Below are 115,343 nucleotides of genomic sequence, written 5' to 3' on the forward strand. Positions count from 1 at the left end.
CCCTCCTCGCCCCCTGGCGGGAGCTGTACGGCGACGACCTGCGGCTCGAAGCCGTCCACCACGGCAGGACCGGCACCGGCCCCGGCTCGCTGCGGCTCGCCGCCCGCACCGTCGGCCTCGCCGCCGAGCAGGGCGTACGGGCCGTGCTGACCAACGCCGTCCGGTACGCCGACGAGGGCCAGGGCCCCGTCGCCGACGTGCTCGACTCCGCCCGCGGGCTCGTCCCCGTGGACCCGCGCCGCGCCCCGCTCGACAGCGGTGAGCGCTGGCTCAAGGACGCCCGCGCGATGGCGGAGAACGCCGAGCGGATCACCATGGCCGCCGGACTCGGCCCGGACGCCGGGGCGCGGCTGCTCGCGGAGACCCGGCACACCGCCGAGGCCTGCGTGGTCGACCCCGGGGGCGACATCGGCCTCGGCTCCGTCCGCTTCCCCGAACCCCGCCTCGTCGGCGCGGACCGGCGCACCGCCCAGCGGGTGCTGACCTCCCGCGCCGCCGCCGGCATGGTCCTGCACGGCTACGACCGCAGGCCGGAGTACTGGGACCGGATGCACCGCGAGCTGGACATCATCGCCCACCACGGCTTCGCCTCGTACTTCCTCACCGTCGCCCGAGTCGTGGACGACGTACGGGAGATGAAGGTGCGGGTGGCCGCCCGCGGCTCCGGCGCCGGTTCGCTGGTCAACCACCTCCTGGGCATCGCCCACGCCGACCCGGTCGAGCACGGGCTGCTGATGGAGCGCTTCCTGTCCAAGCGCCGCTTCGTGCTGCCCGACATCGACATCGACGTCGAGTCGGCCCGCCGCCTCGACGTCTACCGCGCGATCATCGGCCGCTTCGGCGCCGAACGGGTCGCCACCGTCGCCATGCCCGAGACCTACCGGGTGCGCCACGCCATCCGCGACGTCGGCGCCGCGCTCTCCATGAACCCGGCCGAGACCGACCGGCTCGCCAAGGCGTTCCCGCACATCCGGGCCCGCGACGCCCGCGCGGCCATGGAGGAACTGCCCGAACTGCGCGAGGTGGCCAGGACCAAGGAGAAGTACGGGCGGCTGTGGGAGCTGGTGGAGGCGCTGGACGCCCTGCCGCGCGGCATCGCCATGCACCCGTGCGGGGTACTCCTCTCGGACGCCTCGCTGCTGCGCCGCACCCCCGTCATGCCCACCAGCGGCGAGGGCCTCCCGATGTCCCAGTTCGACAAGGAGGACGTGGAGCACCTCGGGCTGCTCAAGCTCGACGTGCTGGGCGTGCGGATGCAGTCGGCGATGGCGCACGCGGTCACGGAGGTGAAGCGGGCCTCGGGCCGGGAGATCGACCTGGACGGTGTGGAGCCGGGCGACCCGGAGACGTACCGGCTGATCAGGACGGCCGAGACGCTGGGCTGCTTCCAGATCGAGTCGCCCGGCCAGCGCGACCTGGTCGGCAGGCTCCAGCCGGAGGACTTCCACGATCTGGTGGTCGACATATCGCTGTTCCGGCCGGGTCCCGTCTCCGCCGACATGGTCCGCCCGTTCATCGAGGCCCGGCACGGCCGGGCGCCGGTCCGCTATCCGCACCCCGACCTGGAGGGGCCGCTGCGCGAGACGTACGGCGTGGTGGTCTTCCACGAGCAGATCATCGAGATCGTCGACATCATGACCGGCTGCGGCCGGGACGAGGCCGACCGGGTCAGGCGCGGGCTCTCCGACCCCGAGTCGCAGGGCCGGATCAGGATCTGGTTCGCCCAGCACGCGGCGGCGCGCGAGTACGGCGCGGAGGTGATCGCCCGTGCCTGGGAGATCATCGAGGCGTTCGGCAGCTACGGCTTCTGCAAGGCGCACGCGGTGGCCTTCGCGGTGCCCACGTACCAGTCGGCCTGGCTGAAGGCGCACCACCCGGCGGCCTTCTACGCCGGTCTGCTCACCCATGACCCGGGGATGTACCCCAAGCGGCTGCTGCTCGCCGACGCGCGGCGGCGCGGGGTGCCGGTGCTGCCGCTGGACGTCAACCGGTCGGCGGCCACCCATCGAATCGAACTGGTGTCCGGTGAGGGGGAGGTGGGGGAGCGCTGGGGGCTGCGGCTGGCGCTCTCGGACGTCCACGGGATCAGCGCGGCCGAGGTCGACCGGATCGAGGCCGGACAGCCCTACAGCTCGCTGCTGGACTTCTGGCAGCGGGCCCGTCCCGGCAGGCCGGCCGCCGAACGGCTGGCCCAGGTCGGCGCGTTGGACGCGTTCGGGGCCAACCGGCGCGACCTGCTGCTGCACCTGTCCGAACTGCACCGCGCCCAGCGGGGCGCGGGTTCCGGCGGTGGCGGCGCTCAGCTCCCGCTCGGCGGCGGCCACCGCACCGCGTCCGTCGGCCTGCCCGACCTCAACGAGGCGGAACGGCTCAGCGCCGAGCTGGGCGTGCTGAGCATGGATGTCTCGCGCCACCTGATGAGCGATCACCACGCCTTCCTCAAGGAGCTCGGCGCGGTCTCGGCCAAGCAGTTGCGCGAGGCGCGGCACGGGGAGACCGTGCTGGTCGCGGGCGCCAAGGCGGCGACCCAGACCCCGCCGATCCGCTCCGGCCGCCGGGTCGTCTTCACCACCCTGGACGACGGTACGGGCCTGGTCGACCTCGCCTTCTTCGACGACAGCCACGCCGCCTGCGCGCACACCGTCTTCCACTCCTGGCTGCTGCTGGTGCGCGGGGTGGTGCAGCGGCGCGGGGCGCGGAGCCTGAGCGTGGTCGGCGCGGCCGCCTGGAACCTGGCGGAGCTGGCCGAGCTGCGGCGTACCGGCGGGCTCGATGCGGTCGCGGCCCGGCTGGCGCAGGTGCCCGAGCCCGAGCCCGGGTCCGGGGCCGGGTCCGGGTCCGGGCCTGGGGAGGCTCCGGCGCCGGCCGGTGACGACGGGCGCCGCATCCGGATGCCCACCGGCTACGAGATGAACCCGTGGGCCGACCTCCGGCCGCCCGGCGAAGGGCTGCCCACCGGAAGGAAACTCTGGCACCAGAGCCCGGGGAGTGCGGGATGAACGAGCTGCGTGGGGGTGACGAGGTACGCGGGGATGACGAGGTACGCGGGGCCGGTGAGGCGCCTGAGGCGCCTGAGGCGCCCGAGGTGCTTGCGGCCGGCGATGTGTCCGAGGCGCTTGCGGCTGACGAGCTGTCCGGGATGGGTGGGGACGACGAGCTGTCCGGGATACGCGGGACCGGTGAGCTGCCCGAGGTGCTTGCGGCCGGTGAACTGTCCGAGGTGCGTGGGGCCGGAGCGGAATCCGGGGTGCTCCTGGCCGGCGAGCAGCCCGGGATTCTCTGTCTGCGGTTCCGGCGGGTCGTCGGCGGGCCCCCGGACGCCGCCGGCTACGCGGGGCTGCTCGCCCTGCTCGGTTCGTTCACCCCGGTCGTCGAGGCGGTGCCGCCCGACGGCGCGCTCGTCGATGTGCGGGGCGCGCTGCGCTACTTCGGGCGGGACGCGAAGGGCCTCGCCTCCGTGATCCGGGTCCGCGCCCTGGCCCTGTACGGGATGGACTGCGCGATCGGGGCCGCCCGGAATCCGATGCTGGCCCGGATGGCGCTGCGGCAGGCCGCGCCAGGGACCACCTTCGTGGTGCCCGCGGGCGGGACCGCCGCCTTCCTGGCGGACCGGCCGGCCGCCGCGCTGGACGGCGTAGGGACGGCGACGGCCCGCACCCTGTGCGGATACGGGCTCGACTCCGTCGGCCGGATCGCGGCCGCCCCGCTCGGCACCCTGCAACGGATCACCGGGGCGCGGACCGGGCGCGACCTGTGGGAACGGGCGCGCGGCATCGACCGCACCGCGGTCGTGCCGAACGCCGCCGCCCGCTCGGTCGCCGCCGAACGGACCTTCCCGCGCGACGAGCTGGACCGGGAACGACAGCGCCGCGCGCTCATGTCGCTCACCGAGGAGCTGGGGGCGAGGATGCGCGGCGAGGGCCAGGTGTGCCGTTCGCTCGCGGTCTCCGTGCGCTACGCCGACCGCACCGGCTACTCGACGCTGACCCGCAGCCGTACCCTGCGCGAGCCCACCGCACACTCCGCGGAGCTCACCGCGCTGGCGTACCGCATCCATGACTCGTTCGCCCTGCAACGGGCCCGGGTGCGGGGGATCGGGCTGCGCGCCGAGGGCCTCGGCGATGCCGGGCGGGCCGCCCACCAGCTGACCTTCGACCCGGTGGACGAGCGGGCGCGGCGGATCGAGGCGGTCGCGGACCGGCTGCGGGAGAGGTTCGGGCCCCGGGCCGTCATGCCGGGACGGCTCGCGGCCTGACTCCGGCCCCCGGCGCACGCGGCCATGCCGGGACGGCTCGTGGCCCGACCGCGTGCGCGGGGCCGGGGACGGCTCGCGGCCGGCCACGGGACGGGGCGTGCCCGGGGGCAGGGCGGCGCTCCGGCCGATCCCGCGCACTTTTTACCGACGCGTAACTTCCCAGGAAACCCTACTCGTGCGTAATTTGGCATGAGCACGCAGAACACGCAGTACTTGTGGTCCGGGCCGCAGGGTGCACAGACGTCGCAACTCCCTTGAGCCGCAAGGAGACCCCACGATGCTGCCCTGGACCCGCGCGCCGCGCTCCCCCCGCGCGCGCCGGACGCTCGCCGCCCTGCTTCTCGCCGTCGCAGCGGTCGCCACCCCCACGGCCACCGCTGCCGCGGCCACCCCCACCGCCGCGACGGCCGCCACCTCGCACGGCTGGAACGACTACTCCTGCAAGCCCTCCGCAGCACACCCCCGCCCCGTCGTCCTGGTCCACGGGACCTTCGGGAACTCGGTCGACAACTGGCTGGTCCTCGCCCCCTATCTGGTGAACCGGGGCTACTGCGTCTACTCCCTCGACTACGGCCAGCTCCCCGGTGTGCCGCTCTTCAACGGCCTCGGCCCGATCGACGAGTCGGCGCAGCAGCTCGCCACGTTCGTCGACAAGGTGCTCTCCTCGACCGGCGCCGCCAAGGCGGACATCGTCGGCCACTCGCAGGGCGGCATGATGCCCAACTACTACCTGAAGTTCCTCGGCGGAGCGGCCAAGGTGAACGCCATGATCGGGCTCGCGCCCGACAACCACGGCACCACCCTGCTCGGCCTGACCAAGCTCCTGCCGTACTTCCCCGGCGTCGGTGACCTGCTCAACGCCGGTACGCCCGGACTCGCCGACCAGGTGGCCGGATCGCCCTTCATCACCAAGCTCAACTCCCTGCCGGACACCGTCCCCGGAGTGCACTACACCGTCATAGCGACCCGGTACGACGAGGTCGTGACCCCGTACCGGACGCAGTTCCTGGACGGGCCGGACGTGCGCAACGTCCTGCTCCAGGACCTGTGCCCGGTCGACCTCTCCGAGCACGTGGCGATCGGGACGATCGACCGCGTCGCCTACCACGAGGTGGCGAACGCCCTGGACCCGGCGCACGCCACCCCGACCACCTGCGCCTCGGTCATCGGTTAGGGCCTGTCCGGACCGCGCAACTCCCGCCCCGCCGCCCGGCGTCCGTGCCGGGCGACGGGACGGGGCGCTGTCCGGCCCCCGGGGCGTCGGCCGCCGGAGCGGGCGTTGTCAGTGGCGGCTGGCACGATCGGACCATGACGACGACCGACTGGGATTCCGCCGCCGCCTCGTTCGACGAGGAGGCAGACCACGGCCTGCTCGACCCGGTGGTCCGCGACGCCTGGGCGCGGCGGCTGAAGAGCTGGCTGCCCACCGAGACCTGCGACGTGCTCGACCTGGGCTGCGGTACGGGGAGCCTGTCCCTCCTCGCGGCCGGCCGGGGACACCGGCTCACCGCCGTCGACAGCTCGCCGCGCATGGCGGAGCGCGCCCGCGCCAAGCTGGCCGGTACGGACGCCGATGTGCTCGTCGGGGACGCGGCCCGGCCCCCCGTCGGCGACCGGAGATTCGACGTGGTCCTCGCCCGGCACGTGGTGTGGCTGCTGCCCGACCCGGCGGCCGCCCTGCGCCACTGGGCGGGGCTGCTGCGCCCCGGCGGAAGGCTGGTGCTGGTGGAGGGGGTGTGGAACGGGGACGGCCTGTCCGCCGAGTACCTCACCACGCTGCTCGCCCCGCTCACCGAGCGCGTCCACCACGAACGGCTGTCCGACGACCGCGATCTGTGGGGCAAGGAGGTCGACGACGAGCGGTACGCCCTGGTGGCCCGCGCGCGCCGGCCGCACCGGCACACCGAGGTCGTGGACGTGCACCTGATCCTCCGTCGCGGCTCCGACGTGCTGCTCGCCCGCCGGGCCGGCACGGGATACGCCGACGGCCTGCTGCACGCCCCGTCCGGGCACGTGGAGGACGGCGAGGACGTGCGGCAGGCGGTGGTCCGGGAGGCGGCCGAGGAGATCGGTCTCGTCCTCGACCCGGAGGAGCTGCGCATGGCGCTGGTCATGCAGCACCGGGCCCCGGGCGGCAGCCCCCGGACGGGGTGGTTCTTCGAAGCGGCGTACGACCGGACCAGGCCCCCGTACAACCGCGAACCGGACAAGTGCTCCGAGCTGGCCTGGTACCCGCTGGACGACCTCCCCGACGACATGGTCGCGTACTGCCGCGCGGGCCTCGACGGCTACCGGGCGGGCGAGCGCTTCCTGATCCACTGGCACGAGGACGGCGACACGGTCGCGTTCGAACCGGAGGGGGAGCGCCGCGCCGTTGCGTTGCCGCCCGGCGGGACCCGCACCGGGCTGCTCCACCACATCGAGCTGTGGGTGCCCGACCTGGCGGCGGCCACGCCCGGCTGGGAGTGGCTCCTGGGCGAGCTGGGCCACGTCCCGTACCAGCGGTGGACGCACGGGCGCAGCTGGCGGCGCGGCGACAGCTACGTGGTGGTCGAGCAGTCGCCCGCCCTGGCCGCCGGAGCGCACGAGCGGAAGCGTCCCGGCCTCAACCACCTGGCCTTCCACGTCGAGGACCGGGCCACCCTGGACACGCTGGTGGCCCGAGCCCCGGACCACGGCTGGCGGCTGCTCTTCGCCGACCGCCATCCGCACGCGGGCGGCGAAGGATGCGTGGCCGCCTATCTGGAGGACGCGGCGGGGTACGAGGTGGAGCTGGTGGTGCGCTGAGGGGGAGCCGGCCGGGGAGGGGCGGGGCTCAGCCCAGCAGGGCGGCGAACCCCTCCTCCGTCCGCGCGAGCCGTTCCAGCTCGTCCAGCGCCGCCACCGCGGCCTTCGCCGCCTCCGGGTCGCGCCCGGCCAGCCCGCTCTCCTCGAACTCCTCCTCGTCCAGCCGCAGGACCCGCGCACGGTCGGCGGACACCCACAGGTCGAGGTCCAGGTCCTCTACGACCAGCTCGCCGTCCCGGATCGCGGCCGGGCGGGTCACATCGCAGTACCAGCCCTTGAGTTCGCCCGAGCCCGTGCGGACCTCCTTCACCGCGAACCAGGCGTCACGCCAGTAGTGCTCGGTGAAGACGTCGCCGGGCTCGAAGCGCACGAAGCCGAAGTCCCGTGTGCCCGGCGCGGCCCAGGGCGCCCGCACGGTCACCCGGACACCGTCGTCGGCGACCAGGGCCGCCGGATACCTGATCTTGGTCTTTCCCGCCTTGACCAGGACGATCGTCAGACCGGCGTCAGCCGAGCCTGCGGACATGGCGTACCTCCGTGGCACAGATCTCGTAGCCGAACCAGCGGTTGACCGCGAGCATCGGACCGTTCCCGGCGTCGTTGCCGGTGAAGGCGTCGGTGTACCCGGCGGCGCGCGCCCGGTGCAGCGAGTCGTTCTTCGCGAGCTTGGCGAGGCCGCGGTTGCGGTGGGCGCGCCGGGTGCCGGTCATCCCCGACCAGTAGCGGCCGGCGCCGTCCGTCCGCGCGGCGCTGAAGGCCGCCACCTCACCGTCGGCCACCACGACCGAGGTGAGGCGGTGGTCGAGGCCGGGGTCGCGCCAGGTCCGGGCGAGCCATTCCTCGTAGTCCGCCAGTTGGGCCGGTGTGTCGCTGGGCTCGTCCTCGGTGGCCTCGGCGTCCATCTCGAACAGTGGGCGCGGGTCGTCCGCGAAGTCGGCGGCGGTCCGCAGCTCGACGCCGGGCGGTAGTTCCTGACGGGGCGGCAGCGGTCCGTTCGCCAGGTCGAGATGGAGGAAGTGCGCCGAACGGCTCGGCGCGTAGCCGCGCTTCCCGGCGAACGCCCGGTTGCCGGGCGTGTCCAGGACCCAGGTGTAGACCGAGGTCGCACCGGCCAGGGCCAGATACTCCTCGGCGGTGCGCAGCAGCAGCGCACCCGCGCCCCGGCCGGTGCGCTCCGGATGCGTGTACGGATTGCAGAACGCCTGCCCGGGTTCGGGGCTCTCGTGGGCGAGGCCCACCTGTGCCGTCCCGATGACCTCGCCGTCCTCCTCCGCGACCAGCAGCCGGTAGCGCCGCCCGGGAGGCGAGCCGGCCAGCTCGAAGACGACCTGCTCCGGCGTGGTGATCATGTACGGGAGGGCCGCGCGCCGCACCCGCACCCAGGCCTCGGCATCCTCGGGCCGGAAGTCGCGCACGATGACAGTCATGGCCCGGACCGTATCCACGCGTCGGGCCCGTCCGCCTCCCATTTTCCGCGGGCCTGGGGCGCGTGGGGGACAATCGCCCCGTGACTTCGAGAATCACTGTGGACCAGGACTCCGGCACCGCCCCGTACGAGCAACTGCGCGCGCAGATCTCCGAACAGGCCCGCTCCGGCGCGCTGCCGGTCGGCTACCGGCTCCCGACCGTACGCGGCTTCGCCGAGGAGCTGGGCCTGGCCGCCAACACGGTCGCCAAGGCCTACCGCGCGCTGGAGGCGGACGGCGTCATCGAGACCCGCGGCCGCAACGGCACGTTCATCGCCGCCGCGGGCGACACCGCCGACCGCAACGCCGCCGCCGCGGCCCGCGACTACGCGGAACGCGCCCGGCGCCTGGGCCTCTCCCGCGCCCGCGCCCTGGAACTGGCCGAGGACGCGGTGCGGGCGGTGTACCCGGGCTGAGGTGGGGCCCGGTCCCTCAGAGGTACAGCCCCGCGTCCGCCCCCGAGTCCTGCTTCGGGACCGAGGCGGGGCGGGTGCCTCGGCGCAGGGCGTAGAGCTCGGCCAGGGTCGCGCCGTCGCGGGGGAGGCCCTCCTCGGTGCCGAGCCAGGCCAGTGACTCCTGGCGGGTCAGGGGGCCCACCTCGATGCGGGCGAGGCAGCGGCCGGGGCGGACGACGGCGGGGTGGAGGCGTTCCAGGTCCTCGTTGGTGGTCACGCCGACCAGGACGTTGCGGCCCTGGCCGAGCAGACCGTCCGTCAGGTTCAGCAGACGGGAGAGGGCCTGGCCGGCCGTGTGGCGGGCCTCGCCGCGGATCAGTTCGTCGCAGTCCTCCAGGAGCAGCAGCCGCCAGCGGCCCTTCGCGTTGCCGTCGTCCTCGCCGATCGCGATGTCCATCAGATAGCCGACGTCGTTGAACAGGCGCTCGGGGTCGAGGACGCAGTCCACCTGGCACCAGTCCCGCCAGGACCTGGCCAGGGTGCGCAGGGCGGAGGTCTTGCCGGTGCCGGGCGGGCCGTGCAGCAGGAGCAGGCGGCCGGCGATGTCGTCCGGGGTGACCTTCATCAGCCGGTCCATCGCCCCGGCCACCGGGGCGGTGTAGTTGGGGCGGACCTCGTCCCAGGAACCGGCCGCGATCCGGCGCGTCGTGCGGTACGGGCCGCGGCGCGGTGAGACGTACCAGAAGCCCATCGTCACGTTGTCCGGCTGCGGTTCCGGCTCGTCGACGACGCCGTCCGTGGCCTCCTTGAGGATCCTCTCGGCCAGTTCGGGGCCGGTCGCCGTGACCGTGACGTCGGCGCCCCGGTTCCAGCGCGAGACGAGCAGGGTCCAGCCGTCGCCCTCGGCGAGCGTCGCGCTGCGGTCGTCGTCGCGGGCGGAACGCAGCACCTTCGCGGCCGGGGGAAGCATGGTGGCGCCCACCCTGACCCGGTCGAGGGAGGTGCTGTGCGAGTGCGGCTGCTCGCCCGTCGCGAAGCGGCCGAGGAACAGGGCGTCGACGACGTCGGACGGGGAGTCGCTGTCGTCGACGTTGAGCCGGATCGGCAGCGCGGTCTCGGGGTTGTCGGACATGGCGCCCATGATCCGGCACCGGGCCATGCGGCGCACCCGTGTTTCGTGACCTTCGCGTGGTTCGGGGTGTTGTGCCAGGTGGCGGCTGACGTGCCGTCATGCGCCTTTCGTTAAAAGCTCATCCGTTCGACTTGGCATGAACACTTCCGGAAATGGCGTCCACACTGCTACCACTGAGTAGGCAGAGATCCTGCCGGTCGGTCCAAGGGAGATTCCGTGAAATTGTCCAGACTTGTGGCGTTCTCGTCCTCGCTCCTGCTCGGTGCTGTCATCGCCCTGACCGGGGCCACCACCGCGAGCGCCGCGTCGTCCGTCGACTACGTCGCCCTCGGGGACTCGTACTCCTCGGGTGTCGGCTCCGGCAGCTACATCAGTTCCAGCGGGGACTGCAAGCGCAGCACGCTGGCCTACCCCTCCCTGTGGGCGGCCGCCAACTCGCCCTCCTCCTTCGCCTTCACCGCCTGCTCCGGGGCGATCACCAGCGATGTCACCGCCAAGCAGCTCGGGCCGCTGAACGCCTCGACCGACCTCGTCTCGATCTCCATCGGCGGCAACGACGCGGGCTTCGCCGACGTCATGACGACCTGTGTCCTCCAGTCGGAGGCCACCTGCCTCAACCGGATCGCCACCGCCCGCAGCTTCGTGGACACCACCCTGCCGGGCCGGCTCGACTCCGTGTACAACGCGATCAGCGCCAAGGCCCCTTCGGCCCATGTCGTCGTCCTCGGCTACCCGCGCTTCTACAAGATCGGCGGCAGCTGCATCGTCGGTCTGAGCGACAAGGTGCGCTCCGCCATCAACGGCGCCGCCGACTACCTCAACGCCGCCACCGCCAAGCGCGCCGCCGACCACGGCTTCAGCTTCGGTGACGTCGCCGCCAAGTTCACCGGGCACGAGATCTGCTCGGGAAGCGCCTGGCTGCACAGCCTGAACTGGCTCAACATCGGCGAGTCCTACCACCCCCTCGCCGCCGGGCAGTCCGGCGGCTACCTGCCCGTACTCAACGCGCTCGACTGACCGCGGGTGCGCCCCGGAAGGGGCGCGCCTTCCGCAGGGTGACCAACTCGCCCCGGAATCGGGCGCATTCGCCGACGGGTCGTCAATCTCCGTATGTGTGTGCGTAATCCTGTGCCCGGGATACACGAGTGCCGGGGCGGGGCGATAGGGTTAACCTGCCCCGGGCCGAGTGCCCTCGTACGGGTGGGGAGTGACATGGAACAGATAACGGTGCGCAGCAGGGCGCGCGTGCCTGCCATTACATGCGGGAGCAGCGCGACGAGTTCGCGCCTCGACCGCCATCTCGCGGTGTTGGGCGGTCCCGTCGTCCCGCAGCGCGAGTCCGCGGAAGCGACGCTGCTGATGCGCGAGCTCACCTCGCGCGACGCCGCGCACAGCCGCCGCAGCAGAAGTGCGCGGGTCTCGCTCTTCGCGCCACTGCGCCGACTGCGTCGTTCGCTCTTCGGCAGCCGCCGCTGACCCGACCGCGGCCCCGGACATCGCATCGCGCTGCTGCCCGCTCTCCCGTCATCCCCGGAGCCGGCAGTGGCGCGTCGCCATGTCCGGACCCGGTCACGCACCGTGTGTGAGCGGGGTGACATGGGTGGAGAGGTAATTCGGTGCCGAAATACTTCTACACTGTCGGCATGCCCGAGAAGCGAGCCGCCCGCCTGAGCCCCGACGAGCGGAGGGCGCAATTGGTGGCAATTGGCGTGGACATGCTGGCCGATCGCTCGCTGGACGAGCTCTCCACCGATGACGTGGCCCGCCGCGCCGGTATATCGCGGGGCCTGCTTTTTCACTATTTCGATTCCAAACGCGACTTCTACCGCTCCGTGGTGCGCAGCGAGTGCGACGATTTCGCCGCCGCCACCGAGCCGGACGCCTCGTTGGAGCCCGTAGCCTGGCTGCGGTCGTTCATCGCCGGATTCGTGGCGTACGTGACCGAGCACCGCAGGGTCTATCTCGCCCTCGTCCGGGGCGCCGCCGGCAGCCACCCCGCCGTCGAGGACATCGTCGAAGCGACTCGCTCCACGCTCGCCCGCCGGGTGGAGGAGGGGCAGCGGCGGCTCGGGATGCCCCACTCGCCCCGGCTGTCCGTCGCCACCCGCGCCTGGATGGCCTTCGCCGAGGAGGCCGTCACCAGCTGGCCGCCGGACGAACCGGACGCCCTCGCGGAACTCGGCGCGTTCCTGGAGTCGAGCTTCATCTGCCTGCTGGGCACCCTGGACCGGCCGGTCGCCCTGCCCGGCCAGGACCTGTCCCCGCTGTGACACCCGGCGTCACAGCAGCGCGAACTGCCCGTCCGGACCCTCCTCCCGGTGATCCAGTACGGAGGCGGGGCGCCGGGCAGCGTCCGGCACCGGCAGCACGCCCGCCGAACGCAGCTCATCCGCCCCGATCCCCGGGCCGGAAGCCAGCGCGCCGGCCAGCTCCTCCTGCCGGGGCCGCAGCTCGGCGAGCAGGGCCAGCAGCGTGATCAGCTCCAGCAGCTCCGAGGTCCACTCCTGCGGCCAGACACGCGGGCCCATCGCCTCCAGGCCGGCCGCCTCCGGCCCCGCCGCCCCGGCAACGGCCGCACGGCGTTCGAACCACAGCTCCAGCAGGCGCACGCCGCTCACCCGGAACTCCCACGCCCCGGCGGGCACCGGCGAGACGCGCCCCGAACCGAGGCTCAGCACCCGCTCATCGGCGTCGTAGGACAGCGGCGCCGGGTCCGGCGGCACGGCGGCCCGGACGTACGGGCGCTGCCCGCCCGGCAGCCGGGGCCGCTTTGCCCCGCGCGCCCCGCGCAGCTGGAGCCGCAGCAGCTCCCGGCCCAGCTCGACCCCCGACGTCCAGTGCGCGGTGTCGGCGGGCAGCGGGACCACGCAGCCGGCGGGGGAGGGGCGGGCCGCCGCCAGGATCCAGGCGAGCGCCGAACCGGCGGTGACGGTGTCCCCGTGGCGGGCGCGCAACAGGTCGAGCAGGCCCGGGGCCAGGTTGGGTTCGAGGCCGCCGGGGCGGCGGTACAGCGGGCGGACGCGGCCGGGGCGGCCCGCCGGGCAGTGGCCGTCGGGGAGCAGCGCCGTCACCGAGAGGGCCGGGCCCGGGTCCCGGGGCACCCGGCCGTGCTCGACCACGAAGAGCTGGTGGCCGTCGGCGACCCGCCACAGCTCGGGCCGGGCCGCGTCGATCAGGCGGTGGTCGGGGAGCAGCCACTGCTCGTCGTACGGCCCGTGCAGGACGCGCACCGGCTCCGGGCAGGGGCCGGACTCGCGGGCGAAGCGGCCGGTGGCGCCGGGGCGGCCGGGCAGGGCGGCCACCGCGGTGTGCTGCGTACGGGAGCGGGTGGGGGCGAACAGCCGGTCGCGCTCCTCGCCCGATGCCCGCACCAGCCGGTCCCAGCGGGCCCGCAGCGACGCCGCGTCCGGGGCGGTCACCCAGGGGCGCCCGGTCCGCAGCGGCCGCACCGACCAGGGCATGAGGTCGTCGAGGAACGGGGCGCGCGGGCCCTCGCCGGAGCCGGCCGCTGCCGGTGCTGACACCGTGTCGTCCTCCCCGTAGCCCACCGGGCCCCGTCCGCCGCCTTCCCCGGCATCGTAACGGCGGCGCCACGCCCGGCGGCAGGGCGCCCCTGGGCGCGGGGGACGGTGTCAGTGCGCCTCCACCGTGACCGAGAAGGAGAAGCGGTCACCCCGGTAGCGGATCTGCGCCACGTCGACCACCCGGCCGCTCTCGTCGTAGGCGACACCCGTGTAGTACAGGATCGGGCTCAGCAGCGGGACGTCGAGCAGTTCGGCGGTGGCCGGGTCGGCGAGCCGGGCCTCGACCGTGTCGGTGATCCGGGAGATCGGGACACCGACGCGGTCGCGCAGCACCTTGGTCATCGGCCAGCGGTCGAGGTCGGCCGCGTCCAGGCGCGCCGCGACCTGCGGATGCACCCAGTTCTGCGCCCAGTTGGTCGGCTCGCCGCTCGCCTCCTCGCACCGCAGCCTGCGGTAGCCGACGACCTCGGAGCAGTCCGGGAAGTACTCCGCGACCTCGCCCGGCACGGGGACCGGCCCGTGGTCGAGCAGGGTGCTGCGCTCGCCCGACTGCTGGGCCACGATCGCGTCGATCGAGCCGAGCAGCCGGACCGGCGAACCGCGGCGGGCGCGCGGCTCGATGAACGTGCCGCGCCGCCGGTGCCGGCTGATCAGGCCCTCCGTCTCCAGCTCCTTGAGCGCCTGGCGCATGGTCAGGACGCTGACCCCGTAGTGCGCGGCGAGCTGTTCCTCGGTGGGCAGCCGCAGCGTGGCGTCCGGTGTGCGGCCCAGTATCGAGGCGCGCAGCGACTGCGAGACCTGGTACCACAGCGGCAGCTTGCGGTTCAGGACCAGCGAGTCGGGCGCGAAGGCGGTGCGGGGCGCGGGGGTGTTCAAAGCGGGCTGCGGCACCTGGTTCTCCTGCATGCGTCGTCGCCGGCTCGGGCGGGGTCCGTCATGGCCTGAAGTTGCTGCTCAGACCCTGCCACACGTCGTCGTAGCCCTGCTGCAGATGGTCCGCCGTCGCCGCCTGCCCGGTCGCGGTGACCGGCCAGCGGGTCTCGAACATGAAGGCCAGGCCGTCGTCGATCTTCTGCGGCTTCAGCTCCGCCGCGCTCGCCCGGTCGAAGGTCTCCCGGTCCGGACCGTGCGCCGACATCATGTTGTGCAGCGAGCCCCCGCCGGGTACGAAACCGCCCTCCCCGGCCGTCTTCGCGTCGTACGCGCCCTCGATCAGGCCCATGTACTCGCTCATCACGTTGCGGTGGAAGTAGGGCGGGCGGAAGGTGTCCTCACCGACCAGCCAGCGCGGCGCGAACACCACGAAGTCGACTCCGGCCAGACCCGGCGTGTCCGACGGCGAGGTCAGCACCGTGAAGATCGACGGGTCCGGGTGGTCGTAGCTGACCGAGCCGATCACATTGAAGCGGCGCAGGTCGTAGACGTACGGGGTGTGGTTGCCGTGCCAGGCGACGACATCGAGCGGCGAGTGGTCGTACGTGGCCGACCAGAGGTTGCCGCAGAACTTGTTGACCACCTCGACCGGGCGCTCCACGTCCTCGTACGCGGCGACCGGGGCGAGGAAGTCCCGGGCGTTCGCCAGGCCGTTGGCGCCGATCGGGCCCAGGTCCGGAAGGGTGAAGGGGCGGCCGTAGTTCTCGCAGACGTACCCCCGGGCGGTGGCGTCGAGCAGCTCGACGCGGAAGCGGACACCGCGCGGGATCAGGGCGACATGGCCGGGTTCGGCGCGCAGGAGGCCCAGTTCGGTGCGGAGCAGCAGGCCGCCGTGCTCGGGGACGATCAGCAGCTCGCCGTCGCTGTCGCTGAACACCCGGTCCGTCATGGCCGCGTTGGCGTGGTAGAGGTGCACGGCCATGCCGGTGCGCTGCGCCGCGTCGCCGTTGCCGCCCAGGGTCCACAGGCCGGACAGGAAGTCCGTGCCGGGCGCGGGCTCGGGGAGCGGGTCCCAGCGCAGCCGGTTCGGGTCGGGGACGGTCTCGGTGAACGGGGCGGTGCGCAGGGCGCCGTTGCCGGTCCGGACGAACGGCGGATGCGCCGCCGACGGGCGGATGCGGTAGAGCCAGGTGCGGTGGTTGTGGGCGCGCGGCTCGGTGAAGGCGGAGCCGCTCAGCTGCTCGGCGTAGAGCCCCAGCGGGGCGCGCTGCGGTGAGTTGCGGCCGTGCGGCAGCGCTCCGGGCACCGCCTGGGAGCTGTGCTGATTCCCGAAACCGGCGGAATGCTCCAGCCCTTGTGCCGTCTTCCTCGCCTGCTCGATGCCGCTCATGTGCGCTCCCGGTGCCGAAGAAATCCTATGGACAACCGTAGGAATGGAACCGGGGCGAGTCAACGGCATTCGTCGTGCAAGAGGGGTTCAAAAAGCTGAACAATGCTCTACTCTCCCGCACATGTCGTGGACACGAAGACTTCTGGTGGTTCTGGCGGCCCTCGCCGCCGCCCTACTCGCGGCCCCGTCCGCCGCCCAGGCGCACGAGGAACGGCCGGTCACCCTGCCCGACGGCACCGGCAGCGTTCCCGTGTACCGCACCGGCGAGCCCGACCTCCTGGTCTGCAAGACCGACCGGGCCGACTTCGAACGCCGGATATCCGGCTTCCCCGACGCCCTGAAGGCGAGGAACCTCAAGCTCTTCGAGCGGTGCCGCACCTCCGGCTACCGCCATCTGCAACAGGCCGTCGACGCCGTCACCGGCCCCGGGAAGAACATCGCGATCCTCCCCGGCCTGTACGAGGAGGAGCCCTCGCTGCCCGCACCGAAGGGGGAGTGCGCCCGGCTCAAGGCCCCCGACTCCAAGCTCGGCTACCAGATCCTCAGCTACGCCCAGCAGCTCAAGTGTCCGCACAACCAGAACCTGGTGGCCATCCTCGGCAAGAAGGACCTCCAGATCGAGGGCACCGGGGCGGCCCGTACGGACGTCGTCATCGACGCCAAGTACCGCAAGCTCAACGCGATCCGCTCGGACGGCTCCGACGGCGTCTACTTCAAGAACTTCACCGCCCAGCGCACCACCTTCAACTCGCTCTACGTCCTCGCCCAGGACGGCTTCGTCATCGACGACGTCCTGACCCGCTGGAACGACGAGTACGGCTTCCTGACCTTCGCCAGCGACCACGGCCTGTACAAGAACTGCGAGTCCTACGGCAACGGCGACTCCGGCATCTACCCGGGCAGCGCCTCCGACATCAACGACGGCTACGGCTACGAGGTCCCGCGCTACTCGATCGAGATCACCGGCTGCCACAGCCACCACAGCATGGTCGGCTACTCCGGCACCGCGGGCGACTCCGTCTACGTCCACGACAACGAGTTCGACCACAACATGGGCGGCGCCTCGATGGACAGCGCCTTCCCCGGCCACCCCGGACTGCCGCAGAACCACGCCCGCTTCGAGCGCAACCTCATCCACGACAACAACGCCGACTACTACCGCTACGTCGCCGACGGCACCTGCGCCAAGCCGCCCGCCGAGCGCGGCTACGAGGACGGGGTGGTCTGCCCGCAGATCTCCATGCCGCCGGGCACCGGCATCATCACCGCGGGCGGCAACTGGAACATCTACGAGAACAACTGGATCTACGGACAGCAGCGCGCCGCCTTCTTCCTGAGCGCCGTCCCCGCCTTCATCCGCGGCGAGAACGCCCTCGGCAAGCAGACCGACACCTCCCACCACAACCGGTACGCGAACAACCACCTGGGCACCGACAGGAACGGCGACTCCCACCCCAACCGCACCGACGTCTGGTGGGACGGGCAGGGCGACGGCAACTGCTGGCAGTCGGACACCGGAGCCTCCACCCCCCGCTCCCTGCCCACCTGCGGCGACGAGCGGGGCGCGGTCTCCGGCAGCACCGACCGGATCGCAGGCGAACCCGTCAAACTCGCCCAGCTGCTGGTCTGCGCCGACTACGACGTCCAGGCACGCCGGCTGCCGGCCGGCTGCGACTGGTACGGGGCGCGCGGCATCGAGCGCATCGAGGTGCAGGCCGCCCTGGGCATCGCCGTGGTCCTGGTCCTCGTCGGCGGGGTGCTGTGGTGGCGCCGGCTGCGCTCCAGCAGGCTCGCCACGGCCGCGTCGGTCCTCGGCGTCATCGGCCTCGGCCTCGACGTGGCCGGCTCGACCATGGGCCTGGCGGCCACCTATGTCCCGGCCGTCGCCCTGCTGCTGACCGGCCTCTGGTGGACCGGAATCGGCCTGGCACTGCGGGCGACGCGGCCGGTGCTGGCGTGGGTGACCGTGGCGCTGGGCGCGCTGACGCTGCTGGACGCGCTGGACAAGGGCGTGTTCATGATCCCGTGGATTCCGCTGAGTCCGGCCTGGATACGCGGGCTGCTCGGCCTGGTCTGGGTCGTGTGGGCCGTGGTGGCCGCCGCCCGGCACGGGGAGCGGGGCGCGGAGACGGAGACCGGCGCTGCCGGGGACGACGGCGACGGCGCGGCACCGGTACCCGCCTCGCCCGCACCGGCCACCGCCACCACCCCGGAAGGGGACGCCTCATGAACCGCGCACGCCCCGCCCGTACCGTCCTCGCCCTGCTCACCGCGGCCGTCCTCGCCCTCGGCGCGGGCGCCTGCGGGGGCCGGCCCACCACCCACCACAAGCCCGGCACCAGCCATGCCGAGGACACCGGCAGCAACGGCCGGCTCCTGAGCACCGACGACGGCGACGGCCACCGGCTGCGCCAGGTCGGCGCCGACGGCGCGCCCGGGGTGAGCATCACCGTACGGGCCGACTCCGAGGACGGCTGGAACGTCCACCTCACGGTCCGCAACTTCCGGTTCACCCCGGACAGCGTGGGCGGCGCCGCCCTCGCCGGACGCGGCCACGCCCAGCTCTTCCTGGACGGGCACCCGCTCGCCCGCGTCTACGGCACCTGGTTCCACCTCCCCGAGTCGCTGCTGAGCGCGGCCGGGGGCGGCACCCGGCTCACCGCCGGCCTGTACGCCGACGACCACACCGCCTGGGCCGTCGGCTCCACCCCGGTCCGGGCCGCCGCCACCCTCGGCGACGCCTCCCCGGGCGCCGACGCGACGCCCGACGAGAACACCACCACCGTCGAACTCGCCATCGAGGACGGCAAGGTGAGCCCGGCGCCGGGTCGCACCGAGATCAAGAAGGGCCGCACCGTGCGCCTGCGCATCCGCAGCGACCGCGACGACACCCTGCACGTCCACGGCTACGACAAGAAGGCCACGCTGCCCGCCGGACGCACCGTCACGCTCACCTTCACCGCCGACCGCACCGGCCTCTTCGAGGTGGAGACCCACGAGTCGGACCTGCTCCTGACCCAGCTCGTCGTCCGGTGACGGGCACTCCCGCCCCGGGTGCCGTGAGCGTCCTCGCCCACGGCATCGGGGCCCAGCACGATCTGCCGCTCTCGCCGTTCTACGCCTTCGCGGGCGCCTTCGCCGCGCTCTTCGTCTCGTTCCTGGCGCTCGGCCTGCTCTGGTCGGCCTCCCGCTTCCGCGGCGAGAGCGCGGGACGCCCGCTGCCGGCCGCGATCCAGCGCGCGGCCGACGCCCGCGCCACGCGTGCCACCGCCCGCGCGCTCGGCCTCGCCGCCGCGCTCCTGGTCGTACTGAACCTGCTCATCGGGCCCGCCGACGCGGACCGCAACCCGGCGCCCGGAGCCGTCTACGTGCTCCTGTGGGTCGGGCTCGTCCCCGCCTCGCTGCTCCTCGGGCCCGTCTGGCGGCTGCTCAACCCGCTGCGCACCCTGCACCTCATCGGCTGCCGGGCCCTCGGGCGCGACCCGGAGGCCGGCCGCCCCGTTCCCGCACGCCTCGGCATGTGGCCGGCGGCGGCCGGGCTCCTCGCCTTCACCTGGCTCGAACTCGTCGCCCCCGACCCGGCATCGCCCACCGCCCTGCTGGTGTTCCTCGGCGTCTACGCGGCCGTCCACCTCACGGGCGCCGCCCGGTACGGGGCCCGCTGGTTCGACCACGCCGACGCCTTCGAGGTGTACTCCGGCCTCCTCGCCCGCCTCTCCCCGCTCGGCCGTGCCCGTGAAGTCCCGTCCGGCCCGCGACGCCTGGTCCTGCGCTCCCCGTTCAACGGACTCGACGCCACCCCCCAGCTCCCCGGGCTCGTCGCCACCGTCTGCGTGATGCTCGGCTCCACCGCGTACGACGGGTTCTCCGACTCACCGCGCTGGATCACCACCGTCCAGACCTCCGCGCTCGGCCGCACCACCACGGCCACCCTCGGGCTCCTCGGCGCCGTCGCCCTCGTCGCCACCCTCTACGGGCTCTGCGCCGGGGCCACCCGGCTCGTCTGCGGCCGGCTGCCCCATCCGCTCACCGCCTTCGCGCACTCACTCGTGCCGATCGCCCTCGGCTACCTCGTCGCCCACTACTTCACGCTCTTCGCCACCGAGGGCCCGCGCACCCTGGCCCTGGCGTTCGGCGCCGACCGGCCCGCCCCGCCCGAACCGCCCCTCGGCCCCGGCGGCGTCGCCACCCTCCAGGTCGTCGCCATCGTCACCGGCCACGTCCTCGGAGTCGTCGCCGCGCACGACAGGTCCGTACGGCTCCTGCCGTCCGGGCGCGCCGTCGTCGGCCAGCTCCCGCTGCTGATCCTGATGATCGCGTACACCGTCGGAGGACTCGCCCTGCTCATCGCCTGAGTCCGCCACCCCCGCCGCCCGCGCAGGAGGCCCACGGCATCATGGAAGGCGTGCCCCATGCGAACACGAACCTCCGCCGCACCCCGGTGCAGCAGCGCAGCGCGGAACGACTCGCCCGGATACTCGACGCCTGCGCCGAACTCCTCGACGAGACCGGCTACGAGCAGCTCTCCACGCGGGCGGTGGCCGCACGCGCCGGGGTGCCCATCGGCTCGGTCTACCGCTTCTTCTCCAACAAGCGCGCCCTGGCCGACGCGCTCGCCCGGCGCAACCTGGACAGCTACGCCGAGCGCATCACCGACCGGCTGACCGCCATCGGGGCCACCGACTGGCGCGGCGCGATCGACGCCGTGCTGGACGAGTACCTGGCGATGAAGCGCTCCGTCCCCGGCTTCGCCCTGGTCGACTTCGGCGCCCCCGCGCCCGACGAGGACCCGGCCGACGACGCCAACCAGCGGGTCGCGGGCCGGCTCGCCGAACTCCTCACGGGCCACCTGGGCCGGCCGGCCGACGAGGACCTGCTGCGGGCCGTCCTGGTCTGCGTGGAGGCCACCGACGCCCTGCTCAAACTCGCCTTCCGCACCGACCCGTCCGGCGACGGCGCGATCGTCGCCGAGACCCGGGTGCTGGTCCAGGCCTACCTCGCGCGTCTGCTGGACTGAGCGCGCCGGGGGCCGTGAACACCCGGAGGGGCCGCCCAACCTTTGCGCGAGTCATTCCCCCACGGGGCGTAGTGGGTTAATTTCAGGCCACTGCTGCCGCTCCCCACCGCTCCACCACCATCCTTCACGGGCGGAACACATGACTCGCGCCATCACTCTGAACAACGTCAGCAAGACCTACGGGCGGTCCTCGCGCGCCGTCGACCGTCTCTCGCTCTCCATCGACCCGGGCGAGTTCGTCGTCCTGCTGGGCCCCTCGGGGTGCGGCAAGTCGACCGTGCTGCGCATGATCGCCGGCCTGGAGGACGTCACCGAGGGCGAGGTCCTGCTCGACGGCGAACCGGCCAACCACCTCACCCCTCGCGAACGCGAGATGGCCATGGTCTTCCAGAACTTCGCGCTCTACCCGACCATGACCAACCGGGCCAACATCGGCTTCCCGCTGAAGCTGGAGAACCCGCGCCAGGACCACAACGAGCGCATCGAGAACACCGCCAGGATGCTCGGCATCGAGCGCATCCTGGACCGGCTGCCCGGCCAGCTCTCCGGTGGTGAGCGCCAACGGGTGGCGATGGGAAGGGCGATTTCACGCCAACCTTCGGCGTTCCTGATGGACGAGCCGCTCTCCAACCTCGACGCGAAGCTCCGCAACCACCTGCGCGCCGAGATCTCCCAGCTCACCAAGGAACTCGGCGTCACCACCGTCTACGTGACCCACGACCAGGCCGAGGCCATGTCGCTCGGTCACCGGGTCGCCGTGATGCGCGGCGGGATCCTCCAGCAGGTCAGCCCGCCGCGCGAGGTGTACGCCCTGCCGGAGAACGTGTTCGTCGCCGCGTTCATCGGGACCCCGAGGATCAACCTGCTCCAGGCCGTCGTGCACGCGCCGCTGGAAGGCCGGATGTCGATCGACATCGGCCGCCAGCGCCTCCCGCTGCCCGAGCCGCTCAGCCCGGACCACCAGCTGCTGCGCATCCAGCAGGGCCGCCGGATCATCGTCGGGCTGCGCTCGGAGGCGGTCCGGATCGCCCCGCCCAGCCAGGCCCGCCCCGGCGAGGTCGCGCTCAGCGGCATCGTGGAGCACGTCGAGTACCAGGGCCACGAGGCGCTGGTCCACCTCAACACCGGCTCGCAGCCCGCCGTCGTGCCGGAGCTGGAATCGGCCCGCACCGACCGGGGGGCCGTGCGCAGGCGCCGCGGCGGCCAGGGCGGTGCCGGTGTGCTGGGACGGATCAAGGAGCGCGCCGCCGGTTACGTCTCGGGGGGCTCCGTCGCCGTCCTGGACGCCCCGGACACCGACGCGCTGCCGCCGGGCGCGCACAGCCCGGACCGCCCCGCCGTCACCGCCAGCGACCTCGTCGTCCGCACCGGCCCCGACATGCGGCTGCGCACCGGGGGACAGGTGCCGCTCCTGGTCGACCTCGCTCACCTGTACGTCTTCGACCACCAGGGCCGCCGGATCTGCCCGCTGCCGAAGGACGTACCCGGCCTGGAGGTGTAGGGCCTGTCGTCACATTCCCGCCTGTCGGCCGACGCCGTGCGCGCACTCTCGCCGCACCGGCCCCGGACCCGGCCGACCCGCCCTCCGGGCGAACGACGGGAATGTGACGTCAGGTCCTAGCGGGGCCGGACCCCGCCCGCTCGCCGCGCGGCGAGCGGGCGGGCGGGGCACGTGACGGGGGTCTCTGGCGTCTGAAAACTAACAGCGCTAGTTTGGGGTCGGACGATCCCGTCCGTCACCGTGCCCGGGAGGAACAGCGATGAAGGCCCACGACGGTATGTACATCGGCGGCGCATGGCGGCCCGCCGCGGGAACGGACACGATCGCGGTCGTGAATCCGGCGGACGAGCAGGTCATCGCCCATGTCCCGGCCGGCACCGCCGAGGACGTCGACGCCGCGGTACGGGCCGCGCGCGCCGCCTTCCCCGGCTGGGCCGCCACCCCGCCCGCCGGGCGCGCCGCCCGCATCGGGGCGCTGCGCGATGTACTGGCCGCCCGCGCGGGTGAGATCGCCGAGACGGTCACCGCCGAACTGGGCGCGCCGCTCAAGCTGTCGCAGACGGTGCACGCCGGCCTGCCGGTCATGGTCGCCGGTTCCTACGCCGAACTCGCCGCCTCGTACGCCTTCGAGGAGCGGCACGGCAACTCCACGGTCTTCCTGGAGCCCGTCGGCGTCGTCGGTGCGATCACCCCGTGGAACTACCCGCTGCACCAGATCGTCGCGAAGGTCGCCCCCGCGCTGGCCGCCGGCTGCACGGTCGTCCTCAAGCCCGCCGAGGACACCCCGCTCACCGCACAGATCTTCGCCGAGGCCGTCGAGGAGGCCGGGCTGCCCGCGGGCGTCTTCAATCTGGTCACCGGCCTCGGCCCGGTCGCCGGACAGGCGCTCGCCGAGCACGAGGACGTCGACCTGGTCTCCTTCACCGGCTCCACCGCGGTCGGCCGGCGGATCGGCGCCCTCGCGGGCGGCGCGGTCAAGCGCGTCGCGCTGGAACTGGGCGGCAAGTCGGCCAACGTCATCCTGCCCGGCGCCGACCTCGCCAAGGCGGTCAACGTCGGCGTCGCCAACGTCATGTCCAACTCCGGCCAGACGTGCAGCGCCTGGACCAGGATGCTGGTCGACGCCGACCGGTACGAGGAGGCCGTGGCGCTCGCCGCCGAGGCCGTCGCCAAGTACGTGCCGGGCGAGCGGGTCGGTCCGCTCGTCAACGCCAAGCAGCGGGCCCGGGTGCGCGGTTACATCGAGAAGGGCATCGAGGAGGGCGCCCGCGTCGTCGTCGGCGGCCCCGAAGCACCCCTGCCCACCGGCTACTACGTCAGCCCCACGGTGTTCGCCGACGTCACCCCGGAGATGACCATCGCCCGCGAGGAGATCTTCGGCCCCGTCGTCTCGATCCTGAAGTACGAGGACGAGGCGGACGCGCTGCGCATCGCCAACGACACGGTGTACGGGCTCGCGGGCGCCGTCTGGGCCGCCGACGACGCCGAGGCCGTCGCCTTCGCCCGCCGGATGGACACCGGCCAGGTCGACATCAACGGCGGCCGCTTCAACCCGCTCGCCCCCTTCGGCGGCTACAAGCAGTCCGGCGTCGGCCGCGAACTCGGCGCGCACGGTCTGGCCGAGTACCTCCAGACCAAGTCCCTCCAGTTCTGACCTCTTCCGGTCTCCGTACCGCCCATCGATCAGCAAGGAGCCAGTCCGTGGTCCGCGCCGCCGTACTGCCCGCCGTCGGAGCTCCGCTGGAGATCACCGACATCACCCTGCCGGAGCCCGGCCCCGGCCAGGTGCGCGTCCGCCTCGCCGCCGCCGGGGTCTGCCACTCCGACCTCTCCCTGTCCAACGGCACGATGCGGGTGCCCGTCCCGGCCGTCCTCGGCCACGAGGGCGCCGGCACCGTCGTCTCGGCCGGCGAGGGCGTCACCCATGTCGCCCCAGGCAACGGCGTCGTCCTCAACTGGGCGCCCTCCTGCGGGAGCTGCCACCACTGCGGGATCGGTGAGGTCTGGCTTTGCGCCGGTGCCCTGGCCGGGGCGGCGAACAGCCACGCCCGCACCGCGGACGGCACCGAACTGCACCCGGGGCTGAATGTCGCCGCCTTCGCCGAGGAGACCGTCGTCGCCGCCAACTGCGTGCTGCCCGCCCCGGACGGCATCCCGCTCACCGACGCGGCGCTGCTCGGCTGCGCGGTGCTCACCGGCTACGGCGCCGTCCACCACAGTGCCCGGGTCCGGGCGGGCGAGTCCGTCGTCGTGTTCGGTATCGGCGGCGTCGGCCTCGCCGTCCTCCAGGCCGCCCGGATCGCCGGCGCCTCGAAGATCATCGCGGTGGACGTGTCCCCGGAGAAGGAGGAGCTGGCCCGCCGGGCGGGCGCCACCGACTACGTCATCGCCTCCGACACCACACCCCGGGAGGTCCGTAAGCTGACCGGCGGCCAGGGCGCGGACGTGGCCGTCGAGTGCGTGGGCCGCGCCGCCACCATCCGCGGCGCCTGGGAGGCCACCCGCCGGGGCGGCCGCACCACGGTCGTCGGCATCGGCGGCAAGGACCAGCAGGTGACGTTCAACGCCCTGGAGATCTTCCACTGGGGCCGGACCCTGACCGGCTGCGTCTACGGCAACAGCGACCCGGCCCGCGATCTGCCGGTGCTGGCCGGCCACATCCGGGCGGGCCGCTTCGACCTCTCGATGATGGTCACCGAACGGATCGCCCTGGACGGCATCCCGGCCGCCTTCGACAACATGATCGCGGGCAGGGGCGGCCGGGCACTGGTGGTGTTCTAGCCGCTCGTCGCACGCCTTGCGGGGGCGGGCTCCAACTGCTCGTACTGGAGCACGAGCCCGTCCACCAGGGCCCGCAGCCCGGTCTCGAAGGCTCCTTCGTCCACCTGCTGGCGCCGTTCGGCCAGCAGGTGCGCCTGGCCCAGGTGCGGGTAGTCGGCGGGGTCGTACGCCGTCTCGTCGTCCACGAAGCCCCGGGCGAAGGAGCCGAGCGCCGAGCCGGTGATGAAGTAGCGCATCAGGGCGCCGATGTACGTGGCCTGGGCCGGCGGCCACCCCGCGCGCACCATCGCGCCGAACACGGCGTCCGCCACCCGCAGCCCGGCCGGCCTGCGCCCGGGGCCCCGGGCGAGCACCGGGACGATGTGCGGGTGCGCGGCGAGCGCCGCACGGTAGGAGAGCGCCCAGTCGTGCAGGGCGGCCCGCCAGTCACGCGGATCGGACTCCTCGAACATCGACAGGTCGACCTGCGCGGAGACGGCGTCGGCGACCGCGTCCAGGATCTCGTCCTTGTTGCGGAAGTGGTTGTACAGGGACGGCCCGCTGACCCCCAGTTCCGCCGCGAGGCGGCGCGTCGACACGGCGTCCAGGCCCTCGGCGTCCACGAGGGCGCTCGCCTTCTCGACGATGCGTTCTCTGCTCAGGAGGGGCTTGCGCGGGCGGGCCATGCGGCACATAGTAGGCCCTGCGAACCTAAAACTAGCAGTGCTAATTTCGAAGAGGGTGCGGCCGATGAATCTGGAGCTCAGCGAGGAGCAGGAGGCCGTCCGCCGGCTCGCCGAGGACTTCGTCGCCCGCGACGTCGCCCCGTACGCCGTCGAGTGGGACCGGTCCGAGAACGTCGACAAGTCGATTGTGAAGAAGCTCGGCGCCCTCGGCTTCCTCGGCCTGACCGTCCCCGAGGAGTACGGCGGCTCGGGCGGCGACCACCTCGCGTACTGTCTGGTGACCGAGGAGCTGGGCCGGGGCGACTCCTCGGTGCGCGGCATCGTCTCGGTCTCCCTCGGCCTGGTCGCCAAGACCGTCGCGGCCTGGGGCGACGAGGAGCAGAAGCGGCAGTGGCTGCCCCGACTGACCTCGGGGGACGCCATCGGCTGCTTCGGCCTGACCGAGCCCGGCACCGGCTCGGACGCGGGCAGTCTGACGACCCGGGCCGTACGGGACGGCGCGGACTACGTCATCAACGGCAGCAAGATGTTCATCACCAACGGCACCTGGGCCGACATGGTGCTGCTCTTCGCCCGCACCAACGACACCCCCGGCCACAAGGGCATCTCCGCGTTCCTCGTCCCCACGGACACCCCCGGCCTCACCCGCCGCACCATCCACGGCAAGCTCGGCCTGCGCGGCCAGGCCACCGCGGAACTGGTGCTGGAGGACGTCCGCGTCCCCGCCGCCGCCCTCATGGGCCCCGAGGGCAAGGGCTTCTCCATCGCCATGTCCGCCCTGGCCAAGGGGCGGATGTCGGTGGCGGCCGGCTGTGTCGGCATCGCGCGGGCCGCCCTGGACGCGGCCGTCGGCTACGCCGGTGAGCGCGAGCAGTTCGGCAGGCCCATCGCCGGCTACCAGCTCGTCCAGGAACTCATCAGTGACATCTCCGTGGACGTCGAGGCCGCGCGCCTGCTGACCTGGCGGGTCGCCGACCTCGTCGACCGGGGCCAGGACTTCGCCACCGCCGCGTCCCGGGCGAAGCTGTTCGCCTCCGAGGCCGCCGTCCGAGCCGCCAACAACGCCCTCCAGGTGTTCGGCGGCTACGGCTACATCGACGAGTACCCGGTCGGCAAGCTGCTGCGGGACGCCCGGGTGATGACGCTCTACGAGGGCACCAGCCAGATCCAGAAGCTGATCATCGGCCGGGCCCTGACAGGGGTCTCCGCGTTCTGAGTACGATCTGAGTATCCGCACGGATGTGGCGTGGGACACGCCGCCGGATGCTGGGCGGCATGAGTGAGACGACACCGGTCAGACAGCAGAACACCGCCGCCTACTACGGTCAGGCCGTCGCGTCCTTCGGGATCGCGATGGGTGCGGTGACCCTCGGAATCTACTTCCTCGACGCCGATGCCTGGGTGCGCGGTTTCCTCGCCATCGGCGTCCTCTACCTCGTCACGTCCGCCTTCACCCTGGCCAAGGTCATCAGGGACCGGCAGGAGGCGGGTCAGCTGGTCAGCCGGGTCGACCAGGCCCGCCTGGAGAAGATCCTCGCCGAGCACGACCCGTTCCAGAAGCTCTGACGGGGCCTCGGCGATCTCAGCCCGCGGCTGCGCCTAAGCGCTTGCTCAGGATCGCGGTATGGTGTTCGTCCTGTTGACTGAGAGGGGCGAGCGACGATGAGCACGGCGCAGGAGACCGACGCCGAGGACCCGCCGTGGGCCGAGGTGACGCCCGAGGCCGCCCGGCGGCTCCTCGTCGCCGCCGTCGACGCCTTCGCCGAGCGCGGGTACCACGCGACCACCACCCGGGACATCGCGGGCCGCGCCGGCATGAGCCCCGCCGCGCTCTACATCCACTACAAGACGAAGGAAGAGCTGCTCCACCGGATCAGCCGGATAGGCCACGACCGGGCCCTGGCCGTGCTGGAGTCCGCCGCGGACAGCGGGGGCACGGCCGCCGAGCGGCTCGCCTCCGCCGTCCGCTCCTTCGTCCGCTGGCACGCCGAGCGGCACACCACCGCCCGCGTGGTCCAGTACGAGCTCGACGCGCTCGGCGAGGAACACCGCGCCGAGATCATCGCGCTGCGCCGCAGGAGCGACGCGGTGGTGCGCCGGATCATCGGCGAGGGTGTCGAATCCGGCGAGTTCGACGTCCCGGACGTGCCGGGGACCACGCTCGCGGTGCTCTCGCTCTGCATCGACGTGGCGCGGTGGTTCAACGCCCAGGGCAGCCGGACACCGGACGAGGTCGGAGAGCTCTACGCGGGCCTCGTCCTGCGGATGGTCGCCGCCGGACGCTGAGCGCGGACGTGGAGAACGGCGCGCCCCCGGCCCACTGCGGGCCGGGGGCGTTCGCGTACCGGGGCGCGGCTCAGAAGTAGTAGCGGGACACCGACTCGGCGACGCAGGCCGGCTTGTCGCCGCCCTCGCGCTCGACGGTCACGACGGCGGTGACCTGCACGCCGCCGCCCGCCTCCTCGACGCTCCTCAGGACGGCCGTCGCCCGCAGCCGCGAACCCACCGGCACGGGGGAGGGGAAGCGGACCTTGTTGGTGCCGTAGTTGATGCCCATCTTCACGTCGTCGACCCGCATCACCTGCGGAACGAGCGCCGGAAGCAGGGAGAGCGTCAGGTAGCCGTGCGCGATGGTCGTGCCGAACGGGCCGGTCGCGGCGCGCTCCGGGTCCACGTGGATCCACTGGTGGTCACCGGTGGCGTCGGCGAACAGGTCGATCCGCTTCTGGTCGACCTCCAGCCAGTCGCTGTGCCCCAGCTGCTCGCCCACCCCGTCGCGCAGCTCCTGCGCGGACGTGAAGATCCTCGGCTCAGCCATGTCCCTGGTCCCTGCCTTCCCGCTCTGCCGTCCATGCGTCAGCGCTTTCTAAGCGCTTGCTCAGCATGCTGGGCGGGTGCGTTCCTGTCAACGACGGACCGGCGGAGGCGGGCCACGTAGGCTTGTCCGGGTGCCCCAGATCCCGCAGACACTCCATGAACTCACGGTCGGCCAGCTCTCCGCACGCAGCGGCGCCGCCGTGTCGGCCCTGCACTTCTACGAGGCCAAGGGCCTGATCAGCAGCCGCCGCACCAGCGGCAACCAGCGCCGCTACAGCAGGGACGCCCTGCGCCGGGTCGCCTTCGTCCGCGCCGCCCAGCGGGTCGGCATCCCGCTGGCCACCATCCGCGAGGCGCTGGCCGAGCTGCCCGAGGAGCGCACCCCGAACCGCGAGGACTGGGCGAGGCTCTCCCGCGCCTGGCGCTCCGAGCTGGACGAGCGCATCCAGCAGCTGGCCCGGCTGCGCGACCACCTCACCGACTGCATCGGCTGCGGCTGCCTCTCGCTGGAGACCTGCGTCCTGTCCAACCCGGACGACGTCAGCGGCGAGCGGATAAGCGGCTCGCGCCTGATGCCCGAGCGCAAGTCGGCGGACCGTGCCGACGCCGGGTGCCGAACGGCCCGCGGCTGACGGGCCGCTCCGGTTCTCAGGCCGCCGGCGCCAGGTCGCCGGCCCGGGTCCGCCGGGCCCTCGCCAGCGCCGCCGGGGTGAGCACCGGCTGCGGCACCACGATCCCGCACCCCGTGCACACCGGCCCGGACCACGGCTCGCTGTCCAGGTCGTGCCGCCAGGTGATCCGGGGCTGGGCGCACACCGGGCAGCCGGTGCCCGGCTCCGCCTCCAGGGCCGAGATCAGCCGGGCCAGCACCTCGGCGAGCGGCGCCGACGGGTGCACCGCCGGATCGTCGCAGCGCGCCACGCCGTTGCCGCCCCAGGTGCGCCGGTGCCAGTCGTCGAACGCGCCGGGCCGGCGCAGCCCCCGGTGCTTCTCCCGCCTGCGGCGCTCGGCGAACCCCGCCTCGTAACCGAGCCAGACCGTGCGGGCCCGCTCCAGCTCGTCCAGTGCCCGCATCAGCCGCACCGGGTCGGGTGCCCGGTCCTCGGGGGCTATGCCGTGCCGTGCGCACAGATGGTCCCAGGTCGCCCGGTGCCCGTATGGGGCGAAGCGCTCCAGGCACTTGCGCAGCGAGTACCGCCGCAGTGCCAGATCGCTCCGCGGATCGCGGACCTGTCTCGCCAGACTCCGGAAACCGGCCATTGAGCCGCCACCTCCGTCGCTCGTACTCCGTCGCCCGTACTTCGGCGTCAGGGGATGGACGTACAACTGCCCGGATCGGCTCCATCCAAGGGTGCGGAGTCCGATGGGTGAGACGGCGGCACAGGACCCGCCGGCATGTGGCGATTCGGAAAAGGTGACCGATGTTCACCTTACCGGTCGGTCATACCGTCGGTAACCTGCGGCGCATCGGCCTCTCGGAGGAGTACGCATGCCCCCACGCACCCGTATCACCGCCCGCACCGGCACCACCAGAGCCGCCGCGTTCGCCGCCGCTCTCGCCCTCGGCACGTCCCTGCTCGCCGCCGCTCCGCACGCGGGCGCCGCGGAGGCGGACCCCGTCCCCGACTACTGCCAGGGCCAGTGCGACGACATCCTGCCGCCCGGCGAGAACGGCAACGCCACCCTCGTCGAGATCCTCGGCAACAAGGCGTTCGGTACCCATCCCGCGCACAGCGACGACCAGCTCGACCGTTACAACGGTCTGGTCGCCGGACACACCGGCCTCACCGACCAGAAGCTGACGGAATTCTTCAACGACGCCTCCTTCGGCGTCCCGGGCGACCAGGTCGAGTCCGTCACCTCGCCCCGCGACGACGTCACCATCACCCGTGACAAGTCGTCCGGCGTCCCGCACATCAAGGGCACCACCCGCTACGGCACCGAGTTCGGCGCCGGATATGCCGCCGGGCAGGACCGGCTCTGGCTGATGGACCTCTTCCGGCACATCGGGCGCGGTGAGCTGACCTCGTTCGCCGGCGGCGCCCTCGCCAACCAGGGCCTGGAGCAGGAGTTCTGGCCGCAGGCCCCGTACACCGAGGCCGACCTGGAGGCGCAGGTCGAGTACATCAGGACCCATGAGGGCGCCCGCGGCGAACAGGCCATGGCGGACGCCCAGGCGTATGTGGACGGCATCAACGCCTACCGGACGAAGTCCAAGGACGGCCGCTACTTCCCCGGCGAGTACGTCCTCACCGGCAAGATCGACGCCATCACCAACGTGGGCGAGATCCAGCCGTTCAAGCTGACCGACCTGATCTCCATCGCCTCGGTCGTCGGCGGCCAGTTCGGCGGCGGGGGCGGCGGCGAGGTGCAGGCGGCGCTGTCCCTGCTGTCCGCGCAGCAGAAGTACGGAGTGGCCGAGGGCACCGAGGTCTGGGAGTCGTTCCGCCAGCGCAACGACCCCGAGGCCGTCCTCACCATCCACGACGGCACCTCCTTCCCGTACGCGAACAAGCCCGACAACGCCGTCGGCACCGCTCTCCCGGACCCCGGCTCCGTCACCGCCGAACCCTTGATCTACGACCGCACCGGCTCGGCCGGCACCGGCGTGAAGGCGCCCGTCAAGGCCCCCGCCGATCTCAAGAAGGCTCAGGGCATCTTCGACGACGGCGTCATCCCGGAGGGCTCCCTGCCCGGCTCCGGCGCCCAGAAGCGCGGCATGTCCAACGCCCTGGTGGTCTCCGGCAAGAGCACGGCGAGCGGAAACCCCATCGCCGTGTTCGGGCCGCAGACCGGCTACTTCGCCCCGCAGCTGATGATGCTCCAGGAGCTCCAGGGCCCCGGCATCAGCGCCCGCGGCGTCTCCTTCGCCGGCGTCGGCATGTACATCCAGATGGGCCGCGGCCAGGACTACGCCTGGAGCGCCACCTCGGCCGGCCAGGACATCACCGACACCTACGCCGTCGACCTGTGCGAGCCCGACGGCTCGACGCCCACCAAGGACTCCACGCACTACCTCTACCGGGGCACCTGCACCGCGATGGAGAAGATGGAGCGCGTCAACTCCTGGAAGCCGACCGTCGCCGACTCCACCGCCAAGGGCTCCTACCGGATGCAGGTGTGGCGCACCGGCTACGGCATCGTCACCCACCGCGCCACGGTGGACGGCAAGCCCGTCGCGTACACCTCGCTGCGCACCACCTACCGGCACGAGGCCGACTCGATCATCGGCTTCCAGATGCTCAACGACCCGTCGTACGTCACCGACGCCGCCTCCTTCCAGCAGGCGGCGAGCAACATCGACTACGCCTTCAACTGGTTCTACGCCGACTCCCGCACCGCCGCCTACTACAACAGCGGCATGAACCCGGTGCGCGCCCCCGGCGTCGACCCTGCGCTGCCCATCAGGGCCGAGCAGGCGTACGAGTGGCAGGACTACGACCCGGCGGCCAACACCGCCGCCTACACCCCGTTCGCCGAGCACCCGCACTCCAGCGGCCAGGACTACTACATCTCCTGGAACAACAAGCAGGCCGAGGGGTACGCCGCCGCGGGCTTCGGGCTCAGCGCGGTGCACCGGGGCGACCTGCTCGACGACCGGGTCTCGAAGCTGGTCGACGAGGGCGGCGTGACCCGCGCCTCGCTCACCCGGGCGATGGCGGACGCGGCCCTCACCGACCTGCGCGGGGAGCAGCTGCTGCCCGAGCTGCTGAAGGTGATCCGCTCCCAGCCGGTCACCGACCCGGACCTGAACGCGGTGGTCCAGCAGCTGGACTCCTGGCGGGCGTCGGGCGCCCAGCGCAAGGAGAGCAGCCCCGGCTCGCACACGTACACCCACGCCGACGCGGTACGGATCATGGACGCGTGGTGGCCGAAGCTGATCGACGCGGAGTTCCGGCCGGGGCTCGGTGACGACCTGTACGGGGCGCTGACCGCGAACCTCGCCACCGACGAGTCCCCGGCCGCCAGCCACGGACCCAGCGGGGCGCACAGCGGTTCGGCCTTCCAGTACGGCTGGTGGGGCTTCGCCGACAAGGACCTGCGCCAGGTGCTGGGCCGGCCGGTCGAGGGTCCGCTCGCCAAGTCCTACTGCGGCAACGGCGACCTGAGCGCCTGCCGTACGGCGCTGCTGTCCTCGCTGAAGGAGGCGGCGGCGGTGCCGGCCGCCGAGGTCTACCCGGCGGACGACAACTGCAAGGCCGGCGAGCAGTGGTGCACGGACTCGATCATCCACCGGGCGCTGGGCGGCATCGAGCAGAAGGCCATCCACTGGCAGAACCGCCCGACCTACCAGCAGGTGGTGGAATTCCCGTCCCACCGCTGACGGCCGCAGAGCCCCGTCCGGCGATCGAGGACAGCTTCCGGGCCGGGCGGGCCCGCATCCGACGGGCCCGCCCGGCGACACCTCACCGGTACTGCAAGTACCGCTTCCGCACGGCCCGGAACGCCGCGAGGTCAGCGGCCCACGCGCCCACCACCTCGTCCACATCCGCCCCCGCGTCGATCATCGTGCGGACACGCGTGTTGCCGGTGAGTTTGTCGATCCAGTTGTCCGACCGCCACTCGAACCCGCTCCACGTACGCTTCGCGGTGATCAGCAGCGCGATCCCCGTGCGCACCGGGTCGAATACCTCGCGGTCCAGGACGTGCACCTGCACCCCGCCGACCGTCACACCCTCGAACTTCGAGAACGTCGGCGCGAAGTACGCCTCGCGGAACGCCACGCCCGGCAGGTCCAGCGCGTTCGCGGCGGCGGCCCAGGTGTGGTCGATGCCCTCCGCGCCCAGCAGCTCGAACGGCTGGGTCGTGCCGCGCCCCTCGGAGAGGTTCGTCCCCTCGAACAGGCAGGTGCCCGAGTAGACGAGCGCCGTGGCGGGCGTCGGCATGTTGGGGCTCGGCTGCACCCACGGCAGGCCCGTGTCGTCGAAGAAGTCGGAGCGCGACCACCCCGACATCTTCACGATCTCCAGGTCCGCCGGGCGGTCGGCCAGGAACTCCCCGTTGAACAGCAGCGCCAGTTCGGTGACCGTCATGCCGTGCGCCTGGGAGATCTCCCGGCGGCCCACGAACGTCCCGAACGCCGGGTCGAGGACGGGCCCGAGCGCGGCCCGCCCGGTCACCGGGTTCGGGCGGTCCAGCACGACGAACTTCTTGCCCGCGAGGGCGGCCGCCTCCATGCAGTCGTACAGCGTCCAGATGTACGTGTAGAAGCGGGCGCCGGCGTCCTGGATGTCGAAGACGACCGTGTCCACGCCGGACGCGGTGAAGACGTCGGCGAGATCCTGGCCGTTCTTCAGGTACGTGTCGTAGACCGGGAGCCCGGTCGCGGGGTCGTCGTACCGCCCCTCCGAGCCGCCCGCCTGCGCGGTCCCCCGGAAGCCGTGCTCGGGGCCGAAGACGGCGGTCAGGTTCACCCGGCGGTCCGGGTGCATGACGTCCACGATGTGCCGGACATCGGAAGTGATCCCGGTCGGATTGGTGACGACGCCGACCCGCTGCCCCTTCAGCAGCGCGTAACCGTCCGCCGCCAGCCGGTCGAATCCGGTACGGACCCGGGGCCGCCCGTTGCCGTTCCCGTGACCGTGGCCCTTGCCGTGCGACGGACCGGCGGCCGCGGGCGCGGCCGAAGCGGCTGTCGCCGCGAGGGCCCCCACCGCACCGCCGGCGGCCAGCAAACCACGCCTGGACAGGCTCATTCGGCTACCTCCATGATCGCGACGTCTGTCATGGTCACGCACGCTAGCGCGCGGACGGGCCACGGGGAACGTGTCGGACGGGGCCACTGTGACCCGAGTGACCCATGAGGTGGGGCCCACCCCTTCCCCGACGACATACCGACTGGTTAGTCTGCCGGTGCAGTCGTCGGCTGAGAGAGGCGTGAGCGATGAGTACGGTGCAGGGCGCGGGCGTAGTGGTCACCGGGGCCGGAGGCGGCATCGGCGCCGCGCTCGCCCGCAGATTCGCCGCCGAGGGCGCACGGGTCGTCGTCAACGACCTGGACGGGTCCCGGATCGCGGCGCTCGCCGAGGAGACCGGAGCCGTCGCCGTCGCCGGGGACGCCTCACGGATCGTGGACGCGGCCCGGGACGCGCTGGACGGCACCATCGACATCTACTGCGCCAACGCGGGCCTCGCCTCGCCGGGCGACCCGCTCGCCGACGAGGAGGTCTGGGCGGCGGCCTGGGACGTCAACGTCATGGCCCACGTCCGGGCGGCCCGCGCCCTGCTCCCCGACTGGCTGGAGCGCGGCAGCGGCCGGTTCGTCTCCACCGCGTCCGCCGCCGGACTGCTGACGATGATCGGCGCCGCGCCGTACAGCGTCACCAAGCACGGGGCGGTCGCCTTCGCCGAGTGGCTCTCCCTCACCTACCGCCACCGCGGCCTCAAGGTCCACGCGATCTGCCCGCAGGGCGTGCGTACGGACATGCTCACGGCCGCCGGATCGGCCGGGGAGCTGGTCCTCGCCCCCAGTGCCATCGAACCCGAGGACGTCGCCGACGCCCTCTTCGACGCCATGGCCGCCGACCGCTTCCTCGTCCTGCCGCACCCCGAGGTCGCCGGCTACTACCGGGCCCGCGCCGAGGACACCGACCGCTGGCTCGGCGGCATGAACCACCTTCAGCGCACCTGGGAGGAGACCGGCGCATGAGCGAGTCGATCTACGCGGCGAAGCCCTGGCTCACGCTGCTCAGCGAGGCCCAGCGGGCCCCCGTCCACCCCGCCGAGACCCTGGTGCACGCCTTCCGCGACTCGGTGGCACGCACCCCGGACCACCCGGCGCTCGCCTACTTCGACGGCCGCCTCGGCTACCGCGAGACGGACGAGCTGTCCGACTCCGTGGCCGGCCACCTCGCCGCCCGGGGACTCGGGCGCGGCGACCGGGTCGCGATCATGCTCCAGAACTCCCCGCAGTTCGTCCTCGCGCTGCTCGGCGCCTGGAAAGCCGGGGCGACCGTCGTGCCGCTCAACCCGATGTACAAGTCCGCCGAGGTCGGCCACGTGCTCAAGGACGCCGAGGTCGCCGCGCTCATCTGCTCGGACCGCGCCTGGGAGGCGTATCTGCGGGACACGGCCGCCGCCGCGCCGGGCGTCCGGATCGCCCTCACCGCGTGCGAGCTGGACCTCCAGACTTCGAGCGACGAGCGGGTCCTCGACTTCGAGCGGCTGCCCGCAGCCCCCGACGCCGACGACCTGGTCGCCGTCGCCCGCCGGGGCATCCCCGCCCCCGCCGGACGCGACCTCACCGCCGCCGACGTGGCGCTGATCAGCTACACCTCCGGGACCAGCGGCACCCCCAAGGGCGCCATGAACTCCCACGGCAACATCATGGTCAACGCCGAACGTCAGCGCACCGGCCACCCCGTCCCCGAGGGCGCCGCCTACTTCGCCCTCGCCCCCCTCTTCCACATCACCGGCATGGTCTGCCAGCTCGCCGCCTGCCTCACCAACGCCGGCACCCTCGTCCTCGCCTACCGCTTCCACCCCGGGGTCGTCCTCGACGCCTTCGCCGAGCACCGCCCCGCGTACACCGTCGGTCCCTCGACCGCCTTCATGGCGCTCGCCGCCACCCCCGGCGTCACACCCGGTCACTTCGCGTCCTTCCGGGTCATCTCCTCCGGCGGCGCGCCGCTGCCGCCCGCGCTCGTGGAGAAGTTCCGGGCGGGCCTCGGCCCGTACATACACAACGGCTACGGCCTCACCGAGTGCACCGCCCCCTGCGCCTCCGTACCGCCCGAGCGCGAGGCCCCCGTCGACCCGGTCTCCGGAACCCTCTCGGTCGGTGTGCCGGGACCGGACACCGTCGTGCGGATCATCGACGAGAACGGCGCGGAGGTGCCCTTCGGCGAGCAGGGCGAGATCGCGGTGCGCGGCCCGCAGGTCGTCTCCGGCTACTGGCGGCTGCCCGAGGCCACCGCCGCCGCCTTCCCCGACGGGGAGCTGCGCACCGGGGACATCGGCTTCATGGACCGCGAGGGCTGGCTCTACGTCGTGGACCGCAAGAAGGACATGATCAACGCCTCCGGGTTCAAGGTCTGGCCGCGCGAGGTCGAGGACGTCCTCTACACGCACCCGGCCGTGCGCGAGGCCGCCGTCGTCGGCGTGCCCGACGCCTACCGGGGCGAGACGGTCCGCGCCTACGTCAGCCTGCGCCCCGGTGCCACGGCCGGCCCGGCCGAACTGGGCGCGTACTGCAAGGAACGGCTCGCCGCGTACAAGTACCCGCGCGAAGTCGAGATCCTGGCCGAGCTGCCCAAAACGGCTAGTGGGAAGATCCTCAGGCGGGAACTGCGTTCACCCCGCTAGAAACGGCTCACCGGGCACGGCCCACCACGGAACGGAAGGAAGGCGGCGGCTATGGCCAAGGAGACGGACGGGGGCGGCACCCCCGTCCCCCAGCGGCTGCTGGCCGCCGCCACCCGGCTCTTCGCCGAGCAGGGCTACGACCGCACATCGGTCCAGGAGATCGTGGAGGCGGCCGGCGTCACCAAGGGGGCGCTGTACCACTACTTCGGCTCCAAGGAGGACCTGCTCCAGGAGGTGTACGCCCGGGTGCTGCGCCTCCAGCAGGAGCGCCTGGACGCCTTCGCGAACGCCGAGGCGCCCATCGAGCAGCGGTTGCGCGACGCGGCGGCCGACGTGGTCGTCACCACCATCGAGAACCTGGACGACGCGTCGATCTTCTTCCGCTCCATGCACCACCTGAGCCCGGAGAAGAACAAGCAGGTACGGGGCGAGCGGCGCCGCTACCACGAGCGCTTCCGCGCCCTGGTCGAGGAGGGCCAGCGCAGCGGTGTGTTCTCCACGGCCACCCCGGCGGACCTGATCGTCGACTACCACTTCGGCTCGGTCCACCACCTGTCGACCTGGTACCGCCCGGACGGCCCCCTCACCCCGCAGGAGGTCGCCGACCACCTGGCCGACCTGCTGCTCCGCGCGCTCAGGCCGTAGCGACGCCCCCTGCGGTCAGCCGCCCGAGCAGCGCCTTCGCCGCCGGGTTGCGCGGCCGGGGCGCCCGGCCCACCAGCAGCACCGTCCGGCCCGGTTCCGGCTGCCGGACGGCCACGCACGGCAGCCCGGCGTCCTCGCCGATCCGGCGCGGCACGATCGCGACGCCGATGCCCGCCCGCACGAGGTCCACGAGCAGCCGGATCTGGGTGACGTCACAGGTGATCCGGCGCTCCAGACCGCAGTGCGCGGCCAGCCGCCGCACCGCGGTCTCCAGGCCCGTGCCCGCCCGGAAGTCCACGAATGGCTCATCGGCGAGATCCCGGATCAGAGCCCGCCCGGCCGTCGCCAGCCGGTGTCCGGGGGCGGTGATCAGCACCAGGTCCTCCCGCCAGGAGGCGAACGCCGTGATGTCCTCGGGCAGTGCGGCGTTGTCCGGCGCCAGATAGGCGAGGTCCAGCTCACCGGCGCGCACCCCCGCCACCAGCTCCGGCGTCGTCGCCTCCCGCAGCGAGATCTGCACCCCGGGCCACAAGCGGTGGAACGCCGCCAGCTCGGCGGCCAGGTCCACGCAGGTCAGCGTCTGGATCGTGCCGATCCGTACCCGCCCGGTGGCCAGCCCCGACACCGCGGCCACCGCGTCGCGCGCGGCGTCCGTACCCGCCAGCACCGTCCGCGCCGACGGGATCAGCGCCCGCCCCGCCTCCGTCAGCACCACCCGGCGGCCGGTGCGCTCGAACAGATCGGCGCCCAGTTCCCGTTCGAGATTGCGGACGGACGTGCTCAGCGCGGACTGCACGATCAGCTCGGCGCGGGCGGCCGCGGTGAAGCTGCCGTGCGTGATCACCGCCATGAAGTGGCGGAGCTGGCGTATCTCCATGCATCTACGTTATCGATGGCCATCAGCGAATCCATCTGTTGGACCGGGTCCGCGACCGGGGTGAAGCTGGATTCATGGCGCACATCCAGAGCTCCACCCGCATCCCCGTCCTGTGGACCGCGGCCTACGGCCCCCGCCGCCCCCGCCCTGTCCGCGCCCTCGCCCGCTCGCTGCTCAGGGTCCGGGCCTTCGCCCGTGACCTGGCCCTCGCCGATCACGTACCGTCGGGCGGCTATTGACGACACCGGGGCGGCCCTCGCCTTCGGGTGGGAGGCCCGCCTCTGCCGGGGCCTCCCCGCCTTCCGCCCGGCCCCTACAGGTACTGCTTGATCTCCCGCCGGGCCAGCGACCGCTGGTGCACCTCGTCCGGGCCGTCCGCCAGGCGCAGCGTCCGGGCCGACGCCCACAGCTCGGCCAGCGGGAAGTCCTGGCCGACCCCGCCCGCGCCGTGCAGCTGCACCGCCTGGTCGAGGATGGCGACGACGGCGCGCGGGGTGGCGATCTTGATGGACTGGATCTCGGTGTGCGCGCCCCGGTTGCCGACCGTGTCCATCAGCCAGGCCGTCTTCAGCACCAGCAGCCGCAGCTGTTCGACGGTGACCCGGGCGTCCGCGATCCAGTTCTGCACGACGCCCTGCTGGGCGAGCGGCTTGCCGAAGGCGGTACGGGAGACCGCGCGCCGGCACATCAGCTCGATCGCGCGCTCCGCCATGCCGATGAGCCGCATGCAGTGGTGGATGCGGCCGGGGCCCAGCCGGGCCTGGGCGATGGCGAAGCCGCCGCCCTCCTCGCCGATCAGGTTCGACGCCGGCACCCGCACGTGGTCGAAGACGACCTCCGCGTGGCCGCCGTGCCAGTGGTCCTCGTAGCCGTACACCTGCATGGCGCGCTTCACTGTGAGGCCCGGGGTGTCGCGGGGGACGAGGATCTGCGACTGCTGGCGGCGGATGTCCGCGCCGTCCGGGTCGGTCTTGCCCATCACGATGAAGATCGCGCAGTCCGGGTTCATCGCCCCGGAGATGTACCACTTGCGCCCGTTGATGACGTAGTCACCGCCGTCGCGGGTGATCCGGGTCTCGATGTTGGTCGCGTCCGAGGAGGCGACCTCCGGCTCCGTCATCGCGAACGCGGAGCGGATCTCGCCGGCCAGCAGCGGTTCCAGCCACCGCTTCTTCTGCTCGTCCGTGCCGAACTCGGCCAGCACCTCCATGTTCCCGGTGTCCGGCGCGCCGCAGTTCGTCGCGGTCGGCGCCAGGCGCGGGGAGCGGCCCAGGATCTCCGCCAGCGGGGCGTACTGGAGGTTGGTCAGCCCGGCGCCGTGCCCGGTGCCCGGCAGGAAGAGGTTCCACAGGCCCTGCCTGCGGGCCTCCGCCTTCAGGTCCTCCACCACCTGCGGGGTCTGCCACGGCGATGCCAGCTCGGCGCGCTGCTCGTCAGCGACCGCCTCGGCCGGGTAGACGTGCTCGTCCATGAAGGCGAGCAGCCGGGCGCGCAGCTCCTCGGTCCGGGCGTCGAATGCGAAGTCCATGGGGTGGGTCAGCCTTCCTGGAGGGTGGTGAGGCCGTGCTCGATGAAGACGGGGACGAGGTCGCCGATGCGGTCGAAGCCGCTGCCGACGGTCTGGCCCAGGGTGTAGCGGTAGTGGATGCCCTCCAGGATCACGGCGAGCTTGAACCAGGCGAACGCCGTGTACCAGGAGATGGCGGAGGTGTCGCGGCCGGACCGGGCGGCGTAGCGCTCGATCAGCTCGGCGGGGGAGGGGTGGCCGGCCGCGCCGCTGGTGGTGGAGACGGGTGACTCGGGCAGGCCCAGGTCGGAGCTGTACATCACCAGCAGGCCGAGATCGGTCAGCGGGTCGCCGAGCGTCGACATCTCCCAGTCCAGGACGGCCTTGATCTCGTCGTCGGCGCCGATCAGGGCGTTGTCCAGGCGGTAGTCGCCGTGCACCACGGTGGGCGCGGGGGACACGGGCAGCTCCCGGCCGAGCGCCGCGTGCAGCGCGTCGATGCCGGGCAGCTCGCGGTTGCGCGAGGCGTCCAGCTGCTTGCCCCAGCGGCGCAGCTGCCGGTCGAGGAAGCCGTCGGGGCGCCCGAAGTCGCCGAGTCCCACGGAGCGCGGGTCCACGGCGTGCAGTTCCACCAGGGTGTCGACCAGGGCGAGCACCGCGGCCCGGGTGCGCTCGGGACCGAGCGGGGCCAGCTGCTCCGCCGTGCGGTACGGGGTGCCCTCGACGTACTCCATGACGTAGAACGGCGAGCCGATGACGCTCTCGTCCTCGCACAGCAGCACCGGCTCCGGGACCGGGACGGCCGTCGGGTGCAGGGCGCTGATCACCCGGTGCTCGCGCTTCATGTCGTGCGCGGTGGCCAGCACATGCCCCAGCGGCGGCCGGCGGACGACCCAGCGGCCGGTGCCGTCGGTGACGACGTACGTCAGGTTCGACCGGCCGCCCTCCACGATCCGGGCGTCGAGCGGTCCGTTCACCAGCCCCGGACGCTCGCGGTCGAGATGCCCGCGCAACCGGTCGAGGTCGAGACCTGGCGGGTGGACGTGGCTCATCGTGCGTACCTCCGGACTGGGTGAACGGTCGGTCTTATGATGCCGACCAGTCGGTATGTCGTCCAGTGAACTCCCGTAACCGGATGCGCGAACTCCGGTCGCCGCGGCTGACGCGCCTCTGGTGCTCGATCGCGTCCCTGAATAGAGTTCACGTATGGATACGACGTTGCTGATCGACGAAGTCCGGCTCACCCCGATCCTGATAGCCGACCCGCCCCTCCTCAACACCCAGGGCGTCCATCAGCCGTACACCCCCAGGCTGGTCGTGGAGGTCGTCACCCGGGGCGGGGTGACCGGCGTCGGGGAGACCTACGGCGACGGCACCTACCTCGCGCTCGCGGCCCCCCTCGCCGCGGCCCTGCGCGGACGGCCGGTCAGCGATGTGAACGGGCTGTTCGCCCTGGCCGACGAGGTGTGCGGAGATTCACGGGCGGCCGGCGAGCGGGCCGCCGGCGAGCGGGTGGACGCGGGCGGGCTGCGCGGCGTCCAGACCTCCGACAAGCTCCGCCTCTCGGTGGTCTCCGGCTTCGAGGTGGCCTGCCTGGACGCGCTCGGCAAGACCCTCGGCCTGCCGGTGCACGCGCTGCTCGGCGGCAAGGTCCGCGACCGCGTCGAGTACAGCGCGTACCTCTTCTACCGCTGGGCCGCCCACCCGGACGGCGGCGAGCGCGACGACTGGGGCGCGGCCCTCGACCCGGCCGGAGTCGTCGCCCAGGCCCGGCGCTTCGCCCGCGCGTACGGCTTCTCCTCCTTCAAGCTCAAGGGCGGCGTCTTCCCGCCCGACCAGGAGATCGCGGCCGTCCGCGCGCTCGCCGAGGCGTTCCCCGGCCGGCCGCTGCGCCTGGACCCCAACGGCGCCTGGTCCGTGGAGACCTCGCTGTACGTCGCCGAGCAGCTGAAGGGCGTACTGGAATACCTGGAGGACCCGGCGAGCGGCACCGGGCCGATGGCCGCCGTCGCGGCGGGCACCGACGTGCCGCTGGCCACGAACATGTGCGTCACGACCCTCGCCGAGATCCCGGAGGCGTTCGCGCGGGACGCCGTACAGGTCGTCCTCTCCGACCACCACTACTGGGGCGGGCTGCACCGCACCCGTGAGCTGGCCGGGATCTGCCGCACCTTCGGCGTCGGGCTCTCGATGCACTCCAACACCCATCTCGGGATCAGCCTCGCCGCCATGACGCACGTCGCGGCCACCGTCCCCAACCTCGACTACGCCTGCGACAGCCACTACCCCTGGCAGAGCGAGGACGTCATCACCACCCGCCATGTCTTCGAGGACGGCCACCTCACCGTCCGCGACGCCCCCGGCCTCGGTGTCGAACTCGACCGGGACCGGCTGGCCGCGCTGCACCGCCGCTGGCTCGACGACGACGGCACGATGCGCGAGCGCGACGACGCCGCCGCCATGCGCAGGGCCGAGCCGGGGTGGGCCAGGCCGCCGATCCCGCGCTGGTGACGGCCCCGGCTGAGTTGCGGACGCCCCGGCCCGCCTTGAGGGTCGAACCATGAAGGCGATCAGCTACAGCAGCTTCGGCGATGCCGGCGTCCTGGAGTACGGAGAGCGGCCCGACCCCAAGGTCGGCCCCGACACCGTCCTGGTGAAGGTGCGGGCCGCCGCGGTCAACCCGGTCGACCGGCAGGCCAGGGAAGGCAACCTGGACGGTCTCCTCGACACCGTCTTTCCGGTCATCCCCGGCTGGGACGTCTCCGGGGTCGTCGTGCAGCCCGGGGCCGCCGTGGACGAGTTCGCGGTCGGTGACGAGGTCATCGGCTATGTGCGGGAGGACTTCCTGAGCCGGGGGACCTTCGCCGAATACGTCGCGGCGCCCGTGCGCACCCTCGCCCGCAAACCGCTGAGCCTCAGCTTCGAGGAGGCGGCCGGCCTGCCCCTGGCCGGTCTCACCGCCTACCAGGTGCTCCACCGCACCCTGCGCGTCCGCGAGGGCGACACCGTCCTCGTCCACGCGGCGGCCGGCGGCGTCGGCTCGCTCGCCGTACAGCTGGCCCGGCACGCCGGCTGCCGGGTCATCGGGACCGCCAGTGAACGCAACCACGAGCACCTGCGCACCCTCGGCGCACAACCCGTGGAGTACGGCGACGGGCTCGCGGAGCGGTTGCGGGCCCTGGCACCCGACGGGATCGACGCCGCGTTCGACACCGTGGGCGGCGAGGCCCTGCGCGTATCCGCCGAGACGCTCGCCCCCGACGGACGGCTGGCCTCGATCGTGGACACCGAGGTGTTCTCCTACGGCGGCCGGTACGCGTTCGTCCGGCCCGACGCCCAGGACCTGGCACACCTGGCGGAGCTGGCCGAACAGGGCATCGTCTCGGTCCACGTCGACCGGGTCTTCCCGCTGGCCGAGACGGCCGAGGCCCACCGGCTGAATGCCGAGGGGCGCACCCGCGGAAAGATCGTCGTCACCGTGGACTGGGACACGCCGGAAGGCTGACCGCCCCGCCGGCCGCCCGTCAGAACAGCGTGGCCGCCGCGAACACCGCCAGCGCGATCGTGCAGGCGGCGGCCGTCACCGCGCCCGCGGCCTCCAGCGGGCGCGGCCGTGCGCCGCTCATGGCCTGCACCCGGCGGTTGGCGACCCACAGGAACCCCAGCCAGGCCGGCACACTCAGCGCCAGGGCGAGAATCCCGGCGCCCGTCGCTCCGCCGTGCAGCGCCTGCTTGCCGGCCAGCAGCGCCGCCACCGTGCAGGACAGCGTCGTACGCCGCCACGCCAGCCGGGTCCGCTCCGGCTGGAGACCCGGGTCGCGCTCCCCGGCGGTCACCGGCCCTCCCAGCCGAAGAGGACCACCACCACCATCGCCACCGCCACCACCGCGACCGCGAGGCTCAGCAGCGTCGGGAACCGGGAGACCGGCAGATCCTCGCCGCGCCGCATCGCCCGCTCGCACCGTACCCAGTGGTTGACGGCCCGCAGCGCACACAGCACCCCGGCCGCCAGCAGGGCCAGCGCCAGGCCGGCGCGCACCCCCCAGGACAGCCCCGGCAGGAACTGGTCGACCGCGAAACCCCCGCCGATCAGCGCCAGAGCCGTCCGTATCCAGGCGAGGAAGGTCCGCTCGTTGGCGAGCGAGAAGCGGTAGTCGGGGGTGTCGCCCTCGTCGCGGATGCGCTGCGGTGCGAACCACAGCCGCAGACTCTGTACGAATTCGTTCACGAGTGGACCCTATCCGCCAACTTCTCGCACACTCCCGAACCGTTCAGGACACCTCCCGCTCCCGGAACGCCCGCAGCCGCCGGTAGCAGTCGAGGCCGTCCGGCACCCACAGCCAGTCGTCGAGCCGCCCCTCCAGCTCCTCCTCGTCCAGGAAGGTGTGCCAGGCGACCTCCTCCACCTGCGGCCGCACCGGCAGCTCGCACCGGACCCGGTAGACGGACGACCACCAGGTGTGCCGGCCGCCCTCGTAGAGGAACTTGAACAGCGGCTCCGGGCGGGGCAGCCCCGAGACGCCCAGCTCCTCCTCGGCCTCCCGCAGTGCCGCCTCGTCGTAGCTCTCCCCGGCGCCGACCACCCCGCCGACGAACATGTCGTAGTGGGAGGGGAAGACCAGCTTGGTGGCGGTCCTGCGGTGCACGAAGATCCGGCCTTCGGCGTCCCGGGCCTCGATGAAGACGCACCGGTGGCGCAGCCCCCGGGCCGTCGCCTCGCCGCGCGGGGCCCGCCCCACGACCACGTCGTTCTCGTCGACGATGTCCAGGATCTCGTCAGAAGGTGTCATGCCCGCCATCCAACCGCAGACCCCCGGCGCCCCTGCGCCCCGTCCGCTCAGCGCGGCTGGAGGCTCTGCGAGCGGCGCCCGCCCACCGGCCCCTCGGGCATCGCCGGATGCAGCCCCAGCAGCACGATCCCGGTCACGATCGCCGCGAGCCCCACGGCCTGCCAGGCCAGCGCGCCCGTATCGGTCCGCACCTGGTCGCCCATGAACCCGATCCCGCAGGCGATCCCGGCCAGCGGCTGGGCCGCCGTCAGAGCGGGCAGCGACATCCGCAGCGGGCCCGTCTCGAACGCGCTCTGCACCAGCAACAGCCCCGTCACCCCGAGCACGATCACCGCGTAGGGCTGCCAGGCCGTCACCAGGCCGGCCCAGCCCGCGTCCGACAGACGCTGCCCGCTGACCCGGGTCAGCGCGTCCTGGAGTCCGTAGAGCAGTCCGGCCGCCACCGCGAGCAGCGCGGGGGAAGCGGTGGACCGGGCGCGCTTGGCGAAGGCGGTGAGCAGCAGGGCCAGGCCCGCCACCACACCCACCACCAGCCAGTGTCGCAGGGGGCTGGACACCGCCTGGCCGCCCCTCGGCTCGCCCGCCAGCAGGAACGCGGCGACCCCGCCGGCCAGCAGCCAGAGCCCCGCCCAGCCCTGCCGGCCCAGCCGCTGGCCGGTGCGGTGCCGGGACAGGGTCATCGCGAAGAGCAGATTGGTGGCCAGGAGCGGTTCCACGAGGGAGACCTCGCCCTTGCCCAGGGCCAGGGCGCCCAGCACCATGCCGCAGACCATCAGACCGATACCGGCCAGCCAGCTGCGCACCTTCATCAGGTCGAGCAGCAGCCGGAACGTCAGGTAGTCGCGCTTGGGCGCGTGGGCGGCGGCGGCCTGCTGGAGCACGAAGCCGAAGCCCAGGCAGCAGGCGGCAGCCACGGCGAGCACGAGGACCAGCACCGACACGCTTCTCCACCCCACGTCAGGCCGGAAGAGGGTGATGTGGTTCGACGATAGCGCCTGGATACGGCCGGTGCGGCGGCAGCGCGGCCGACCGGGGCGGTTGACGCGGGGACGGGCGGTGCCCAAGATCTGACGCACGAGTAACTTCGGTGGGTCCGGTCACGCACCCTCGGCCCCGACAAGGATGGAAGCCATGGCGTACGACGCTGATGTGATCGTGATCGGGGCAGGGCTCGCGGGGCTCGTCGCCACCGCGGAACTCGTGGACGCGGGGCGTTCGGTCATCCTGCTCGACCAGGAGCCCGAGCAGTCGCTCGGCGGCCAGGCGCACTGGTCCTTCGGCGGCCTCTTCTTCGTCGACTCGCCCGAACAGCGCCGGCTGCGGATCAAGGACAGCCCGGAACTGGCCCTCCAGGACTGGATGGGCACGGCCGGTTTCGACCGCGAGGAGGACCACTGGCCGCGCAAGTGGGCCGAGGCGTACGTCGACTTCGCCGCCGGCGAGAAGCGTGCCTGGCTGCGCGCGCAGGGCCTGCGGCTCTTCCCCGTCGTCGGCTGGGCGGAACGCGGCGGCTACGACGCGACCGGCCACGGCAACTCCGTCCCCCGCTTCCACATCACCTGGGGCACCGGACCCGGTGTCGTCGCCCCCTTCGAGCGCCGGGTGCGCGAGGGCGTCGCCAAGGGCCTCGTCACCTTCCGCTTCCGCCACCGCGTCACCGGCCTCGCCCGCACCGGGGGCGCCATCGACACGGTGACCGGCGAGGTGCTGGAGCCGAGCGCCGCCCCGCGCGGAACCGCCAGCGGCCGGGAGAGCGCCGGCACCTTCGAGCTGCGGGCCCAGGCGGTGATCGTCACCTCCGGCGGCATCGGCGGCAACCACGACCTCGTACGCGAGCAGTGGCCCGAACGGCTCGGCACCCCGCCGGCCAAGATGCTCTCCGGGGTCCCCGCGCACGTCGACGGGCTGATGCTCGGCATCGCCGAGGAGGCGGGCGCCCACCACATCAATCGCGACCGGATGTGGCACTACACCGAGGGCATCGAGAACTGGAACCCGATCTGGGACAAGCACGCCATCCGCATCCTGCCCGGCCCCTCGTCGCTCTGGCTGGACGCGCGCGGCAAGCGGCTGCCCGTCCCCCTCTTCCCCGGCTTCGACACGCTGGGCACCCTCGAACACATCATGCGCACCGGCCACGAGTACACCTGGTTCGTGCTGGACCGGAAGATCATCGGGAAGGAGTTCGCGCTCTCGGGCTCCGAGCAGAACCCCGATCTGACCGGCAAGTCCATCCGCGACGTGATCGGGCGGGCCCGCGCGGACGTGCCGGGCCCCGTCCAGGCGTTCATGGACAACGGCGCGGACTTCGTCGTGGAGAAGGACCTCGGCGCCCTCGTGCGCGGCATGAACGCGCTCACCGGGGACGGACTCATCGACGAGGACGAACTGCGCCGCGAGATCACCGCCCGCGACCGGGAGATCGCCAACCCCTTCACCAAGGACCTCCAGGTCACCGCGGTCCGCGGCGCCCGCAGCTACCTCGGCGACCGGCTGATCCGCACCGCGGCGCCGCACCGCATCCTCGACCCCGCGGCCGGTCCGCTGATCGCCGTCCGGCTGAACATCCTGACCCGCAAGTCGCTCGGCGGCCTGGAGACGGATCTGTCCTCACGCGTCCTGACCGCGGACGGCACCCCGCTCGCCGGGGTGTACGCGGCGGGGGAGGCGGCCGGCTTCGGCGGCGGCGGGGTGCACGGCTACCGGTCGCTGGAGGGCACCTTCCTCGGCGGCTGCATATTCTCCGGCCGCGCCGCGGGCCGCGCGGCCGCGAAGGCCGTCGGCTAGGGCCTGTCCGGCGGCCCGTTCGCGGGCCTGCGAACGGGCGTTCCGCGGCCCGCGCGCGTCCGTCCGGTGGGGTTCCTGGCCCCGGACCGTGGTGAGACGCCGGATGCGGGCATGGGAAGAAGATGCCAGGAGTAGCCGAACCCGTCATCAACCTCGTCCGGCGCACCACCGAGCCCGTGGCGGCGCAGACCCTGCGCTCCACGGGCGCGGCGGTGATCGCCTATGCCGTGGCGACCGCGACGCTGAGCGAACCGGCACCGCTGACCGCGCCGCTCACCGCGCTGCTCGTCGTCCAGGTGACCCTCTACGCCACCGTCAACATGTCCGTCAAGCGTGTGACCGCCGTGATCGTCGGCGTCCTCATCGCGAGCGGCTTCAGCTCCCTGGTCGGCCTGTCCTGGTGGAGCCTGGGGCTGACCATCTTCACGGCGCTGATCATCGGCAGACTGGTCCGGGTCGACGAATTCGTTCCCGAGGTGGCGATCAGCGCCATGCTCGTCCTCGGCGTCACCTCGGTGGCCGCGAGAACGAACATGGCGTGGGAGCGCGTGTTCGAGACGCTGATCGGCGCCGGTGTGGGCCTGCTGTTCAACCTGCTGTTCGCCCCGCCCGTCTGGGTGCAGACGGCCGGGACCTCCATCGACGGACTGGCCCGCGAGATGGGGCAGATGTTCCGCGACCTCGGCAGCGACCTCGCCCGCCCGGTCACCGTCCCGGAGGCGGCCGACCGGCTGCACCGGGCCCGCCGCCTCGACCACGACATCGTGGAGGTGGACGCCTCGCTGCGGCAGGCCGAGGAGAGCCTCATGCTCAACCCGAGGGTGCGGCAGGGGCTGCTGCACCGCGTGGTGCTGCGCACAGGTCTGGACACGCTGGAGATCTGCGCGGTCGTCGTCCGGGTGCTGTCCAGGACGCTGACCGACCTGGCCAAGGACCGGGTCGACGAACCGCTCTTCCCGGCCGAGGTCGCCGCCCACATCACGGAACTGTTCGAACAGATGGCGGGGGCCATCGAGAGCTTCTCGCTGCTCATCACCACCCCGGTGGCCGCCAGCGCGGAGGAGGCCGAGGACCGGCTCACCGAAGCGCTCACCACCAGCCGGGAGACCCGCGACCGGGTGGCGGACATGCTGCTGGCCGCGGTCCAGGAGCACCCCAGGAAGTGGCAGCTGCACGGGGCGCTGCTCGCCGAGGTGGACCGCATCCTGGACGAGCTGGACATCGAGAAGCGCGCCGAGCGCCTGGGCCAGGAGCTGGACCGCCGCTCGGCCGACCTGCACGAACGCCATCCCCGGCTGCTCACGATCCGCCGCCGGCTGGGCCTGGTCAAGCACGTGGACCGGGAGGGGGCCGAGAACGGCGCGCGGTGAGGCCCGCCGGGCCGGGCTCGGGCCGGGCCGGCTCAGGCCCGCCGGGCCGGCTCAGGCCCGGTCGCCGTCGGGGCCGAGGCGTTCGACGACCCGGAACCGTTCGGCGACGATCATGGTCTCGTCGTCCACGGTGAACTCCGGGTCGCCGAGCGCCTCGCGCATCTCGTCGCTGTGCCAGAAGCGCTCGTGGCCGGCCCGCCACTCGGCGACCGACGCGTAGCCCTCGCCCTCGTCCAGCGCGTGCTGGAGGTCGACGTCGGCGAGCCGCAGCACGCGGACCTCGGTCACTTCGAGCACCGCGGTCTCCTTGCCGTCCGAGTCGATGAGGGCGGAACGCTCACCGACCGGAGGCAGCTCCTCGTTCTCGGTCTCGTACTCCAGGAGCAGGCCCGAGGTCGATACCTTCCGGCCGTCCAGGACCGCGGCGACCAGCTGGTCGCGCAGCGGCCCGGGGAAGGCGAGGAGGCAGGGCTTGAGCGCTTCGCGGTTCTCCATGGCGCAAGTCTGGCATCCACCGCGGCGGACGCCGGACTCGCGGGCGCCGTCCGGCCGGAGCACCCGGCCGGACGGCCCCGGCTACAGCACCAGCGACAGCAGCAGGATGAAGACCAGCGAGGCGACGGAGATGATGGTCTCCATCACCGACCAGGTCTTCACCGTCTGGCCGACGTCCATGCCGAAGTACTCCTTCACCAGCCAGAAACCGGCGTCGTTGACATGGCTGAAGAAGAGCGAGCCGGCACCGACGGCGAGGACCAGCAGCGCCGCGTGCGAGGTCGACATGTCGGCCGCCAGCGGGGCGACCAGACCGGCCGCCGAGATGGTCGCCACGGTCGCCGAACCGGTCGCGAGCCGGATCGCCACGGCGATCAGCCAGCCCAGCAGCAGCGCGGGGATCGACCAGTTCTCCGAGAAGTCGAGGATCATCTCGCCCACCCCGGCGTCGATCAGCGTCTGCTTGAAGCCGCCGCCCGCGCCCACGATGAGCAGCACACCGGCGATCGGGGCGAGGGACTTCTCCACCGTGGTGGAGAGCCGCGCCCGGGTGAACCCGGCGGCCCGGCCCAGCGTGAACATGCCGACGAGCACGGCCGCGAGCAGCGCGATCAGCGGCGAGCCGATGACGTCGGTGACCTTCTGGAGCCCCTGCTCGGGGTCGTCCACCACAATGTCGACAAGTGCCTTGATCAGCATCAGGACGACGGGCAGCAGGATCGTCGCGAGGGTCGCGCCGAAGCCGGGCCGGCGGTCCAGGTCCTCGGAGGGGCGCTGCGGGATCATCTTCTCCGGTGCCTGGATGTCCACCCAGCGGGCGGCGTAGCGGGAGAAGACCGGGCCGGCCAGGATCACCGTCGGGATCGCGACGACCACGCCGAGGGCCAGCGTGACGCCGAGGTTGGCGTCGAGCGCGTCGATCGCGACCAGCGGGCCGGGGTGCGGCGGGATGAGCCCGTGCATCACGGACAGGCCGGCCAGGGCGGGGATGCCGATGCGCATCAGGGAGTAGTTGCCGCGCTTGGCGACGAGCAGCACCACCGGGATCAGCAGGACGATCCCGACCTCGAAGAACAGCGGCAGGCCGATGATCGAGGCGATGAGGACCATCGCCCACGGCATGGCCCGCTTGCCCGTACGCGCCAGGATCGTGTCCACGATCTGGTCGGCGCCGCCCGAGTCCGCCAGCAGCTTGCCCAGGATCGCGCCGAGCGCGATGAGGACGCCGACGCCGGCGACGGTCGAGCCGAGGCCCGCGGTGAAGCTGGCTATCGTCTTCGCCGGCGCGGCGCCGGCGAACGAACCGAGCGCCAGCGAGCCGATGGTGAGCGCGAGGAACGCGTGCATCTTGAGCTTGGTGATGAGCAGGACGATGACGGCGATGCCCGCCAGGACGGCGATGCCCAACTGCGCGTTGCCGGCCGAGGTGATCGGTTCGACGGCGTCCGCTGCCAGCGTCTCGACGCTGAGACTGGTCACGGTGGTGATCCTCAGTTCTTGAGCCGGCGCAGCGCGGCGACGGCTCGCTGGGTGATTTCTTCGGGGGTGCCGCAGACGTCCACGGCGACGCCTGCCTCGTCGTCCTCCAGGGGCTGGAGGGTGGCGAACTGCGAGTCGAGGAGGGCGGTCGGCATGAAGTGGCCCTTGCGGCCCGCCATCCGCTCCTCGATCAGGGACCGGTCGCCGGTCAGATGCAGGAAGACGGCACCCGGGGCCCCGGCGCGCAGCCGGTCGCGGTAGGCGCGCTTGAGGGCCGAGCTGCTGACGACCCCGCCGAGCCCCGCCCGGCCGTGCGCCCACTGCCCGATCGCGTCCAGCCACGGCCACCGGTCCGCGTCGTCCAGCGGGGTGCCGGCCGACATCTTGGCGATGTTCGCGGGGGGATGGAAGTCGTCGCCCTCGGCGTAGGGAACTCCCAGTGCGGCGGCGAGCAGGGGACCGATCGTGGTCTTGCCGGTCCCTGCGACGCCCATCACCACGACGACGTGGGGGGTACTCATTACGGTGCCTCGCTGTCTCTTCGATGTCTCCCTCGACATCGGTTCGTCGCGCTACTGAAACGCATACGTACGACTTATTCAAGATGCTGTGATGTAAACGTCGTACTTTTATGTGCCGGAGGGTCCCCCGTACCCTGGGGCCATGACCACACCTGCCCCGGGGCTCCATACGCATGTGCTGGACACCCTGGGCAAGGAGATCGCCGCGGGTGAGCACCGGCCGGGCCAGGTCCTGCGTACGGACGAACTCGCGCGTCGCTTCGACGTCTCGCGCACCGTCGTCCGGGAAGTGATCCGGGTCCTGGAGTCCATGCACCTGGTCGAGTCCCGCCGCCGGGTCGGCGTGACCGTACGGCCGGCCGAGGCGTGGAACGTGTACGACCCCCAGGTCATCCGCTGGCGGCTGGCCGGCGCCGACCGACCCCGCCAGCTGCGCTCCCTGACCGTCCTGCGCTCGGCGATCGAACCGGTCGCCGCCTCGCTCGCCGCCCGCAACGCCACCCCCGAGCAGTGCGCCGAGCTGACCGAACGCGCCCTCGGCATGGTCGCCACCTCACGCGGCCAGCAGCTGGAGGGCTACCTCGCCCACGACATCGCCTTCCACCGCGTCGTCCTCAACGCCTCCGGCAACGAGATGTTCGCGCGCCTGGGCGACGTGGTCGCCGAGGTCCTGGCCGGCCGCACCCACCACCAGGTGATGTTCGAGGACCCCGACCCGGCCGCCGTCACCCTGCACGTCCGGCTCGCCGAAGCCGTGCGCGGGGGCGACGCGGCCGAAGCGGAGCGGCTGACGAAGGAGATCGCGGTCGGCGCCCTGCACGAGCTGGACGTTCTCGCGCCCTGAGGCCGGCCGGGCCCCCGCACGGCGTACCGTTGCCCGTGATCGATCCCGGACGAATCCGGGAGGACCGGTCTCAGCGAAGAGTCGGGAAAAGGGAGTCCACGGGAATGCCGCAGCACGTACAAGGGGTCATCGCACCGGGAAAGAACGAACCGGTACGCGTCGAGACGATCGTCATTCCGGACCCCGGCCCCGGTGAGGCCGTGGTCAGGATCCAGGCGTGCGGCGTCTGCCACACCGACCTGCACTACAAGCAGGGCGGCATCAACGACGAGTTCCCCTTCCTCCTCGGCCACGAGGCCGCGGGCGTCGTGGAGTCCGTCGGCGACGGGGTCACCGACGTGGCGCCGGGCGACTTCGTGATCCTCAACTGGCGTGCCGTGTGCGGCCAGTGCCGCGCCTGTCTGCGCGGGCGCCCCTGGTACTGCTTCGACACGCACAACGCGAAGCAGAGGATGACCCTCCTCGACGGGACCGAACTCTCCCCGGCCCTCGGCATCGGCGCCTTCGCCGAGAAGACCCTCGTCGCCGCCGGCCAGTGCACCAAGGTCGACCCCGAGGTCTCCCCGGCCGTCGCCGGACTCCTCGGCTGCGGCGTCATGGCGGGCATCGGCGCCGCCATCAACACCGGCCAGGTCGGCCGCGGCGACTCGGTCGCCGTCATCGGCTGCGGCGGCGTCGGCGACGCGGCGGTCGCGGGCGCCCGGCTGGCCGGCGCGGCGAAGATCATCGCCGTGGACATCGACGACCGCAAGCTGGAGACGGCGAAGTCGATGGGCGCCACCCACACCGTCAACTCCCGCTCCACCGACCCGGTCGAGGCCATCCGCGAGCTGACCGGCGGCAACGGCGCCGATGTCGTCATCGAGGCCGTCGGCCGCCCGGAGACGTACAAGCAGGCCTTCTACGCCCGCGACCTCGCCGGCACCGTCGTCCTGGTCGGCGTCCCCACCCCCGAGATGCAGCTCGAACTCCCGCTGCTCGACGTCTTCGGCCGCGGCGGCTCGCTCAAGTCCTCCTGGTACGGCGACTGCCTGCCCTCCCGCGACTTCCCGATGCTGATCGACCTCCACCAGCAGGGCCGCCTCGACCTCGCCGCGTTCGTCACGGAGACCATCGGCCTCGGCGACATCGAGCAGGCCTTCGGCCGGATGCACGACGGCGATGTCCTGCGCTCGGTGGTGGTCCTCTGATGGCCGCCCGCATCGACCACCTCGTCACCTCCGGCACCTTCGCCCTCGACGGCGGCGAGTGGGATGTCGACAACAACGTCTGGATCGTCGGCGACGACACCGAGGCCGTCGTCATCGACGCCGCCCACGACGCCGCCGCCATCGAGGACGCGCTCGGCGGGCGCAGGCTGCGCGCCATCATCTGCACCCACGCGCACAACGACCACATCGACGCCGCCCCCGCGCTCGCCGACGCCACCGGAGCGCCGATCCTGCTGCACCCCGACGACCTGCCGCTGTGGAAGCGGACCCACCCCGACCGGGCGCCCGACGGCGAACTGGCCGACGGCCAGGAGATCACCGTCGCGGGCACCACGCTCACCGTCCTGCACACCCCGGGACACGCCCCCGGCGCGGTCTGCCTGTACGCCCCGGGGCTCGCCACCGTCTTCACCGGTGACACGCTCTTCCAGGGCGGGCCCGGCGCCACCGGCCGGTCCTTCTCGTCCTTCCCGGTGATCGTCGACTCGATCAGGGACCGGCTGCTCACCCTGGACCCGGAGACCGCCGTCCGCACCGGACACGGCGACTCCACCACCATCGGCGCCGAGGCCCCGCACCTGGACGAGTGGATCGCCCGCGGCCACTGACCGCCCGGCCGCTCAGCCCTCCGGCCACGCGGAGAGCCGCAGCCCGCTCTCGAAGCGGTGCGGCTCTCCCGTGACCGGATCGGTGAACTCCAGCACCCGGGCCAGCAGTTGCAGCGGACGCGAGAAGTCGCCCGGCGCGGCGTCCGGCCGCAGCACGGGGTAGACCGGGTCATGGACGAGCGGCACGCCCAGGCCGTTCATATGGACCCGCAGCTGGTGCGTGCGCCCGGTGGCGGGCAGCAGCCGGTAGCGGCCGAGACCCGCCCGGTGCGCCAGCAGCTCGATCCGGCTCTCGCTGTTCGGCTCGCCCGCCTCCTCGCGGGCGGCGATCACCCCGCGCTCCTTCACGATGCGGCTGCGCACGGTGCGCGGCAGGACGAGACCGGGGTCGTACGGGGCCACCGCCTCGTACTCCTTGCGCACCAGCCGGTCCCGGAACAGCGTCTGGTACGCGCCCCGCTCCCCGGGCCGCACCACGCACAGCACCAGCCCGGCGGTCAGCCGGTCCAGCCGGTGCGCGGGCTGGAGCAGCGGCAGGTCCAGCTCGCGGCGGAGCCGGGCCACGGCCGTCTCGGTGATGTGCCGGCCGCGCGGGGTCGTCGCCAGGAAGTGCGGCTTGTCCGCGACGACCAGGTGCTCGTCCCGGTACACCACCGCGACCGGGAACGGCACCGGCTCCTCGGGCGCGAAGTCCCGGTGGAACCACAGGTGGCGGCCCGCCGCGTACGGCTCGTCGCCGGACACCGGGCCCGCCGTCGACACGATCCGGCCCCCGTCGAGCAGCGCATCCACCCGGTCCGCGCCGATCGCCCCGGCGAACCGGTCCAGCAGATGGTCGCGGACCGTCGCCCACCGCCCGTCCGGGTCTTCGGGGAGCCGCACCCGGACCGGGTCGACGCCGTCGCGCTGGGGGAGCGGCGAAGGCGGCGGCTTCGCCCGGCCCCTCACCCGGGGCCCCCGCCCGGCACCGGCAAGCTGGTTGTTCTCATGGTGCCGGGCATCATTTCACGGCCGTACGGGCCTCAGGACTCGGCGTCCCTCAGCTGCTGCGGGCCGCAGCCGATCCGCTCGGACTCCGCCGCCACATAGTCCGCCAGCAGGTCACTGGTGAACGTGAAACGGCTGCCCTTGCCCACCGGGCGCAGCTGCTCCACGATCAGCATCACGGGACCGGTCTGGCAGACCGCCCTGTACACGGCCCGGTTCGCGCCGACCTTGCCGTAGCCCCCGGTGCCCCTGACGACCGCGCCGGAGCGCAGCGAGTCCCAGCCGAAGATCTCCGAGAGCGCCGGGTCCACCACCGTCGTCAGCCGCACGGAGGACTCCCGGGAGCTGGTCCCCGCCTCGCAGACCCGGGCAGGGCCGCCCTCGCCGCCGACGCGCACCTGCCTCAGTTCCTCGCGGTAGGCCTGGGGAAGGGTCAGGCCCTTGATCCCGCAGAAGGCGGACGCCTTGGTTCCGTCCCATTGCACCGGCGCGGGCAGGGTGCGCGGCTCCTGGTACGTGCCGGTGCAGCCGAACGACTTGATGACACCGTTGGCCGCGTCCAGGAGGGCGCCGGTCAGGGCGTTGCGGTCCTTCAGGGTGTACTCGGAGGAGACCTCGAAGCCCGCCCGGCCCATGCCGATGTCCACCACTGTGGGCCCGGTGAACTCCTCGCGCCCCGTGCAGGCCTGCGGAAGCGCGATCCAGGCGCGCGAGGCGGACACCATGCCGGGCAGCCCGTCGCCGAGCCGGACCATGTCGGCGGCGAGGAACTCGCTGGGCCAGCGCTGCGAGTCGGTGCCCCGCAGGCCGTCCAGCCGGCGCACGTTCAGCGTCACCTGGCGGCGGGCCCGGTCGCCCTCGTAACTCGTGATGCGGCACTGGCCGTACGCCCCGCCGTCGCCCATCGGGTCGGTCTGCAGCGCCTGCTCGTCGACCTCGGTCCTGCGGTCGCCGAACAGCGACTTCATGGAGCCGTCCCCGAGCGAGTCCCAGCAGGGCGCGGGCCCGAGCAGCGGCAGCGTGTCCGTGCGCCAGGCCACCGCACCGGCCCCCACGAGCGCCCCGGCCACGGCGGCGGCGGTGACCGCGCGGACGGTACGGCTGCGCAGCAGACGGCGGACGAACGAGGGCCGAGGGCCCTCCGGTCCGGGGGCGCCGGGGTCCTCGGCTACGGCGGGGCTCCCGGGGGCGGCGGGGTCCTCGGGGGCGGCGGGGCTCCCGGGGGCGGCGGGGTCCTCGGGGGCGGCGGGGTCCTCGGGGGCGGCCCCCGGCGCCACGGCCCCGTCCTGGGCGTCCGTCACGGGCTTGTCCTCGCTCTCCCCCTCGGGGCCCTGTCCCTCGTGCGTCTCCTCGTTCACGCGTCCTCACCGCTCCCGCTCTTGTCCCCGCACCCGATGCGCTTGCTCACGGAGTCGACGAAGCTGTCGAACACCCGCCGGTCGTCGGGCCGGCCCCGGCCCTTGAGGCCCGTCTCCACATGCCCGTAGAACACCGTCGGCCGGCCGTCGCAGCGCAGCCGCACCAGGCCCTGGGCGGAGCCCTCGGGCAGGCCCCGGAACAGATCGGCCATCCGGGGCCGGTTCGTCATCACGTACTGCGCGGACGGCTCGTCGGGCATCCGCAGCGTCTTCCACACCACCGAACACGTCTGGAGCCCGTCGGTGACCGCGCCCACCTGCTGGTAGTAGCGCGAGCCCTCACCGAAGTCGAAGGTCACCCCCGGAATCCGGCACAGCGGGCTTGCGGCCCGCTCGTCGCGCTCGGCCACCGTCACCATCGGCGAGCTGGTGCGCAGAGGCTGTGCGGATGCACATCCCGCCTTCTCCATACCGGTGTTGGCGGCGTCGAGCAGCATCCGGCCGACAGCCGGACGGGTGCCGATCGAGAAGGGCATGGCGACCTTGCCGAGGTGGCCGTCGCCCGTGCTCTCGCTGCGGATCGTCACCACGGTCGCCGCGCCGCCCTCGTCGCACTTCGACGGCAGCACCAGCATCGCCCGGTCGGCCGCGACCAGACCGTCGAGTCCGTCCGGCAGGGGGGAGGCCGAACCGTGGAAGAAGTGGGCCAGCCAGTCCCGGCGGTCCTTGGCGGCGGCGGGGACCGGGCCGTACTCCAGGGTCACCGACTCCTTGAAGGTCAGCGGCTCGTCGGAGTCGTCGTCCTCGATCTCGGAGGTCACGTACACCGTGCACGTACCCCGCGGGTGGGCGGCCGAGGGTGCCGCCGACTCGGTCGACGCGCGCTTGGACCCCGACTTGCCGAGCGCGTCGTCGCCGAGGAAGGACGCACCGCTGTTCTGCTCCCAGGCCCCCCAGCAGTAACTGTCGCGGAAGGGCCAACTGTCCGTCGCCCACAGGCCGATGCCGGTCGCGAGCACCGCGCCGGCCACCACCCCGGCGACGATCGTGGTCCGCCGCCTGCGGCCGCTGCCCATCACATTCCCCCTTGCGAAAGCGAAGATCGCACAAAACGCCGATGCTACGACGCCATCGATCAGGCGGGGGAAGCGGGGCGCGGGCCCAACCCGCCACAGAACGGTCGCCGTTGCCGATTCCGCGCGCGGGGCCGGGCCCGGAGCGTCAGCCCAGCGGCGAGAACACGAACGAGAACTCCGCGGGCGCCGCCTCCAGCCGGTACGCGGGCAGCACGCCGGGCCCGCACGACTGCGAACCGATGCCCTGCACCGCGTGGTCCAGGCCTACGTGGACGCGGTCCCCGGCCACCAGATCCGTCAGGTGCTCCGCCGCGTCCAGTTCCTCGCTCGTCCAGCGCCGCGCGGTGAACCAGAACGGCGCACCGCCCGCGGCCCGCAGCCCGCGCCCGTCGTCGCCGGTCAGCTCCACCCACCGCACATCGCCCCGCGCCCCGTTCTCCTGCGGCCGGACGTAAGGGGTCTGGAGCGCGTCCACCCCCCGGGCCCACTGCCCGAGCATCGCGGCCGCCCGCGTGTCCGGGTACGCCTCGCCGGGCCCGCCGCCGAACCACCGCACCGCGTCGTACGCCGGGGGCAGCGCGAACCGGACGCCGAGCCGGGGCAGCGGCACCCGCCAGTCGCCCTCCGGCACCACCGACACCGTCAGCCCGAGCCGGTCCCCGTCCGCCGTCCACCGGTACACGGTGCGCAGCCCCACGTCCCGGCCGGCCGGCGCCACCCGGGTGCGTACGGTCAGCGCGTCCGCGCCCGTCTCCACCGCGTCGGCGCGGTGGCGCATCCGGTGCAGCCCCCACTCCCGCCAGAGCCGCCCGTACCGTTCGTCCGGCTGCCACGGGGCCCCGTTGTCGTTGTCGGTGGGCGCCCGCCACACGTCCAGTCGCAGCCCTTCCACCGGGACGTCCCTGACGCGCAGGAGCGCCCCGGTCGCCGCGTCGAAGACACCCGGGCCGAGCGTGACCGTGCTCCCCGACGGCGCGGGGCGCGCCCCGGTCGCCGGTGCCGGGCGGGGCGGGGTGCCGACCTCCGCCTGGCCCCACGCCACGAGGTGCCCGCGCCCGGCCCAGCCGGTGTCATCGGCGAGCACCGCCCGCACCGTCCACAGCCCGTCGCCCGCCGCGTCCGGCGCCACGTCGGCCGAGGCTCCGGGGGCGAGCGGGGGCACGGCCAGCGTGCCGGAGGCGACGAGCGCGCCGTCCACCTCTTGCGACCAGCGGAACTCCAGGTGGCCGAGCCCGGTGAAGTCGTACCCGTTGGTGACGGTGAAGGCGCCGGCCGTCGCGCCCGGGGCGATGCGCACCGGTTCGATGACCTTCTTGTACTCGATGAGACCGGGGGAGGGGATGCGGTCGGGGAAGAGCAGGCCGTCGCAGACGAAGTTCCCGTCGTGCGGCTCCTCGCCGAAGTCGCCGCCGTAGGCGAAGCCCAGCTCCGGGTGGGCGAGTCCGTGGTCGATCCACTCCCAGACGAAGCCGCCCTGGCACCGCTCGTACCGCTCGAACAGCCGCTGGTACTCGCTCAGTCCGCCCGGACCGTTGCCCATGGCGTGCCCGTACTCGCACAGGACGAACGGCATCGCCCGCCGCCCGGCGTCCAGCTCCGCGTCGGCGAGCGGCTCCTCGGTCCGCTTCCCGATGCGTTCGACCTCGGCATGCGTCGGATACATCCGGGAGTACACATCGACGTCCGCGCACGACGGGTCGCCCTCGTAGTGCAGCAGCCGCTCCGGGTCCCGGCCCCGCATCCACCGGGCCATCGCGCCCAGACCGGCGCCCGTGCCGCACTCGTTGCCCAGCGACCAGATGATGACCGAGGGGTGGTTCTTGTCCCGCTCGACCATCCGGGCCGCCCGGTCCAGCAGCGCGGGCGTCCAGCGGGCGTCGTCGACCGGGTTGCCCCGCCAGCCCACTTCGGCGAAGCCATGGGTCTCCAGGTCGCACTCGTCGATCACCCACAGCCCCAGCTCGTCGCACAGGTCCAGGAAGGCGGGGTGCGGCGGATAGTGGCTGGTCCGTACGGCGTTGACGTTGTGCCGCTTCATCAGCACCAGGTCGCGCCGCATGGTCCGGGCATCGACGGTCCGGCCGGTCTCCGGGTGGAACTCGTGCCGGTTCACGCCCCGCAGGAGCAGCCGCCGCCCGTTGACGGTGATGGCACCGTCCTGGACGGCGACCGTACGGAACCCGATGCGCAGCGCGATCCGCTCGCCGGGCGTCACCAGCTCCGCCGCGTACAGCCGGGGCGTCTCGGCGGTCCACGGCTCGACCGGCAGCGTCACCGTGTCGCCCGTCGCGACGTCGGCGCCCAGCTCGGGCACCAGGACCCGCCCCTCGGCCCCCTCGCACTCGACGCGCAGCGTCCCGGAGCCGTCGCGGTGGTCGTATCCGGCGTGCACGAAGAAGTCCCGGGGTGCGCCGGGCGGGCGGTGCAGCAGTGTCACGTCACGGAAGATGCCCGGCAGCCACCACTGGTCCTGGTCCTCCAGATAGCTGCCGGACGACCAGGCGTGCACCCGTACGGCCAGGACGTTGGCGCCGGGCCGCAGACGGCGGCCCACGGCGAACTCGTGCGGCAGCCGCGAGCCCTTGAAGTCGCCCAGCTCCACACCGTTCAGCCAGACCCGGGCGCACGAATCCACCCCGTCGAACCGCAGTACGGTCTCCCCCTCGTCCGGCCATCCGGCGGGCAGCTCGAAGGTCCGCAGATGGTCACCGGTCGGATTCTCGGACGGCACGCGCGGCGGATCGACCGGGAACGGATAGACGACATTCGTGTACGCGGGCGCCCCGCCCGCGCCCTGGAGCACCCAGTGCCCCGGTACGGCAACCGACGTCCACGCCGACGCGTCGAATTCCGGCCGCGCGAACGATTCGTCCTCGGTCCCGGCGGCGGGCGAGAGGCGGAAGTCCCACCGGCCGTTCAGGGACAGCCGCCGGGCGTCGGACGCCGCGTACCAGGAACGCGGCGCCAGCGTGCCGGTGCCGGGGGCCGGATTCTCGTACCAGGGCAGCGAGTCGGTGTCGTTGCGGCTCATGCGTCTCCTCGGTCGGTTTCGCCCTTCGGACAGGCACGCTAGTCAGCGAAGAAACGTTCCACCACGGGGCGTCGGACGAGATCGACCGGCCCATCTGTCCGAACCCTGACGTATCCCTCCCCCCTTGTGCCACCATGACGCCTCCGGAGTCGGGCGCCGTTTGTCAGGGGCCGTGCGCGGAGGGTGAACCCCGCCGGCTCCGGACCGGACCGAGCGGCGAGGGGGGTCGGGGATTGGCGAGTGGAAACGGCGCGGTCTGCCCGGTGTGCGCGACACCCGACACGGGCGGGCCGCGATGCCCCGGATGCTCCTGGCGGATGCGGGGCGATCTGACCCTGGGGGCGCTGACCGACCAGGACCTGGAAGCCGCCCGGACCGCGCTGCGGGGCGCCCAGCACACCTGGGACCTGCGGGCCGCGACGCTCGCCGGGGGTGAAACGGGACGGGCACCGCGGCTCGCCCCGCCGCTCCGGGCCGGACCCGCGGGACCCGGAGACCGCGCCCCCGCCCCACCGCCTGCGCCCGCCCGCCCGCTGCCCCCGCACGACCCCGCCGCCGGGCAGCAGATCCTCAACGACCTGGTCGCCGGCCGCATCGCCGACGTGGTGTTCGCCGAATTCGCCCCCGACCGGGTGCACGTCATCAAGGCAGCCGTCGACGCGTCCGGCATCCCCCGGCAGGCCGACGCGGGCAGCACCGACTGGGAGACGCTCCTCCCGCCGCTCGGCCAGGACCCCGACCTGCGCAGGTTCCGGCTCGCCGGAGGCATCGGCACCCAGGAGGCGCCGGACCGGGCGGAGTTCGACGCGGCGGTCACCCGGTGGCTCCGCGCGCACCCCGTGCTCTCCCGGGCCCGCACCCTCGTGCTGCTCGACCGCCGCGCCGGCTGGGTCCTGCTGGAGCGGGCCGCCGCCCTGCTGCGGTCCGCCCGCCCGCCGGCCGCCGAGATCGGCCCCGGACCGCCGGAGCCCGCCGGGACGCGGGGCACGGACACCGCCGAAGCGGTGCGCTCGGCGCTGCGGACGGCGCCGCTGATGGTCGACCACTCCCTGCTGCTCGCCCGGGTGGACCGCCGCACGGGCGAGGTGCACGCCCACACCCAGGTCCTCTTCCCCGCCGGGTCCCGCCTCCGGCGCGGCGAGACGGCGACCGTCGAGATCACCGTGTACGGCGGCCTCGCCACCCGCGCCCCGGTCCTCCTGCCCGTGCTCGCCGGAGCACCGGCCGCCGACGGCACCGGAGCGGTGACCCTGTCCGCACGGCAGACCGCGCTCGCCGCCTTCGCCCCGGCCCGGCTCGCGTTCGTCCTGCACGGCCCCGGAGAGGTGACCGGGGCGGGCGCCGGCTCCGGCGGGACGCCACCGGCCCCCGGCCCGGACGAAGGCCGCACCCCGGGCGCGTTACCCGACCTCCCGGCGCTCCTCGGGGGCCTGCCCCGGCACGTCATCCACCCGCCCGCACTCGATGTGCTCCTCACCGTCGAGATGAGCGGCGCCGACCCCGCCGAGACCGCCGAGCGGCTGGAGTTCGTCCGCGACCTCGTCGCCGCACTCTCCCGCCGCCACGGCCCCGGGCTGCGCGTCGGCCTCGTCGGCCACTACGACCACGTGACCCACGAGAACCGCTACGGGCCGCGCCCCGTGCTCCTGCACCGCGTCCCGGCCGGCCCCGCGCACGCCGCTCTCGACGCCCTGGCCGGCTGGCGGCCCGCCCGGCGCGAACAGGACACCGTGTCCTCGCTGGAGGACGCGCTCAAGGAGACGGGCCGGCTCCTGCGGGGACGCCCGGACCGAGGCGCAGGCCCGCGCGCCGAACGCATCGTGCTCGTCGTCGGCCGCCGCCCGCCCGGTCTGCCCGAACAGCACGAGGTGGTGCCCGCCTGCCCGCTCGGCGCCGACTGGCGCACCGAACTGGACGCCCTGCGCGCCCGCGGCGTACGCGTCATGGCCCGCGCGGACCCGCACACCGCCCCCGGCAAAGGCCCGCAGGGCCTCGTACACCGCTACACCGCGTCCACGTGGGACGCCCTGCGGGCCGACGGCTCCTTCCGCCCCGGCACCGACACGGCGGACGACGTGGCCGAGGCCCTCGCCCCTCCCTGGCAGTGGGACGGCCCGCCCTGCCGGCTGGCCCTCGCGACGCCCCTGCTGTGACCCACCGCTCGGTACGAGGAGAGACCATGACCGATCCGTACTACGACCCCAACGAGCCGCCGCAGGACGCGGTCGGCAGCCCCCCGCCGCCCGGTCCCGGACCCTCGTCCTCCGAGCCCGACGCCACCACCACCCCCTGGGCCAACATCCCGCCGCAGCCGGACTCCGCCCCCGGGTACGGGCCCCAGCCGCCGCCGTACCCGGCCATCGACGGCAACCTCGACCCCCTGCCGATCCCCGGCGCCCCGACCGGGGTGGAGAACCCGGCCGATGAACGCGTCCGCATCGGACTGTGGGGCGCGCCCCGCTCCGGGAAGACGACCTACCTCGCGTCGATGGCCATCGCCGCGATGCAGATGCAGCGCCACAGCCGCTCCAACTGGGTCATCGGCGGGATGAACCCGGAATCCATCGAATTCCTCAACGACGGCGTGACCCAGCTCGCGATCCAGCGCGTCTTCCCGGACGCCACCGTCGGCCTCCAGCCGCTGTCCTGGTCCTTCCAGGGCTCCGAGGAGGGGACCGGGCCGTTCAAGAAGAGCAAGCAGACCGGATTCATCCTGGAGGTCCAGGACGTGACCGGCGAGGCCTACCGGGGGGACGAGGCCAACGCCCTGCGCCCCAGGGTCCTGGACCAGCTGGCCCGCTCCCAGGGGCTGATCTACCTCTACGACCCGCTGCTCGACAGCCAGCGGGCCGCCGAAGGGCTCAACTTCCTCTACTCCATGCTCACCGAGCTCAACGCCCGGGTACGGGACGCCGGCAAGCTCCACCGCAACCGGCTGCCGCACCACGTCTCGGTCTGCATCACCAAGTTCGACGACCCCGAGGTCTTCCGCCCCGCCGTGGAAGCGGGTTACGTCACGCAGAGCATGGAGGGCAACCGGCTGCCGCGCGTGCCCGACGAGCAGGCCGGCCGCTTCTTCCAGTGGATGTGCGACGACGTACGCGGCGCCAGCGCCCGCCTCGTACGCGACTGCCTGGCCGCCTTCTTCCACCCCCAGCGCATCTCGTACTACGCCACCTCCGCCATCGGCTTCCGGCTCAACCCGCAGCACATCTTCGACTACCGCAACTACCTCAACGTCGAGGTCGTCAACGGCGAACGCCGCATCTGCACCTCGCCCGTGCCCATCAACGTGCTGGAGCCGCTGATCGACCTGGAGAAGCGCATCCGGTCCGGCGGATCCAAGCCGTGGCAGCGGTGAGCGACAACCCGGGCACGGTCCCGCTGCCCGCCCGGTGGGCCGTCCTCGGCAAACGGCCCGGCCGCAGCATGGGGTACGAGGTGCTGGACGGCAGCCTGCCCGGGGACCGCGCCCAGCGCTACCTGTGGAGCGCCACCACCGGCACCCCCGACGGCCGCGACCCGGCGGGCAGCCTGCCCTGGCGGGTCTTCCTCAGCACCGCGGACGGCGAGGACCGGCCCGTCTGCGCGGTGGTCGACACCACCTGGGACGGCTCCAAGGACGGCACCAGCAGGCCCAGTTACACCTGGCGGCTGCTGCTCGCCGAATGGCAGCCCGCCAGCCTGGCCGGGGTGACCTGGACCTCACTCGGCCGGGCCGCCGCGCAGGCCGACCCCGTGCCCGGCGCCGACCTCACCCTGCGCGCCGAACGGACCCCGGCCGCCGAACTGGCCGCGACCGTCGACCGGCTGGGCTTCGACTGGGCCGCCGGGATCGCCGCCCTCCTCCTGGACGGCCGGCACCTCGTCATCACCGCCCCGCGCGGCGGCACCCTGCCGGACCTCGACGAGCGGGTGCGCATCCTGGACGCGGTCTGCGCCCTGCTGCCGTACGGCTGCCGCACCTGGCTGAGCGGCGCCACCTGGGCCGGGAAGACCGAGCACGGCCTGCGGCTGGTGTTCGCCTCGTCCGCGCGCACCGGGCAGCTGGAGACCCCGCTGCGCACCGGCCGCCCGCCGGCCCCGAGCGGTGACACCGCCCGCACCTATCTCGCCGAACTCACCCGGGTCAGGGCCAAGTACGACTCGACCGCCGACGTCGTCGCCCACCTCCTCGCGGCCACCGCCCCCGTCCCGCTGCGCGAGGGCGCCGACGCGGTACGCGTCCTGCGCGAGATGGACCTCCTCGACTCCGTCCTGGACGACGTACGCCAGGGCCGGGGCCGGCTGGACGACGTACGGCGGCTGCTCGACCTGCACGCCGTGGAGACGCTGGACGCGCAGCGGCAGCGGGAAGTCGTACGGTTCCTGGGCCGCGCCGCCCTGCGCCCGGACGGCGCCGCCGCCTCGGCGGTCCTCGCACACCACTGGACCGGGGACGTCCCCGACCTGCTGGCCGCCGACGTGGTGGCACAGCCGGCGTCCCTGGACACGTTCGGGCTGGCCAGGGGATACCTCGGCCTGATGCAGCAGCTGGAGGGGCCCGCGCGCCCCAGCGCCTTCGGCCGGCTGTTCGCCGCGCTGGCGACCACCCCCGGCTACGACCCCGTCTGGGTCGGGCAACTCGCCTTCATGGTGGAGCAGAAGTACGGCTACTCCACCGAATCGGTCGACCGGGTCCTGGCGCGCACCCCCAAGGCCGGACTCGCCTGGGTGCGTGGCCTGTTCGCCGACAACACCCGCGAACTGCGCCCACTGGAACGCCTGCTGGCGTTCGCCTCCACGGCCGAGGGGGGCCCGGTCCCCGGCTGGCTCCGCTTCGCCGGGGCGCTCACCGGCCACTGCGCACCCGCCGAGGTCGGCCCCGCCGACGCCGCCGAGTTCACCGGCAGCCACGAGGACGGCTGGCGCATCGCCCTGGAGACCGCGCGGCACCACCGGCGGCCCGAGGCGATCGGCCCCATGTGGCCGGTGCTGCGGCAGACCCTGCACGGCAGCAAACGGGCCGAACTGCTCCCGCTCCTGGAGGCCCTGGCACCCGCGGACTCACCCGGTGTCCCGCCCGCGACGGCCGCCGACGCCGACCTGCTGTGGCTGCTCTCCCGGGCGGCGGGCCCCGACTACCGACCCGCCCCCGCGCTGCCCCGGCTGCGGCACCTCGCCGCCGACGCCACCGCACTCGACCGGTACGCCGCCGTGCTCGTCACCCGCACCGAGGGCGACCCGGACCTGCGGGACAAAGCCGTCGCCGCCCTCCTCGGGGAGCGGCCGGACCCCGTGCACGGCTGGCCCGTCCTCACCCGGTGGATGCGGCAGCGGCCCAGCATCGAGATCACCGTGGGCGAGGAGCTGGCCCGCCGGTTCATGGCGGCGGACTACGCCCACTGGCTCGGCCTCGACCTCCCCGAGGAGCTGGTCGAACGCATGGAGCGCTCCGGCCTCGGCTGGCTGCGGCCGGTGCGCCGGCTCCGGCTGGCCATCAACGCCGCGGCCCCGCTGGACGAACTGGCGCGCATCATCATCAGCGGCTCCCCGCACCGCTCGGTCACCGGCCGCCTGCTCGACGAGGTCGCCGCCCTGCTGCGCGAGTGCGGTGCCGAGTTCGCCTTCCGCCTGACCACGGAACTCGACGGACAGCAGCCGGGCTTCGGATACGGGGTGTACCAGGCACTGGGCCGCGACTCCAGATTCCGCGAGCTGCGCGCCCGGCTGATCGGCTTCAGCACCCAGGAGGAGATGCGCCACCGCCGGATCATCGGAGCCCTGAGCGCACCCGCCGGATACACCACCTCCCCACCCCCGGGACAGCACGGCCACCGGCCGCACCACCCGCCGGCCCCGCCGGCCACCCCCGGCGCACCCCCGGCCCCCATCCCGGCCACACCGCCGCCCCAGTCGCCCGACGGCCGCTCCGGCTACCCGCCGCCGCCCCCGGACGACCAGCCGTCCCGGCGGCTGCGCGACAAGTTCATCAACTGGGGGCGCCAGTGACGGCCCTCGCGATCGACGCCGGATCGCGCTACACCCGGATCGCCCGCGTCGGCCCGCACGGCGATCCGGAACCGGTCGAGCTCCCCGGCTCGGTGCCCGGCGAGGGCCTGCCCGTGCCCGAGACGGCGGCCGGCGACCGGGGCGCCGCCCTGCGCGCCGCGTACGACGCCTACCGCCGGCACCACGACGCCCCCGGCCGGCTGCTCGTCGTCGTCCCGCACGAGGACCGGGCCGTACACGCGCGCCGCGCCGCCGACGCCCTCGCCGCGCCGCCCGGCACGGGCCGCGCCCCCGAGGTGCGCACACTCGCCACCCCGCACGCGGTGCTCGCCCTGCTGAGGCACGCGGGAGCCGTCGGACCCGGCCGGTACGCGGTCTGCGACCTCGGCGCGGCGGCCGCCGACGTCACCGCGTGCGTGGTGACGCACGGCGCGGTGGCCGTGGCCGGCACCTCACGCCACGCCCCCGCCGACGGCTACGGCACCGCCTACGACACGGCCCTCCTGACCCGGTCCGGGCTGCCCGCCGACGCGGCGGGCCACCACGCCCTGGCCGCCGTCCGCGCCGAGCCCGGCGCCGGCCGCCGCATCGGCCTCGTCCTCGACCGGGCCGCCCGCGACCCCGGCCGCTTCGCCGCCACCGCCGTCCACCACGTGGCGGGCCGCCCCGTCACCGCGGGCGCCGTCCGCTCCGCGCTGCCGCTGCTCACCGACGGGCTGGACCGGGCACTGGACGAGGCACTGGGCCCCGGCCCGGCCGCGCCCCTGGCCCTGGTGGGCGGCGTCGCCCGCTTCGGCCCCCTGCGCGGACACCTGGAAGCCGCGGGACGCCCGCTCACCGCGCTGCCCGACGGCACCGACCCCGCCCACGCGGCGGTCCTGGGCGCCGCCCTCGTCGCCGCCGGGCGCATCGACCCGGCCGACCGCTACCCGTACGCCGTGTGGATCGGCGCGCACCGGACCGTGGCCGGCCGCCCGGCCGACATCGAACTGCTCGTCAGCGCCGCCGGGACGCTGGAGCCGGGCGGGCCCGCCGTCTTCGCCGAGGCGGACGGGCAGCGCGTCGGCGTCCGCACCGGACCGGCCGGAGCCGCAGTCGGCCGCCCCGTCCGGGTGCGGGTGGGCGACCCGGAAGGCGGCGGCAGCACACCCGTCCGCACCCTGATGCTGCCCGGCGGCGGCCCGGACGACCGCTTCCACATCGGCGTCCGCTACGCCGTCGACGGCACGGCGGTCCTGGAACTGCACCCGCTGGGCTCCGGGCAACCCGGCTCGTACCCCCTGGGCACCCTGCCGACCGACCTCGGCACCGACTCCAAGGAAGTGGGCTCGTGAAGCACACCGGTCCCTCGCGGCCGCGCCGGTACGGCGCGCGCTGCGCCGCGCTGCTCGCCGCCGCCCTCCTCGCGGCCACCCCGGCGACGACCGCCCATGCCGCCCCCGCCGCCCCGGACCCGACCCGCGCCGAGATATACCGCGCGCTGCGACTGGACCAGGAACCCGCGGACTACGTGATCCTCGTGGACACCTCCGGCTCCATGACGCAGGAGGGCCGTTACAACACGGTCCGCTCGACGCTGCGCCCCTTCCTGGACGGGCTCACCCCCGAGGACCACGTCGCGCTGTTCACGTTCGACTCCCGGACCGAGGCCCGGTACGTCGGCGAGGCCGGCGACACCTCGAAGATCATCGCGGCGCTGCCGGGCTCGCCCGACCCGGACGGCGACACCGACATCGGCGCCGCGCTGGACGCCGCCCTCAAGGAGGTGGCCCGCGACGACGCGTCCCCGGTGGCCTCGATCGTGCTCCTCACCGACGGCGAGCACCGCCCGGCCGCCCACTCCCGCTACCCCAAGGCATCGGGCCCCGCCTGGAACGACCTGAACGAGCGCGCCGAGTCCGTCGCCGGCCACACCGAACTCGCCGGATACGCCATCCCCCTGGGCGGCGGCGCGACGGGCGCCGGCCTCCTCGGGAACGTCGTACCGGACACCACCGTGCTCCGCCCCGACGGCATCCAGGACCTCGGCGCCTACCTGTCCCGGGCCGGCGACCGCACCCGGGCCCGCAAGGCGGCCCGGCTGCTCGCCCCGGACATCGGCAAGGGCGTCACCGCCACCTGGCAGAACGACGGCGAAACCGACCTCAGCGACGGCTCCGCCACCGCGAAGCTCACCCTGCGCTCGACCACCGCCCGCCTGCCCCTGACCGTCACCGGCCTGCACGCCTCCGTCACCGACCCGGACCTGACCGTCCGCAGGCTGCCCGACCACCTCACCCTGGAGCCCGGCGCCTCCCGGACGTACGAGATCGAGCTCAGCGGCCGGCCGCAGGCCGGAGCGCTGCCCTACCGCAGGACCGAGCACACCCGTGCCACCCTCCGCCTGACGGGCAAGGTCACCTCCGCCTGGCAGCGGCCGCTCGCCCCCGACGTCCGGCTGAAGACCCCGCAGTCGGTGCGCGTCGCGAAGGCGGAGCTGCCACTGCGGGCCACCGTGGGCTCCACCGCCTTCCTGCCCGCACTCGCGGCGGCCCTCGTGCTGATCGCCGGGGCCGGGTGGCTGGCCTGGCGGCGGGTCAGCCGGCCACCGCTGCGGGGCGTCCTCCTGCTCTCCACCCCGTTCGGCGGACCGCTGCCCGAACGCATCGTGCTCCAGGGCCGCCGCATGACCCTGCGCCCCGTCTCGACCGGCGGCCACGGCACGCTGCACGGCCGGCGCAGGTCCACCGGCGAGGGCCCCCGTGTCGACCTGCACATCCGGTTCACCCCGGACGGCTCCGAGGCCCGCACCACCAACGCCGTCTGCGGTCCGGGCGGCGAAGTCGTCGTGGGCGGCGTGTCCTTCACCTATCTCGGCGAGCACGGCCGCGTACCGGCCGAAGGGCGGCCCGGATGACCGGCACCGCGCTGAACGTGGCCGCCACCCGAGTAGGGACCGAGACCCTCGGGCCCGGCGTGCGGTCCGCGCTCTGGGTGCAGGGCTGCCCCTTCAGCTGCGCCGGATGCATGGCACCCGACTGGATTCCCTTCCGGCCCGCCCGGCAGGCCGAACCGGGCGACCTGGCCCGGGAGCTGCTGGCGGACCCGCGGGTGACCGGGCTGACCTTCTCCGGGGGCGAGCCGATGGCCCAGGCGGCCGGCCTCGCCGAAGTGGCCCGGCGGGCCCGGGAGATACGGGACGTGTCGGTGGTCTGCTTCACCGGTCACCGGCTCGAACGGCTCCGCACCCGGCCGCCCGGCCCCGGTGTCGCCGCCCTCCTGGCCGCGGTCGACGTCCTCATCGACGGCGTGTACGTGGCCGCGCTGGACGACGGACGCGGCCTGCGCGGCAGCTCCAACCAGCGCGTCCACCACCTCACCGGCCGCCTGGCCGGCAGCGGCTACGACTTCGCCCACCGCGCCCGGTCCGCCGAGATCGCCGTCAACGGCCCGGAGGCCCTGCTCATCGGGGTCCCGCCGCGCGGCCTGCTCGACGCGTTCGACCGGGCGGTCGACGCGGTCCGCACCCGCACCACCATCCCCACACGTGTGAGAGGACAGGAACACGATGAGCGGTAGGAAGCGCATCCAGGTCGACGAGGCGGAGTGGTACCGCATCCAGCGCAAGGCCCAGCAGCTCAAGAACGTACAGCGCAAGATCCCCAAGCTGATCGACGAGGTGCGCCGGCAGACCGGCGAGGACCTGGACCGGGTCTTCTCACGCGTCGAGGAGCGCCAGCAGCGCCACGAGCAAGTCGTCCAGGGCCTCAGCGAGCAGACCCGGCAGCTGGAGGCCGACACCGCGCGCCGGCTCCGGGAACAGGCCACCGAGGTGCGCGGGGCGCTCGCCGCGTCCGCCGGGCGGATCCGCGAGGAGACCCGGCAGCGGCTGGCCGAGCAGCAGCAGCGGGTCCGGCAGGCCATCGCCGACGAACGCGCCGAACGACGGGCCGAGACCGCCCGGCTCTCCGCCGAGATCGGCGTGCTCAGCCAGGACCGGGCCCAGGCCGGCCGCGCGGTGAAACCCTGGCTGGCCGACGCCCGGTCCGTCGCCTCCGAGATCGCCGACGCCGGACTCCACGAGCGTTACGCACCGGGGGAGCTGGACCGGCTGACCGGCCGGCTGACGACCGCCGAACAGAACGCGGCCGAGGGCAGGTTCGACGCCGCGCTCGCCGTGGCCCAGGAGACGTACCACTCGCTGAGCGAGCTGCGGGCCGACACCGAGCAGCGCGAACTGGAGCGCTGCACGGCCCAGATGGCGGCCATCGACGCCCTGGCCACCGTGGCCGGCGAGATCGAGGACGGCCGGGAGCAGCCCGTCGACGGCCCCGACGGGACGGTCCTGCCCGGCTATGTGGTGGACGTCGACTACTGGTCGGAGGGCGAGTGGGACCGGCTGCGGACGGAGGCCGCCGAATTCCTGGCCCGCGCCCGGGACGACGGCACGGCCACCGACGAGCTGCTCCTGCTGCGGGACCGGGAGGCGCCCAGGCTGGAGGAGGAGCTCGGCGAGACCGTGGAGCAGGCGACGATGCGTCACCTGGCCTCGCAGCTCCGGGTGAACCTGGCGGACACCGTCGCCCAGACCCTCAGCCGGATCGCCCTCTACGACTTCGTCGACGGCGAATACCAGGACGCCGACCCCCGGGGCACGTACTACGCGAAGCTGCGCCACGAGAACGGCAACGAACTCGTGCTCGACATCTCGCAGGCCGCCCCCGACTCCGGCGAGCAGGTCGTCCGGGTCCTGTCCTACGACTACGACGTCACCGCCGAGGAGGAGCTCCGCAACCGGGCCGAGGCCGTCCGGCTGGCCCTCGCGGACGACGGCCGGGCAGTACCCGCGGCCCCGGAGTCCGAGCCGGGCGCCCCCGACCCGCGCTTCCTCGACATCGAGGCCCACCGCAGGCGCGGACAGCAGCGGGCCGGACGCCGGCAGGACCAGGCGGGGGGGGAACGGGGGAGCGGCGCATGACGAGGACGACGAAGCAGTCCGGCCCCGTCGTGGAACGCCTGGACGGGGCGGCGCTGCGCAGCGGCGAGCCCTTCACCATCCTCTACGGGCCCGGCGCGAGCGACCTCTTCGTCGACACTGCCTACCAGGTGTGCCACCTGGAGGAGGCGGTCTGGCGGCTGCTGCGCGCCGAGGGGTACGAGCGGATCGTCTTCAGCTCCAGCGACCACCCGGTGTACTTCCGGGACACCGCGTCGCGCGACCTGTCCCGGCGCACCCCGCCCGGAGCCCGGCCGGCCGGCCGCACCGGGCTGCCCGCGATGCGCACCCCCGGCATGCGGGGGCCGATGGGCGACCTCCGGGTGACCGGCGCGACCGCCCCCGCCCGGCACGAGTCCGAACCGCTGCCGCCGCCCGCCCCCGGCGTCAGCGACCCGTTCGCCGTGATGAGCCTCAAGGGCTACCTGAGACAGCGCGAGCACCGCACCGCCGTCGTCTTCGCCCACGCCGAGGCCACCCTGCGCCACCACCGCGCCCAGCGCGAACTGGCCGGCGCCATGGACCAGTGGATCCACGACCACGGCAACGGCAACCTGTGGGTGATGGTCTTCCGCAAGGCCGACCTCAACGAGGTGGCGCAGTTCGTGGAGTCCTGCCACGACTACCCCGACCTGGAGACCCTGGTACGCCAGCAGGCCCGGGAGCCCGGCCGGCCGGGAACCGCCCGGATCGACTACCCGCCGGCCGCCGAGGTGGAGCGGCTGATCCACACCGTGCGGCTGCGCACCGGGCTGCGCGTCCAGGACTGGCGCGAGCTGGACTCCGTCGTCAGGGCGATGGGCAGCCACCTCCTCAAGGCCCGCGCCTGGCAGGCCTGGCTGGAGAGCCTGAGCGACACCCCGGGCGCCGTCCTCGGCCCGGCGGCGCTGCGCGGGGCCTTCCCCGGCGCCGCCACAGCGGCCGACCCCCGGGACCCCTGGGAGCGGCTGGCGGCCATGCCGGGGCTCGACGTGGTGCGCGAGCGCTTCGAGCAACTGCGCGCCGAGGTCGAGACGGTGGAGGCCCTGCGCGCCGAAGGCCGGTCCGTCGTCCTCGAACCGCCCTCCCTGCACCTGGTGTTCACCGGCAACCCGGGCACCGGAAAGACCACCGTGGCCCGGCTCGTCGGGGAGATCTACCGAGACCTCGGGCTGCTGAGCCGGGGCCATGTGGTCGAGGCGAAGATGCGGGACCTGGTGGCCGGCTACGTCGGGCAGACGGCCGCGCTGACCGACGCGACGGTCGACCGGGCCCTGGACGGCGTGCTGTTCATCGACGAGGCGTACGGACTGAGCGACCAGCGCGACGGATTCGGCGACGAGGCCATCCAGACGCTGCTCGCCCGCATGGAGAACGACCGCGGCCGGCTCGTCGTGATCGTCGCCGGATACCCGGACAAGATGAAGGAGTTCCTGGGGGCCGACCTCGGCCTCCAGAGCCGGTTCGCGGCGGCCAACGTCCTGCGCTTCCCCGACTACCCGCCACAGACCCTGCACGCCATCGCGCTCGGCCGGCTCCGCGAGCGCGGCGCCCTCCCCTCGGCCGAGACCGGGGACCAGCTCCTGGAGATCGTCACGGGGATGCACCGCACCCGGGACGCCTCCTTCGGCAACGCCCGCGACATGCGCACCCTCGCCGACGCCGTCTTCTCCCAGTGGTCCCAGCGGGTGCGCCGCCGGGTGGACGAGCCGGTCCTCCCCGAGGACGTGCCGGAGGACTACGGTGCCTACCGGGCGCAACCGGCCCCCGACCCCTCGGCGCTGCTGGCCGAACTGGACGCCTACGTCGGCCTCGGCCCCGTACGCAAGGTGCTGGAGAGCCTGGCCAAGCGGCAGCGACTGCGCCAGGCCCACGGCACCGGCGACCTCGTGCCCCCGCACATGGTGTTCACCGGGCCGCCCGGTACCGGCAAGACGACCGTGGCCCAGCTCGTCGGCAAGCTCTTCCGCGACCTGGGCCTGCTGCGCAAGGGGCACGTCGTCCCGGCGAGCCGCGCCACCCTGATCGGCGGCTACCTGGGGCAGACCGCCCCGCTGGTCCGCAAGGCGGTGCAGGACGCCCTGGACGGCGTGCTGTTCATCGACGAGGCGTACAGCCTGGTCAGCGATGTGCGCCACGGCGGCTACGGCAAGGAGGCGATCGACACCCTGGTCCTGGAGATGGAACAGTGGCGCGGCCGGCTCGCCGTGATCGTCGCCGGCTACCCCCGCGACATGGACTCCCTCCTGGCCGCCAACTCCGGCCTCCCCTCCCGCTTCACCGAGTACGTCCCCTTCCCGCACTACGGGACCGACGACCTGGTGGAGATCCTGCGCCGGATGGCCGCCAAAGAGGGCTACACCCTGGGCCCCGAGGTGGACCGGCACGCCGCCGCCTGGCTCCGCGCGGTCAAGCGCGCCGACCCGGCGGGGTTCGGCAACGCCCGCACGGTACGCAAACTGCTGGAGCTCATGGAAGCCCGGCTGGCCGACCGCTACGACCCGGGGAGCGCGGAGACGGGGAGCGCGGAGTTCACCCGGTTCCTGCCCGACGACGTACCCGGGCCGCCGCCCCACTGACCCCGGGCCGGGCGCGCCGCCGCGGGGCGCCCGGCCTCAGTCGGTCCGCCGGACCACGGACTTGCCGTCGCCGTCCCGGCCGGCGCGCTCGGTCAGCACCCGCCGCAGCGCCGCGTCGGCCTCGCCGAGCCGCCGCTCGATGTCCCCGGCCACCGCCTCCACCTCCGCCAGCGCGACGCGGTGCTCCGGCGCGACCACCCCGGCCGGCGCGCCACCGGGCGTCGCCAACGCACCGGCCAGATCGCGGTCCACGGCCGCGTACCGCCGCAACGAGGCGACCCGGTCGCCCTGTGCGTCCCGGATGCGTTCGAGCCGGGCCTGCCGCTCCGCCAGTTCGGCCGCCACATCCCCGTGCTCGCGCTCCTCGGCGCTCAGCGCCCGTTGCGCCGCCTCGGCCCGCTCCAGGACCTCCCGGGTCTGCGGGGCGAGCGCGGCGAGCTGGTCCTCGGTCAGCCGTACGAGCGCGTCGCTGCTGGTGCGCAGCGTCCCCTCCACCCCGGCGTCCCGGCCGCGCAGCGCGGCCAGCCGCTCCGCGATGACCTCCTGCTGCTCCTGGAGTGCGTCCAGGGCGAGCACCAGCCGCTCCAGCCGGCGCAGCTCGTCCACCTGGCGGCGCAGCGCCCGGTGCTCGGCGAGCCGGCCGCGCAGCGTCTCCTCGGCGGCCGTCAGCTTCTCCAGCGCGGCGTGCGCGAGGTCGGCCCGCTCCCGAGCCTCGCGGACCTCGGCCCGCACCTCGGTGAGCCGGCGCATCAGCGCCTCGGTGCCGCCGCCGAACGCGTCCCCGGGCATCGCCGCGGCCAGCAGGGCGGGCAGCGCGCCGGCCAGCGCCGCGGACTCCTCCAAGGCGTCCTCGAACGCGAACAGCGCGGCGAGCGCGTCCGCGCCGCTCCCGCCCCCGTCGACCCGGCCGAGCGCCGCCGCGGCCCACCGGAAGGCCAGCGAGAGCACCCGCAGCGCGGTCTCCGCCTCGGGCCCGTCCGCCCCCGGACCCGACAGAGCGGCGGCGATCTCGTCCGCTGCCTCGTTCACGACGCCTCTCCGTCCCCCGGGGTCATCCACTCGGCCCTGCCGTCACATTCCCGTCTGCCGTGCGACGCCGTGCACGCGCTCTCGCCGCACGGCCGCCCCACGGGCGACGACGCCGATATGACAACAGGCCCTCGGCCCAGCCGTCTCTCCGGCGTACAGCCGCACCATCATCACATCACCCGAAGCCCCGGCGCAGGGCCGCTCCGGCCGATACGATCGAATCGCCGGAACGTCCCGGCCGTCACACAACCACCGCGGTTACAGGGGGACTTCATGCCTGAAGTCGTGTCCTTCGAGGGGCCGGACGGCGCCTCGCTCCAGGTCGAGGTGCCCGACGACGCACCAGGGCTCGAACGCATCTCGCGGGACTCCGGCGACGTCGTGCGGGCCCGCCGCCGGCTGGAGGACGCCCTCGCCCAGACCCGGCCCGCCCTGCGCGCGGTCATGGATTCCGTGCGGGCCCTGGGCCCCGACGGCTTCGAGATCGAGTTCGGCATGAAGTTCAACGCCGAATCCGGTGTGGTGATCGCCAAGACCGCGATGGAGGGCCATTTCACGGTCAAGGTCCACTGGGGCCGGCCCGCCCCGGAGCCGGCGGACTGACGCCCGGTGTCCGCCCCCGACTGGGAGCGCCCGCCCTGGCTGGTCGGCGTCCGCAGGACCGAGCACGGCGACCCGGTGGGCGCGGGACTGCTCGTCACCCCGCGCCACGTGCTGACCTGCGCCCATGTCGTGGGACCCGCCCGCGCGCCCGAGCCGCCCGGACGGCCGGTGTTCGTACGGTTCCAGTACGCGGCCCCGCACGACCCGCTGCCCGCCACCGTGGTGCCCGGCGGCTGGCACCCGGACACCGGGGACGGCACGGGTGACGTCGCCGTCCTCGAACTCGCCGCGCCGGCGCCCCCCGAGGCCGTGCCCGCCCCGCTGCGGGCCACCGACCCCGGCACCTGGGACCACCGCTTCCGCGCCTACGGCTACCCCGAGGAGCACAAGCGCCGGGGCGTCCCGGTGCGCGGCGAGATCATCGGCCACGCCGGCAGCGAGTGGATCCAGGTGGAGGCGGGACCGCAGACCGGCTGGGGCCTGGAGAAGGGGTTCTCGGGCGGCCCGGTCTGGGACGTCAACAGCCAGGGCGTCGTCGGGATGCTCGTCGCCCGCGACTCGGTGACCTCCGTCGACCGGCGCACCGCCTACGCCATCAAGGTCGAGGCCCTGGTCCGCTATTGGCCCGAACTCGGCCCCCTCGTACGCGACATGACGTCGTCCGAGGCGCGCGACCGGCTGGAGGACCTGCTGTGGACGCCGCTCGCCGACGACGGCGGCATCCCCCGGGTCGAGGAGGTCGACCCGTACGACATCGGCGTCTGCCGCTCCAAGTACAGCGACGCCGACCGCGAAGGACCGGCCCGCGCCCCCTACGTGCACCGCAGCCCGCAGGACGAACGGCTCGCCGGACTCCTCGCGAGCCGCAGGTTCGTGCTGCTGGCCGGGCGCTCCAAGGCCGGCAAGTCCCGCACCCTGTACGAGGCGCTGCTGCGGGCCGTGCCGGACGCCCGGCTGGTCGTGCCGCGCCCCGGCGACCCGGCCCGCCGCACCCTGGACGACCTCAGCCGGCTGAACCTGCCCACCGGCTCCGACCGCGTGGTGCTCTGGCTGGACGACCTGCACCGCTACCTCCACCCGGGCGGCCTCGACCTCCAGATCCTGGACCGGCTCGCCGGAAGGGAGCCCGCCGTCACGATCGTGGCGACCATCCCCGCCAAGCAGCGGGCCGCGCTCATCGCCATGGAGAACGACGTCGGCCGCATCGCCCGCACCGTCCTGAACAAGGCGAGCACCGTCGAACTGCCCTCACTGCTGGGGCCGCGGGACGCCGAGGCGGCCCGGGACCTGTACCCCGGCGAGGACTTCACCGCCCGGGGCATCGGCGAACTCATGGTCGCCGCCCCCAGCCTGGAACAGCGCTTCACCGACGGGGCCGAGAGCTGCCCGGCCGGCTGGGCCCTGGCACGGGCGGCGGCCGACTGGATGCGCATGGGCGTCAGCGACCCGGTCCCCGCCGGCGTGCTGCGCGAGCTGTTCGCCGCCTACATGGACGAGCACCACCCCGCGCTCGACGCCGACGACACCGCCTACCGCGCGGCCCTGGCCTGGGCCCGCGAACCGGTGGCGGGCACCATCGCCCTCGTCCACCGCGCGCCCGGCTCCGACGGATACGCCGGCACCCCGTACCTCTCGGAGTACCTGGACAGCCGCGACGACGACCCGTCGGCCCCGGTCCCGTGGTTCGCCTGGAAGTACCTCGCCGACCGCCGCCCGGCCGCGGCCCTCCTGCCCAGCGCCTACACCGCGCTCGTCCGGGGCGAGGCCGTGATGGCCGAGCGGCTGCTGCTGGGGATCGCCGACGGCGGCGACGACCGCGACACCGCGGCCTGGGCGTCGCTGATGCTCGGTGAGATGTACCTCTACCTGGCGGACTTCACGGGAGCGGCCCGGCTCCTGGAGCGCGCCGCCGACTCCCGCGTGGACAGCGTGGTCCCGCTCGCCCAGGCCGTGCTCGCCGACCTGCTCATGATGTACGGCGACCGCACCCGCTCCCGTCAGCTCCTCGAAAGCGCGGTGGCGGCCCGCGATCCCCAGCTCTCCCAGGTCGCCCAGGTGGGCCTGGCCACCCTGCTCTTCGCGGACGGCGAGTACGAGCGCGCGGAACGGATGCTCGAAGCGATCGTGGCGGCCGGCGACACCGAGGCGGCCCCGCTGGCCCAGGCCCGTCTGGTCAGCGTGCTCAGCGGGGCGGACGGCGACGCCGCGGGGGCGCGTACCGGGCACCGGCCCGGCAGCGGCCTGGGCAAGTCCACGGTGCGCGCGAGCACCACCACCGTCGGCCGGGCCGAACCGTCCGAGCAGCCCTGGTCCCTGTCCCGGGCGGTCGGCGAATCCATGGCGGGCCAGGTCACCTCGGTCGCCCAGGCCAACCTGGGCTCCATGCTGCTCAGCCAGGGCGATGTCGACCGCGCCGAGGAACTGCTGCGCTCGGCCCTGGCGGGCGGCCGCTTCCACGCGGTGCCGCTGGCCCAGATGGGCCTGGGCGAGCTGCTGATCGTCCGTGGCCGCCACGAGGAGGCGGAGCAGGTCCTGCGCACGCTGATCGGCTCGGGCAACCCCCTGCTCATCCCGTACGCCAAGATCCTGCTGGCCGTCTCGTTGCGGCCGCGCGGGCTGATCGAGCAGGGCATGGACCTGCTGCGCGAGGCGGCCGATTCCGGGCACCCCGCCCAGGGCCCGCGCGCGGTCTGCGGCCTCGCCGAGTGGTACGCCAACGAGGGCGACCTGCCCGCCGCCGAGGAGTGGTTCGAGCGGGCCATCGCGACCGGCCACCCGGAGTGGGGCGGCATGGCCAAGGTCGAACTCGCCCTGGTCCTCGCCGGCAGCGGCGAAGGCACGGAACGGCCGGCTGAGCTGCTGACGGCCGTCATCGACTCCGGCCACCCCTTCCTGTCCCCGCTCGCCGCCGCCGCCCTCGGTGACATCCTCGTCCGGGAGGACCGCATCGAGGACGCCGAGCGGGCGTACGGGCTCGCCGTCGCCTCCGGACACCGCGACTGGGCCCCGGCGGTCCGGATCGAGCTGGCGTTCATCCAGGCGGCCCGCAACGGCGGTGCGGAGGCCGCCGCCGACCTGCTCACCACCGTTGTCGACTCCGGCCACCCGAACCAGGCCCCGCGCGCCGCCGACCTGCTCGGCGACCTCTTCGTCCGCGAGGGCCGCTTCGCGGAGGCCGAGCGCGCCTACCGGCACGCCATCGACTCCGGGCACGCCCAGTGGTCGCTGATCGCCCGCATGGACCTCGCGGTCCTGCTCGCCGACCACGGCGACTTCGAGCAGGCCGAGCGCCTGCTGCTGGTGGTGGCCGAGGCGGGCGACCCGAACGCCGAGGCGTGGGCGCGCGGCGTGCTCGGCGTGGTCCACATCGGCAACGACCGGGAGGCGGAGGGCCGGGAACAGCTGCGGGCGGCGGCCGACGCCGACGTCGGGGCCGCCTCCCAGTTCGCCCGCTTCCACCTCGCCAAGTGCCTGGCCGCGGACGGCGAGGACGAGGCGGCGGAGGCCCTGATCCGCACGGTGGTCGAGGGGGAGCCCTCGCAGGTCACCGAGGTGGCCCGCGCCTGGCTCGCGGTACGGCTGCTGCACCGGGACCCGGAGGCCGCGCAGGACCTCCTGGTCCGGGTCGAGGACTCGGGCGACGAGGAGGCCATCGTCGGGGCCTACCTCGGCGCCGGTGAATACCTCCTGGAGATCGGTGAGGTCCAGACGGCCGGCGAACTTCTCGAAGCGGCACTGGAGCTGGCCGGCCCCGACACCGCGCCCCGGATCGGCGCGCTGCTCGGCGTGGTCCGCCGCTCGGTCAACGACCTGGACCGGGCCCGTGAGCTGCTGACCGACGCCCTCGCCGCGGGCGACCCGGAGGTCGAACCCCTCGCCCGGCGCTACCTCGGCAGCACGCTCTTCCGGCTGGGCCTGCTCCCCGAGGCCGAGGAGGTCCTGCTGCCGCTGGCCCACTCCGACGACATCGGGCACCGGCCGCAGGCCCTCCTGCTGCTGGGCCTGGTGCTGGCGGCGGACAGCCGGCCGGAGGAGGCGTACCCCTGGCTGGAGCAGGCCATCGAGTGCGCCGACGGCGACACCGACACCGAGACCTCCGCGCGTGAGACCTACGCGGAACTGCTGATGAGCGCCGGACAGCGGGAGCGGGCCCTGGAGATCTACGCGCCCCTTGCGGCGGCCGACGAGGACGCGGCCGGGGCCGGCGAGGACCCGTCCGGGGACGCGGAGGACCGGGCCCCGGACGAGGACACCCCGGACCCGCCCGCGCCCGGCACCGACCGCCCGACGCTCGCCCTGCCCCGCCCCGCCCGGCCCGCGCGCCCCGCCCCGCCCGCGGCCCCCGCACCGCACCCGCTCCCGCCGGCCCTGCTCGCGCTGCTGGCCGAGGTGGCGGATGCGGAGGGCGCGCACGAGGAGGCCGCGTTCTGGTCCGGACTGGCCGGCCGCACACGGGAGGGTGGCCGGGCGGCCCAGCCCCACGGTTCGTGAGCCCACCCGCACGGCCCGGCTTGCTACGTGACACGTACTACGCGCCGTGTAGCATCAGTGGGCCCGTTCCGGAGCCCGGTCACACCTGGAGAAGCCATGCGCACCAACGACGCCCAGATGCTCGTGCTGTGCGCACTGGCCGACGGGCCGCTGCACGGGTACGCCATCAACGCGGCCATCGAGCAGGTGTCCGGTCACCGCCTCGGGCCCGGGAGCCTCTACGGAGCCCTGGCCCGTCTTGAGGCGAAGCGGCTGGTGGAGCCCCTGGAGGAGAAGGGCCGTCAACGCCCGTTCCGCCTCACGCCCGCGGGGCGGGGGCTGCTGGAGCGGGAGGCGCACTCCATGGCCCGTCTGTCCGGCCGCGTGTTCGAGAGCGCTGTCCCCGACGCCGTCGGGTACCTGGACCGGCTGGCCGCGACGGAGGCGGCCCGTTCCTACAAGAGCGTGATGCTCGACGCGCTGGATGTCCGGCCCGGCGAGAGGGCACTCGATCTGGGCTGCGGACCGGGGACGGACCTCGGCACCCTCGCCGAGGCGGTCGGCCCGTCGGGCAGGGTGATCGGCATCGACTCCAGCCAGGAGATGGTCGGGCGGGCGCGCGAGCGTACGGAGAATCTGCCGGTGGTCGGTGTCGAACCGGGCGACATCCACGCGCTCCCGATCGAGGACGGCGGCATCGACCGCGCCCGGACCGACCGGGTGCTCCAGCACGTGGCGGACCCGGCCCAGGTGCTCGCGGAGGCCCGGCGGGTGCTGCGGCCGGGCGGCAGGCTCGTCATGGGCGAACCCGACTGGGACTCGCTGGCCATCGACTACCCCGACGTCGAGGTCTCGCGTGCCTACACCCGCCACGTGACGGACGAGGTCGTACGCAACGGGGTCATCGGCCGTCAGCTGGCCCGGCTCGCGCTGGACGCGGGATTCGCCGTGCCGGCCGTCGTCCCGGTCACCTCGGTCTTCCGTGACGTCCGCGCCGCGGACCGGGTCCTCGGCATGCAGCGCAACACCGAGCGCGCGGTGTCCGCGGGCTACCTGCCCGCCCCGGCGGCACGGAAGTGGCTCGACCATCTCGCCACCGGGCCGTTCTTCGCCTCGGTGACGCTGTACGTCGTCGTCGCGGACGCCGAAGCCGTCCCCGGATGACCACTGGTTCACGGCGGCACGCACGAAAGAGCCGGTCAAAGCGACGAAGCGTCGCTTTGACCGGCTCTGTTCGGTCGGTCGACCGTGGTGTCCGAGGGGGGACTTGAACCCCCACGCCCGATAAAGGGCACTAGCACCTCAAGCTAGCGCGTCTGCCATTCCGCCACCCGGACAAGGTGTCTGTCTCGCGGGCCCGGCCCGTTCCGACGTGGAAAACCATAGCAAACATTGGAGGGTGCTCGATCACGCCCGGGTCCGTGTGAAGGGCGCATGACGGGACGCGGGCCCCCTTGGGTGTGCGGGCGGCGCGCGGGAGGATGAGAGGGAGCACCACAGCGACAGTGGAAGGAATCAGCGTGAGCGAGACCAATGCGGCCCGGACCGGTTCGGGTGAGACCGCCGAGAACGAGGTGGTGGACCTCTGTCGTGACCTGATCCGGATCGACACCAGCAACTACGGGGACCACTCCGGGCCGGGGGAGCGGGCGGCCGCCGAGTACGTGGCGGAGAAGCTCGCGGAGGTCGGGCTCGAACCGAAGATCTTCGAGTCCCACAAGGGCCGGGCCTCCACCGTGGCGCGGATCGAGGGAGAGGACCCGTCCCGGCCGGCGCTGCTGATCCACGGCCACACCGACGTCGTCCCGGCGAACGCCGATGACTGGACGCACCACCCGTTCTCCGGCGAGATCGCGGACGACTGCGTGTGGGGCCGTGGCGCGGTGGACATGAAGGACATGGACGCGATGACCCTGGCGGTCGTGCGCGAGCGCATGCGCAGCGGCCGCAAGCCCCCGCGCGACATCGTGCTGGCCTTCCTCGCGGACGAGGAGGCGGGCGGCACGTACGGGGCCCGGTACCTCGTGGACAAGCACCCGGACCTGTTCGACGGAGTCAGCGAGGCCATCGGCGAGGTCGGCGGCTTCTCGTTCACGGTCAACGAGAACCTGCGGCTCTACCTCGTGGAGACGGCCCAGAAGGGCATGCACTGGATGCGCCTGACCGTGGACGGCACGGCGGGCCACGGCTCCATGACCAACGACGACAACGCGATCACCGAGCTGTGCGAGGCGGTCGGGCGGCTCGGCCGGCACACCTGGCCGGTGCGGGTGACCAAGACGGTGCGCTCCTTCCTGGACGAGCTGTCGGACGCGCTCGGCACCCCGCTGGACCCGGAGGACATGGAGGCCACGCTCGCCAAGCTGGGCGGCATCGCCAAGATGGTCGGCGCCACCCTGCGCAACTCCGCGGCCCCCACCATGCTGGGCGCCGGCTACAAGGTGAACGTCATCCCCGGACAGGCCACCGCCCACGTCGACGGCCGCTTCCTGCCGGGGTACGAGGAGGAGTTCCTGGCCGACCTCGACCGCATCCTCGGCCCGCGGGTCCGGCGCGAGGACGTGCACGGGGACAAGGCGCTGGAGACGGACTTCGACGGCTCGCTGGTTGACGCCATGCAGACGGCGCTCAAGGCGGAGGACCCGATCGCCCGCGCGGTCCCGTACATGCTCTCCGGCGGTACGGACGCCAAGTCGTTCGACGACCTGGGCATCCGCTGCTTCGGATTCGCCCCGCTGAAGCTGCCGCCGGAGCTGGACTTCGCGGGCATGTTCCACGGCGTGGACGAGCGGGTTCCGGTCGAGGGCCTGAAGTTCGGCGCGCGGGTCCTGGACCGTTTCATCGACGCGAGCTGACACGCGTCACGGCGTAAATCGCCAGGATGTGCGCATATAACCGGAACGAGTGAATGGAGCGTTCTACTCGTAGCCCCGTTACTTCCTCCTCGTTACAGGTGATGCGGTCCGCGGCTGGGACCGCGTTTGCCAACTAGGAGGAATAATGATCAAGAAGATCGTCGCCGCTGCGGCTGTCACCGGTGGTCTGGTGCTCGCGGGTGCCGGCATGGCCGTCGCCGACTCGGGCGCCCAGGGTGCCGCCATCGGCAGCCCCGGCGTGCTCTCGGGCAACGTCGTCCAGGTTCCCGTCCACGTCCCCGTGAACCTGTGCGGCAACACGATCGACGTCATCGGTCTGCTGAACCCCGCCTTCGGCAACGTCTGCGTCAACAGCTGACGTCGCGCGTCAACCCGTAAGGGTTTGAGCCCGCTCGGCCCCGGAGCGCACTCCATGCGCCTCGGGGCCGTCGGGTCCTTTGCCTCCGCACAGTCGAGTCCGGGGGTACTCCGGAAGGTAGAAGGCAGGAAACACCTATGCGACAGGTCACGCGTAAAGGCCTGATCACCATGGCGGCCGCGGGCGGCGTTCTCGCCCTCAGCGGTGGCTACGCGCACGCCGACGCGGGAGCGGCCGGCGGCGCGTCGAATTCCCCGGGGGTGCTTTCAGGGAATTCGGTACAGATTCCGGTCAACGTGCCGGTCAACGTCTGCGGCAACACGGTCGACGTCGTCGGCCTGCTCAACCCGACCGCGGGCAACGCCTGCGCCAACGGTTCGGGCGGCGCGGCGGCGGGCTCCCACGGCTCCACCGCGGGCACGTCCGGCAGCCACGCCGGCGACGGCCACGCCTCGAACGATCGCGGCCAGGCGGGTACCGGGAAGCACCGGGGCACCCGCGGCGACGACGGGGGCGGAGCCACCGCCCAGGGGTACACGCAGGGATCACCCGGTCTGCTCTCGGGCAACCTGGTCCAGGCGCCCATCGACATTCCCGTGAACGCCTGCGGCAACAGCATCGATGTCATCGGCCTGCTGAACCCCGCCATGGGCAACACGTGCGAGAACGAGAGCACGCCGCCGGTCGACGTTCCGGAGCCGCCGGTCCGCCATGTGACTCCGCCGGCGCCGCCCACCGTCCCCAATGCGCCCGAGCCGCAGACCGTGCCCGAGGACACCCCGCAGCTCGCCCACACCGGAGCGGGCGGGCTCGACCTGCTCATCCCGGCCAGTGCCGGCCTGCTCCTCGCGGGCGCGGGCACGGTGCTCTACCGCCGCGCCAAGGCCGCCGCCTGACGGCAGCGCCCGCACCGGCGAGCACCTGAAGTGAGTGAACGGGCCCCGCAGCAGCGGGGCCCGTTCACTGTGTCCGGACGGCCTGCGAGTCCACGGGTGTCGTCACCAGGTGGCCCGCAGCTGGCGGATGATCCGGCGGCGCAGCCGCACGCGGCGGCTGCCGTCCCGGCGCAGCGTCAGACGGTCCAGCTCCCAGTGCCCGTACTCGGCATGGTCGGTCAACAGGCGGGCCGTGTCCTTCCGGGACACCCCGCGCGGCACGTACACGTCGACAAATTCGTATTCCGGCATCGAATCTATTGTGCGGGCAGAGCCCCGGTACGGATAGCGTCTGCCCCATGTCTGATGCTGCGCAGCCCACCGCTGCCGAGGTACGCGCCGCCGCCGATGCGGTCAAGGCCGCGATCGACCACCACCTCCAGGCGGTCGAACGCCGGTCGGGGGACGATGACCCAGCTGTCTACGACGCGTTCAACGCACTGGCCGCCGCGGCCGAGGCCTACGACGAACTCCTCTACGACCGTCACGACGAGGTCACTCCCTTCGAGATCCCGGGCGCGCAGGACTCCCTGCCGCCCTACAACGGCCCCGAGGAGCCGCACGCGCTCAGCGTGCTGATCCGCCGCGACTACGCGGTGGTGGAGCCGCAGCGGCTGCTCGCCCAGGCACAGCACCTCGCAGACGCCGACCCGGACGTCCGGGAGGGCAGCGGCGCGGCGGTGGTCGGCGGCAGCGTCCACGCGGCCCTGGGGGTGATCTTCGGCGAGTACGAGGCGGACGAGATCGCCTCCCGGCACGAGGAGTTCGGCCTGGAGGAGGGCGACTCCACGCTCTGGGTCGCGGCGGCCGAGGACCTGCCGGAGCCGGGGGAGTGGCTCGACGCCCCCTTCGACGACGCCGACCCGCAGCTCGTGGTCTGCCGCTTCGACGTCAGCGCCGTGTTCGACGAGGACGACCCCGACGAGGCACCGGACGGACCGGCGTACAACACCGTCTGACCGCGGGCGGGAACGGTCCCGAGGGCCCTGTGGACGCCTGGTGCGCCCTCAGGGCCCTCATCGGGCTCACTGGGCTCACTGCTCCTGCGGTGAGCCCTCCAGCAGCGTGCGCAGCCGTGTGGTGCGCTCCTGGGCGGGGGTCTCGGCCACCGCCCGCGGCAGGGCCTGGTCGACGCCGTGGACCACGGACAGATGCCGCTCACCCCGGCCGAACGCGGTGTAGACCCACGACCGGCTCAGCCCGCGCGCAGCGTCCCCCGGCAGTACGACGACCACGGCGGGCCACCGCATCCCGGCCGCCTGATGGGCGCTGAGCGCCCACGCGTGGCGCACCGAGGCCGCCACCCGCTCCTGCGCTACGACGACCGGGGTCCCCGCGCAGTCCAGGTGCAGGCCGTCGGCGTCCGCCGAGACGACCACGCCGGGCACGGTCCGCCCCGGGGCCGGGACGTGGGCGACCCGGTCGCCCGGGTCGAAGCCGCCGAACCGCCCGGGGCCGGGGTTGAGCCGCTGTTTGAGCGCCTCGTTCAACGCCCGGGTGCCCGCCGAGCCGCCGTGGCCGACGGTGATGACCTGGGTGTCGCCCGACGGCACCCCGATGGCGCGCGGCACCGAGTCCGCGACCAGCTGCACCGCGCGGTGCACCGCCTCGCCCGCGTCCCGCACCGGGACGATGACGACCTCCTTGCCCGGGGCCGCCACCTGATTCAGCTCGCCGACGCCGATGCCCGAGACCAGCTCGCCGATCGGCCCGGCGTCCGGGGTGCGGGAGACGATCCGGGGGCAGGCGCGGGCGGCCAGCACATCGGCGAACACCTGTCCCGCACCGGCCGAGCCGAGCACCCCGGGGTCGCCGCTGAGCACCAGCCGGGCGCCGTCGGCCAGGGACTCCACCAGCATCGCGCCGGTCTCGACGTCCAGCTGGGGCGCGTCCAGCACGACGAGCAGGTCGACGGCGAGCGCCCCCTCCTCGTCCCGGCCGGGCCCCTCGGCGCCCGACAGCAGCCCGGAGAGCGTGACGGCCGCGTCCTGGGCGCCGGTCCGTGCCGCCAGCCGCTGCCTGCCGTCCACGCTGTGCGCGGCGCCCAGGGCCCGCAGGCCGAGACCGCGTGCGGCGGCGATCAGCGCGGCGGCCTCGGCCCGCGCCGCCTCGCCGCCCGTGTGCGCGATGAGGCCGTGCGCACCGGCCGCGCGGATCAGTTCGGCGGCCGAGGGGGAGGGCGCGGAGGAGGCCGCCCGCGACCAGTCCGCGTCCTTCTCGCAGGCGTTGACCAGCCGGGCCAGCCCGTCGGCGAGGCTCTCCTCGGCCAGTGCGTACCGGTCGAGCCCCAGGAGCACCCGCACCGGCTCGGCCGGCTCTGCGGACGCCTCGTCGCCGGCCGTCCCACCGGCCTCCTCGGCGGGCTCCTCGCCCTCGGGGCCGTCCTGGAAGACCAGCACCACGCCCTCCGCGATCGCGTGCTGGACGGCGGCGTCGGTGTCGTTCACTCCTCGGCCGGCCAGGGCCGTGCGGACCTGGTCCGCGTCCAGCGCGGTGTGGCCCTGGAGCGCGGCGCGCTCCAGCAGCCAGCCGGTCAGGGCGGCCGTGCGCCGTTCGTCGTCGGGGCCGCAGCCCGCGCCGAGCACCTTCCGGGCGAAGCCGTCGGCCTGCTCGGGCCCGACGCCGGGCAGTGCGAGCAGCTGCCAGGGGTCCTCGCGCAGGACCTCGGCGGCCCGGTCCCCGAGCAGGGCCGCCGCGGGCTCCGCCAGGGCGGCGGGGGCGCCGCCCGCGGACAGTACGGAGGCCGCCGCCGTGACGGCCTCGGGCGAGCCGGCCCGGGGCGCGGGGGCGGGCTCGGGCGCCCGGTCCCGTACCGGCTGCGCGACGGGGGCGGCGCGGCGGGCGGGGGCAGGGGCGGGGGAGTCGAAGAAGGCGGTGGCGGGCTTCGCGCCGCTCTCCACCGCCCGGACGGCCGCCAGCAGATCGGCCGCCGTGCCGCTCAGCTTCGCGCCGGCGTCGATCGGGCCCTCCTTCCCGGCCTTGCGCTGCTCGATCCGCTCGCGCAGCTCGCGCTGGGCGGCGAGCTCGGCCTCGGCCTCGGAGAGCGCGGGAGTTTCCTCCGTGTCGGCTTCGGAGGGTGCCGGGGTTCCGTCCGCCTCGGGGTCGGAGAGCGCGCGAGTTCCCTCCGCGTCGGCTTCGGAGGGTGCCGGGGTTCCGTCCGCCTCGGGGTCGGAGAGCGCGCGAGTTCCCTCCGCGTCGGCCTTGGAGGGTGCCGGGGTTCCGTCCGCCTCGGGGTCGGAGGGTGCGGGAGTCTCGCCCGTGCCGGCTTCGGAGAGCGCGGGAGCGTCGCCCGCCGTGCTCTCCGCGTCCGCGTCCGCGTTCGCCTCCGCGCCCTTCGCCGCGTCGGCGTCCCCGCCCGCCCCGGGAGCGGTGGCGGGCTCGTCCGGGACGGCGGCGGCACCGTCCTCGTCGGTGGCCGGGGGGCCAGGGGATTCCCCCCGGGGAAGCGCAGTCACAGCGTGCTCCAGTCCTGGTCGGGATAGCGGTGCACGGGCGCCGACACATCGTCGAGCGCCTGGCAGATCTCGTAGGGAAGACTAAGCGCCTCCACTGACAACGCCTCCGTCAGCTGCTGCGCGTTGCGCGCGCCGACGATCGGCGCCGCGACCCCCGGCCGGTCCCTGACCCAGGCGAGGGCCACCTGGAGCGCCGTCGTGGCCAGTCCCTCGGCCGCCGTCGCCACGGCGTCCACGACGCGGCTCGCCGCGTCGTCGAGATACGGCTCGACGAAGGGCGCCAGCAGCTCGGACGCGCCACGCGAGTCGGCCGGTGTCCCGGTGCGGTACTTCCCCGTCAGCACGCCCCGGCCCAGCGGTGACGAGGGGAGCAGCCCCACGCCGAGGTCGAGCGCGGCCGGCAGCACCTCGCGCTCCACGCCCCGCTGGAGCAGCGAGTACTCCATCTGCGTACTGGCCAGCCGGGTCCGCGCCCCGGAGAGCTGCCAGGTCGCGGCCTTCGCCAGCTGCCAGCCGCAGAATCCGGAGACACCTGCGTAGCGGGCCCGCCCCGACGAGACCGCCAGGTCCACGGCCTGGAGCGTCTCCTCCAGCGGGGTCGCCGGATCGAAGGCGTGCAGCTGCCACAGGTCCACGTGGTCCGTGCCGAGCCGGTCCAGCGAGGCGTCGAGGGCGGCCAGCAGATGGCCGCGCGAGCCGTCGACCCTGCGGTAGGGGTCGGCGACGCTGCCCGCCTTGGTCGCGATGACCAGGTCGTGCCGGGGGACAAGGCCCTCCATGAACCGCCCGAGCAGGTATTCGGCCTCGCCGCCGCCGTAGACGTCGGCGGTGTCGACCAGGGTGCCGCCCGCCTCCCAGAACACCTTCAGCTGCTCGGCAGCGTCGTGCTCGTCGGTGTCCCGGCCCCAGGTGAGGGTGCCGAGCCCGATCCGGGACACTCGTAGGCCGGTGCGGCCGAGATGCCTCTGCTCCATGGGCGCCGAGATTACTGGCCGCGCCCCGCGCGCGTCGCGGGCCCGTGGACAACCGGGCCCGGGGTGGCCCCTGCCGGATCGCGTGGCCGCGCGCTAGAGTCCGGAGCTCAGGGACGTTACTGATCAGTAAGGGGTTCGGCTATGCGGCTCGGCATCAATCTCGGTTACTGGGGCGCGGGGATGGACGGCGACAACCTCGCCGTCGCGCAGGAGGCCGACCGGCTCGGCTACGACGTCTGCTGGGCGGCCGAGGCCTACGGCTCCGACGCCCCGACCGTGCTGGCCTGGGTGGCCGCGCAGACCGAGTCCATCGACGTCGGCTCCGCGATCATGCAGATCCCGGCGCGCCAGCCCGCCATGGCGGCGATGACCGCGGCCACGCTCGACTCCCTGTCCGGCGGCCGGTTCCGTCTCGGCCTCGGGGTGTCCGGCCCGCAGGTCTCCGAGGGCTGGTACGGCGTCAGGTTCGACAAGCCACTGGCCCGCACCCGGGAGTACGTCGACATCGTCCGCAAGGCGATGACCCGCGAGCGGCTGTCGTACGAGGGCAGTCACTGGACGCTTCCGCTGCCGGACGGGCCGGGCAAGCCGCTCAAGCTGACCGTGCACCCGCAGCGCGAGCACATCCCGCTCTACATCGCCGCGATCGGCCCGAAGAACCTGGAGCAGACCGGCGAGATCGCCGACGGCGCGCTGCTGATCTTCCCCTCCGCCGAGCACCTGGAGGAGACCGCGGTCCGCCATCTGCGGGCCGGCCGGGAGAAGGCGGGCAGGACCATGGAGGGCTTCGACGTCTGCCCGACCGTCCCGCTCGCCGTCGGGGACGACATCAACGGCCTCGCCGACATGTTCCGCCCCTACACCGCGCTGTACGTCGGCGGCATGGGCAGCCCGAAGCAGAACTTCTACAACCGGCTCGCCCAGCGCATGGGGTACGAGAAGGAAGCCGCCGAGATCCAGGAGAAGTACCTCTCCGGCGACAAGAGCGGAGCGGCCGCCGCGGTCCCGCACCAGCTGATCGACCAGACCACGCTGCTCGGACCGGTGGAGCGCATCGCCGAGCGCATGCGGGCCTACGCGGAGGTGGGCGTCACCACGCTGACCCTGGCGCCGGCCGGATTCACCCTCGACGAGCGGATCGCCGCGCTGCGGGCCGGCACGGAGGCCCTGGAGCGCGCCGGGCTCGCCTGAGCACCGAGGGACGCGCGGAGGGCGGCACCACGGCCGTGGTGGGGGCTCGGGGGTCTCCCCGCCACGGCCGTCACGTGGAACAACGCGGACGGGGCAGCCGGGTTACGGGTCCGTGCAAAAACGGTTCGCCGGGCGTTGCGAAAACGGTTCGCCGGGCGTGCGGAACCGGGCGCGCGTAACCGGTCCCGCGAAACGGTTCGCCGTCCTTCGCCCGGCACCCGGACCGCGCTCGTTCGGCGCAGTCGCGGGGCGCTCCTGTTGCCCGGCGGGGCCGGGCGCATTTGACTGGCGCTCGGCGACGCCGGCACGGAGGTGGCAGTGATGCTCTCGGCAAGGAACCTGTTCCAGGAGATCCTCGACAACGACGAGTCGTTCCGGCTGTTCTGCTCCATCGCGGCCAGCGGGGAGTCCCAGGGCGGCTGGGAGAACGGGCGCATCGCGGCCCTCGTACCCCTGAGCCAGCGCCCCCTGGCCCCGAAGATCGCCCGGCACGGCGCCGACGAGGACAAGCACGGCAGGATCTTCAACGCCCTGCTCAAGAAGCGCGGCCTGACCCCCGCCGACGTCCCCCCGGACACCGACTACACCATGCTCCTCGAACGGCACGGCATCGGCCTCGCGCACGAGCAGCTGAGCCGCGACGAGCCCCTCACCGAACGCGACATCATCACCTACCTGGCCCACAGCCGGGTCACCGAACAGCGCGCGTCCGAGCAGATGCGGCTGCTGAACAAGTACTTCGCCGACCACCCCGAGCTCGGCCGCGCGGTGCGGATGATCTCCAACGACGAGGACAACCACCTGGCGTACTGCCACGAGGAACTGCTGCGCCTCGCCCGCGCCGGACACGGCCGGACCATCCAGCACATCCTGCGCGAGTGCGCGCTCGCCGAGATCCGCGTCTACCGCGACGTCAGCCTCGCCGTGATGGACCACATGGGCCGCGTCCTCGGCTGGTCCCGGGCGAAGGCGGCGCTGCTCGCCACGGGCATCCGCGCCGCCTACGCCTACGAGCGCCTGGGCGGCTGGCGGCGCATGGTCAGCCTGGCACCGCCCCAGCGGCGCGACGCGCTGGGCGGCCCCGCGACCCCGGCGCCCGAGTACGCCTGAGTCCGCGGTCCCTCAGAGCCAGCCGCGCCGTTTGAACTGGCGGTACAGGCCGAAGACCGCCCCCGCCATGAGCAGCAGCACCGCCGGGTAGGACACGACCCAGTGCAGCTCCGGCATGTGATCGAAGTTCATGCCGTAGATCCCCGCGACCATGGTCGGCACCGCGGCCATCGCCGCCCACGCGGAGATCTTGCGCATGTCGTCGTTCTGCCGCACCCCCATCTGCGCGAGGTGCGCGGACAGGATGTCGGACAGCAGCCGGTCGAGGCCCTCCACCTGCTCGTTGGCACGCGTCAGATGGTCCTGGACGTCCCGGAAGAACGGCCGGGCGTGCTCCTGGACGAACGGCACCCCGGCGCTCGCCAGCCTGCCCATCGGCGCGACCAGCGGGACCGTCGCCCGCCGGAACTCCAGCACCTGGCGCTTGAAGGTGTAGATGCGGGCCGCGGTGTTCTTGGAGTCGGTGGTGCCGCTCGGCGCGAAGACCTGCGTCTCCAGCTCCTCCAGGTCGACCTGGAGCTCGCCCGCCACATCTATGTAGTGGTCCACGATCGCGTCGCTGACCGCGTACAGGACGGCCGTCGGCCCGTGCTTGAGCACCTCGGGCTCGGACTCCAGCCTGCGGCGCACCGCGGCCAGCGGCGCGCCTTCGCCGTGCCGCACGGTCACGACGAACGAGTCGCCGATGAACACCATCAGCTCGTGGCTGGTCACCGTGTCGTCGCCGTGGTCGTACAGGACCGGTTTGATCACCGCGAACAGCGAGTCGTCGTACACCTCCAGCTTCGGCCGCTGATGGGCGGACAGGGCGTCCTCGACGGCCAGCGGGTGCAGCCCGAAGTCGGTGCTGACCCGGTCGAACTCCTTCTCCGTCGGCTCGTACAGCCCGATCCAGAGGAACGCGTCGCCGGCCGCCCGCGCCTGGGCGAGCGCGTCGGAGAAGTCGGCGGGGCCTTCGGTCCGGCGTCCCTCGCGGTAGATGGCGCAGTCGACAATCACGGCGCGCATTCTTCCCTGGTCCGCCCCCGTACGCACGTCCGGCGGGTCCTCGCGTGCCCGCCGGGGACCACCCGGCAGCCCGTACGCTGGGGCCCATGCCCACCCTGATCCTCGTACGCCACGGACGCTCCACCGCCAACACGTCCGGGGTGCTCGCGGGCCGGACGCCCGGTGTCGCGCTCGACGAGCGCGGTACCCAGCAGGCCGCCGCGCTCCCCGGACGGCTGACCGGGCTGCCGCTCGCCGCCGCCGTCAGCAGCCCCCTCCAGCGCTGCCGCGAGACGCTGGCCCCCCTGCTGGAGGCCCGCCCGGAGCTGCCGCTGCACATCGAGGACCGGATCAGCGAGTGCGACTACGGCGACTGGTCGGGCCGCAAGCTCGCCGAGCTGACCGACGAGCCGCTGATGACCGTGGTCCAGCAGCACCCCTCCGCCGCGGCGTTCCCCGGCGGCGAATCGATGCGCACGATGCAGGCGCGCGCCGTCGACGCGGTACGGGAATGGAACGCGCGGATCGAGGCCGAGCACGGCGAGAACGCCCTCTACGTCATGTGCTCGCACGGCGACATCATCAAGTCCCTGGTCGCCGACGCGCTCGGCATGCACCTGGACCTCTTCCAGCGTCTCCACGCCGACCCGTGCTCGGTCACCGCGATCCGCTACACCCGGCTGCGCCCCTACCTGCTGCGGCTCGGCGACACCGGCGACCTCGCCGCGCTGGCGCCCCGCGAACCGGGCCCGGAAGCCGGCGCCGCGCAGGACGCGGCGGTAGGGGGCGGCGCTGGGGCGCCGTGATCGCCGCGCGCAGTAGGGTGGACGCGCCGTAGGCGCTTTCGCGGGAGAACGCTTCCCGAGGCTCCGGCCCACCCTCATCTGCCGTCAATTCTCAAGGGAGACAGGACGTGTCCCGTCAGGTGTTCCTCTACGACCCCCCGGACCGTTTCGTGGCCGGTACGGTCGGGCTGCCTGGACGTCGTACGTTCTTCCTGCAGGCTTCCTCAGGCGGACGTGTCACCAGCGTGGCCCTGGAGAAGACCCAAGTCGCCGCGCTCGCCGAGCGCGTGGACGAACTGCTCGACGAGGTCGTGCGGCGTACCGGCGGGAATTCCCCGGTGCCCGCCGTCGCCCCGATGGACGTCACCGACACCGCGCCCCTCGACATCCCCGTCGAGGAGGAGTTCCGGGTCGGCACCATGGCGCTCGCCTGGGACGGCGAGGAGCAGCGCATGATCGTCGAGGCCCAGGCCCTGGTCGAGCTGGACGCCGACTCCGTCGAGGACCTGGCCGAGGCCGAGGAGCGGCTGCTCCAGGACGAGGAGAACGGCCCGCCGATGCTCCGCGTCCGGCTCACCGGCGCCCAGGCTCGTGCCTTCGCCAAGCGGGCCCTGGACGTCGTCAACGCGGGCCGCCCGCCCTGCCCCCTGTGCAGCCTGCCGCTCGACCCGGAAGGACACGTATGCCCGCGCCAGAACGGATACCGCCGGGGCGCCTGACCGGCGCCGAGACGGTCACCCTGCTCGGCCGGGGAGAGCTGACCGTCCTCGGCCGGGTGCGCGGGGCTTCCAACGCGGTGCTGTACTGCTCGGTCGCGCACGAGGGCGAGGAGGCCACCTGCGTCTACAAGCCGGTGGCCGGCGAGCAGCCCCTGTGGGACTTCCCCGACGGCACCCTCGCCCAGCGCGAGGTGGCCGCGTACGAGATCTCCGAGGCGACCGGCTGGGGCCTGGTCCCGCCGACCGTGCTGCGGGACGGACCGTACGGCCGGGGCATGTGCCAGCTGTGGATCGAGGCGGAGCCGCCCGGCGACGACGAGCCGGGCCTGCTCGCGCTCATCGACGAGGAGGAGCCCGGCGAGGGCTGGAAGGCCGTGGCGTTCGCCGAGGTGGGGGAGGGGAAGACGGCCCTGCTCGTGCACGCGGACGACGCCCGGCTGCGGCGGCTCGCCGTGCTGGACGCGGTGATCAACAACGGCGACCGCAAGGGCGGCCACCTGCTGCCGGCGCCCGGCGGCCGGCTCTACGGCATCGACCACGGCGTGACCTTCCACGCGGACGACAAGCTGCGCACCCTGCTGTGGGGCTGGGCGGGCGAGCCGCTGCCCGCCGAGGCCGTCGAGGTGCTGGACCGGCTGGCCGCGGAACTGGAGCCGGGGGCCGCCCTGGTCACCCGGCTGGCCGAACTCATCACGGCGGCCGAGATCGAGGCGCTGCGGGCCAGGGTGGGCGCCCTGCGGGCCACCGGGCTGCACCGGGAACCGAGCGGTGAGTGGCCGGCCATCCCCTGGCCGCCGGTCTGACCGCGCCCCGGTACTCCGCCGGGGCGCGCCCGGGGAGCACCGGCACGCATGTCACGGCCCGGGGCGCAAGAGTGCCTCTTCGGCCAGGATCGCCCCTCCGGTTCGTATCCGGAAGCCGCATCCGGTTACGCTCGTGGCATGCATGCCTGGCCCGCTTCTGAGGTCCCCGCCCTGCCCGGCAAGGGCCGCGACCTTCGGATCCACGACACCGCGACCGGCGGACGGATCACCCTTGACCCCGGTCCCGTCGCCCGCATCTATGTCTGCGGCATCACGCCGTACGACGCGACCCATATGGGTCATGCGGCGACCTACAACGCGTTCGACCTCGTGCAGCGCGTGTGGCTCGACACCAAGCGGCAGGTCCACTACGTCCAGAACGTGACCGACGTGGACGACCCGCTGCTGGAGCGGGCCGTGCGCGACGGGCAGGACTGGACCGAACTCGCCGAGCGCGAGACGGCCCTGTTCCGGGAGGACATGACCGCGCTGCGCATGCTCCCGCCGCAGCACTACATCGGAGCCGTCGAGGCGATACCCGGCATCGTGCCGCTCGTCGAACGGCTCCGCGACGCGGGCGCCGCCTACGACCTCGACGGGGACGTGTACTTCTCCGTCGACGCCGACCCGCACTTCGGCGGGGTCTCGCACCTCGACGCCGAGGCGATGCGGCTGCTCTCCGCCGAACGCGGCGGTGACCCGGAACGTCCGGGCAAGAAGAACCCGCTCGACCCGATGCTCTGGATGGCGGCCCGCGAGGGCGAGCCGAGCTGGGACGGCGGCTCGCTCGGAGCCGGCCGGCCCGGCTGGCACATCGAGTGCGTGGCCATCGCCCTGGACCACCTCGGCATGGGCTTCGACGTCCAGGGGGGCGGCTCCGACCTCGTCTTCCCGCACCACGAGATGGGCGCCTCGCACGCCCAGGTGCTGACCGGCGAGCACCCGTTCGCCCAGGCGTACGTGCACGCCGGCATGGTCGCCCTGGACGGCGAGAAGATGTCCAAGTCGAAGGGCAACCTGGTCTTCGTCTCGGCGCTGCGCCGTGACGGCGTCGACCCGGCCGCGATCCGTCTCGCCCTGCTCGCGCACCACTACCGCTCCGACTGGGAGTGGACCGACCAGGTGCTCGCCGACGCCGTGGCGCGGCTCGCCCGCTGGCGCGCAGCCGTCTCCCGCCCCGACGGGCTGTCCGCCGACGCCCTGGTCGAGGAGGTCCGCGCGGCCCTCGCCGACGACCTGGACACCCCGGCCGCGCTGGCCGCCGTCGACCGCTGGGCCGAACGGCAGAGCGCCGAAGGCGGTGCGGACGAGGGCGCGCCCGGCCTCGTCTCCCGGACCGTCGACGCGCTGCTCGGCGTCGCGCTGTAACCACCCTTCCCGTAACTCTCCGTTGCGGAAGCCGACTTCACCGGCCCCGAACTTCTTGATGAAGTTCGGGGCCGGTTCCGTTTTGTCCATGGTCAAATGCTTGATGCTGCGCTAAAAGCGCTCTATGCAATCATCAACGCGCATCAGATCGGCGGTAGTTGCAGCGCTGCTGGGACTGCTCGCCGTACTCACAGGACCGGGCAGCGCCAGTGCCGCGGACCCGGCCGCCCCCACCGGCACGACCGTCGGCGACCTCACCGGCTTCGCCGCCGACGGGGCCGTGTACCGGCTGACGGCGGGCCCGGCGAAGGCACGCGTCAGCTTCGTGTCCGAGGAGACCTTCCGCATCGAACTCGCCCCGGACGGAACCTTCCAGGACCCGGCCGGCGACGCGATCGTGCTGCCGCAGGGCTCCGCGCCCCGCACCCGCTGGAAGGAGCGCAACGACCGCTACGAACTCTCCACCCGAAGCGTCACCCTCCGTGTCTACAAGTCGCCTCTGCGGTTCGCCCTGTACCGGGCCGACGGCAGCCAGGTCTGGTCCGAGGCGAAGGGGCTGAGCTGGGACGCCGAGCAGACCACGCAGACCCTGGCGCGTGGGGCCGACGAGCAGTTCTACGGCGCCGGCATGCAGAACGGCCGCGGCAACACCTCGCACCGCGGCAAGACCGTCGAGGTGGGCGTCGACTACAACTGGGACGACGGCGGCCACCCCAACTCGGTGCCGTTCTACCTCTCATCGGCCGGCTACGGCGTCTTCCGCAACACCTTCGCGCCCGGCACCTACGCCTTCAACGACCCGGTGACCACCAGCGAGCGGGAACAGCGCTTCGACGCCTACTACTTCGCCGGCGACAGCGCCAAGGACGTCATCGGCCAGTACACCCAGCTCACCGGCAAGCCCTTCCTGCCTCCGGTGTACGGCATGGAGATCGGCGACTCCGACTGCTACCTGCACAACGCCAACCGCGGTGAACGCCGCACCCTGGACGCGCTGGAGGTGGCCGACGGCTACGTCGACAACGACATGCCCAACGGCTGGATGCTCGTCAACGACGGCTACGGCTGCGGCTACGAGAACCTCGCCGAGACCGCGCAGGGCCTCCAGGACCGCGACATGCAGCTCGGCCTGTGGACCGAGGACGGCATCGACGCGCTCGGCGACCAGGTCAAGGCCGGCCAGCGCGTCGCCAAGCTGGACGTGGCCTGGGTCGGCCCCGGCTACAAATTCGCGCTCGACGGCTGCAAGGACGCCTACCAGGGCATCGAGGACAACAGCGACGCACGCGGCTTCACCTACGCCCCCGAGAGCTGGGCGGGCGCCCAGCGCTGCGGTGTCCAGTGGTCCGGCGACCAGTACGGCACCTGGGAGTACATCCGCTGGCAGATCCCGACCTACGCCGGCGCCACGATGTCCGGACTCGCCTACACCACGGGCGACGTCGACGGCATCTTCGGCGGCAGCGCCAAGACGTACACCCGTGACCTCCAGTGGAAGATGTTCCTGGGGACCACGATGACCATGGACGGCTGGGCGGCGGACGACAAGCAGCCCTTCCGCTACGGCGAGCCGTACACCAGCGTCAACCGCGACTACCTCAAGCTCAAGGAGTCGCTGCTGCCCTACCAGTACTCCTACGCCCATGAGGCGACCAAGACCGGTGTCGGCATGGTCCGGCCCCTCGTCCTGGAGTACCCGGACGACCCGAAGGCCGCCACCGACGCCGCGAAGTACGAGTTCATGTCGGGCGAGGACTTCCTCGTCGCCCCGGTCTACGAGGACAGCACCGAGCGCGACGGCATCTACCTGCCGAAGGGCACCTGGACCGACTACTGGACCGGGCGCACCTACCGGGGCCCCGTCACCCTCGACGATTACAGCGCCCCGCTCGACACCCTGCCGCTGTTCGTCAGGGCAGGTGCCAGTGTGCCGATGTGGCCGGGCATCCGCTCCTACCAGGACCGCACCGCCACCTCCCCGCTCGCCTGGGACATCTACCCGCAGGGCCGGTCGTCGTTCACGCTGTACGAGGACGACGGCGTGACCCGCGAGCACCGCGACGGCGCGTACGCCACGCAGACCGCCGACGTCCGCGCGCCCGCCCGGGGCTCCGGCGACGTGACGGTGGACATCGGGGCGAGCAAGGGGAAGTTCTCCGGCAAGCAGACCACCCGCCCCTACGAGTTCACCGTGCACACCGGCTCCGAGCCGAGCGCGGTCAAGCTCAAGGGCAAGCTGCCCCGGCTCACCTCGGCCGCCGCGTACGCGAAGGCGAAGCAGGGCTGGTGGTACGACCGGGACGACCGCGGTGGTGTGGTGAAGATCAAGACCGCCTCGCTCTCCACGGGCAAGAAGTTCTCGCTGAAGCTGGAGAACACCAGCGCGGTCGGTGGCCGCGACGCCGCCGCCACGGCCACCGTCTCCGCGCCCCAGGGGCAGGAGACCGGCGCCGGCGCCCCGGGCACCGTCGCCGTCGACGTCACCGCGGGCAAGGCGGACGTGACGGACGCGGTCCTCGCCCTCGACGTCCCGCAGGGCTGGCAGGCCACCCCCGCCGCGCCCGTGAAGCGGATACCCGCCGGCACCACCCGGCGCGTCGAGGTGAAGGTCACCCCGGCGAAGGACGCCCGCATCGGCGAGGCACGGATCACCGCCCTGGCGCGCTACCGCTCGGCGGGCGAGTCCCGGACGGCCGCCCAGCGGCTGGCGGTCTCCGTCATGCCGGCCCCGCCCAGCGGCGAGACCTGGGCGAGCGACATGCAGTGGCTGAACGAGACGAACGGGTACGGCCCCGCCGAACGCGACCGCAGCAACGGCGAGTCGGGCGCGGCCGACGGGAACCCGATCACGCTGGCCGGGAAGGTGTACGAGAAGGGGATCGGCACCCACGCCGACTCCGACATCGAGGTGTACCTCGGCGGCCGGTGCTCGAAGTTCACCGCGGACGCCGGCATCGACGACGAGATCGACGGCTACGGCGAGGTGGCGTTCTCCGTCGAGGCGGACGGCAAGGTGCTGTGGACCTCACCGAAGGTGACCGGGGCGTCGGACGCCGTGCCGGTGGACGTGGCGCTCGACGGCGCGCGGCATGTGCGCCTGAAGGTCACCGACACCAATGACTCCAAGACCGGCGACCACGGGGACTGGGGCGCGGCGCGCTTCACCTGTTCCTGAATGACGGCGAAGGAGTGGGGGAGCCGGGCGGGCACGCACCCGCCCGGCTCCGTGCTGCCCGGAGCGGTCCTGTCAGGACCCGCCCCGGCCGAGACCGTCCCGCCCGGCTCAGTCCCGCGAAGGGCTGTCCGGGCCGTCCGGGCCGTTGTCCGTGTCCTCGTCCGGTCCGTCGCCGGAGGACGGCTGCTCCGGCTCGCCGCCCGCGGCGCGCTCGTCGGGGCCGCCCGGCGTGGGCCTGCCCGTCCCCGGGCCGCCCGGCCGGCCGGTGCCGGGCCCGCTCACCGCTCCGGGCCCCGTCTCCGGCCGGACCGGCTTCGGCGGCCTGGTGCGGCCGCTCGACGTGTCCCGGAGATATGTCGCCTCCCCGCTCTCCGTGGCGTGCCCGCCGGGTGGCTGGCCGGGGCCGGGCCCCGGGTCGCGGCGCCTGAGATAGCGCTCGAACTCCCGGGCGATGGCCTCGCCGCTCGCCTCGGGCAGTTCCGCGGTGTCCCGGGCCTCCTCCAGCGTCTGCACGTATTCGGCCACCTCGCTGTCCTCGGAGGCGAGCTGGTCGACGCCGACCTGCCAGGCGCGCGCGTCCTCCGGCAGTTCGCCGAGCGGGATGCGCAGCCCGAGCAGATCCTCCAGACGGTTCAGCAGCGCCAGCGTCGCCTTCGGGTTGGGCGGCTGCGACACATAGTGCGGCACCGCGGCCCACAGGCTCACCGCGGGCACGCCCGCGTGCGTGCACGCCTCCTGGAGGATGCCGACGATGCCCGTCGGGCCCTCGTACCTGGTCTCCTCCAAGTCCATGGTGCGCGCCAGATCGGCGTCGGACGTGACGCCGCTCACCGGTACCGGCCGGGTGTGCGGGGTGTCGCCGAGCAGCGCGCCGAGCACCACCACCATCTCGACGCCCAGCTCATGTGCGAAGCCCAGGATCTCGTTGCAGAACGAGCGCCAGCGCATGGACGGTTCGATGCCCCGGACCAGCACCAGATCACGGGGTTTGTCCCCGCCGATGCGGACCACGGAGAGCCGGGTCGTCGGCCAGGTGATCTTGCGCACCCCGCCGTCCAGCCACACCGTCGGGCGGTTGACCTGGAAGTCGTAGTAGTCCTCGGCGTCCAGCGCCGCGAACACCTCGCCCTTCCACTCCCTGTCCAGGTGCGCGACCGCCGTGGAGGCGGCGTCACCCGCGTCGTTCCACCCCTCGAACGCGGCCACCATGACCGGGTCGATCAGCTCGGGAACCCCGTCGAGCTCGATCACCCAGGCCTCCTTCCGAAGTTCCCTTGCGTACGGAACAACCTTACGGCTTACGGCCTCCCGCACAGCAGGCCCTTGGCGCGACCCGTGCGATACATCCGAGCTGTGGGCCGTGAATTTGGGCCCGTCTCTGGACTTACCGGCTCCGAGGCGGCTATACATCGGATGACCGGAACAGAGGTCCGATGTTATTTCCCCTGGGGGCGCGCATGAGTCAGACCGTCACGGATTTCGAGGTCCACGACATCCGTTTTCCGACCTCGGAGCAACTGGACGGCTCGGACGCCATGAATCCGGACCCCGACTACTCGGCCGCCTACGTCGTCCTGCGCACCGGCGCCGACGACAGCGGCGCCACGGCCGAGGGACATGGCTTCTGCTTCACCATCGGGCGCGGCAACGAGGTGATGGCCGCCGCCATCGAGGCGCTGCGGCCCCACGTCACCGGCCGCCCGGTGCCCCGTACGGCGGCCGACCTCGGCGCCCTGTACCGCGACCTCACGCACGACTCCCAACTGCGCTGGCTCGGGCCCGAGAAGGGCGTGATGCACATGGCGGCCGGCGCGGTGATCAACGCCGCCTGGGACCTGGCGGCGAGACAGGCGGGCCTGCCCGTCTGGGAGTTCCTGGCCGGGATGACACCCGAGGAGCTGGTCTCCCTGGTCGACTTCCGCTACCTCACCGACGCGCTCACCCCCGACGAGGCGCTGGCCATCCTGCGGGCCGCCGCACCGGGCCGCGCCGAACGCGCCGCCGTCCTGCGGAGCGAGGGCTACCCCGCGTACACCACGTCGCCCGGCTGGCTCGGCTACTCCGACGACAAGCTGGTCCGGCTCGCCAAGCAGGCCGTCGCCGACGGCTTCACCCAGATCAAGCTCAAGGTCGGCGGCGAGGTCGGCGACGACGTCCGCCGGATGGCGCTCGCCCGCGAGGCCGTCGGCCCCGGCGTGCGGATCGCGGTCGACGCCAACCAGCGCTGGGACGTCGCCGACGCGGTCGCGTGGCTGACCGCGCTCGCCCCGTACGACCCGCACTGGATCGAGGAGCCGACCAGCCCCGACGACATCCTCGGCCACGCCGCCGTGCGCGCCGGGCAGCCGGTCAAGGTCGCCACCGGCGAACACGTCGCCAACCGCGTCGTGTTCAAGCAGCTGCTCCAGGCCGGCGCCGTCGACTTCGTCCAGATCGACGCCGCACGCGTCGCCGGCGTCAACGAGAACCTGGCGATCCTGCTGCTCGCCGCCAAGTACGGCATCCCGGTCTGCCCGCACGCCGGCGGCGTCGGACTGTGCGAACTGGTCCAGCACCTCTCGATGTTCGACTACGTGGCCGTCGCCGGCACCTGGGAGGACCGGGTCATCGAGTACGTCGACCACCTCCACGAACACTTCGTGGACCCCGTCGTCATCGAGAACGGGCGCTACACCACCCCGGCCGCCCCCGGCTTCTCGGCCAGGATGCGCCCCGAGTCGATCGCCGCACACAGCTACCCGCACGGGCCCGTCTGGCAGGCCCGCCGCATCGAGAAGGAGGAGGGCCGATGACCGGCACACACGACTTCGAGGGGATGAACGCCCTGGTGACGGGCGGCGCCTCCGGCATCGGGGCCGCCGTCACGGCCCAGCTCGTCGAGCGCGGCGCCCAGGTCGCCGTCCTCGACCGGGACACCTCCGGCACACCCCGCGGCGCCCTCGCCATCGAGGCCGACCTCGGCGACGACGCGGCCGTGCGCGCCGGCGTGGACCGGGCGGTCTCCGTCATGGGCTCCCTGCACACCCTCGTGTCCAACGCGGGCATCGGCTCCATCGGCACCGTCGAGGACAACGACGACGCCGAGTGGACCCGGGTCCTCGACATCAACGTCCTCGGCATGGTCCGCACCGCCCGGCACGCCCTGCCCCACCTGCGCCGGGCAGCCGCCGACCGCCCCGGCGCCGTATCGGTCACCCACACCTGCTCGATCGCCGCCACCGCCGGGCTGCCCCAGCGCGCCCTGTACAGCGCGAGCAAGGGCGCCGTCCTCGCGCTCACCCTCGCCATGGCCGCCGACCACGTCCGCGAAGGCGTCCGCGTCAACTGCGTCAACCCCGGCACCGCCGACACCCCGTGGGTCGGCCGGCTGCTGGACCAGGCCGACGACCCGGCCGCCGAACGCGCCGCCCTCAGCGCCCGGCAGCCGCTGGGCCGGCTGGTCTCGGCCGACGAGGTGGCCGCCGCGATCCTCTACCTCGCCAGTCCCGCCGCGGCCTCCGTGACCGGCACCGCACTGGCCGTCGACGGCGGGATGCAGGGCCTGCGCCTGCGCCCCGCCGGCAGCTGAACCGCACCTCCGCAATGCCGTCAGGGCTTCGAGCCGCGACCTCACCAAGGAACGGGACACCAATGAGAGTGCGTACGACGAGTGCGGCCGCCTGTGCCGTACTGCTGGCCGTCACCGCCCTCGCGGGCTGCAACCGCGAGTCGTCGGACAGCGGGACGGGCGGCGGCAAGGTCGGCATCGACCTGCCGCGCAGCGACAGCGACTTCTGGAACTCCTACCAGAACTACATCAAGCAGGGGGTCAAGGACGGCGAGGTCTCCGCGCTCCCGCTGACCAACTCGCAGAACGACATCGGCAAGCTCGTCGCCAACGTCCAGACCTTCAGGGACCAGGGCGCCAAGGCCGTGGTGATGGCCCCGCAGGACACCGGCGCGATAGCCGAGTCGCTCAACGCGCTCAACGAGAAGAAGATCCCCGTCATCAGCGTCGACACCCGCCCGGACAAGGGCGACATCTACATGGTGGTGCGGGCCGACAACAAGGCGTACGGCACGAACGCCTGCAAGTACCTCGGCGAGCAGCTGAAGGGCAAGGGCAAGGTCGTGGAGTTCCAGGGCGACCTGTCCTCCATCAACGGCCGAGACCGCTCCGAGGCCTTCAAGGCGTGCATGGACAAGGACTTCCCGGACATCAAGGTGTTCGAGCTGGCCACCGACTGGAAGGGCGACGTCGCCTCCGCCAAGCTCCAGTCGACGCTGGCCGCCCACCCCGACATCAACGGCATCTACATGCAGGCCGGAGGCGTCTTCCTCCAGCCCACCCTCGCGCTCCTGGAACAGAAGAAGCTGCTGAAGCCCGCCGGTTCGCCCGGCCACATCACCATCATCTCCAACGACGGCATCCCGGAGGAGTTCGACGCCATCAAGGCCGGGAAGATCGACGCGACGATCTCCCAGCCCGCCGACCTGTACGCGAAGTACGCGCTGTACTACGCGAAGGCGGCCCTGGACGGCAAGACCTTCGAGGAGGGTCCCACCGACCACGACTCCACCATCATCAAGATCCCGAACGGCTACGAGGACCAGCTCCCCGCGCCCCTGGTGACCAAGGACAACGTCGACGACCCGAAGCTCTGGGCCAACCAGCTGGGGAAGAAGAACTAGGACCTATCCATGAACCAGGCACCACCACCCGCCGTACGGGCGGAAGGCGTCGTCAAGCGCTTCGGGCCGACCGTGGCGCTGGACGGGGTGAAGCTGACCGTGCGGCCCGGCGAGTCGCACGCGCTCGTCGGCCGCAACGGCGCCGGCAAGTCCACGCTGGTCAGCGTCCTGACCGGGCTCCACAAGGCGGACGCCGGCACGGTCACGTTCGGCGGGGAGCCCGCGCCCGCCTACGGGGACACCTCGGCCTGGCAGTCCAAGGTCGCCTGCGTCTACCAGAAGTCCATGGTCGTCCCCGACCTGACCGTCGCCGAGAACCTCTTCCTCAACCGGTTCGACGACGGGGCCCGCTGGATCAGCTGGGGCAGGCTCCGCAAACGCGCCGAACAGCTCCTCGAAGCGTACGGAGTCCAGGTCGACCCGAACACCCGGGCACGCGATCTCGCCGTCGAACAGCGGCAGTTCGTGGAGATCGCCCGCGCGCTGTCCTTCGGCGCCCGGCTGATCATCCTGGACGAGCCGACCGCCCAGCTCGACGCCCGGGGCATCGCCCGGCTCTTCGACAGGCTCCGCGAACTCCAGAGCCGGGGCGTGGCGTTCCTGTTCATCTCGCACCACCTCCAGGAGGTGTACGAGCTGTGCACCGCGGTCACCGTCTACCGCGACGCCCGCCACGTCCTGACCGCCCCCGTCGCCGACGTCTCCAAGGAGGACCTGGTCGCGGCGATGACCGGCGAGAAGGCGGCGGGCGCGACCGCCTGGCACGCGGCCGGCGACACCGCGCCCGACCCGTCGGCAAAACCCGTCCTGGCCACCGAACAGCTGGTCCTGGACGGCCGGTTCGAGCCCCTGGACCTCCAGGTGCGCCCCGGCGAGGTGCTCGGCCTCGCCGGCTCGGCGGCCAGCGGCAACACCGCGGTCGGCGAGGTGCTCGCCGGCATGCGCAAGGCGGGCGGCGGCACGGTCCGGGTGCGAGGCCGGGCCGTACGGACGGGCAGCGTCCCCCGCGCCCTGGACGCCGGGATCGGCTACATCCCCGAGGACCGGCACGACCAGGGCCTCGTCCTGGAACGCAGCGTCGCGGAGAACGCCACCCTCACGGTCACCGACCAGCTCGGCCCCTGGGGGACCGTCCTGCCCTCCCGCACCAGGGAGTTCGCCCGGTCCATGATCGACTCGCTCGACATCAAGACCCAGGGCCCCGAGCAGCCCGTCTCCGGGCTCTCCGGCGGCAACCAGCAGAAGGTCGTGGTCGCCCGCGCCCTGGCCCGGGACCCCAGCGTCCTGGTCGCCGTCCGGCCCACCGCGGGCGTGGACGTCAAGTCCAAGGACTCGCTCCTCGGAGTCGTACGCCGGGTCGCCGACGCCGGCAACGCCGCGGTCGTCGTCTCGGACGAGCTGGACGACCTGCGGGTCTGCGACCGGGTCCTCGCCCTGTTCCACGGGCGGGTCGTCGCAACGTTCGACAGCGGGTGGACCGACGGGGAACTCGTCGCCGCCATGGAAGGTGTGGGGGAAAGGGAATGACCGGCACGGTACGGCCGTCCACGGCCGACGACTTCGACACGGCACTGAAGGGCTCCCCGGACGGGAACACCCCGCTGAGCAGGCTCAAGCTGATCCGGTGGAGCGACTTCTCGCTGGTGCCGGTGATCCTGGTGCTGATGCTGATCGGCTTCATCGTCTCGCCGGTCTTCCTCACCTCCGACAACCTGATCAGCGTCGTCCAGCAGTCCTCCGAGCTGAGCCTGCTCGTCCTCGGCCAGGCGCTGATCCTGATCTGCGGCCGCATGGACCTCTCACTGGAATCGACGATCGGCATCGCGCCCGTCGTCGCGATGTGGCTGGTGCTGCCCACCGAGGGCGGCCGCTTCGCCGGCCTCGGGCTGCTCCCCACCTGGTCGGCGATCCCGCTCTGTCTGCTGGTCGGCCTCGCCGTCGGAGCCGTCAACGGCTTCCTGATGCTGAAACTCCGGGTCAACGGCTTCATCGCCACGCTCGGCATGCTGACGATGCTGCGCGGCCTCCACATCGGCATCACCGAGGGCAAGTCCATCACCGACGTCCCGGAGTCCTTCCGCTACCTCGGCAAGACCTCGTGGTTCGGTGCGCCGGCCGCGGTCTGGATCTGCCTGGCCCTCTTCGCCGTCGGCGGCGCGGCCCTCGCCTGGCTGCGCCACGGGCGCTCGCTGTACGCGATCGGCGGCAACCCGGAAGCGGCCCGCGCCGCGGGCATCCGCGTCGACCGCGTCACCTGGATCGTGCTCGCCATCGGCGGCCTGCTCGCCGCCTTCGCGGGCATCCTCTACACCGGCCACTACGGTGCGGTCGCCGCGACCCAGGGCGACGGCTGGATCTTCCAGGTGTTCGCCGCCGCCGTGATCGGCGGCATCAGCCTCAAGGGCGGCCGGGGCACCCTCTTCGGCGCCCTGACCGGCGTACTGACGCTCCAGCTGGTCGTCAACGTGATGACCCTCGGCGGCGTCCCCGCCCTGTGGAACCAGTTCCTCAACGGCGCGATCATCATCGTTGCCCTGGTCATCTCCCGCTTCGCCAGCGGCGAGAAGCAGGACTGACCGAGGCAGCAGCCAACGCCGGACGGGCACCACCAGCCCGTCCGGCGTTCGAGGACCGGGGTCCGGGGCGGAGCCCCGGGACGGCTACAACGTCGACCGCAACCACTGCTCCACGCTCGCCACATGCACCGTCGCCCAGGCCCGCGCAGCCTCCGCATCGCGGTCCCGCAACGCCGACACGATCGCCCGGTGCTCATGCAGCGTCCGGCTCACCGCGTCCTCCTGGGTCAGCCCCCGCCACACCCGCGCCCGCGTCGTCGGCCCCGAGAGGCCGTCGAGCAGCGAGCAGAGCACCGAGTTCCCCGACGCCTGGACGATGCCCCGGTGGAAGTCCAGGTCGCACGCCACCAGCTCCTCCACCGACGGCCGCTCGCCCAGCGCGTCCAACTGGGCGCCGAGCGCGTCCAGCTGCTCCTCGCTGATCCGGCTCGCCGCCATCGCCGTGGCGGCCGGTTCCAGGATCCGGCGCACCGCCAGGAACTCCAGCACCGTGTCGTCGCGGTGGAAGTCCACCACGAAGCTCAGCGCTTCGAGCAGCAACTGCGGATCGAGGCTCGTGACGTACGTGCCGTCGCCCTGGCGCACGTCGAGAATGCGGATCAGCGACAGGGCGCGCACCGCCTCCCGCAGCGAGTTGCGGGACAGGCCCAGCTCCGAGGCGAGTTCGCTCTCCTTGGGAAGACGATCGCCGGGCCGTAGCGCACCCGAGACGATCATCCCCTTGATCTTCTCGATGGCCTCGTCGGTGACAGCCATGGGCGACCTCCAGACATCCGATGTATCGCCCCATTATGCGTCCCCGACGGGGGCCGGTACGACCTTCGGACCAACTCGCGAGCCGCCCGGCCCCGCCCCGGTGCCTCTGTCAGCCGCGCCGCTCCCTGAGCACCGACTCCACACCGGCCCTGATCTCGTCCGTGGCCAGGCCCCGGATCGTCAGCGTCGTCCGCCGCCGCAGGACGTCGTCCGCCGTCTCGGCCCACTCCCGGTCGCGCGCGTAGGCGACCTGCGCCCAGATCTCCGGGGCGTCCGGGTGGACGCGCTCGGCCAGCGCCGGGTTCTCGTTGGCCAGCCGGGCGATGTCGAAGGACAGCGAACCGTAGTGCGTGGCCAGGTGCCGTGCCGTGTCGGCGGCCATCCGGGGACCCGGGGTACCGCCGTCCACCAGCAGCCGGTGCGCCACCGCGTCCGGGTTGGCGATCCCCGGCAGCGGCAGCTTCCTCGGCAGCCGGGCCATCGGCTCCATGTCCTCGGCCAGCGGGTGCCCGGGGAGCGCGGCCAGCTTGTTCATCACCGTACGGCCGATGTGCCGGAACGTCGTCCACTTGCCGCCGGCCACCGACAGCATCCCGCCCCGGCCCTCCGTCACGACCGTCTCGCGCTTGGCCTTGGAGGTGTCACCGGGCCCGCCCGGCAGCACCCGGAGGCCGGCGAAGGAGTACGTGATCAGATCCCGCGACAGCTGCTGGTCGCGTACCGAGAACGCCGCCTCGTCCAGGATCTGCGCGGTGTCCTTCTCGGTCACCGCGACATCCGCCGGATCGCCCTCGTACTCCTCGTCCGTCGTGCCCAGCAGCAGCATGTCCTCCCACGGCAGGGCGAACGTGATGCGGTACTTGTCGATCGGCGTGGCCAGCGCCGCCTTCCACGGGCGCGTCCGCTTCAGCACCAGGTGGGCGCCCTTGGACAGGCGTATCGAGGGGGCCGCGCCCGGGTCCTCCAGCTTCCGCAGGTGGTCCACCCACGGCCCGGTCGCGTTCAGCACCAGGCGGGCGTTCACGCCGAACTCCGTGCCGTCCGTGCCGTCGGTCAGCTCCGCGCCCGTCACCCGGCCCCTGGTGAACCGCAGCCCGGTCACCCGCGCGTGGTTGAGCACCGCCGCGCCCGCGTCGACGGCCGCGCGGACCGTCATCAGCGCCATCCGCGCGTCGTTCATCTGGTCGTCGCCGTAGACCGCGACGGCCTTGAGGTTCTCCGTGCGCAGCTCCGGCACGTCGCGCCGCGCCCGCGCCGGACTGATCACATGGCCGACGCCGTCACCGAACGCGGACAGCGCCGAGTACGCGAAGACGCCCGCGCCCAGCTTCGCCGCGCCGTGCGGCCCGCCCCTGTACACCGGCAGATAGAAGGTGAGCGGATTGGCCAGGTGCGGGGCGACCTGGCGGGAGACCGCACGGCGCTCGAAGTGGTTCTCCGCCACCAGCTTCACCGCGCCGGTCTGGAGGTAGCGCAGACCGCCGTGGAGCAGCTTGGAGGAGGCGGAGGAGGTGGCGCCGGCGAAGTCGCCGGCGTCCACCAGGGCCACCCGCAGCCCGGACTGCGCGGCGTGCCAGGCGGTGGAGATGCCCAGAATGCCGCCACCGATCACCAGGAGGTCGTACGTCGCCTTGGAGAGCTGCTCCCGGGTCTCGGCCCGGCTCGGGAGGGAGCCGGATGCCGGATGCGTCCCGAGGGCGGGGACGCTCTGCAGGGTGGTCATGTTGTCTACTCCTCGTCGTCCAGCCAGCCCATGGTGCGTTCCACGGCCTTGAGCCAGCTCTTGTACTCGCGGGCGCGGGTGTCCGCGTCCATGCGGGGGGTCCATTCGGCGGCCCTGCGCCAGTTGGCGCGCAGCGCGTCGGTGTCGGGCCAGAAGCCGACGGCCAGTCCGGCGGCGTAGGCGGCGCCGAGGCAGGTGGTCTCGGCGACCATCGGCCGCACCACGGGCGCGTCCAGGAAGTCGGCGAGCGTCTGCATCAGCAGGTTGTTGGAGGTCATACCGCCGTCGACCTTGAGCGCGGTCAGCTCGACGCCGGAGTCCTTGGTCATGGCGTCGCTGATCTCCCGCGTCTGCCAGGCGGTGGCCTCCAGCACGGCACGGGCGATGTGCGCCTTGGTGACGTAACGGGTGAGACCGGCGATGACACCGCGGGCGTCGGGGCGCCAGTACGGGGCGAACAGGCCGGAGAAGGCCGGCACGAAGTAGGCGCCGCCGTTGTCCTCGACCGAGGAGGCCAGGGTCTCGATCTCGGCCGCGGACTGGATCAGGCCCATCTGGTCGCGCATCCACTGCACCAGCGAACCGGTGACGGCGATCGACCCCTCCAGGGCGTACACCGGCTTCTGGTCGCCGATCTGGTAACCCACGGTGGTCAGCAGCCCGTTGTAGGAGTTCACGGGCGTGTCACCGGTGTTCATCAGCATGAAGGTGCCGGTGCCGTACGTGGACTTGGCCTCGCCCTCGGCGAAGCAGGTCTGGCCGAACAGCGCCGCCTGCTGGTCGCCCAGCGCGGAGGCCACCGGCACACCGTCGAGCACGCCGCCCCTGGCGGTGCCGTAGACCTCGGCCGAGGAACGGATCTCGGGCAGCATGGCCATCGGCACGCCGATGGAGGAACAGATCTTCTCGTCCCACTGCATGGTGTGCAGGTTCATCAGGAGGGTGCGCGAGGCGTTGGTGACGTCGGTGACGTGGACGCCGCCGTCGGTGCCGCCGGTCAGGTTCCAGATGACCCAGGAGTCCATGGTGCCGAAGAGGATGTCGCCGCGCTCGGCCCGCTCGCGCAGCCCCTCGACGTTGTCGAGCAGCCAGCGGGCCTTGGGCCCGGCGAAGTACGAGGCGAGCGGCAGCCCGGTCTCGCGGCGGAAACGGTCCTGCCCGACGTTGCGGCCGAGCTCCTTGCAGAGCGCGTCCGTGCGGGTGTCCTGCCAGACGAGGGCGTTGTGGACGGGCTCACCGGTGTGCTTGTCCCACAGCAGGGTGGTCTCGCGCTGGTTGGTGATGCCGATGGCCTTGACGTCGGCGGCCGTGATGCCCGCCTTGACGATGGCGCCGGCGACGACCTCCTGGACGTTGTCCCAGATCTCGGCGGCGTCGTGCTCCACCCAGGCGGGCTTCGGGAAGATCTGCTCGTGCTCCTTCTGGTCGACGGAGACGATCCGGCCGTCCTTGTCGAAGACGATGCAGCGGCTGGAGGTGGTGCCCTGGTCGATGGCCGCGATGAACGGCCCGGTGCCGTGGGTGCCGGTGGTGTGTGCGTCGGTCACGGTGTGCTCCCGGAAGTCTGTGTGGTGTGGGGATGGGGCGAGCGGCCGGGGCCTAGGCGAAGGCCAGGTTGTAGAGCCCGCCGGCGAGTGCGCCGCCGATCAGGGGACCGACGACGGGGACCCATGCGTAGCCCCAGTCGGAGCCGCCCTTGTTCGGCAGCGGAAGCAGCGCGTGCACGATGCGGGGACCGAGGTCGCGGACCGGGTTGATCGCGTACCCCGTCGGGCCGCCGAGCGAGAGGCCGATGCCGACGACGACCAGGGCGGTGATCAGCGCGCCGAGCGCGCCGATGCCGTGGCCCTCCTCGTTGAGGCCCTGCGTGAGGATCGCCAGCACCAGCACGACCGTGGCGATGATCTCGGTGAGGACGTTCTGTACGGCGTTGCGGATCTCAGGACCGGTCGAGAAGACACCGAGAACCGGTCCAGCCTTGGGGGCCGAAGCCTGGTCGACCATGCCCTCCTCACCCGTATGGGCGCGCAGGACCTCCGGATCGTTGAGATGGGCCCGGAACTGCCCGTAATAGGTGAGCCAGACCAGCACCGCGCCGATCATCGCGCCGAGGAGTTCGGAGGCGAGGTAGAGCGGTACGTCGCTCCACTTCGTGCCGCCCTCGATCGCCAGGCCGATGGTGACGGCCGGGTTGAGATGCGCGTCCGACACGCCGCCGGCCAGATAGGCGCCGGTCAGGACCGCGAAGCCCCACCCGAAGGTGATGGCGAGCCAGCCGGCGTTCTGTGCCTTCGAGTGCTTGAGCGTGACGGCGGCACAGACGCCGGCGCCGAGCAGGATGAGTACGGCGGTACCAGTGGTCTCGCCGATGAAGATGTCGGAGCTGGACACCCGCGACTCCTTTGTCCTTCGTCCAGGGAAGCCGAACCCCGGGTCCCTCCGGTGGTCCGCGCCCTCGTGTGAGGGCTTGGCCGGCCCTTGGCACGGTCATACCCTAACGCGTATTTCCGTTAAGTGTTCGACAATGCCGACCGATGAACGGCAGTGTTTCGCCCAGGCGAAGCCAGCGTCAAGAGGTTGTGCCCCCGGACTCAGGAGTGGTGAGCGCGGTGCGTGCCCGTAGGAGCGCCCACCGTGACGGCGGGGGAGGGCTCAGAAGCGCCTGGCGCCCAGGTCACGGGAGACCGCGCGGGCGCAGTCGCGCACCGCCGCGACCAGCTCGGGGCGCAGCTCGCCGTCCTTGCAGACCCGCTCCACCGCCCCGGTCACGGCGATGGCGCCCACGGGCATCCGGCGCCGGTCGTGGATGGGGGCGGCCACCGCGGCCACGCCCTCCCAGGTCTCCTCCACATCGGACGCCCAGCCGCGGGCCCGGGTCAGGTCGAGCACCGACTCGAACTCCTCGGGGCCGGTGACGGTCCGGGGCGTGAACGGCCGCCGCTCGGCCTCCAGTGCCTCGGTGTGGGCCACCGGGTCGTACGCGGAGAGCACCTTGCCCAGCGCCGTGGAGTGCAGCGGCTGCATGGCCCCCACCTCCAGGACCTGCCGGCTGTCGTCGGGACGGAAGACGTGGTGGACGATCAGCACGCCCTGCTGGTGCAGTACGCCCAGATGGACGCTCTCGCCGCTGGAGCGCGCCAGGTCGTCCGTCCAGACCAGGGCCCTGGCCCGCAGCTCGTGGACGTCGAGATAGCTGTTGCCCAGGCGCAGCAGCTCCGCGCCGAGCTGGTAGCGGCCGGACGCCGCGTCCTGCTCGACGAAGCCCTCGTGCTGGAGCGTGCGCAGGATGCCGTGCGCGGTGCCCTTGGCCAGGCCCAGTGAGGAGGCGATGTCGGACAGCCCGAGCCGCCGCTCGCCGCCTGCCAGCAGCCGCAGCATCGCGGCCGCCCGCTCCAGCGACTGGATGTTCTTGGCCATCGCGCCGTACTCCTCCACCTTGTTCGACAATGCTGAACACTATCGGCCCATGCCGACCAGCGCTCGACCGCGGCGAAAGTCCGCAGCACCCCGCCACCCAGGACACGCCCGAGCACAGCATGCAGTCCGGCTCGTGGGACACACTGACCGCCCTCAAGGAGGCCCGGCTACCCTGAGCGAGTGCGCCTTCCGCCGAGGGTGCAAAGCCGACAGCCGTCGCAACCCAGGGAGTACATCCATGGCCTCGTCGCCGACCTCTTCCGCCGACAGCCGGAACCGAGCCACAGCCCTCCGTGAGGCGCTCGCCACCCGAGTGGTGGTGGCCGACGGAGCCATGGGCACCATGCTCCAGGCACAGGACCCCACGCTCGCCGATTTCGAGAACCTCGAAGGCTGCAACGAGATCCTGAATCTCACCAGGCCCGACATCGTGCGCTCCGTGCACGAGGCGTACTTCGCGGTCGGCGTCGACTGCGTCGAGACCAACACCTTCGGCGCCAACACGGCGGCCCTCGGCGAGTACGACATCCCCGAGCGGGTCCACGAGCTGTCCGAGTCCGGTGCGCGGATCGCCCGCGAGGTCGCGGACGAGTTCACCGCGTCCAGCGGGCAGCAGCGCTGGGTGCTCGGCTCCGTGGGCCCCGGCACCAAGCTGCCGACCCTGGGCCACGTGCCGTACAGCACCATCCGGGACGGCTTCCAGGCGAACGCCGAGGGCCTGGTCGCCGGCGGCGCCGACGCGCTGATCGTCGAGACGACCCAGGACCTCCTGCAGACCAAGGCCGCGATCCTCGGCGCCCGCCGCGCCCTGGACGCCCTGGGCAGCGACCTGCCGCTGCTGTGCTCGCTCGCCTTCGAGACGACCGGCACCATGCTGCTGGGCTCCGAGATCGGCGCGGCCCTGACCGCCCTGGAGCCCCTCGGGATCGACATGATCGGCCTGAACTGCTCGACCGGGCCGGCCGAGATGAGCGAGCACCTGCGCTACCTCACCCGCCACTCCCGCATCCCGCTGCTCTGCATGCCCAACGCCGGACTGCCGGTCCTCACCAAGGACGGCGCGCACTTCCCGCTCGGCCCGGAGGGGCTGGCCGACGCCCAGGAGACGTTCGTCCAGGAGTACGGGCTCTCGCTGGTCGGCGGCTGCTGCGGTACGACCCCGGAGCACCTGCGCGAGGTCGTCGAGCGGGTGCGCGGCGCCGCCCCCGCGACCCGCGACCCGCGCCCCGAGCCCGGCGCCGCCTCGCTCTACCAGACGGTTCCCTTCCGGCAGGACACCTCGTACCTGGCGATCGGCGAGCGTACGAACGCCAACGGGTCCAGGAAATTCCGCGAGGCCATGCTGGAGGGCCGCTGGGACGACTGCGTGGAGATGGCGCGAGACCAGATCCGTGAGGGCGCGCACATGCTCGACCTGTGCGTCGACTATGTGGGCCGCGACGGTGTCGCCGACATGGAGGAGCTGGCCGGCCGGTTCGCGACCGCCTCGACCCTGCCGATCGTCCTGGACTCCACGGAGCTGCCCGTACTCAGGGCCGGTCTGGAGAAGCTGGGCGGGCGTGCGGTCCTCAACTCCGTCAACTACGAGGACGGTGACGGGCCCGAGTCCCGCTTCGTCAAGGTCACCCGGCTGGCGGCCGAGCACGGCGCCGCGCTGATCGCGCTGACCATCGACGAGGAGGGCCAGGCCCGCACCGCCGAGCACAAGGTCGCCATCGCCGAACGGCTCATCGCGGACCTGACGGGCAACTGGGGCATCCAGGAGTCGGACATCCTGATCGACACCCTGACCTTCACCATCTGCACCGGGCAGGAGGAGTCCCGCAAGGACGGTGTCGCCACCATCGAGGCCATCCGCGAGCTGAAGAAGCGCCATCCGGCCGTGCAGACCACGCTCGGTCTGTCGAACATCTCCTTCGGCCTCAACCCGGCCGCCCGGGTCGTGCTGAACTCCGTCTTCCTGGACGAGTGCGTCAAGGCCGGTCTCGACTCCGCCATCGTGCACGCCTCGAAGATCCTGCCGATCGCCCGGCTGGAGGAGGAGCAGGTCAAGGTAGCCCTCGACCTCGTCTACGACCGCCGCGCCGAGGGCTACGACCCCCTCCAGAGGCTCATGGAGCTGTTCGAGGGCGTCAACATGAAGTCCATGAAGCAGGGCAAGGCCGAGGAGCTGCTCGCCCTGCCGCTGGACGAGCGCCTCCAGCGCCGCATCATCGACGGCGAGAAGAACGGCCTGGAGGACGACCTCGCCGAGGCCCTCCGGGACACGCCGGCCCTGGACATCGTCAACAACACCCTCCTGGCGGGCATGAAGGTCGTCGGTGAACTCTTCGGCTCCGGGCAGATGCAGCTGCCCTTCGTCCTCCAGTCGGCCGAGGTCATGAAGAGCGCGGTGGCCTACCTGGAACCGCACATGGAGAAGACCGACGCCGAGGGCAAGGGCACCATCGTCCTGGCCACCGTCCGCGGCGACGTCCACGACATCGGCAAGAACCTCGTCGACATCATCCTGTCCAACAACGGCTTCAACGTCGTCAACATCGGCATCAAGCAGCCCGTCTCCGCGATCCTGGACGCCGCCGAGGAACACAAGGCCGACGTCATCGGGATGTCCGGCCTCCTGGTCAAGTCCACCGTGATCATGAAGGAGAACCTGGAGGAGCTGAACCAGCGCAAGCTGGCCGCCGACTACCCCGTCATCCTCGGCGGCGCCGCCCTGACCCGCGCCTACGTCGAACAGGACCTCCACGAGATCTACGAGGGCGAGGTCCGCTACGCCCGCGACGCCTTCGAGGGCCTGCGCCTGATGGACGCGCTCATCGCCGTCAAGCGCGGCGTCCCCGGCGCCACCCTCCCCGAGCTGAAGCAGCGCCGCGTCCCCAAGCGCGACACCCCGGTGCTGGAGGTCGAGGAGCCCGAGGAGGGCGTGCGCTCCGACGTCTCCGTCACCAACCCGGTGCCCACCCCGCCGTTCTGGGGCAGCCGGGTCGTCAAGGGCATCCAGCTCAAGGAGTACGCGTCCTGGCTGGACGAGGGCGCCCTGTTCAAGGGGCAGTGGGGCCTCAAGCAGGCCAGGGCCGGCGACGGACCGACCTACGAGCAGCTCGCCGAGAGCGAGGGCCGCCCGCACCTGCGCGGCTGGCTGGACAAGCTGCACACGGAGAACCTGCTGGAGGCGGCCGTCGTCTACGGCTACTACCCCTGCGTCTCCAAGGGCGACGACCTGATCCTGCTGCACGAGGACGGCTCGGAACGCACCCGCTTCACCTTCCCGCGCCAGCGCCGGGGCCGCCGCCTGTGCCTGGCGGACTTCTTCCGCCCCGAGGAGTCCGGCGAGACGGACGT

Annotated in this window: 94 protein-coding genes and 1 tRNA gene (2 of these 95 cut by a window edge); 59 read left to right on the forward strand and 36 right to left on the reverse strand. The window is 73.0% G+C overall.

Going from position 1 to position 115,343, the window contains the following annotated elements; translation table 11 throughout:
• From B082_RS0133005 to B082_RS37235, 4 genes are all read left to right on the forward strand, one after another.
• On the forward strand, positions 1–2,999 hold the 3' portion of the coding sequence (locus tag B082_RS0133005) for a DNA polymerase III subunit alpha (protein ID WP_199783885.1). 556 nt of this gene lie to the left of the window's left edge; only the last 2,999 of its 3,555 coding nucleotides appear in the window; the start codon falls outside the window, past its left edge; the stop codon is at positions 2,997–2,999.
• Between the two features lie 284 nt (positions 3,000–3,283).
• Positions 3,284–4,255 carry a DNA polymerase thumb domain-containing protein gene (locus B082_RS0133010; RefSeq protein ID WP_051094751.1) on the forward strand — a complete coding sequence of 324 codons (972 nt, stop codon included), beginning with the start codon at positions 3,284–3,286 and terminating at the stop codon, positions 4,253–4,255.
• A gap of 277 nt (positions 4,256–4,532) precedes the next feature.
• A complete protein-coding gene (locus tag B082_RS0133015; RefSeq protein ID WP_018556052.1) occupies positions 4,533–5,429 on the forward strand; it encodes an esterase/lipase family protein in 897 nt (298 codons plus the stop codon).
• Positions 5,430–5,563: 134 nt separating this feature from the next.
• Positions 5,564–7,042 carry a trifunctional class I SAM-dependent methyltransferase/NUDIX hydrolase/VOC family protein gene (locus B082_RS37235; protein ID WP_018556053.1) on the forward strand — a complete coding sequence of 493 codons (1,479 nt, stop codon included), beginning with the start codon at positions 5,564–5,566 and terminating at the stop codon, positions 7,040–7,042.
• A gap of 28 nt (positions 7,043–7,070) precedes the next feature.
• On the opposite strand, the gene B082_RS0133025 is transcribed toward B082_RS37235, so the two are convergent.
• Positions 7,071–7,568 (reverse strand): DUF402 domain-containing protein, encoded by a 498-nt coding sequence (locus B082_RS0133025; RefSeq protein WP_018556054.1) that lies wholly within the window; start codon positions 7,566–7,568, stop codon positions 7,071–7,073.
• Positions 7,549–8,469, reverse strand: coding sequence for a GNAT family N-acetyltransferase (locus B082_RS0133030; RefSeq protein WP_018556055.1), 921 nt, complete (start codon positions 8,467–8,469; stop codon positions 7,549–7,551). The genes B082_RS0133025 and B082_RS0133030 overlap by 20 nt, the downstream gene beginning before the upstream one ends.
• Before the next feature lie 80 nt (positions 8,470–8,549).
• Here B082_RS0133030 and B082_RS0133035 point away from each other — a divergent pair, with 80 nt between their 5' ends.
• Positions 8,550–8,924, forward strand: coding sequence for a GntR family transcriptional regulator (locus tag B082_RS0133035; RefSeq protein WP_026250437.1), 375 nt, complete (start codon positions 8,550–8,552; stop codon positions 8,922–8,924).
• A 16-nt stretch (positions 8,925–8,940) separates the two neighbouring features.
• On the opposite strand, the gene B082_RS0133040 is transcribed toward B082_RS0133035, so the two are convergent.
• Positions 8,941–10,035 (reverse strand): DUF5925 domain-containing protein, encoded by a 1,095-nt coding sequence (locus B082_RS0133040; protein WP_026250438.1) that lies wholly within the window; start codon positions 10,033–10,035, stop codon positions 8,941–8,943.
• Positions 10,036–10,269: 234 nt separating this feature from the next.
• On the opposite strand from B082_RS0133040, the gene B082_RS0133045 reads away from it, so the two are divergent.
• From B082_RS0133045 to B082_RS37240, 3 genes are all read left to right on the forward strand, one after another.
• Complete coding sequence (locus B082_RS0133045; protein WP_018556058.1) at positions 10,270–11,052, forward strand: SGNH/GDSL hydrolase family protein; 783 nt, start codon at positions 10,270–10,272, stop codon at positions 11,050–11,052.
• 195 nt (positions 11,053–11,247) lie between these two features.
• The gene (locus tag B082_RS0133050; RefSeq protein WP_018556059.1) at positions 11,248–11,511 is read left to right on the forward strand and encodes a hypothetical protein; all 264 of its coding nucleotides are present in this window, start codon (positions 11,248–11,250) and stop codon (positions 11,509–11,511) included.
• A gap of 167 nt (positions 11,512–11,678) precedes the next feature.
• On the forward strand, positions 11,679–12,305 hold the full coding sequence (locus tag B082_RS37240) for a TetR/AcrR family transcriptional regulator (RefSeq protein ID WP_051094753.1): 627 nt from the start codon (positions 11,679–11,681) through the stop codon (positions 12,303–12,305).
• Between the two features lie 9 nt (positions 12,306–12,314).
• On the opposite strand, the gene B082_RS0133060 is transcribed toward B082_RS37240, so the two are convergent.
• From B082_RS0133060 to hmgA, 3 genes are all read right to left on the reverse strand, one after another.
• Positions 12,315–13,559 (reverse strand): type ISP restriction/modification enzyme, encoded by a 1,245-nt coding sequence (locus tag B082_RS0133060; RefSeq protein ID WP_026250439.1) that lies wholly within the window; start codon positions 13,557–13,559, stop codon positions 12,315–12,317.
• A 108-nt stretch (positions 13,560–13,667) separates the two neighbouring features.
• Positions 13,668–14,465 (reverse strand): GntR family transcriptional regulator, encoded by a 798-nt coding sequence (locus tag B082_RS0133065; protein ID WP_018556062.1) that lies wholly within the window; start codon positions 14,463–14,465, stop codon positions 13,668–13,670.
• Between the two features lie 28 nt (positions 14,466–14,493).
• On the reverse strand, positions 14,494–15,822 hold the full coding sequence (gene hmgA, locus B082_RS0133070; protein WP_018556063.1) for a homogentisate 1,2-dioxygenase: 1,329 nt from the start codon (positions 15,820–15,822) through the stop codon (positions 14,494–14,496).
• A 121-nt stretch (positions 15,823–15,943) separates the two neighbouring features.
• Between hmgA and B082_RS37245 the strand changes: the two genes are divergently transcribed.
• The 7 genes from B082_RS37245 to B082_RS0133105 all read left to right on the forward strand — a co-directional run bounded on the left by B082_RS37245 (position 15,944) and on the right by B082_RS0133105 (position 25,121).
• Positions 15,944–18,052 (forward strand): right-handed parallel beta-helix repeat-containing protein, encoded by a 2,109-nt coding sequence (locus tag B082_RS37245; protein ID WP_037711415.1) that lies wholly within the window; start codon positions 15,944–15,946, stop codon positions 18,050–18,052.
• On the forward strand, positions 18,049–18,858 hold the full coding sequence (locus B082_RS0133080; RefSeq protein WP_018556065.1) for a hypothetical protein: 810 nt from the start codon (positions 18,049–18,051) through the stop codon (positions 18,856–18,858). The genes B082_RS37245 and B082_RS0133080 overlap by 4 nt, the downstream gene beginning before the upstream one ends.
• Positions 18,855–20,177, forward strand: a complete 1,323-nt coding sequence (locus B082_RS0133085) for a hypothetical protein (protein ID WP_018556066.1) — start codon at positions 18,855–18,857, stop codon at positions 20,175–20,177. The genes B082_RS0133080 and B082_RS0133085 overlap by 4 nt, the downstream gene beginning before the upstream one ends.
• 41 nt (positions 20,178–20,218) lie before the next feature.
• Positions 20,219–20,839: a TetR/AcrR family transcriptional regulator gene (locus tag B082_RS0133090; RefSeq protein ID WP_018556067.1), complete on the forward strand. Its 621-nt coding sequence runs from the start codon at positions 20,219–20,221 to the stop codon at positions 20,837–20,839.
• 139 nt (positions 20,840–20,978) lie between these two features.
• The gene (locus B082_RS0133095; protein WP_018556068.1) at positions 20,979–22,340 is read left to right on the forward strand and encodes an ABC transporter ATP-binding protein; all 1,362 of its coding nucleotides are present in this window, start codon (positions 20,979–20,981) and stop codon (positions 22,338–22,340) included.
• A gap of 259 nt (positions 22,341–22,599) precedes the next feature.
• A complete protein-coding gene (locus B082_RS0133100; protein ID WP_018556069.1) occupies positions 22,600–23,994 on the forward strand; it encodes an aldehyde dehydrogenase family protein in 1,395 nt (464 codons plus the stop codon).
• A 47-nt stretch (positions 23,995–24,041) separates the two neighbouring features.
• Positions 24,042–25,121 carry a Zn-dependent alcohol dehydrogenase gene (locus B082_RS0133105; RefSeq protein ID WP_018556070.1) on the forward strand — a complete coding sequence of 360 codons (1,080 nt, stop codon included), beginning with the start codon at positions 24,042–24,044 and terminating at the stop codon, positions 25,119–25,121.
• Here the strand turns inward: B082_RS0133105 and B082_RS0133110 are convergent.
• Positions 25,118–25,786, reverse strand: a complete 669-nt coding sequence (locus B082_RS0133110) for a TetR/AcrR family transcriptional regulator (protein ID WP_018556071.1) — start codon at positions 25,784–25,786, stop codon at positions 25,118–25,120. The genes B082_RS0133105 and B082_RS0133110 overlap by 4 nt on opposite strands.
• A 64-nt stretch (positions 25,787–25,850) precedes the next feature.
• Between B082_RS0133110 and B082_RS0133115 the strand changes: the two genes are divergently transcribed.
• The 3 genes from B082_RS0133115 (at position 25,851) to B082_RS0133125 (ending at position 28,072) form a co-directional block, all read left to right on the forward strand.
• A complete protein-coding gene (locus B082_RS0133115; RefSeq protein ID WP_018556072.1) occupies positions 25,851–27,002 on the forward strand; it encodes an acyl-CoA dehydrogenase family protein in 1,152 nt (383 codons plus the stop codon).
• Positions 27,003–27,061: 59 nt separating this feature from the next.
• Complete coding sequence (locus B082_RS0133120; protein WP_037711450.1) at positions 27,062–27,352, forward strand: YiaA/YiaB family inner membrane protein; 291 nt, start codon at positions 27,062–27,064, stop codon at positions 27,350–27,352.
• A 96-nt stretch (positions 27,353–27,448) separates the two neighbouring features.
• A complete protein-coding gene (locus B082_RS0133125; RefSeq protein WP_018556074.1) occupies positions 27,449–28,072 on the forward strand; it encodes a TetR/AcrR family transcriptional regulator in 624 nt (207 codons plus the stop codon).
• A 70-nt stretch (positions 28,073–28,142) separates the two neighbouring features.
• Here B082_RS0133125 and B082_RS0133130 read toward each other — a convergent pair whose 3' ends face one another.
• A complete protein-coding gene (locus tag B082_RS0133130) occupies positions 28,143–28,604 on the reverse strand; it encodes a MaoC family dehydratase (RefSeq protein WP_018556075.1) in 462 nt (153 codons plus the stop codon).
• Positions 28,605–28,734: 130 nt separating this feature from the next.
• On the opposite strand from B082_RS0133130, the gene soxR reads away from it, so the two are divergent.
• Positions 28,735–29,235: a redox-sensitive transcriptional activator SoxR gene (gene soxR, locus B082_RS0133135; RefSeq protein ID WP_018556076.1), complete on the forward strand. Its 501-nt coding sequence runs from the start codon at positions 28,735–28,737 to the stop codon at positions 29,233–29,235.
• Positions 29,236–29,251: 16 nt separating this feature from the next.
• Here soxR and B082_RS0133140 read toward each other — a convergent pair whose 3' ends face one another.
• Positions 29,252–29,863 (reverse strand): hypothetical protein, encoded by a 612-nt coding sequence (locus B082_RS0133140; protein ID WP_018556077.1) that lies wholly within the window; start codon positions 29,861–29,863, stop codon positions 29,252–29,254.
• 229 nt (positions 29,864–30,092) lie between these two features.
• On the opposite strand from B082_RS0133140, the gene B082_RS0133145 reads away from it, so the two are divergent.
• Positions 30,093–32,927 carry a penicillin acylase family protein gene (locus B082_RS0133145; RefSeq protein WP_018556078.1) on the forward strand — a complete coding sequence of 945 codons (2,835 nt, stop codon included), beginning with the start codon at positions 30,093–30,095 and terminating at the stop codon, positions 32,925–32,927.
• An 82-nt stretch (positions 32,928–33,009) separates the two neighbouring features.
• Here the strand turns inward: B082_RS0133145 and B082_RS0133150 are convergent, their stop codons facing one another.
• Positions 33,010–34,299: an exo-beta-N-acetylmuramidase NamZ domain-containing protein gene (locus tag B082_RS0133150; RefSeq protein WP_037711418.1), complete on the reverse strand. Its 1,290-nt coding sequence runs from the start codon at positions 34,297–34,299 to the stop codon at positions 33,010–33,012.
• A gap of 188 nt (positions 34,300–34,487) precedes the next feature.
• Here B082_RS0133150 and B082_RS0133155 point away from each other — a divergent pair, with 188 nt between their 5' ends.
• Genes B082_RS0133155 through B082_RS0133165 form a run of 3 tightly spaced genes read left to right on the forward strand, consistent with a single transcriptional unit; the run spans position 34,488 to position 37,552 of the window.
• The gene (locus B082_RS0133155; RefSeq protein WP_026250440.1) at positions 34,488–35,252 is read left to right on the forward strand and encodes an SDR family oxidoreductase; all 765 of its coding nucleotides are present in this window, start codon (positions 34,488–34,490) and stop codon (positions 35,250–35,252) included.
• Positions 35,249–36,907 (forward strand): class I adenylate-forming enzyme family protein, encoded by a 1,659-nt coding sequence (locus B082_RS0133160; protein ID WP_018556081.1) that lies wholly within the window; start codon positions 35,249–35,251, stop codon positions 36,905–36,907. The genes B082_RS0133155 and B082_RS0133160 overlap by 4 nt, the downstream gene beginning before the upstream one ends.
• Positions 36,908–36,958: 51 nt before the next feature.
• Positions 36,959–37,552 carry a TetR/AcrR family transcriptional regulator gene (locus tag B082_RS0133165; protein WP_018556082.1) on the forward strand — a complete coding sequence of 198 codons (594 nt, stop codon included), beginning with the start codon at positions 36,959–36,961 and terminating at the stop codon, positions 37,550–37,552.
• Here B082_RS0133165 and B082_RS0133170 read toward each other — a convergent pair.
• Positions 37,542–38,429, reverse strand: coding sequence for a LysR family transcriptional regulator (locus B082_RS0133170; RefSeq protein WP_018556083.1), 888 nt, complete (start codon positions 38,427–38,429; stop codon positions 37,542–37,544). The genes B082_RS0133165 and B082_RS0133170 overlap by 11 nt on opposite strands.
• Positions 38,430–38,503: 74 nt before the next feature.
• Here B082_RS0133170 and B082_RS39675 point away from each other — a divergent pair, with 74 nt between their 5' ends.
• Positions 38,504–38,668 carry a hypothetical protein gene (locus tag B082_RS39675; protein WP_018556084.1) on the forward strand — a complete coding sequence of 55 codons (165 nt, stop codon included), beginning with the start codon at positions 38,504–38,506 and terminating at the stop codon, positions 38,666–38,668.
• 74 nt (positions 38,669–38,742) lie between these two features.
• On the opposite strand, the gene B082_RS0133180 is transcribed toward B082_RS39675, so the two are convergent.
• Entirely contained in the window at positions 38,743–39,957 is a 1,215-nt protein-coding gene (locus B082_RS0133180; protein WP_018556085.1) for an acyl-CoA dehydrogenase family protein, read from the reverse strand.
• An 8-nt stretch (positions 39,958–39,965) separates the two neighbouring features.
• Positions 39,966–40,988, reverse strand: coding sequence for a phosphotransferase family protein (locus B082_RS0133185; RefSeq protein ID WP_018556086.1), 1,023 nt, complete (start codon positions 40,986–40,988; stop codon positions 39,966–39,968).
• A 154-nt stretch (positions 40,989–41,142) separates the two neighbouring features.
• On the opposite strand from B082_RS0133185, the gene B082_RS0133190 reads away from it, so the two are divergent.
• Positions 41,143–42,447, forward strand: coding sequence for a glucarate dehydratase family protein (locus B082_RS0133190; RefSeq protein ID WP_026250441.1), 1,305 nt, complete (start codon positions 41,143–41,145; stop codon positions 42,445–42,447).
• A gap of 49 nt (positions 42,448–42,496) precedes the next feature.
• On the forward strand, positions 42,497–43,441 hold the full coding sequence (locus tag B082_RS0133195; protein ID WP_018556088.1) for an NADP-dependent oxidoreductase: 945 nt from the start codon (positions 42,497–42,499) through the stop codon (positions 43,439–43,441).
• Positions 43,442–43,460: 19 nt separating this feature from the next.
• On the opposite strand, the gene B082_RS0133200 is transcribed toward B082_RS0133195, so the two are convergent.
• From B082_RS0133200 to B082_RS0133215, 4 genes are read right to left on the reverse strand one after another with little or no spacing between them, the layout of a single operon-like run.
• Positions 43,461–43,772 carry a DUF202 domain-containing protein gene (locus B082_RS0133200; protein ID WP_018556089.1) on the reverse strand — a complete coding sequence of 104 codons (312 nt, stop codon included), beginning with the start codon at positions 43,770–43,772 and terminating at the stop codon, positions 43,461–43,463.
• A complete protein-coding gene (locus B082_RS0133205) occupies positions 43,769–44,164 on the reverse strand; it encodes a YidH family protein (RefSeq protein ID WP_018556090.1) in 396 nt (131 codons plus the stop codon). Before B082_RS0133205 ends, B082_RS0133200 begins: the two co-directional genes overlap by 4 nt.
• A gap of 43 nt (positions 44,165–44,207) precedes the next feature.
• Complete coding sequence (locus B082_RS0133210) at positions 44,208–44,726, reverse strand: NUDIX domain-containing protein (RefSeq protein WP_026250442.1); 519 nt, start codon at positions 44,724–44,726, stop codon at positions 44,208–44,210.
• A gap of 47 nt (positions 44,727–44,773) precedes the next feature.
• Entirely contained in the window at positions 44,774–45,667 is an 894-nt protein-coding gene (locus B082_RS0133215) for a DMT family transporter (RefSeq protein WP_018556092.1), read from the reverse strand.
• 190 nt (positions 45,668–45,857) lie between these two features.
• On the opposite strand from B082_RS0133215, the gene B082_RS0133220 reads away from it, so the two are divergent.
• Both B082_RS0133220 and B082_RS0133225 read left to right on the forward strand, forming a co-directional pair.
• Positions 45,858–47,513, forward strand: coding sequence for an FAD-binding dehydrogenase (locus B082_RS0133220; RefSeq protein WP_018556093.1), 1,656 nt, complete (start codon positions 45,858–45,860; stop codon positions 47,511–47,513).
• A 122-nt stretch (positions 47,514–47,635) separates the two neighbouring features.
• On the forward strand, positions 47,636–48,883 hold the full coding sequence (locus B082_RS0133225; RefSeq protein ID WP_018556094.1) for an FUSC family protein: 1,248 nt from the start codon (positions 47,636–47,638) through the stop codon (positions 48,881–48,883).
• Between the two features lie 51 nt (positions 48,884–48,934).
• Here B082_RS0133225 and B082_RS0133230 read toward each other — a convergent pair whose 3' ends face one another.
• The 3 genes from B082_RS0133230 to B082_RS0133240 all read right to left on the reverse strand — a co-directional run bounded on the left by B082_RS0133230 (position 48,935) and on the right by B082_RS0133240 (position 51,378).
• Positions 48,935–49,378 (reverse strand): ASCH domain-containing protein, encoded by a 444-nt coding sequence (locus tag B082_RS0133230; RefSeq protein WP_018556095.1) that lies wholly within the window; start codon positions 49,376–49,378, stop codon positions 48,935–48,937.
• Between the two features lie 81 nt (positions 49,379–49,459).
• On the reverse strand, positions 49,460–50,857 hold the full coding sequence (locus tag B082_RS0133235) for a GntP family permease (RefSeq protein WP_018556096.1): 1,398 nt from the start codon (positions 50,855–50,857) through the stop codon (positions 49,460–49,462).
• A gap of 11 nt (positions 50,858–50,868) precedes the next feature.
• On the reverse strand, positions 50,869–51,378 hold the full coding sequence (locus B082_RS0133240; protein ID WP_018556097.1) for a gluconokinase: 510 nt from the start codon (positions 51,376–51,378) through the stop codon (positions 50,869–50,871).
• Between the two features lie 142 nt (positions 51,379–51,520).
• Between B082_RS0133240 and B082_RS0133245 the strand changes: the two genes are divergently transcribed.
• The 3 genes from B082_RS0133245 to B082_RS0133255 all read left to right on the forward strand — a co-directional run bounded on the left by B082_RS0133245 (position 51,521) and on the right by B082_RS0133255 (position 54,041).
• Positions 51,521–52,222, forward strand: a complete 702-nt coding sequence (locus tag B082_RS0133245; RefSeq protein ID WP_026250443.1) for a FadR/GntR family transcriptional regulator — start codon at positions 51,521–51,523, stop codon at positions 52,220–52,222.
• Positions 52,223–52,326: 104 nt separating this feature from the next.
• Positions 52,327–53,412, forward strand: a complete 1,086-nt coding sequence (locus tag B082_RS0133250; protein ID WP_018556099.1) for an S-(hydroxymethyl)mycothiol dehydrogenase — start codon at positions 52,327–52,329, stop codon at positions 53,410–53,412.
• A complete protein-coding gene (locus tag B082_RS0133255) occupies positions 53,412–54,041 on the forward strand; it encodes an MBL fold metallo-hydrolase (protein WP_018556100.1) in 630 nt (209 codons plus the stop codon). Before B082_RS0133250 ends, B082_RS0133255 begins: the two co-directional genes overlap by 1 nt.
• A gap of 12 nt (positions 54,042–54,053) precedes the next feature.
• Here B082_RS0133255 and B082_RS0133260 read toward each other — a convergent pair whose 3' ends face one another.
• The 4 genes from B082_RS0133260 to B082_RS0133275 all read right to left on the reverse strand — a co-directional run bounded on the left by B082_RS0133260 (position 54,054) and on the right by B082_RS0133275 (position 60,493).
• On the reverse strand, positions 54,054–54,989 hold the full coding sequence (locus B082_RS0133260; protein WP_018556101.1) for a pseudouridine synthase: 936 nt from the start codon (positions 54,987–54,989) through the stop codon (positions 54,054–54,056).
• Positions 54,990–55,063: 74 nt separating this feature from the next.
• Entirely contained in the window at positions 55,064–56,386 is a 1,323-nt protein-coding gene (locus tag B082_RS0133265; protein WP_018556102.1) for a hypothetical protein, read from the reverse strand.
• A complete protein-coding gene (locus B082_RS0133270) occupies positions 56,383–57,462 on the reverse strand; it encodes a hypothetical protein (protein WP_018556103.1) in 1,080 nt (359 codons plus the stop codon). The genes B082_RS0133265 and B082_RS0133270 overlap by 4 nt, the downstream gene beginning before the upstream one ends.
• Before the next feature lie 145 nt (positions 57,463–57,607).
• Entirely contained in the window at positions 57,608–60,493 is a 2,886-nt protein-coding gene (locus B082_RS0133275) for a glycoside hydrolase family 2 TIM barrel-domain containing protein (protein WP_018556104.1), read from the reverse strand.
• Positions 60,494–60,810: 317 nt separating this feature from the next.
• On the opposite strand from B082_RS0133275, the gene B082_RS0133280 reads away from it, so the two are divergent.
• From B082_RS0133280 to B082_RS0133315, 8 genes are read left to right on the forward strand one after another with little or no spacing between them, the layout of a single operon-like run.
• On the forward strand, positions 60,811–62,646 hold the full coding sequence (locus B082_RS0133280; RefSeq protein WP_018556105.1) for a hypothetical protein: 1,836 nt from the start codon (positions 60,811–60,813) through the stop codon (positions 62,644–62,646).
• A 26-nt stretch (positions 62,647–62,672) separates the two neighbouring features.
• On the forward strand, positions 62,673–63,854 hold the full coding sequence (locus B082_RS0133285; protein ID WP_026250444.1) for a hypothetical protein: 1,182 nt from the start codon (positions 62,673–62,675) through the stop codon (positions 63,852–63,854).
• Positions 63,842–66,484 carry a hypothetical protein gene (locus tag B082_RS37250; RefSeq protein WP_234018303.1) on the forward strand — a complete coding sequence of 881 codons (2,643 nt, stop codon included), beginning with the start codon at positions 63,842–63,844 and terminating at the stop codon, positions 66,482–66,484. Before B082_RS0133285 ends, B082_RS37250 begins: the two co-directional genes overlap by 13 nt.
• Positions 66,481–67,818, forward strand: coding sequence for a hypothetical protein (locus B082_RS0133295; protein ID WP_026250445.1), 1,338 nt, complete (start codon positions 66,481–66,483; stop codon positions 67,816–67,818). Before B082_RS37250 ends, B082_RS0133295 begins: the two co-directional genes overlap by 4 nt.
• Positions 67,815–69,380, forward strand: a complete 1,566-nt coding sequence (locus B082_RS0133300; RefSeq protein ID WP_018556106.1) for a vWA domain-containing protein — start codon at positions 67,815–67,817, stop codon at positions 69,378–69,380. The genes B082_RS0133295 and B082_RS0133300 overlap by 4 nt, the downstream gene beginning before the upstream one ends.
• Entirely contained in the window at positions 69,377–70,042 is a 666-nt protein-coding gene (locus B082_RS0133305) for a 4Fe-4S single cluster domain-containing protein (protein WP_018556107.1), read from the forward strand. The genes B082_RS0133300 and B082_RS0133305 overlap by 4 nt, the downstream gene beginning before the upstream one ends.
• Positions 70,032–71,441 (forward strand): hypothetical protein, encoded by a 1,410-nt coding sequence (locus tag B082_RS0133310; RefSeq protein WP_018556108.1) that lies wholly within the window; start codon positions 70,032–70,034, stop codon positions 71,439–71,441. The genes B082_RS0133305 and B082_RS0133310 overlap by 11 nt, the downstream gene beginning before the upstream one ends.
• The gene (locus B082_RS0133315) at positions 71,438–74,017 is read left to right on the forward strand and encodes an AAA family ATPase (RefSeq protein WP_018556109.1); all 2,580 of its coding nucleotides are present in this window, start codon (positions 71,438–71,440) and stop codon (positions 74,015–74,017) included. Before B082_RS0133310 ends, B082_RS0133315 begins: the two co-directional genes overlap by 4 nt.
• A gap of 36 nt (positions 74,018–74,053) precedes the next feature.
• On the opposite strand, the gene B082_RS0133320 is transcribed toward B082_RS0133315, so the two are convergent.
• Positions 74,054–75,046, reverse strand: coding sequence for a hypothetical protein (locus B082_RS0133320; protein WP_018556110.1), 993 nt, complete (start codon positions 75,044–75,046; stop codon positions 74,054–74,056).
• Positions 75,047–75,319: 273 nt separating this feature from the next.
• On the opposite strand from B082_RS0133320, the gene B082_RS0133325 reads away from it, so the two are divergent.
• The 3 genes from B082_RS0133325 to B082_RS0133335 all read left to right on the forward strand — a co-directional run bounded on the left by B082_RS0133325 (position 75,320) and on the right by B082_RS0133335 (position 81,283).
• The gene (locus B082_RS0133325) at positions 75,320–75,649 is read left to right on the forward strand and encodes a CU044_2847 family protein (RefSeq protein ID WP_026250446.1); all 330 of its coding nucleotides are present in this window, start codon (positions 75,320–75,322) and stop codon (positions 75,647–75,649) included.
• 6 nt (positions 75,650–75,655) lie between these two features.
• Positions 75,656–80,140: a tetratricopeptide repeat protein gene (locus B082_RS0133330; RefSeq protein WP_018556112.1), complete on the forward strand. Its 4,485-nt coding sequence runs from the start codon at positions 75,656–75,658 to the stop codon at positions 80,138–80,140.
• Between the two features lie 96 nt (positions 80,141–80,236).
• Positions 80,237–81,283: a methyltransferase domain-containing protein gene (locus B082_RS0133335; protein WP_018556113.1), complete on the forward strand. Its 1,047-nt coding sequence runs from the start codon at positions 80,237–80,239 to the stop codon at positions 81,281–81,283.
• Positions 81,284–81,368: 85 nt separating this feature from the next.
• On the opposite strand, the gene B082_RS0133340 is transcribed toward B082_RS0133335, so the two are convergent.
• Positions 81,369–81,456, reverse strand: a tRNA-Leu gene (locus tag B082_RS0133340).
• Between the two features lie 183 nt (positions 81,457–81,639).
• On the opposite strand from B082_RS0133340, the gene B082_RS0133345 reads away from it, so the two are divergent.
• The 3 genes from B082_RS0133345 (at position 81,640) to B082_RS40480 (ending at position 84,249) form a co-directional block, all read left to right on the forward strand.
• Positions 81,640–82,974 (forward strand): M20/M25/M40 family metallo-hydrolase, encoded by a 1,335-nt coding sequence (locus B082_RS0133345; protein WP_018556114.1) that lies wholly within the window; start codon positions 81,640–81,642, stop codon positions 82,972–82,974.
• Positions 82,975–83,119: 145 nt separating this feature from the next.
• Positions 83,120–83,353, forward strand: coding sequence for a chaplin ChpH (chpH, locus tag B082_RS0133350; protein WP_018556115.1), 234 nt, complete (start codon positions 83,120–83,122; stop codon positions 83,351–83,353).
• A 137-nt stretch (positions 83,354–83,490) separates the two neighbouring features.
• Positions 83,491–84,249: a chaplin gene (locus tag B082_RS40480; RefSeq protein ID WP_018556116.1), complete on the forward strand. Its 759-nt coding sequence runs from the start codon at positions 83,491–83,493 to the stop codon at positions 84,247–84,249.
• Between the two features lie 102 nt (positions 84,250–84,351).
• On the opposite strand, the gene B082_RS0133360 is transcribed toward B082_RS40480, so the two are convergent.
• The gene (locus B082_RS0133360; RefSeq protein WP_018103708.1) at positions 84,352–84,540 is read right to left on the reverse strand and encodes a DUF5703 family protein; all 189 of its coding nucleotides are present in this window, start codon (positions 84,538–84,540) and stop codon (positions 84,352–84,354) included.
• Positions 84,541–84,587: 47 nt separating this feature from the next.
• Between B082_RS0133360 and B082_RS0133365 the strand changes: the two genes are divergently transcribed.
• Positions 84,588–85,247 (forward strand): hypothetical protein, encoded by a 660-nt coding sequence (locus B082_RS0133365; RefSeq protein WP_018556118.1) that lies wholly within the window; start codon positions 84,588–84,590, stop codon positions 85,245–85,247.
• A gap of 75 nt (positions 85,248–85,322) precedes the next feature.
• On the opposite strand, the gene B082_RS0133370 is transcribed toward B082_RS0133365, so the two are convergent.
• Together B082_RS0133370 and B082_RS0133375 are read right to left on the reverse strand one after the other, a co-directional pair.
• Positions 85,323–87,743, reverse strand: coding sequence for a helix-hairpin-helix domain-containing protein (locus B082_RS0133370; protein WP_018556119.1), 2,421 nt, complete (start codon positions 87,741–87,743; stop codon positions 85,323–85,325).
• The gene (locus B082_RS0133375) at positions 87,740–88,717 is read right to left on the reverse strand and encodes an aldo/keto reductase (protein ID WP_026250447.1); all 978 of its coding nucleotides are present in this window, start codon (positions 88,715–88,717) and stop codon (positions 87,740–87,742) included. Before B082_RS0133375 ends, B082_RS0133370 begins: the two co-directional genes overlap by 4 nt.
• Before the next feature lie 141 nt (positions 88,718–88,858).
• Between B082_RS0133375 and B082_RS0133380 the strand changes: the two genes are divergently transcribed.
• Positions 88,859–89,908, forward strand: a complete 1,050-nt coding sequence (locus B082_RS0133380) for an LLM class F420-dependent oxidoreductase (RefSeq protein WP_018556121.1) — start codon at positions 88,859–88,861, stop codon at positions 89,906–89,908.
• A gap of 321 nt (positions 89,909–90,229) precedes the next feature.
• Positions 90,230–91,018: a ferritin-like domain-containing protein gene (locus B082_RS0133385; protein WP_018556122.1), complete on the forward strand. Its 789-nt coding sequence runs from the start codon at positions 90,230–90,232 to the stop codon at positions 91,016–91,018.
• 12 nt (positions 91,019–91,030) lie between these two features.
• On the opposite strand, the gene corA is transcribed toward B082_RS0133385, so the two are convergent.
• Entirely contained in the window at positions 91,031–92,026 is a 996-nt protein-coding gene (gene corA, locus B082_RS0133390; protein ID WP_018556123.1) for a magnesium/cobalt transporter CorA, read from the reverse strand.
• Positions 92,027–92,112: 86 nt separating this feature from the next.
• On the opposite strand from corA, the gene B082_RS0133395 reads away from it, so the two are divergent.
• The 5 genes from B082_RS0133395 (at position 92,113) to B082_RS0133415 (ending at position 98,855) form a co-directional block, all read left to right on the forward strand.
• Positions 92,113–92,811: a histidine phosphatase family protein gene (locus B082_RS0133395; RefSeq protein ID WP_018556124.1), complete on the forward strand. Its 699-nt coding sequence runs from the start codon at positions 92,113–92,115 to the stop codon at positions 92,809–92,811.
• A 107-nt stretch (positions 92,812–92,918) separates the two neighbouring features.
• Entirely contained in the window at positions 92,919–93,509 is a 591-nt protein-coding gene (locus B082_RS0133400) for a DUF3090 domain-containing protein (RefSeq protein WP_018556125.1), read from the forward strand.
• Positions 93,473–94,312, forward strand: a complete 840-nt coding sequence (locus B082_RS0133405; RefSeq protein WP_018556126.1) for an SCO1664 family protein — start codon at positions 93,473–93,475, stop codon at positions 94,310–94,312. Before B082_RS0133400 ends, B082_RS0133405 begins: the two co-directional genes overlap by 37 nt.
• A gap of 138 nt (positions 94,313–94,450) precedes the next feature.
• Positions 94,451–95,680, forward strand: a complete 1,230-nt coding sequence (mshC, locus tag B082_RS0133410; RefSeq protein WP_018556127.1) for a cysteine--1-D-myo-inosityl 2-amino-2-deoxy-alpha-D-glucopyranoside ligase — start codon at positions 94,451–94,453, stop codon at positions 95,678–95,680.
• 124 nt (positions 95,681–95,804) lie between these two features.
• Positions 95,805–98,855 carry an NPCBM/NEW2 domain-containing protein gene (locus B082_RS0133415; RefSeq protein ID WP_018556128.1) on the forward strand — a complete coding sequence of 1,017 codons (3,051 nt, stop codon included), beginning with the start codon at positions 95,805–95,807 and terminating at the stop codon, positions 98,853–98,855.
• Positions 98,856–98,963: 108 nt separating this feature from the next.
• Here the strand turns inward: B082_RS0133415 and B082_RS37255 are convergent, their stop codons facing one another.
• A complete protein-coding gene (locus B082_RS37255; protein WP_018556129.1) occupies positions 98,964–100,106 on the reverse strand; it encodes a PAC2 family protein in 1,143 nt (380 codons plus the stop codon).
• 206 nt (positions 100,107–100,312) lie between these two features.
• Between B082_RS37255 and B082_RS0133425 the strand changes: the two genes are divergently transcribed.
• The 5 genes from B082_RS0133425 to B082_RS0133445 all read left to right on the forward strand — a co-directional run bounded on the left by B082_RS0133425 (position 100,313) and on the right by B082_RS0133445 (position 106,102).
• Complete coding sequence (locus tag B082_RS0133425) at positions 100,313–101,647, forward strand: enolase C-terminal domain-like protein (RefSeq protein WP_018556130.1); 1,335 nt, start codon at positions 100,313–100,315, stop codon at positions 101,645–101,647.
• Positions 101,644–102,423: an SDR family NAD(P)-dependent oxidoreductase gene (locus tag B082_RS0133430; protein ID WP_018556131.1), complete on the forward strand. Its 780-nt coding sequence runs from the start codon at positions 101,644–101,646 to the stop codon at positions 102,421–102,423. The genes B082_RS0133425 and B082_RS0133430 overlap by 4 nt, the downstream gene beginning before the upstream one ends.
• Before the next feature lie 62 nt (positions 102,424–102,485).
• A complete protein-coding gene (locus tag B082_RS0133435; protein WP_018556132.1) occupies positions 102,486–103,526 on the forward strand; it encodes a sugar ABC transporter substrate-binding protein in 1,041 nt (346 codons plus the stop codon).
• Positions 103,527–103,535: 9 nt separating this feature from the next.
• A complete protein-coding gene (locus B082_RS0133440) occupies positions 103,536–105,053 on the forward strand; it encodes a sugar ABC transporter ATP-binding protein (RefSeq protein ID WP_018556133.1) in 1,518 nt (505 codons plus the stop codon).
• Positions 105,050–106,102 carry an ABC transporter permease gene (locus B082_RS0133445; RefSeq protein ID WP_018556134.1) on the forward strand — a complete coding sequence of 351 codons (1,053 nt, stop codon included), beginning with the start codon at positions 105,050–105,052 and terminating at the stop codon, positions 106,100–106,102. The genes B082_RS0133440 and B082_RS0133445 overlap by 4 nt, the downstream gene beginning before the upstream one ends.
• Before the next feature lie 84 nt (positions 106,103–106,186).
• Here B082_RS0133445 and B082_RS0133450 read toward each other — a convergent pair whose 3' ends face one another.
• The 5 genes from B082_RS0133450 to B082_RS0133470 form a co-directional block, all read right to left on the reverse strand.
• Positions 106,187–106,858 carry a FadR/GntR family transcriptional regulator gene (locus B082_RS0133450; protein ID WP_018556135.1) on the reverse strand — a complete coding sequence of 224 codons (672 nt, stop codon included), beginning with the start codon at positions 106,856–106,858 and terminating at the stop codon, positions 106,187–106,189.
• A 109-nt stretch (positions 106,859–106,967) separates the two neighbouring features.
• Positions 106,968–108,581: a glycerol-3-phosphate dehydrogenase/oxidase gene (locus B082_RS0133455; protein ID WP_018556136.1), complete on the reverse strand. Its 1,614-nt coding sequence runs from the start codon at positions 108,579–108,581 to the stop codon at positions 106,968–106,970.
• A 5-nt stretch (positions 108,582–108,586) separates the two neighbouring features.
• Complete coding sequence (gene glpK / locus B082_RS0133460; RefSeq protein WP_018556137.1) at positions 108,587–110,128, reverse strand: glycerol kinase GlpK; 1,542 nt, start codon at positions 110,126–110,128, stop codon at positions 108,587–108,589.
• 52 nt (positions 110,129–110,180) lie between these two features.
• Positions 110,181–110,972, reverse strand: coding sequence for an MIP/aquaporin family protein (locus B082_RS0133465; RefSeq protein ID WP_018556138.1), 792 nt, complete (start codon positions 110,970–110,972; stop codon positions 110,181–110,183).
• Between the two features lie 261 nt (positions 110,973–111,233).
• Entirely contained in the window at positions 111,234–111,998 is a 765-nt protein-coding gene (locus tag B082_RS0133470) for an IclR family transcriptional regulator (protein WP_018556139.1), read from the reverse strand.
• A gap of 238 nt (positions 111,999–112,236) precedes the next feature.
• Here B082_RS0133470 and metH point away from each other — a divergent pair, with 238 nt between their 5' ends.
• Positions 112,237–115,343 carry the 5' portion of a methionine synthase gene (gene metH, locus B082_RS0133475; RefSeq protein WP_018556140.1) on the forward strand. 406 nt of this gene lie beyond the right edge of the window, so the window shows 3,107 of its 3,513 coding nt (coding positions 1–3,107); it begins with the start codon at positions 112,237–112,239; its stop codon lies off the right edge, out of view.

Source organism: Streptomyces sp. ATexAB-D23, assembly GCF_000373645.1.
Lineage (GTDB): Bacteria > Actinomycetota > Actinomycetes > Streptomycetales > Streptomycetaceae > Streptomyces > Streptomyces castrisilvae.

Coding starts and splice junctions, on each gene's coding strand:
- B082_RS0133190 (WP_026250441.1), top strand. CDS start 41,143: ATGGATACGACGTTGCTGATCGACGAAGTCCGGCTCACCCCGATCCTG.
- hmgA (WP_018556063.1), bottom strand. CDS start 15,822: ATGAGCGGCATCGAGCAGGCGAGGAAGACGGCACAAGGGCTGGAGCAT.
- B082_RS0133250 (WP_018556099.1), top strand. CDS start 52,327: ATGCCGCAGCACGTACAAGGGGTCATCGCACCGGGAAAGAACGAACCG.
- B082_RS0133110 (WP_018556071.1), bottom strand. CDS start 25,786: ATGGCCCGCCCGCGCAAGCCCCTCCTGAGCAGAGAACGCATCGTCGAG.
- B082_RS0133025 (WP_018556054.1), bottom strand. CDS start 7,568: ATGTCCGCAGGCTCGGCTGACGCCGGTCTGACGATCGTCCTGGTCAAG.
- B082_RS0133125 (WP_018556074.1), top strand. CDS start 27,449: ATGAGCACGGCGCAGGAGACCGACGCCGAGGACCCGCCGTGGGCCGAG.
- B082_RS0133445 (WP_018556134.1), top strand. CDS start 105,050: ATGACCGGCACGGTACGGCCGTCCACGGCCGACGACTTCGACACGGCA.
- B082_RS0133030 (WP_018556055.1), bottom strand. CDS start 8,469: ATGACTGTCATCGTGCGCGACTTCCGGCCCGAGGATGCCGAGGCCTGG.
- B082_RS0133165 (WP_018556082.1), top strand. CDS start 36,959: ATGGCCAAGGAGACGGACGGGGGCGGCACCCCCGTCCCCCAGCGGCTG.
- B082_RS0133050 (WP_018556059.1), top strand. CDS start 11,248: ATGGAACAGATAACGGTGCGCAGCAGGGCGCGCGTGCCTGCCATTACA.
- B082_RS0133095 (WP_018556068.1), top strand. CDS start 20,979: ATGACTCGCGCCATCACTCTGAACAACGTCAGCAAGACCTACGGGCGG.
- B082_RS37235 (WP_018556053.1), top strand. CDS start 5,564: ATGACGACGACCGACTGGGATTCCGCCGCCGCCTCGTTCGACGAGGAG.
- B082_RS0133160 (WP_018556081.1), top strand. CDS start 35,249: ATGAGCGAGTCGATCTACGCGGCGAAGCCCTGGCTCACGCTGCTCAGC.
- B082_RS0133395 (WP_018556124.1), top strand. CDS start 92,113: ATGCCCACCCTGATCCTCGTACGCCACGGACGCTCCACCGCCAACACG.
- B082_RS0133285 (WP_026250444.1), top strand. CDS start 62,673: ATGACCGATCCGTACTACGACCCCAACGAGCCGCCGCAGGACGCGGTC.
- B082_RS0133280 (WP_018556105.1), top strand. CDS start 60,811: ATGCGGGGCGATCTGACCCTGGGGGCGCTGACCGACCAGGACCTGGAA.
- B082_RS0133270 (WP_018556103.1), bottom strand. CDS start 57,462: ATGGGCAGCGGCCGCAGGCGGCGGACCACGATCGTCGCCGGGGTGGTG.
- B082_RS0133220 (WP_018556093.1), top strand. CDS start 45,858: ATGGCGTACGACGCTGATGTGATCGTGATCGGGGCAGGGCTCGCGGGG.
- B082_RS0133130 (WP_018556075.1), bottom strand. CDS start 28,604: ATGGCTGAGCCGAGGATCTTCACGTCCGCGCAGGAGCTGCGCGACGGG.
- B082_RS0133065 (WP_018556062.1), bottom strand. CDS start 14,465: ATGCAGGAGAACCAGGTGCCGCAGCCCGCTTTGAACACCCCCGCGCCC.
- B082_RS0133245 (WP_026250443.1), top strand. CDS start 51,521: ATGACCACACCTGCCCCGGGGCTCCATACGCATGTGCTGGACACCCTG.
- corA (WP_018556123.1), bottom strand. CDS start 92,026: ATGCGCGCCGTGATTGTCGACTGCGCCATCTACCGCGAGGGACGCCGG.
- chpH (WP_018556115.1), top strand. CDS start 83,120: ATGATCAAGAAGATCGTCGCCGCTGCGGCTGTCACCGGTGGTCTGGTG.
- B082_RS37245 (WP_037711415.1), top strand. CDS start 15,944: ATGTCGTGGACACGAAGACTTCTGGTGGTTCTGGCGGCCCTCGCCGCC.
- B082_RS0133115 (WP_018556072.1), top strand. CDS start 25,851: ATGAATCTGGAGCTCAGCGAGGAGCAGGAGGCCGTCCGCCGGCTCGCC.
- B082_RS0133150 (WP_037711418.1), bottom strand. CDS start 34,299: ATGAGCCTGTCCAGGCGTGGTTTGCTGGCCGCCGGCGGTGCGGTGGGG.
- B082_RS0133425 (WP_018556130.1), top strand. CDS start 100,313: ATGAGTCAGACCGTCACGGATTTCGAGGTCCACGACATCCGTTTTCCG.
- B082_RS0133385 (WP_018556122.1), top strand. CDS start 90,230: ATGCTCTCGGCAAGGAACCTGTTCCAGGAGATCCTCGACAACGACGAG.
- B082_RS0133170 (WP_018556083.1), bottom strand. CDS start 38,429: ATGGAGATACGCCAGCTCCGCCACTTCATGGCGGTGATCACGCACGGC.
- B082_RS37240 (WP_051094753.1), top strand. CDS start 11,679: ATGCCCGAGAAGCGAGCCGCCCGCCTGAGCCCCGACGAGCGGAGGGCG.
- B082_RS0133100 (WP_018556069.1), top strand. CDS start 22,600: ATGAAGGCCCACGACGGTATGTACATCGGCGGCGCATGGCGGCCCGCC.
- B082_RS0133310 (WP_018556108.1), top strand. CDS start 70,032: ATGAGCGGTAGGAAGCGCATCCAGGTCGACGAGGCGGAGTGGTACCGC.
- B082_RS0133180 (WP_018556085.1), bottom strand. CDS start 39,957: ATGGACTTCGCATTCGACGCCCGGACCGAGGAGCTGCGCGCCCGGCTG.
- B082_RS0133225 (WP_018556094.1), top strand. CDS start 47,636: ATGCCAGGAGTAGCCGAACCCGTCATCAACCTCGTCCGGCGCACCACC.
- B082_RS0133360 (WP_018103708.1), bottom strand. CDS start 84,540: ATGCCGGAATACGAATTTGTCGACGTGTACGTGCCGCGCGGGGTGTCC.
- B082_RS0133140 (WP_018556077.1), bottom strand. CDS start 29,863: ATGGCCGGTTTCCGGAGTCTGGCGAGACAGGTCCGCGATCCGCGGAGC.
- B082_RS0133455 (WP_018556136.1), bottom strand. CDS start 108,581: ATGACCACCCTGCAGAGCGTCCCCGCCCTCGGGACGCATCCGGCATCC.
- B082_RS0133080 (WP_018556065.1), top strand. CDS start 18,049: ATGAACCGCGCACGCCCCGCCCGTACCGTCCTCGCCCTGCTCACCGCG.
- B082_RS0133240 (WP_018556097.1), bottom strand. CDS start 51,378: ATGAGTACCCCCCACGTCGTCGTGGTGATGGGCGTCGCAGGGACCGGC.
- B082_RS40480 (WP_018556116.1), top strand. CDS start 83,491: ATGCGACAGGTCACGCGTAAAGGCCTGATCACCATGGCGGCCGCGGGC.
- B082_RS0133380 (WP_018556121.1), top strand. CDS start 88,859: ATGCGGCTCGGCATCAATCTCGGTTACTGGGGCGCGGGGATGGACGGC.
- B082_RS0133430 (WP_018556131.1), top strand. CDS start 101,644: ATGACCGGCACACACGACTTCGAGGGGATGAACGCCCTGGTGACGGGC.
- B082_RS0133255 (WP_018556100.1), top strand. CDS start 53,412: ATGGCCGCCCGCATCGACCACCTCGTCACCTCCGGCACCTTCGCCCTC.
- B082_RS0133435 (WP_018556132.1), top strand. CDS start 102,486: ATGAGAGTGCGTACGACGAGTGCGGCCGCCTGTGCCGTACTGCTGGCC.
- B082_RS0133145 (WP_018556078.1), top strand. CDS start 30,093: ATGCCCCCACGCACCCGTATCACCGCCCGCACCGGCACCACCAGAGCC.
- B082_RS0133040 (WP_026250438.1), bottom strand. CDS start 10,035: ATGTCCGACAACCCCGAGACCGCGCTGCCGATCCGGCTCAACGTCGAC.
- B082_RS0133365 (WP_018556118.1), top strand. CDS start 84,588: ATGTCTGATGCTGCGCAGCCCACCGCTGCCGAGGTACGCGCCGCCGCC.
- B082_RS0133315 (WP_018556109.1), top strand. CDS start 71,438: ATGACGAGGACGACGAAGCAGTCCGGCCCCGTCGTGGAACGCCTGGAC.
- B082_RS0133015 (WP_018556052.1), top strand. CDS start 4,533: ATGCTGCCCTGGACCCGCGCGCCGCGCTCCCCCCGCGCGCGCCGGACG.
- mshC (WP_018556127.1), top strand. CDS start 94,451: ATGCATGCCTGGCCCGCTTCTGAGGTCCCCGCCCTGCCCGGCAAGGGC.
- B082_RS0133275 (WP_018556104.1), bottom strand. CDS start 60,493: ATGAGCCGCAACGACACCGACTCGCTGCCCTGGTACGAGAATCCGGCC.
- B082_RS0133230 (WP_018556095.1), bottom strand. CDS start 49,378: ATGGAGAACCGCGAAGCGCTCAAGCCCTGCCTCCTCGCCTTCCCCGGG.
- B082_RS0133195 (WP_018556088.1), top strand. CDS start 42,497: ATGAAGGCGATCAGCTACAGCAGCTTCGGCGATGCCGGCGTCCTGGAG.
- B082_RS0133375 (WP_026250447.1), bottom strand. CDS start 88,717: ATGGAGCAGAGGCATCTCGGCCGCACCGGCCTACGAGTGTCCCGGATC.
- B082_RS0133185 (WP_018556086.1), bottom strand. CDS start 40,988: ATGAGCCACGTCCACCCGCCAGGTCTCGACCTCGACCGGTTGCGCGGG.
- B082_RS0133335 (WP_018556113.1), top strand. CDS start 80,237: ATGCGCACCAACGACGCCCAGATGCTCGTGCTGTGCGCACTGGCCGAC.
- B082_RS39675 (WP_018556084.1), top strand. CDS start 38,504: ATGGCGCACATCCAGAGCTCCACCCGCATCCCCGTCCTGTGGACCGCG.
- B082_RS0133305 (WP_018556107.1), top strand. CDS start 69,377: ATGACCGGCACCGCGCTGAACGTGGCCGCCACCCGAGTAGGGACCGAG.
- B082_RS0133440 (WP_018556133.1), top strand. CDS start 103,536: ATGAACCAGGCACCACCACCCGCCGTACGGGCGGAAGGCGTCGTCAAG.
- B082_RS0133090 (WP_018556067.1), top strand. CDS start 20,219: ATGGAAGGCGTGCCCCATGCGAACACGAACCTCCGCCGCACCCCGGTG.
- B082_RS0133325 (WP_026250446.1), top strand. CDS start 75,320: ATGCCTGAAGTCGTGTCCTTCGAGGGGCCGGACGGCGCCTCGCTCCAG.
- B082_RS0133470 (WP_018556139.1), bottom strand. CDS start 111,998: ATGGCCAAGAACATCCAGTCGCTGGAGCGGGCGGCCGCGATGCTGCGG.
- B082_RS0133120 (WP_037711450.1), top strand. CDS start 27,062: ATGAGTGAGACGACACCGGTCAGACAGCAGAACACCGCCGCCTACTAC.
- B082_RS0133450 (WP_018556135.1), bottom strand. CDS start 106,858: ATGGCTGTCACCGACGAGGCCATCGAGAAGATCAAGGGGATGATCGTC.
- B082_RS0133415 (WP_018556128.1), top strand. CDS start 95,805: ATGCAATCATCAACGCGCATCAGATCGGCGGTAGTTGCAGCGCTGCTG.
- B082_RS0133405 (WP_018556126.1), top strand. CDS start 93,473: ATGCCCGCGCCAGAACGGATACCGCCGGGGCGCCTGACCGGCGCCGAG.
- B082_RS0133210 (WP_026250442.1), bottom strand. CDS start 44,726: ATGACACCTTCTGACGAGATCCTGGACATCGTCGACGAGAACGACGTG.
- B082_RS0133155 (WP_026250440.1), top strand. CDS start 34,488: ATGAGTACGGTGCAGGGCGCGGGCGTAGTGGTCACCGGGGCCGGAGGC.